At 37.7% G+C, this 115343-nt stretch carries 96 protein-coding genes, 1 pseudogene and 1 riboswitch (2 of these 98 only partly in view); of the genes and pseudogenes, 51 read left to right on the top strand and 46 right to left on the bottom strand.

Features of this window, described 5'->3' with window-relative positions; all coding sequences use genetic code 11:
• Both modC and ACSLUO_RS01805 read left to right on the top strand, forming a co-directional pair.
• On the top strand, positions 1-822 hold the 3' portion of the coding sequence (gene modC, locus ACSLUO_RS01810; protein WP_448245649.1) for a molybdenum ABC transporter ATP-binding protein. The gene continues 312 nt to the left of window position 1, outside the view; 822 of the gene's 1134 nt are visible here — the last part of the coding sequence; its start codon lies off the left edge, out of view; the stop codon is at positions 820-822.
• Between the two features lie 17 nt (positions 823-839).
• The gene (locus tag ACSLUO_RS01805) at positions 840-1607 is read left to right on the top strand and encodes a HesA/MoeB/ThiF family protein (protein WP_448245648.1); all 768 of its coding nucleotides are present in this window, start codon (positions 840-842) and stop codon (positions 1605-1607) included.
• Positions 1608-1690: 83 nt separating this feature from the next.
• On the opposite strand, the gene rmf is transcribed toward ACSLUO_RS01805, so the two are convergent.
• Positions 1691-1864, bottom strand: a complete 174-nt coding sequence (gene rmf, locus ACSLUO_RS01800; RefSeq protein WP_448245646.1) for a ribosome modulation factor — start codon at positions 1862-1864, stop codon at positions 1691-1693.
• A gap of 293 nt (positions 1865-2157) precedes the next feature.
• Here rmf and maoP point away from each other — a divergent pair, with 293 nt between their 5' ends.
• Together maoP and traF are read left to right on the top strand one after the other, a co-directional pair.
• Complete coding sequence (gene maoP / locus ACSLUO_RS01795) at positions 2158-2550, top strand: MaoP family protein (protein ID WP_448245644.1); 393 nt, start codon at positions 2158-2160, stop codon at positions 2548-2550.
• Positions 2551-2764: 214 nt separating this feature from the next.
• Positions 2765-4027 (top strand): conjugal transfer protein TraF, encoded by a 1263-nt coding sequence (gene traF, locus ACSLUO_RS01790; protein ID WP_448245643.1) that lies wholly within the window; start codon positions 2765-2767, stop codon positions 4025-4027.
• Between the two features lie 47 nt (positions 4028-4074).
• Here traF and ACSLUO_RS01785 read toward each other — a convergent pair whose 3' ends face one another.
• Entirely contained in the window at positions 4075-5340 is a 1266-nt protein-coding gene (locus ACSLUO_RS01785; RefSeq protein ID WP_448245641.1) for a DsbA family protein, read from the bottom strand.
• Positions 5341-5525: 185 nt separating this feature from the next.
• Here ACSLUO_RS01785 and ACSLUO_RS01780 point away from each other — a divergent pair, with 185 nt between their 5' ends.
• From ACSLUO_RS01780 to arcA, 3 genes are all read left to right on the top strand, one after another.
• Positions 5526-6563: a methyltransferase gene (locus ACSLUO_RS01780; RefSeq protein WP_448245639.1), complete on the top strand. Its 1038-nt coding sequence runs from the start codon at positions 5526-5528 to the stop codon at positions 6561-6563.
• A gap of 123 nt (positions 6564-6686) precedes the next feature.
• Complete coding sequence (locus ACSLUO_RS01775) at positions 6687-8300, top strand: sensor histidine kinase (RefSeq protein ID WP_448245637.1); 1614 nt, start codon at positions 6687-6689, stop codon at positions 8298-8300.
• 470 nt (positions 8301-8770) lie between these two features.
• Positions 8771-9478 carry a two-component system response regulator ArcA gene (gene arcA / locus ACSLUO_RS01770; protein WP_448245635.1) on the top strand — a complete coding sequence of 236 codons (708 nt, stop codon included), beginning with the start codon at positions 8771-8773 and terminating at the stop codon, positions 9476-9478.
• Positions 9479-9516: 38 nt separating this feature from the next.
• On the opposite strand, the gene ACSLUO_RS01765 is transcribed toward arcA, so the two are convergent.
• Positions 9517-9861 carry an Hpt domain-containing protein gene (locus ACSLUO_RS01765; protein WP_448245633.1) on the bottom strand — a complete coding sequence of 115 codons (345 nt, stop codon included), beginning with the start codon at positions 9859-9861 and terminating at the stop codon, positions 9517-9519.
• Between the two features lie 437 nt (positions 9862-10298).
• Between ACSLUO_RS01765 and folE2 the strand changes: the two genes are divergently transcribed.
• From folE2 to ACSLUO_RS01750, 3 genes are all read left to right on the top strand, one after another.
• The gene (gene folE2 / locus ACSLUO_RS01760) at positions 10299-11225 is read left to right on the top strand and encodes a GTP cyclohydrolase FolE2 (RefSeq protein ID WP_448245632.1); all 927 of its coding nucleotides are present in this window, start codon (positions 10299-10301) and stop codon (positions 11223-11225) included.
• A 428-nt stretch (positions 11226-11653) separates the two neighbouring features.
• The gene (gene gltB / locus ACSLUO_RS01755; RefSeq protein WP_448245630.1) at positions 11654-16123 is read left to right on the top strand and encodes a glutamate synthase large subunit; all 4470 of its coding nucleotides are present in this window, start codon (positions 11654-11656) and stop codon (positions 16121-16123) included.
• A gap of 24 nt (positions 16124-16147) precedes the next feature.
• Entirely contained in the window at positions 16148-17563 is a 1416-nt protein-coding gene (locus ACSLUO_RS01750; protein WP_448245629.1) for a glutamate synthase small subunit GltD family protein, read from the top strand.
• Between the two features lie 209 nt (positions 17564-17772).
• Here ACSLUO_RS01750 and ACSLUO_RS01745 read toward each other — a convergent pair.
• The 7 genes and pseudogenes from ACSLUO_RS01745 to kduI form a co-directional block, all read right to left on the bottom strand.
• Positions 17773-17987 (bottom strand): annotated as a pseudogene (locus ACSLUO_RS01745) (type II toxin-antitoxin system ParD family antitoxin).
• Between the two features lie 97 nt (positions 17988-18084).
• Complete coding sequence (locus ACSLUO_RS01740; RefSeq protein WP_448245628.1) at positions 18085-19383, bottom strand: TRAP transporter large permease; 1299 nt, start codon at positions 19381-19383, stop codon at positions 18085-18087.
• A complete protein-coding gene (locus tag ACSLUO_RS01735; RefSeq protein ID WP_448245626.1) occupies positions 19383-19892 on the bottom strand; it encodes a TRAP transporter small permease in 510 nt (169 codons plus the stop codon). Before ACSLUO_RS01735 ends, ACSLUO_RS01740 begins: the two co-directional genes overlap by 1 nt.
• The gene (locus ACSLUO_RS01730; protein WP_448245624.1) at positions 19892-20878 is read right to left on the bottom strand and encodes a TRAP transporter substrate-binding protein; all 987 of its coding nucleotides are present in this window, start codon (positions 20876-20878) and stop codon (positions 19892-19894) included. Before ACSLUO_RS01730 ends, ACSLUO_RS01735 begins: the two co-directional genes overlap by 1 nt.
• Before the next feature lie 165 nt (positions 20879-21043).
• The gene (locus ACSLUO_RS01725) at positions 21044-21814 is read right to left on the bottom strand and encodes an SDR family oxidoreductase (protein ID WP_448245622.1); all 771 of its coding nucleotides are present in this window, start codon (positions 21812-21814) and stop codon (positions 21044-21046) included.
• Between the two features lie 64 nt (positions 21815-21878).
• Positions 21879-22799, bottom strand: a complete 921-nt coding sequence (locus tag ACSLUO_RS01720; RefSeq protein ID WP_448245620.1) for a DUF4861 family protein — start codon at positions 22797-22799, stop codon at positions 21879-21881.
• A 98-nt stretch (positions 22800-22897) separates the two neighbouring features.
• Positions 22898-23728 (bottom strand): 5-dehydro-4-deoxy-D-glucuronate isomerase, encoded by an 831-nt coding sequence (gene kduI, locus ACSLUO_RS01715; protein WP_448245618.1) that lies wholly within the window; start codon positions 23726-23728, stop codon positions 22898-22900.
• Positions 23729-24003: 275 nt separating this feature from the next.
• Between kduI and ACSLUO_RS01710 the strand changes: the two genes are divergently transcribed.
• Both ACSLUO_RS01710 and ACSLUO_RS01705 read left to right on the top strand, forming a co-directional pair.
• Positions 24004-25137 carry a XylR family transcriptional regulator gene (locus tag ACSLUO_RS01710; RefSeq protein WP_448245616.1) on the top strand — a complete coding sequence of 378 codons (1134 nt, stop codon included), beginning with the start codon at positions 24004-24006 and terminating at the stop codon, positions 25135-25137.
• Positions 25138-25227: 90 nt separating this feature from the next.
• On the top strand, positions 25228-25857 hold the full coding sequence (locus ACSLUO_RS01705; RefSeq protein ID WP_448245614.1) for a dUTP diphosphatase: 630 nt from the start codon (positions 25228-25230) through the stop codon (positions 25855-25857).
• A gap of 86 nt (positions 25858-25943) precedes the next feature.
• On the opposite strand, the gene ACSLUO_RS01700 is transcribed toward ACSLUO_RS01705, so the two are convergent.
• Together ACSLUO_RS01700 and ACSLUO_RS01695 are read right to left on the bottom strand one after the other, a co-directional pair.
• Positions 25944-26498 carry a CBS domain-containing protein gene (locus tag ACSLUO_RS01700; protein WP_448245612.1) on the bottom strand — a complete coding sequence of 185 codons (555 nt, stop codon included), beginning with the start codon at positions 26496-26498 and terminating at the stop codon, positions 25944-25946.
• Positions 26499-26642: 144 nt separating this feature from the next.
• A complete protein-coding gene (locus tag ACSLUO_RS01695) occupies positions 26643-26933 on the bottom strand; it encodes a hypothetical protein (protein WP_448245610.1) in 291 nt (96 codons plus the stop codon).
• A gap of 258 nt (positions 26934-27191) precedes the next feature.
• Here ACSLUO_RS01695 and ACSLUO_RS01690 point away from each other — a divergent pair, with 258 nt between their 5' ends.
• The 3 genes from ACSLUO_RS01690 to ACSLUO_RS01680 all read left to right on the top strand — a co-directional run bounded on the left by ACSLUO_RS01690 (position 27192) and on the right by ACSLUO_RS01680 (position 29693).
• Entirely contained in the window at positions 27192-27854 is a 663-nt protein-coding gene (locus ACSLUO_RS01690; RefSeq protein ID WP_448245609.1) for a DUF2726 domain-containing protein, read from the top strand.
• A 143-nt stretch (positions 27855-27997) separates the two neighbouring features.
• Complete coding sequence (mtnN, locus tag ACSLUO_RS01685; RefSeq protein WP_448245607.1) at positions 27998-28708, top strand: 5'-methylthioadenosine/S-adenosylhomocysteine nucleosidase; 711 nt, start codon at positions 27998-28000, stop codon at positions 28706-28708.
• Between the two features lie 4 nt (positions 28709-28712).
• The gene (locus ACSLUO_RS01680; protein WP_448245605.1) at positions 28713-29693 is read left to right on the top strand and encodes a cobalamin biosynthesis protein; all 981 of its coding nucleotides are present in this window, start codon (positions 28713-28715) and stop codon (positions 29691-29693) included.
• 15 nt (positions 29694-29708) lie between these two features.
• On the opposite strand, the gene ACSLUO_RS01675 is transcribed toward ACSLUO_RS01680, so the two are convergent.
• The 4 genes from ACSLUO_RS01675 to tyrS all read right to left on the bottom strand — a co-directional run bounded on the left by ACSLUO_RS01675 (position 29709) and on the right by tyrS (position 32482).
• On the bottom strand, positions 29709-30029 hold the full coding sequence (locus tag ACSLUO_RS01675) for a ribonuclease E inhibitor RraB (RefSeq protein WP_448245603.1): 321 nt from the start codon (positions 30027-30029) through the stop codon (positions 29709-29711).
• Positions 30030-30079: 50 nt separating this feature from the next.
• Entirely contained in the window at positions 30080-30496 is a 417-nt protein-coding gene (locus ACSLUO_RS01670; RefSeq protein WP_448245602.1) for a hypothetical protein, read from the bottom strand.
• Positions 30497-30499: 3 nt separating this feature from the next.
• Positions 30500-31123 (bottom strand): DUF4136 domain-containing protein, encoded by a 624-nt coding sequence (locus tag ACSLUO_RS01665; protein WP_448245600.1) that lies wholly within the window; start codon positions 31121-31123, stop codon positions 30500-30502.
• 159 nt (positions 31124-31282) lie between these two features.
• Entirely contained in the window at positions 31283-32482 is a 1200-nt protein-coding gene (gene tyrS, locus ACSLUO_RS01660) for a tyrosine--tRNA ligase (protein WP_448245598.1), read from the bottom strand.
• A 137-nt stretch (positions 32483-32619) separates the two neighbouring features.
• Here tyrS and ACSLUO_RS01655 point away from each other — a divergent pair, with 137 nt between their 5' ends.
• From ACSLUO_RS01655 to ACSLUO_RS01625, 7 genes are all read left to right on the top strand, one after another.
• Positions 32620-34038 (top strand): peptidoglycan DD-metalloendopeptidase family protein, encoded by a 1419-nt coding sequence (locus tag ACSLUO_RS01655; RefSeq protein ID WP_448245597.1) that lies wholly within the window; start codon positions 32620-32622, stop codon positions 34036-34038.
• Positions 34028-35140, top strand: coding sequence for an anhydro-N-acetylmuramic acid kinase (locus ACSLUO_RS01650; RefSeq protein ID WP_448245595.1), 1113 nt, complete (start codon positions 34028-34030; stop codon positions 35138-35140). Before ACSLUO_RS01655 ends, ACSLUO_RS01650 begins: the two co-directional genes overlap by 11 nt.
• Positions 35141-35289: 149 nt before the next feature.
• A complete protein-coding gene (locus ACSLUO_RS01645) occupies positions 35290-35481 on the top strand; it encodes a hypothetical protein (protein ID WP_448245594.1) in 192 nt (63 codons plus the stop codon).
• 145 nt (positions 35482-35626) lie between these two features.
• Positions 35627-38467, top strand: coding sequence for a trypsin-like peptidase domain-containing protein (locus tag ACSLUO_RS01640; protein WP_448245592.1), 2841 nt, complete (start codon positions 35627-35629; stop codon positions 38465-38467).
• Between the two features lie 12 nt (positions 38468-38479).
• On the top strand, positions 38480-39433 hold the full coding sequence (locus ACSLUO_RS01635) for a DUF808 domain-containing protein (protein WP_448245590.1): 954 nt from the start codon (positions 38480-38482) through the stop codon (positions 39431-39433).
• Positions 39434-39527: 94 nt separating this feature from the next.
• Positions 39528-39875, top strand: a complete 348-nt coding sequence (locus ACSLUO_RS01630) for a hypothetical protein (protein WP_448245588.1) — start codon at positions 39528-39530, stop codon at positions 39873-39875.
• Between the two features lie 22 nt (positions 39876-39897).
• Positions 39898-40872, top strand: coding sequence for a hypothetical protein (locus ACSLUO_RS01625; protein WP_448245587.1), 975 nt, complete (start codon positions 39898-39900; stop codon positions 40870-40872).
• Positions 40873-40939: 67 nt separating this feature from the next.
• Here ACSLUO_RS01625 and ssb read toward each other — a convergent pair whose 3' ends face one another.
• The 5 genes from ssb to ACSLUO_RS01600 form a co-directional block, all read right to left on the bottom strand.
• Complete coding sequence (gene ssb / locus ACSLUO_RS01620) at positions 40940-41605, bottom strand: single-stranded DNA-binding protein (protein ID WP_448245585.1); 666 nt, start codon at positions 41603-41605, stop codon at positions 40940-40942.
• 407 nt (positions 41606-42012) lie between these two features.
• A complete protein-coding gene (locus ACSLUO_RS01615; RefSeq protein WP_448245583.1) occupies positions 42013-42357 on the bottom strand; it encodes a cupin domain-containing protein in 345 nt (114 codons plus the stop codon).
• Between the two features lie 556 nt (positions 42358-42913).
• Entirely contained in the window at positions 42914-43798 is an 885-nt protein-coding gene (locus ACSLUO_RS01610) for an NAD(P)-dependent oxidoreductase (RefSeq protein WP_448245581.1), read from the bottom strand.
• Between the two features lie 664 nt (positions 43799-44462).
• Positions 44463-46391, bottom strand: a complete 1929-nt coding sequence (locus tag ACSLUO_RS01605) for a methyl-accepting chemotaxis protein (RefSeq protein WP_448245579.1) — start codon at positions 46389-46391, stop codon at positions 44463-44465.
• A gap of 287 nt (positions 46392-46678) precedes the next feature.
• Positions 46679-48739 carry an oxidoreductase gene (locus ACSLUO_RS01600; RefSeq protein WP_448245578.1) on the bottom strand — a complete coding sequence of 687 codons (2061 nt, stop codon included), beginning with the start codon at positions 48737-48739 and terminating at the stop codon, positions 46679-46681.
• 182 nt (positions 48740-48921) lie between these two features.
• On the opposite strand from ACSLUO_RS01600, the gene ACSLUO_RS01595 reads away from it, so the two are divergent.
• Positions 48922-49416, top strand: coding sequence for a hypothetical protein (locus ACSLUO_RS01595; RefSeq protein WP_448245577.1), 495 nt, complete (start codon positions 48922-48924; stop codon positions 49414-49416).
• 26 nt (positions 49417-49442) lie between these two features.
• Here ACSLUO_RS01595 and ACSLUO_RS01590 read toward each other — a convergent pair whose 3' ends face one another.
• Positions 49443-50807: an MFS transporter gene (locus ACSLUO_RS01590; protein WP_448245575.1), complete on the bottom strand. Its 1365-nt coding sequence runs from the start codon at positions 50805-50807 to the stop codon at positions 49443-49445.
• 175 nt (positions 50808-50982) lie between these two features.
• On the opposite strand from ACSLUO_RS01590, the gene uvrA reads away from it, so the two are divergent.
• The gene (gene uvrA / locus ACSLUO_RS01585; protein ID WP_448245573.1) at positions 50983-53805 is read left to right on the top strand and encodes an excinuclease ABC subunit UvrA; all 2823 of its coding nucleotides are present in this window, start codon (positions 50983-50985) and stop codon (positions 53803-53805) included.
• Between the two features lie 154 nt (positions 53806-53959).
• Here the strand turns inward: uvrA and ACSLUO_RS01580 are convergent, their stop codons facing one another.
• Positions 53960-55615 carry a BNR-4 repeat-containing protein gene (locus ACSLUO_RS01580; protein ID WP_448245571.1) on the bottom strand — a complete coding sequence of 552 codons (1656 nt, stop codon included), beginning with the start codon at positions 55613-55615 and terminating at the stop codon, positions 53960-53962.
• A 224-nt stretch (positions 55616-55839) separates the two neighbouring features.
• Between ACSLUO_RS01580 and ACSLUO_RS01575 the strand changes: the two genes are divergently transcribed.
• The 3 genes from ACSLUO_RS01575 (at position 55840) to ACSLUO_RS01565 (ending at position 58508) form a co-directional block, all read left to right on the top strand.
• On the top strand, positions 55840-56463 hold the full coding sequence (locus ACSLUO_RS01575; protein ID WP_448245569.1) for a fused MFS/spermidine synthase: 624 nt from the start codon (positions 55840-55842) through the stop codon (positions 56461-56463).
• Positions 56456-57340 (top strand): spermidine synthase, encoded by an 885-nt coding sequence (locus ACSLUO_RS01570; RefSeq protein WP_448245568.1) that lies wholly within the window; start codon positions 56456-56458, stop codon positions 57338-57340. Before ACSLUO_RS01575 ends, ACSLUO_RS01570 begins: the two co-directional genes overlap by 8 nt.
• Before the next feature lie 103 nt (positions 57341-57443).
• The gene (locus ACSLUO_RS01565; protein WP_448245567.1) at positions 57444-58508 is read left to right on the top strand and encodes an OmpA family protein; all 1065 of its coding nucleotides are present in this window, start codon (positions 57444-57446) and stop codon (positions 58506-58508) included.
• Between the two features lie 102 nt (positions 58509-58610).
• On the opposite strand, the gene ACSLUO_RS01560 is transcribed toward ACSLUO_RS01565, so the two are convergent.
• Positions 58611-59066 carry an ion channel gene (locus tag ACSLUO_RS01560; RefSeq protein ID WP_448245565.1) on the bottom strand — a complete coding sequence of 152 codons (456 nt, stop codon included), beginning with the start codon at positions 59064-59066 and terminating at the stop codon, positions 58611-58613.
• Positions 59067-59449: 383 nt separating this feature from the next.
• Between ACSLUO_RS01560 and ACSLUO_RS01555 the strand changes: the two genes are divergently transcribed.
• Positions 59450-60019: a DUF2780 domain-containing protein gene (locus ACSLUO_RS01555; RefSeq protein WP_448245564.1), complete on the top strand. Its 570-nt coding sequence runs from the start codon at positions 59450-59452 to the stop codon at positions 60017-60019.
• Positions 60020-60031: 12 nt separating this feature from the next.
• Here ACSLUO_RS01555 and ACSLUO_RS01550 read toward each other — a convergent pair whose 3' ends face one another.
• Entirely contained in the window at positions 60032-60649 is a 618-nt protein-coding gene (locus ACSLUO_RS01550; RefSeq protein ID WP_448245563.1) for a flavin prenyltransferase UbiX, read from the bottom strand.
• A gap of 41 nt (positions 60650-60690) precedes the next feature.
• Complete coding sequence (gene mpl, locus ACSLUO_RS01545; RefSeq protein WP_448245561.1) at positions 60691-62064, bottom strand: UDP-N-acetylmuramate:L-alanyl-gamma-D-glutamyl-meso-diaminopimelate ligase; 1374 nt, start codon at positions 62062-62064, stop codon at positions 60691-60693.
• Between the two features lie 228 nt (positions 62065-62292).
• Here mpl and ACSLUO_RS01540 point away from each other — a divergent pair, with 228 nt between their 5' ends.
• The 12 genes from ACSLUO_RS01540 (at position 62293) to speD (ending at position 74240) form a co-directional block, all read left to right on the top strand.
• The gene (locus ACSLUO_RS01540) at positions 62293-63537 is read left to right on the top strand and encodes a YcbX family protein (RefSeq protein WP_448245560.1); all 1245 of its coding nucleotides are present in this window, start codon (positions 62293-62295) and stop codon (positions 63535-63537) included.
• 25 nt (positions 63538-63562) lie between these two features.
• Positions 63563-64321, top strand: coding sequence for a 5-oxoprolinase subunit PxpA (locus ACSLUO_RS01535; RefSeq protein ID WP_448245558.1), 759 nt, complete (start codon positions 63563-63565; stop codon positions 64319-64321).
• A gap of 34 nt (positions 64322-64355) precedes the next feature.
• Positions 64356-65102: a 5-oxoprolinase subunit PxpB gene (gene pxpB / locus ACSLUO_RS01530; RefSeq protein ID WP_448245556.1), complete on the top strand. Its 747-nt coding sequence runs from the start codon at positions 64356-64358 to the stop codon at positions 65100-65102.
• Entirely contained in the window at positions 65095-66024 is a 930-nt protein-coding gene (locus tag ACSLUO_RS01525) for a 5-oxoprolinase subunit C family protein (protein ID WP_448245554.1), read from the top strand. The genes pxpB and ACSLUO_RS01525 overlap by 8 nt, the downstream gene beginning before the upstream one ends.
• Before the next feature lie 79 nt (positions 66025-66103).
• On the top strand, positions 66104-66700 hold the full coding sequence (locus ACSLUO_RS01520) for an anthranilate synthase component II (protein ID WP_448245552.1): 597 nt from the start codon (positions 66104-66106) through the stop codon (positions 66698-66700).
• A 58-nt stretch (positions 66701-66758) separates the two neighbouring features.
• On the top strand, positions 66759-67904 hold the full coding sequence (locus tag ACSLUO_RS01515; RefSeq protein WP_448245551.1) for an HDOD domain-containing protein: 1146 nt from the start codon (positions 66759-66761) through the stop codon (positions 67902-67904).
• A 144-nt stretch (positions 67905-68048) separates the two neighbouring features.
• A complete protein-coding gene (locus ACSLUO_RS01510; RefSeq protein ID WP_448245550.1) occupies positions 68049-69266 on the top strand; it encodes an aspartate aminotransferase family protein in 1218 nt (405 codons plus the stop codon).
• Positions 69267-69363: 97 nt separating this feature from the next.
• A complete protein-coding gene (gene astA / locus ACSLUO_RS01505; protein WP_448245549.1) occupies positions 69364-70380 on the top strand; it encodes an arginine N-succinyltransferase in 1017 nt (338 codons plus the stop codon).
• Between the two features lie 12 nt (positions 70381-70392).
• Complete coding sequence (gene astD, locus ACSLUO_RS01500; RefSeq protein WP_448246156.1) at positions 70393-71859, top strand: succinylglutamate-semialdehyde dehydrogenase; 1467 nt, start codon at positions 70393-70395, stop codon at positions 71857-71859.
• An 18-nt stretch (positions 71860-71877) separates the two neighbouring features.
• Positions 71878-72696 carry a DUF1338 domain-containing protein gene (locus ACSLUO_RS01495; protein WP_448245548.1) on the top strand — a complete coding sequence of 273 codons (819 nt, stop codon included), beginning with the start codon at positions 71878-71880 and terminating at the stop codon, positions 72694-72696.
• Between the two features lie 92 nt (positions 72697-72788).
• Positions 72789-73139 carry a DUF3802 family protein gene (locus ACSLUO_RS01490; protein ID WP_448245547.1) on the top strand — a complete coding sequence of 117 codons (351 nt, stop codon included), beginning with the start codon at positions 72789-72791 and terminating at the stop codon, positions 73137-73139.
• 291 nt (positions 73140-73430) lie between these two features.
• Positions 73431-74240 (top strand): adenosylmethionine decarboxylase, encoded by an 810-nt coding sequence (gene speD, locus ACSLUO_RS01485; RefSeq protein WP_448245546.1) that lies wholly within the window; start codon positions 73431-73433, stop codon positions 74238-74240.
• 121 nt (positions 74241-74361) lie between these two features.
• On the opposite strand, the gene ACSLUO_RS01480 is transcribed toward speD, so the two are convergent.
• From ACSLUO_RS01480 to ACSLUO_RS01460, 5 genes are all read right to left on the bottom strand, one after another.
• Entirely contained in the window at positions 74362-75261 is a 900-nt protein-coding gene (locus ACSLUO_RS01480) for a phosphoribulokinase (protein WP_448245545.1), read from the bottom strand.
• A 184-nt stretch (positions 75262-75445) separates the two neighbouring features.
• Positions 75446-78610, bottom strand: a complete 3165-nt coding sequence (locus ACSLUO_RS01475; RefSeq protein WP_448245544.1) for an efflux RND transporter permease subunit — start codon at positions 78608-78610, stop codon at positions 75446-75448.
• 3 nt (positions 78611-78613) lie between these two features.
• Entirely contained in the window at positions 78614-79807 is a 1194-nt protein-coding gene (locus ACSLUO_RS01470) for an efflux RND transporter periplasmic adaptor subunit (RefSeq protein ID WP_448245543.1), read from the bottom strand.
• 191 nt (positions 79808-79998) lie between these two features.
• Entirely contained in the window at positions 79999-81147 is a 1149-nt protein-coding gene (gene nagX / locus ACSLUO_RS01465; RefSeq protein WP_448245542.1) for a transmembrane glucosamine N-acetyltransferase NagX, read from the bottom strand.
• Between the two features lie 128 nt (positions 81148-81275).
• Positions 81276-82058 carry a TSUP family transporter gene (locus tag ACSLUO_RS01460; protein ID WP_448245541.1) on the bottom strand — a complete coding sequence of 261 codons (783 nt, stop codon included), beginning with the start codon at positions 82056-82058 and terminating at the stop codon, positions 81276-81278.
• Positions 82059-82179: 121 nt separating this feature from the next.
• On the opposite strand from ACSLUO_RS01460, the gene grxB reads away from it, so the two are divergent.
• The 8 genes from grxB to yegD all read left to right on the top strand — a co-directional run bounded on the left by grxB (position 82180) and on the right by yegD (position 92762).
• Positions 82180-82830 carry a glutaredoxin 2 gene (grxB, locus tag ACSLUO_RS01455; RefSeq protein ID WP_448245540.1) on the top strand — a complete coding sequence of 217 codons (651 nt, stop codon included), beginning with the start codon at positions 82180-82182 and terminating at the stop codon, positions 82828-82830.
• Positions 82831-82980: 150 nt separating this feature from the next.
• A riboswitch (TPP riboswitch) is annotated at positions 82981-83080 on the top strand.
• 150 nt (positions 83081-83230) lie between these two features.
• The gene (gene thiC / locus ACSLUO_RS01450) at positions 83231-85219 is read left to right on the top strand and encodes a phosphomethylpyrimidine synthase ThiC (RefSeq protein WP_448245539.1); all 1989 of its coding nucleotides are present in this window, start codon (positions 83231-83233) and stop codon (positions 85217-85219) included.
• 315 nt (positions 85220-85534) lie between these two features.
• Positions 85535-86731 carry an FAD-dependent oxidoreductase gene (locus ACSLUO_RS01445; protein ID WP_448245538.1) on the top strand — a complete coding sequence of 399 codons (1197 nt, stop codon included), beginning with the start codon at positions 85535-85537 and terminating at the stop codon, positions 86729-86731.
• A gap of 44 nt (positions 86732-86775) precedes the next feature.
• Complete coding sequence (gene thiS / locus ACSLUO_RS01440; RefSeq protein WP_448245537.1) at positions 86776-86991, top strand: sulfur carrier protein ThiS; 216 nt, start codon at positions 86776-86778, stop codon at positions 86989-86991.
• A 3-nt stretch (positions 86992-86994) separates the two neighbouring features.
• A complete protein-coding gene (locus ACSLUO_RS01435; protein ID WP_448245536.1) occupies positions 86995-87801 on the top strand; it encodes a thiazole synthase in 807 nt (268 codons plus the stop codon).
• Positions 87802-88215: 414 nt separating this feature from the next.
• Entirely contained in the window at positions 88216-89649 is a 1434-nt protein-coding gene (locus ACSLUO_RS01430) for a sensor domain-containing diguanylate cyclase (protein ID WP_448245535.1), read from the top strand.
• A gap of 49 nt (positions 89650-89698) precedes the next feature.
• A complete protein-coding gene (thiE, locus tag ACSLUO_RS01425) occupies positions 89699-91303 on the top strand; it encodes a thiamine phosphate synthase (RefSeq protein WP_448245534.1) in 1605 nt (534 codons plus the stop codon).
• A gap of 88 nt (positions 91304-91391) precedes the next feature.
• Positions 91392-92762, top strand: coding sequence for a molecular chaperone (gene yegD / locus ACSLUO_RS01420; protein WP_448245533.1), 1371 nt, complete (start codon positions 91392-91394; stop codon positions 92760-92762).
• A gap of 17 nt (positions 92763-92779) precedes the next feature.
• Here the strand turns inward: yegD and ACSLUO_RS01415 are convergent, their stop codons facing one another.
• From ACSLUO_RS01415 to ACSLUO_RS01375, 9 genes are all read right to left on the bottom strand, one after another.
• Positions 92780-94390, bottom strand: coding sequence for a bacteriohemerythrin (locus ACSLUO_RS01415; protein WP_448245532.1), 1611 nt, complete (start codon positions 94388-94390; stop codon positions 92780-92782).
• 5 nt (positions 94391-94395) lie between these two features.
• Complete coding sequence (locus tag ACSLUO_RS01410) at positions 94396-96405, bottom strand: sensor domain-containing protein (RefSeq protein ID WP_448245531.1); 2010 nt, start codon at positions 96403-96405, stop codon at positions 94396-94398.
• 481 nt (positions 96406-96886) lie between these two features.
• The gene (gene tpiA / locus ACSLUO_RS01405; protein ID WP_448245530.1) at positions 96887-97651 is read right to left on the bottom strand and encodes a triose-phosphate isomerase; all 765 of its coding nucleotides are present in this window, start codon (positions 97649-97651) and stop codon (positions 96887-96889) included.
• Between the two features lie 264 nt (positions 97652-97915).
• Positions 97916-99352 (bottom strand): tetratricopeptide repeat protein, encoded by a 1437-nt coding sequence (locus ACSLUO_RS01400; protein ID WP_448245529.1) that lies wholly within the window; start codon positions 99350-99352, stop codon positions 97916-97918.
• A 27-nt stretch (positions 99353-99379) separates the two neighbouring features.
• Positions 99380-100060 carry an energy transducer TonB gene (locus ACSLUO_RS01395; RefSeq protein ID WP_448245528.1) on the bottom strand — a complete coding sequence of 227 codons (681 nt, stop codon included), beginning with the start codon at positions 100058-100060 and terminating at the stop codon, positions 99380-99382.
• Position 100061: 1 nt separating this feature from the next.
• Positions 100062-100466 carry an ExbD/TolR family protein gene (locus tag ACSLUO_RS01390; protein WP_448245527.1) on the bottom strand — a complete coding sequence of 135 codons (405 nt, stop codon included), beginning with the start codon at positions 100464-100466 and terminating at the stop codon, positions 100062-100064.
• Between the two features lie 6 nt (positions 100467-100472).
• Positions 100473-100856 carry a MotA/TolQ/ExbB proton channel family protein gene (locus ACSLUO_RS01385; protein ID WP_448245526.1) on the bottom strand — a complete coding sequence of 128 codons (384 nt, stop codon included), beginning with the start codon at positions 100854-100856 and terminating at the stop codon, positions 100473-100475.
• Positions 100849-102177 carry a MotA/TolQ/ExbB proton channel family protein gene (locus tag ACSLUO_RS01380; protein WP_448245525.1) on the bottom strand — a complete coding sequence of 443 codons (1329 nt, stop codon included), beginning with the start codon at positions 102175-102177 and terminating at the stop codon, positions 100849-100851. The genes ACSLUO_RS01385 and ACSLUO_RS01380 overlap by 8 nt, the downstream gene beginning before the upstream one ends.
• Positions 102177-102947, bottom strand: coding sequence for a DUF3450 family protein (locus tag ACSLUO_RS01375; protein ID WP_448245524.1), 771 nt, complete (start codon positions 102945-102947; stop codon positions 102177-102179). The genes ACSLUO_RS01380 and ACSLUO_RS01375 overlap by 1 nt, the downstream gene beginning before the upstream one ends.
• A 284-nt stretch (positions 102948-103231) precedes the next feature.
• Here ACSLUO_RS01375 and ACSLUO_RS01370 point away from each other — a divergent pair, with 284 nt between their 5' ends.
• Together ACSLUO_RS01370 and ACSLUO_RS01365 are read left to right on the top strand one after the other, a co-directional pair.
• Positions 103232-105412, top strand: a complete 2181-nt coding sequence (locus tag ACSLUO_RS01370) for a TonB-dependent receptor (RefSeq protein WP_448245523.1) — start codon at positions 103232-103234, stop codon at positions 105410-105412.
• 85 nt (positions 105413-105497) lie between these two features.
• Positions 105498-106178: a Fe2+-dependent dioxygenase gene (locus ACSLUO_RS01365; protein WP_448245522.1), complete on the top strand. Its 681-nt coding sequence runs from the start codon at positions 105498-105500 to the stop codon at positions 106176-106178.
• A gap of 175 nt (positions 106179-106353) precedes the next feature.
• On the opposite strand, the gene ACSLUO_RS01360 is transcribed toward ACSLUO_RS01365, so the two are convergent.
• The 4 genes from ACSLUO_RS01360 to ACSLUO_RS01345 all read right to left on the bottom strand — a co-directional run bounded on the left by ACSLUO_RS01360 (position 106354) and on the right by ACSLUO_RS01345 (position 111007).
• A complete protein-coding gene (locus ACSLUO_RS01360) occupies positions 106354-107946 on the bottom strand; it encodes a YjiK family protein (protein ID WP_448245521.1) in 1593 nt (530 codons plus the stop codon).
• Between the two features lie 445 nt (positions 107947-108391).
• Positions 108392-110041: a chaperonin GroEL gene (gene groL / locus ACSLUO_RS01355; RefSeq protein WP_448245520.1), complete on the bottom strand. Its 1650-nt coding sequence runs from the start codon at positions 110039-110041 to the stop codon at positions 108392-108394.
• A gap of 90 nt (positions 110042-110131) precedes the next feature.
• Positions 110132-110422 carry a co-chaperone GroES gene (locus tag ACSLUO_RS01350; protein WP_448245519.1) on the bottom strand — a complete coding sequence of 97 codons (291 nt, stop codon included), beginning with the start codon at positions 110420-110422 and terminating at the stop codon, positions 110132-110134.
• A 93-nt stretch (positions 110423-110515) separates the two neighbouring features.
• The gene (locus tag ACSLUO_RS01345) at positions 110516-111007 is read right to left on the bottom strand and encodes an FxsA family protein (protein ID WP_448245518.1); all 492 of its coding nucleotides are present in this window, start codon (positions 111005-111007) and stop codon (positions 110516-110518) included.
• A gap of 257 nt (positions 111008-111264) precedes the next feature.
• Between ACSLUO_RS01345 and ACSLUO_RS01340 the strand changes: the two genes are divergently transcribed.
• Positions 111265-113073 carry a protein-disulfide reductase DsbD gene (locus ACSLUO_RS01340; RefSeq protein ID WP_448245517.1) on the top strand — a complete coding sequence of 603 codons (1809 nt, stop codon included), beginning with the start codon at positions 111265-111267 and terminating at the stop codon, positions 113071-113073.
• 45 nt (positions 113074-113118) lie between these two features.
• Here the strand turns inward: ACSLUO_RS01340 and ung are convergent, their stop codons facing one another.
• Both ung and ACSLUO_RS01330 read right to left on the bottom strand, forming a co-directional pair.
• Positions 113119-113778 (bottom strand): uracil-DNA glycosylase, encoded by a 660-nt coding sequence (gene ung / locus ACSLUO_RS01335; protein WP_448246154.1) that lies wholly within the window; start codon positions 113776-113778, stop codon positions 113119-113121.
• A gap of 264 nt (positions 113779-114042) precedes the next feature.
• On the bottom strand, positions 114043-115343 hold the 3' portion of the coding sequence (locus ACSLUO_RS01330; protein ID WP_448245516.1) for a putative bifunctional diguanylate cyclase/phosphodiesterase. The gene runs 1144 nt beyond the window's last position; only the last 1301 of its 2445 coding nucleotides appear in the window; its start codon lies off the right edge, out of view — the gene reads right to left on this strand; its stop codon occupies positions 114043-114045.

Here is a 115343-nt window from a genome sequence, read left to right as displayed (position 1 = left end):
CGACGCAAGCAGCAACAGTTTAATTATCAAGATGTTATTCGCTTAACCAATATTACCGCCTTGTTATCACAATATCCGGCAACGTTATCTGGTGGTGAACAACAACGTGTTGCTATTGCTCGTGCGTTATTAAATGAGCCCGAATTATTGCTATTAGACGAACCCTTTAGTGCCCTTGATATGCGTAATAAAGCCAACCTTATTAGCTTATTACATCAGGTGAACAAACAATTTCAGTTACCTATTTTATATGTTAGTCATAGCTTAGATGATATTCAGCAACTCGCCGATCATTTATTAGTATTATCACAAGGCAAAATAAGCCATTTAGGCCATACGGCACAAGTTATTCATCAGTTAAATTATGGCGAGAATATTCAGCAACAAACATCTTTAAAGCTAGCTATTGATCAAACACTCAGCGAGCAACTTGCTCCTTATGGCTTAATGGCATTATCTTTTGCTGATAATGCATCACCTGCCGCTAAACTGTATTTATCAACCCCTCGTTTTGGACTGAATAAACAAGCAACATTGTCATGTTATATTTCGGCTGACGACATCAGCATTTGTTTAACAGAAAATCAGCACAGTTCCATTGTTAATCAGTTGGCTGGGGTCATTGACGAAATTACAATTTTAGGGAAAAAAGCCTTAATTAAAGTGATCTGCCATCAACAAGAATTTTATGTCATGATCTCGCTTTATTCCTTAGAAAAATTACAGTTGAATAATTACCTCGATCACTCGCAAGCACGCCATGTCTATATTCAATTTAAAGCCAGCAGTGTAAAAACCCTAAACGACAGTATTGAAAGTTAAAAGAGTAAGGAAAAATTGTGTTAACTAACCAAGAGAAACTAAAATACAGCCGCCAAATAATGCTTAATAAATTTGGTGAACAAGGCCAAATTGCCTTACAAAACGCAAAAGTATTAATTGTTGGTATTGGTGGTTTAGGTAATCCGGCAGCACAATACTTAGCCGCATCCGGTGTTGGTACCTTATATTTAGCTGACGGTGACAATATTGAATTAAGTAACCTGCCACGCCAAACCTTATTCTGTGAAGATGATATTGGCAGTAATAAAGCCGATATTGCCGAGCAACAATTACTAAAGCAATATCCGGAAGTAACTATTGAAGTGATTGATGAGATGCTCGATGAAGAGCTCGCCAGCTTTTATATTTCACAAGTTGATGTGGTACTTGATTGTACTGATAACATTAAAACCCGTTATTTATTAAATACCGCCTGCGTTACATTAAAAGTACCGTTAATGATAGGTGCAGCCACTGGCTTTGATGGTCAATGTTTAGTGGTTGATAGTAATAAACCTGACAGTGCCTGTTATCAATGTTTATTTCCTGCCAGTGAGAAAGCACCTGAGCAAAACTGTCAAACCTTAGGTATTCTTGGGCCAGTATTGGCAATTATTGCCGGTATGCAATCTTTACAGGCGATCAAACAATTGGTTGGCATTGAGGTTGCTACTAATAAATTATTAATGTTAGACGGCTTATCGGCAAGTTGGCAGCAATTCAGCCTAGCCAAAAACCCTGAATGTACTGTTTGCCAAGTTAATACCAATACGTATAAAACTTAGCCAGCGACAACAGCAATAAAAAAAGCCCGTTTATATAACGGGCTTTCATTTTTAAATTAAGGTCAAATTTGATGTCTTATTGGCTATTTAAATAGCCCCATATTTTTATCTGTTACTGCTTCTCGCCAACCACCTAACCATTCTGATCTAGCATCGATATTTTGATATGGACAATTATCCTTTCCTTTTCCACTAACTCCTGCTTGGTAACCATTGGAAAACGCTCTGTTTAAACGATCTCTTTTTTGTCTCTTCATTGAAGAACCTCTCTTAACATATTGATAAGTAAATGAAATGTTTTAATAGCGGCCAGTAACATCAAAAATAACTGACATTTCATTTAAGAATATTTTAATTACCTTTGCAAGCGTATTTGTTCAAAAAAACTTCACATTTTGGTAACCATATGATCACCTTAGTTTTATAGTTGATTGAGGTTTTTTCATCTATTAAATAAACCTGAAAAAATGATGAAAAAAAGATTGTCAAAATTAAATTTTTAAGCTAAAAACCTCTCTGTTCACTTTTGTAATTTTTTGAGTTTATGACTATGACCACAAAAGACTTAATTAAAGAGAGTTTCCAAACTTCTCGAAAATTTTATGATGATAAAAACTACCCTAGAGGCATGAGCCGTTCAGGGGATTATTCCATCGCCGAAGTTACCATTTTAGAAAAATACGGTGTTGCTTTATCAGCTATTGCTTCTGGCACTGTAGAAGCTGAAACCGATGAAGAACGACAATTCAAAGCCGTCTGCCAAGGAGAACTTGCTCCTAGCACAGCGATTGAAAAAGCTTGGCTAAAATATCAAAATAAAATTCTTTCACCTAAACAATTTCACACTTTATTTGGCCGCAATAAAGTAGATACCTCGGATGTTGATAGCGATTCAGACTCGGACTCTGATTCAGATGATAATATCATCGGTCTTGATGATTAGCGCTTGTTAATCTTTCGCAAGTAATTTTTGCTCAAGCAACACAACTCATCCTATGCTATTGTAAAATAAACTTAATATTTACATAGTACTATTGTACAATCCAATAATTCACTTTATATATCATTTTAAGTGAATTATTGGATTGTCGTTATTTGCCCCCTACACTTTTTCAATAGCGATCAAATATTTATTACATAATATAATAGGGAAAAACATGAAAAAACTTATCCAAGGTATTAGTTTACTTGCATTTTCAGTAAGCATGGCAGCAACAGGACAAACCTATAATGCTAAACATGTTGGTAAAGGTTTTACATCATTAAACGATGACTTTACCGCGTCAATTAGCAATCCAGCATTAGCTAATAATTATGATCAAGATGATGATTTTTATCTATCATTAGGCTTTGGTGCAAAAGCCGCTGATGAACATGATGTTTTTGATACAGGTGAAGATATTGCCGACGCCATTGACGCTTTAGAAGCTAGTATTAGACAAGCGGCAAATGCAAACTACAACAGTTTAGGAGAAATTGAAGCCGCACAAGCTACGTTAACAGCTGATAAAGATGCCATCATTAATGATTTCAATAGCATTGATGAAAAGCCGGTAAAAGTGGATATTGGTGTAAACTTCTTAGCTTTGATCCCAAATCAATATTTAAGTGTCGGTGTATTTGCTCAACAATATGGCCAAATTGGCCTTGCTGTTAATTACAATGACAACGACAATACCTTATTGCAAGATGCTATCGATAACTTAAATGCTGATTTATTAGAAGATAATAACGGCGACTCAAAATTAGACTCTGGCGCACGTGCCTTTGGTTATTCTGTTGTTGAAGCTGGTGTATTATTTGGACGTAATGTTATTTCTACCGACAGCTATGATTTAGACTTAGGAGCAAAAATTAAACACCAAAGCTTAGATATTGTCTTCATAGATAAAAACATTCGTGAATTTGATGAAGATGATTTTGATTTAAGTGAAGAAGCTGAAAGTGATAGTGCTATTAACTATGACCTAGGTGTATATACCAGCTGGGGCGAAGAGCGTCAATGGAGCTTTGCTTTAGTGGCTAATAACTTAGCAAGTCAAGAAATCCAGTACACCACTACAGGTGCTAATTCGCAAGAAATTACTTTTGAAGTAAAACCACAAGTAACAGCTGGTTTTGCCTATAAAAATGATTGGGTTACATTGGCCGGTGAAGTTGACTTAACCGACAGACAAGGTTTAGCTTTTTCTGATCAAGAAAACAAACCTAAATTTGCCGCGCTAGGTGTTGCTTTTGATTGGTCAGAACATTTACAACTTAGATTAGGTACACGTACTGATATGAACGACGTTGAAAATGATGTTGTTACTGTTGGTTTAGGTATTTCACCTGGTGATGTCTTGTCATTTGATATTGCTGCTGTAGCCGGCGATGAAGATGCCGCAGGTTTTGCCTTACAATTTGGTTTAAAAATTTAGCATTAAAGTAAAACTAAAGAATTATTTAAAAAAGCGCATAATTTCCATTATGCGCTTTTTATTTTAGTGCTATTTAATATCGCTTGTTCAATTAAAAAAAGCCTATCTTGCCCCCAACAGGCAACACTTTCAAAAGTAAAACAAGGCACACCCCAAAACCCCAATTGTTCAATTTGTTGTTGATTGGCATCAATCATTAATTGCCAGTCATGGGTTTCGCTGTATTGAAGCGCTTGCTCATAATCAACATCAATAGCTAAACAAATTTCCTTTAAATTATCGGCCTTAGCCAGATCAAGCCCTTTAACATAAACCGCAGAAAATATCGCATTTACATAATCAAAACTTTTATCAACTGTTTCCATATAAGGAAACAGTTGATAAATCGCTGTCACACTCTCAGTTAACGGCTGAGTCAATTTACCTATAGGTAAGTTTTTCACTCGCGCTTCACGTAAAGCATCAAACAGGATATAGCGCTGTTTTTCAATGGGTACTTGAATGCCACGCATTAACAACGGTATCACCAATTTGGCTTTTATAGGAATTTGGTAACTTTGCGATAATTTAACCACTTGCAGCCACCCCAAATAAGAATAAGGACTACAAATAGATAAATAAACCGTCAACTCAGTTTGTGGTAATTTAGCGGCACTTGGCTGGTAAGTTAAATGATGTTTATTAAAAAGTGATTCAGGTTTATCTATTGATACCCCTATTTTATTAAGCCGCTGTTCTAAATGACCAAGTCGCTCGACACCAACATACCATTCACCAGCAAAATAAATACTGGCCGATTGATAGTGCCCTTTACGAATTTGTTTTTGCTGGTTTTTAATTTGAAAATTAATCACAGGTGTTGAAGGCCCGTAAAACTCAGTGAATTGATTAAGCCAAGTTTGTTTAAAAAGGCTGATCGCATTCGCAACATTTTTACTCTGTAATTGCCAAACTTGCTGTCCTGTCACTAGTGAGCGAATTTCCGGCTCTTGCGTGATAGCTTGTAGGCCGTATAAATGAGCAAAATGATTAGCATCCGTTATCGTCCATTCACGCCATAGTTTACCCGTTTGAGAAACTTGATTTTTTTCATACATTAAGAATAAGTTAATTTTAACGTGAAAACGTTTTTCTAGTGCGGGCAAGGTTTGCACCAAGACAAAACTATAGGGATCACTTAACGCCAGAAAAACATCAAGCGATTGTTTTTTATGTAGCAGCTTAGGAATAAAATTATAATAGGCATGAAGCCACCAACGACGAACGTCGCTTTTAAACCAGCCAACAACAAAGCCTTTGAGTAATTTATCCATCAAAAATTGCCTCATCTTTAATTCCCTGAAACAAGTTTCACTCCAAATCCTTAATTTTATATAGCTATCGTCATACAAAACCTTAAAATACCCATTAATTATTACATAAAATAGTGATGTAACATTAAATAGCACTCTCAGGGCTATACAAAGCAACTCACTATTTAGCTAGCTAGAGTCACTTAATGTCTGAAAATAATATCTGCCAAATATTAGTTCGCAACTTATCATCGTTAAAAAGTAAACGCCCACTATTCATCAACCTTACGGCAGATAGCTTTATTCAGGACTATTTATTGACTTACCCTGACAGTCAAATAACAACCTTTAACAGTAACTTTCAAGCTTATCAGCAACACCAAAAAAATAGTGCTTATCAGAGTTATTTTGACGCAACCTACCAAGATGAGCTAAATCATGATTTGGTGATTATTCAATATCCCAAAGCAAAAGCAGAATTAAGCTTTATTTTAGCTATGCTGGAATCTAGTCTTGATAGCTCAGCAATTGTTGTGATCGTTGGTGAAAAAAATAGCGGTATTAACTCATCTAAAAAAATAGTTGAGAGTTACTTAAACCATTACCAAAAAAATGATTCCGCGCGACACTGCATGTTATTTTCTGGCCGCTACCAACAGTCAGGTAAAAACTTTGTCTTAAATGACTGGTTTAATGAATACCCACTTGATATTGCTGGTACTTGTATTAAGGTTGCTGCGTTACCTGGCGTTTTTAGCCAAAAAAAATTAGATATTGGTACTCGGGTTTTGTTAGAAAATTTACCTAACATTAAGCCGACAAAGTTATTAGATTTTGGTTGTGGAGCTGGTGTTATCGCTAGCTTTATTGCTAAGCAGTATGCTGATATAAGCTTAACCTTAGCCGATGTCAGTGCTTTAGCGATAAGTTCGGCGAAACGCACTTTAGCAATGAACCAATTAACCGGTGATGTAATAGCCACAGACAGCCTATCACATATTAAAGGTCATTTTGATGTTGTTATCACCAACCCGCCTTTTCACCAAGGCTTAAAAACCAATTATCACGCCACAGAAAGTTTTTTAACCGGCATCAATAAAAACATTGAGAACAATGGTGAATTAATTGTCGTCGCGAATAATTTTTTAACTTATAAACCTATCATGCAAAAAAACTTTGCTAAAGTTAACGAGCTTGTTAATCAGCAAGGCTTTATTGTTTATCACTGTTTAAAGAAAAATTAATTTTAACTTAGGTAACAACTTAGCCTCAGTCATGCACAATAACAGGATTAGGTATATAATAAGAACTGTCAAAGATTCTGTCGTAACAACAGAACGTTAATCATTATGTGAGCTTACATTTTTATGTTAAAAAACGACAATATTCAATCTTTAAAACGACCGTTATTTTACCTAAATACGATTTTTGTTTTAATTGTTGTTTTATGCTCTATCGGTATTTTAGCCACTATTTTTGTTCAGCAAGCTAAAAATCAACTATCTGATAACGTGCGAAATTGGGCTGATTTAGTGTCAGTACAAGCGGAAACATTGATTAATAAATACAGTGCCGACAATATCAGCTCACAAAAAGAGTTGTCTACCTTTAGCCAAATCCCAATGATCAATTTTGTTTACATCTACAAAACTGATAATAAAACCTTATTATTGGCGGCCAATTACAATAAGAACTCGTTATCTCCTTCGTTATATCCAAACGAAGCCAAAATAGCCACGCTGTCAACACCTCAGCTGTTTAATGATCGAATTGAATATATCAAAGCGGTCACTAATGCTAACCAAGAGCTCATTGGTTATGTTCATATTCAATCTAGTATCGCGCCAGTTAACAATATTATTCGCGCTAGTGTTATTACTGGTGTCGTTATTTTGTCCTTATCAATCTTATTTTCATTGATGATGGTTTCGAAATTCCATACTTCTATCGTCAGTGCTATTGGTAATTTAATTCAAACAATACAACTGATCTCACAACGTAAAAATTACACGCTAAGATGCCAAGCTAGTGATTACACCGAAATCGATATGTTAAGTAGAACCTTAAACATTATGCTTGCCAGAACCGAAAAACACTTAGCCAAACGTGATGACGCTGAACAAGAAATTTTACGTTTAAATCAAGAATTAGAAAACAAAGTCAACCGTAGAACCGATGCCTTAAAAGAATCAAACCAAGAACTACTGTCAACTTTAGAAAAACTACACCAATTTCAAGGCCAATTAGTTGAAAACGAAAAAATGGCTTCATTAGGTGATATGGTGGCGGGTATTGCGCATGAGGTAAATACCCCTGTTGGTTTAGGGGTAACGGCATCGTCATTACTGGCAGATCGCTTAACTGAAATCCAGCAAGCTTATGATAATAAAACACTAAAAGGCAGCCAGCTAAAACGTTTTTTACATGAAACTGACGAAAATATTAGTATTGTTATTCGCAACTTAAACCGCGCCGCGGATCTTATCTCAAGCTTTAAACAAGTTGCTGTTGATCAATCTAATGAAGAAGCTCGCTATTTTAATGTTAAACAACTGCTTGATGAAGTTTGCTTAACATTAGGACCACAGTTAAAAGACACCAACTATCAAATAAATATTCAGTGTAATGAGTCGCTATACGTTAATGCTAAAGCAGGGCCGCTGAACCAAATATTTATTAACTTAATTATGAATAGTAAAATTCATGGCTTTAATAACGGCCCTGAAGGAACGATCACAATTACCATTATGGAACTGAGTAACCAATTAAACATTATCTACCAAGATAACGGCGTTGGTATTGATGATTCTGTCAAAGCAAAAGTATTTGAACCTTTTGTAACAACCAAGCGTGGTGAAGGTGGCAGTGGTTTAGGATTACACTTAGTTTATAATTTAGTAACTCAAGCATTAGGCGGCTCTATTCAATTAGAAAGCATTCCTAGTCAAGGGGTTACCTTCGAGATAAATATACCTATTTAAGCCAATTTGATTGCAACCTTGTAGTGATTTAGGCTATCTTTGTATTATTATTAACAAAAAGTATTAACAAAATGATAATCTTTTATTAACACTTTTTTTTGAGCGTTTTTAACGTTCTTTTAGTTTTTTAAAAATACCTTGGCCGTACCTAGGGTCTGTTGTTCTTTGTTTATACTTTCAGCAATAGGCTATTTTAAGTGATAGCAAAGCAGAATGAAGGTTGTTTGCTTATTCCAAATGCGTGAATTCCAAATGAGTGAAATTCTAATGCAGCTAGCGAAAAAATAGCCATTGCACTATGCACTGAGGGCTGAGGCTAAAATCGCTTTACTGGGCGTTAAAAATTATTGGTTTAGATAACTAAACGACATAGTTTCAGCCTTGATTAAAACGATTTTATCTCTCAGCTGAATTATTAAACAAAGATAAACAGCCCCTATTTGGCCACACTAATTAATGGATGAATTAAAATGCAAAAGCAACGCATTCTAATTGTTGAAGATGAAGATGTAACACGCTTTAATCTCAAGAATTTATTTGAAGCGGAAGGCTACCAAGTTTTTGAGGCTACTGATGGTAGCCAAATGGAAGTTCAGCTTAGAAATAACCACATCAATCTTGTCATCATGGATATTAACCTACCTGGGAAAAATGGCTTATTACTCGCTAGAGAGCTAACAAAACAACCGGATTTAGGCTTAATCTTTTTAACCGGTCGTGACAGTGATATTGATAAAGTGCTTGGGCTAGAAATTGGCGCTGATGATTATCTAACTAAACCTTTTAACCCACGTGAACTCACCATAAGAGCACGTAATATTCTGAATAGAATAAGCCAAGGCAAACAAGAGCCTAGCAATGCTATTATCAAATTTAATGGTTGGTCACTCGATGGTAATTCAAGAAAAATGCTTAGCCCAACCGGTGAAGAAATTGCCATCCCTCGAGGTGAGTATCGAGCCTTAAAGCTATTGATCGAAAATGCCGGTCAAATAATTACCCGCCAGCAGCTAATTAAAGAAATGACCGGACGTGAGCTACGCTCTAATGATAGAACCGTTGATGTAACTATTCGTCGTTTAAGAAAACACTTTGAAGCTGTTGATGATAGCCGTGAACTTATTAATACCATTCATGGTGAAGGCTACCGCTTTATTGGCGAACTAGAAGAAAATTAATACCTTCTCATCTATGATGATAGAGAAGGTAGCTATGGTTATGCTTGTAGCCAAGCTTTAAAGTGAATAATGGCCTCATCATTCAACCTAGTTAGTTCTTGATAATAATCCGCTTTAACTGACGCCTCAGCCTTAGAATGTTCTATTTCAACAAGGTAGGCACGTACATTAACTAAGCCGGCACTGCTTGCTGCCCCTTTCATTTTATGGCACTTATCATGCCATTCTTGATTATCACCAGAGCTTGCCGCCAGTTTGATATCAGCTAAATAAAGTGCTGATTGATTAACATACAAATCTAACATATCACTGACTATATCAAGCCCTAAACTGGCTTTATAATCGTCTAATAAAACACTATCTAACGAGGTATTTTCTGGCATCGGCCTTCCTTTCAATTAAGATCTATTAGTTTTGCTAACGGCATATACAAGCTCAAGCTTAGGTGAGCGTATTATTCTACACCTATAAGCACTTAACCAGCATTTAAACTGCCTTTAATATGCACAAAATTTAAACATAAAAGTTCAGCAATTGCGTATTACTGCTATAGTAACAACTCCCAAGAGAATGTCACCACAGTTACTATATTCAACAAGTGAATGAATATCAGCCCTTCGATGTTTTTTTTATCTACGGCTAAGCTTGGAAAAGATTGCTTTTAAGGTGGTTTTCGTTCAGAATAGCCGGCCTTTTTACTGGGTCATTTTTACCGAGTATAAAAGAATTAAAGATTTAACGAAAATTTCAGGAATTCTATTTAGAGTCCTCTAAAATTTAAGCACATATAGTTAACACTATAATTAAGAGTAATGTAGTAATGTCAACAACAATGCCTGATATTGCAAACCATACCACGGCCCAAACGGAAGGAACATTGGATTGGGTTGGTATGAGTAATATCGAAATGCCAATAATGGTTGCTTCACAAGATCAAGCTGATCGCATGGTGTCTGCCAGTATCGATGCTTTTGTTAATTTAAAAGAACCAAAAGCAAAAGGCATTCACATGTCACGCCTATATCTTTTGTTAGACGAACTTTCTAGTGAAGGGGTTTTAACTTATCAAGCATTAGTAACCTTGTTAGATGGTTTTATTTCAAGTCATCAAGAGTTAAGTGACAACGCAAAAGTTGAATTTCGCTTTGATTACCATTTACGTCGTAAATCTTTAATTAGCGGAAAGCAAGGCTGGAAAGCATATCCTGTGGTATTAACAGGCCATGTCAATCAAGGAAAACTCAATGTCGAGTTAACAGTTGATGTACCATATTCATCAACTTGCCCTTGTTCAGCAGCACTTGCTAGACAACTGATCCAAAAATCATTCAGAGATACATTTAGCGCCAATAGCGATGTAGATCTTGATAGTATTCACGAATGGTTAGGCACTACGGAAGGTATTGTTGCAACACCTCATAGTCAACGCTCTGTTGCTGAAGTAAAAGTGAAATTGAATCAACAAGCTGACAATTTCCCAATTACTGAGTTAGTAGATACGATTGAACAGGCTTTACAAACCCCTGTTCAAGCAGCAGTAAAAAGAGAAGACGAACAGGAATTTGCGCGTTTAAATGGCCAAAACTTAATGTTTTGTGAAGATGCAGCAAGACGTTTGCAACATGCGATGAATTTAAAATCTGAATTTGATGATTTTTGGCTTCGCATCAATCACTTAGAATCGTTGCATGCGCACGATGCCGTAAGTGTAACAACTAAAGGAATTATTGGCGGATATCAGCCGTAATTCAAAAGCACTATATATGTGCCGCTATATGTGAATTTATTTCATTTTCATTCGAAAGGTATGAAACGTAAGCTCTAGATTAAAAGCTTATAAACGAAATGAAAATCATCTAATACCAGAATCGTAATATAACAACGGAAAGCATCAGATTTAGTAAGTAAATTACAAAATCTGATGAATATTACGACCTCACATGGTGATATAGCGTTAATTTAAACAAATAACGGATTTTTCATTTAGTTAATCCGACGAAAATGTGTAATTTATATACGAGCAAAAACTCTAATTCACATTGACGTTTGGCTAATAAGTGTTTAATCTTAAGGGTTCCTCTCGGGGAGAGTTAAGGGTGCTTATGTGTTTTTAAAAACACATATTTTATCGTTTTCCCTTCTCCCTAAAGGTTTATTTAGTTAGGAGATAATACAATGCAGCTTTATGACCCGAATTTTCAAAAAGATAATTGTGGATTTGGACTAATTGCGCACCAACAAGGTGAAACTAGTCATAAACTGATCAAAACCGCAATATCTGCGCTTGATCGTATGCAGCATCGTGGCGGCATCAACTCAGATGGCAAAACGGGCGATGGTTGTGGTTTATTAATTCAAAAACCTGACAGTTTTTTTAGAGCAATCGCCGAAGAAAACAGTTGGAAATTAGGCCGTAAATACGCTGTCGGTATGATCTTCTTAAACCCCGATGAAGAACTTGCCGCTGCTTCAAAGAAAATATTTGAAGAAGAATTAAAAAAAGAAACCTTAACTATTGTGGGCTGGCGTGTCGTTCCTACTGACCCAACAATTTTAGGTGAAATTGCTGCGGGTAATGTACCGGCAATTGAGCAAATATTTGTTGATGCTCCTCCAGGATGGCGTAATCGCGATCTTGAGCGTCGTTTATATATGGCACGTCGTCGTGCAGAAAAACGTATTACTGATGAGCGTTTTTACGTTGCGAGTTTATCTTGTACGGTAAATATCTACAAAGGCTTAGTAATGCCGGTAGATTTACCTAACTTTTATTTAGACCTTGCTGATATTCGTTTACAAAGTGCGATTTGTGTATTCCACCAACGCTTTTCAACGAATACTTCACCACAGTGGCATTTAGCTCAGCCATTCCGTTACCTTGCTCACAATGGTGAAATTAACACTATTAAAGGTAACCGTCAGTGGAGTCGTGCCCGTACTTATCGTTTTAATTCGCCATTATTACCTGATTTACATGATGCAGCACCGTTTGTTAACGAAACGGGTTCTGACTCATCGTCATTAGATAACATGCTAGATTTATTCTTAGCTGGCGGTATGGATTTATACCGCGCTATGCGTTTGTTAATGCCACCAGCATGGCAAAACAACCCATGTTTAGATGATGACTTAAAAGCATTTTATGAGTTCAACTCAATGCACATGGAACCATGGGATGGCCCTGCAGGTATCGTAATGACTAACGGTCGTCACGTTGCTTGTAACCTTGACCGTAACGGTTTACGTCCTGCGCGTTATGTTATCACTCGTGATGGTTTTATTACCCTTGCCTCAGAAGTAGGTATTTGGGATTACGGCGAAGATGAAGTTGTTGAAAAAGGCCGTGTTGGTCCTGGTGAAATGATGTCAGTAGATACCTTCACCGGTAAAATTTCATTATCGAAAGATATTGATAACGAATTAAAAGTTCGCCACCCTTATAAAGAGTGGTTAGACAACAACATCAGCCGTTTAATTCCTTTTTCAGAATTCCCTGATGATCAAATTGGTAACAGTGATTACTCTGAGCAAGAAATTGCCCAGTACCATAAATTATTTGCTTATAGCTATGAAGAAATTCAGCAAGTGGTTAAAACGCTTGCCGAAAATGGTCAAGAAGCAACTGGCTCTATGGGTGATGATACACCTATGGCGGTACTATCAAGTAAGCCACGTATCTTCTACGATTATTTCCGTCAACAATTTGCGCAAGTAACTAACCCGCCAATTGATCCATTACGTGAACGCTATGTTATGTCGTTAGCGACTTGTGTAGGTCGTGAACATAACGTATTCAACGAAACAACAGGCCATGCCAACCGTATCGTTTTTAACTCGCCAATCTTAATGTATAGCGGTTTCAAACAATTACTAGAAGCTGATCCTGAACATTACCGTAGCGAAACGTTAGAGCTTAACTTTGATCCAGCAAAAGAAAACTTAGAAGCTGCGATCAGACGCTTATGTGATGAAGCTGTTAAAACTGTTCGTGAAGAAAACACCGTAATCTTAGTTTTATCAGACCGTAACATTGCCAAAGGTTTAGTACCTATTCCAGCTGCTATGGCTGTTGGTGCTGTCCAAAAACGCTTAGTTGATGAACAACTACGTTGTGACTCAAACGTTATTGTTGAAACAGCATCGGTACGTGACTCTCATCAATTTGCCGTATTATTAGGTTTAGGTGCTACTGCTATCTATCCTTACATGGCGTTTGAAACCATTGAACAAATGGTTAAAGAAGGCCAAATCGAACTTACTGTTCGCCAAGCATTAAACAATTACCGTAACGGTATTGATAAAGGTTTATTAAAAATCTTATCTAAAATGGGTATTTCAACCATTGCTAGTTACCGTTGTGCTGGTTTATTTGAACTTATTGGTGTTCATTCAAACATCACTAAACTTTGTTTCCCTGATTTACCAAGCCGTATTGAAGGTGCTGATTTTAGCGATATTGAACAAGATGGTATTAACCTTTCTCGTAAAGCTTTCTTACCACACCAAAAAGTTGACCACGGTGGTTTATTAAAATACGTTCATGGTGGTGAATATCACGCCTTTAACCCTGACGTAGTTAATAGCTTACAAAACGCGGTTAAAACAGGTAACTATAGCGATTACCGAGTATTCGCTGATCATGTAAATAAGCGCCCTGCGGCAACGTTACGTGATTTATTAGGCTTAAAAGAAGACACCAATGCTATTGATATTTCAAAAGTAGAAGCTGACACCGAAATGTTTAAACGTTTCGACAGTGCTGCAATGTCAATTGGTGCATTAAGCCCAGAAGCACATGAAGCCTTAGCTATTGCCATGAACCGTTTAGGCGGTTACTCAAACTCTGGTGAAGGTGGTGAAGATGAGCGCCGTTTTGGTACTGTGAAAAACTCACGTATCAAACAAATTGCCTCTGGTCGTTTTGGTGTAACACCACATTACTTAGTAAATGCTGATGTTTTACAAATTAAAGTTGCCCAAGGTGCTAAGCCAGGTGAAGGTGGTCAATTACCAGGTGATAAAGTATCACCGTTAATTGCGAAACTTCGTTTCTCAGTGCCAGGTGTTACCTTAATTTCACCTCCACCTCATCACGATATTTATTCAATTGAAGATTTAGCTCAGCTAATTTTCGATTTAAAACAAGTGAATCCAAAAGCGGTTGTGTCTGTTAAATTAGTATCAGGCCCAGGTGTTGGTACTATCGCTTCTGGTGTTGCTAAAGCATATGCTGACTTCATTACCATTTCAGGTTATGACGGTGGTACGGCAGCAAGCCCATTAACCTCGGTTAAATATGCGGGTTGTCCTTGGGAGCTTGGTTTAGCTGAAGCACATCAATCATTAGTAGCGAATGGTTTACGCCATAAAGTACGTTTACAAGTAGATGGCGGTTTAAAAACTGGCTTAGACTTAGTAAAAGCAGCTATTTTAGGTGCTGAAAGTTTCGGTTTTGGTACCGTTCCTATGATCACTTTAGGTTGTAAGTTCTTACGTATTTGTCACTTAAACAACTGTGCTACAGGTGTTGCAACACAAGATGACGAGTTACGTGAAAAGTACTTTAAAGGTTTACCTGATCAAGTAATGAACTACTTCAAGTTTGTTGCTCAAGACGTTCGTGAAATTTTAGCGCAATTAGGCGTTGAAAAATTAACTGACTTAATTGGCCGTACTGACTTATTAGTACCATTACAGGGCATTAGCGCTAAACAAGAAAAACTTGATTTAACGCCAATTATTGCACCAGTAATTGCTGACGAACGTACTGCTCAATTCCAAACTGAAGGCAATGAACCTTTTGATCCAGGTACATTGAACAAGCAGTTAGTTGAAGCAGCTAGTGAAGCTGTTGCACATAGCTCAGGTGGTGAATTTAGATTCAACATTCAAAACACAGATCGCTCTGTGGGTGCTTCATTATCTGGTGAAATCGCTCGTCATCATGGCGACCAAGGTATGTCTAGCGCACCAATCAAAGTTAACTTAACCGGTACTGCTGGTCAAAGTTTTGGTGTTTGGAATGCTGGTGGTTTAGAAATGACCTTAACTGGTGATGCAAACGATTACGTTGGTAAAGGTATGACTGGTGGTAAATTAACCATCAAGCCACCTAAAGGCGTAGCGTTTGAAAGCCACAAATCAATGATCATGGGTAATACCTGTTTATACGGCGCAACTGGCGGTAAATTGTATGGCTGTGGCCGTGCAGGTGAACGTTTTGCGGTTCGTAACTCAGGCTGTCATGCGGTAGTTGAAGGTACGGGTGATCACGGTTGTGAATACATGACTGGTGGTATCGTTACGATTTTAGGCCAAGTTGGTCTAAACTTTGGTGCCGGTATGACAGGTGGTTTTGCTTACGTATTAGATGAAGCTAACGACTTAGATATTCGCTTGAACAAAGAGTCTATCGAAATGTTAAACATTGAAGATGAAAGCCTTAGCATTCACAAAGAACATTTACGTGGCATTATCAACCAACACTTTGAAGAAACGGGCAGCTTACGTGCTCAGCAAATTTTACAAAGCTTTGACCAATTCGCGCCAATGTTTAAATTAATTAAACCGACAGCAACTGACGTGAAAACGTTATTAGGCCATCGCAGCCGTTCAACTGCTGAACTTCGTGTTCAAACTAGCTAAGCGCGATTTGAGGAAGAAACAGATATGAGTAAGAATGTTTATCAATTTATGGACGTAGAACGTATCGACCCACCAAAAAAGTCGATCGAACAACGTAAAATTGATTTTGTTGAAATTTATCAACCATTAAGTAACGAGCAAAGCGCCGGTCAAGCTGACCGCTGCTTAGATTGTGGTAACCCATATTGTGAATGGAAATGTCCAGTTCATAACTACATTCCACAATGGTTAGAATTAGTTTCTGAAGGTAAAATTTTAGAAGCGGCAGATTTATGTCATGAAACTAACAGCTTACCTGAAATGTGTGGCCGTGTTTGTCCACAAGATAGATTATGTGAATCAGCCTGTACATTAAACGATGAGTTTGGCGCTGTTACTATTGGTAACATCGAAAAATTCATCACTGACACTGCCTTTGAGCAAGGTTGGAAGCCTGACCTTTCACACGTTGTTAAAACGGGTAAACGTGTAGCAATTGTTGGTGCTGGCCCTGCTGGCTTAGCCGCAGCTGATGTATTAACCCGTAACGGTGTTGACTGTGTTGTATTTGACAAAAATGCACAAATTGGCGGCTTGTTAACTTTTGGTATTCCAGCATTTAAGTTAGAAAAAGAAGTTATTCAAAAGCGTCGTGAAATTTTCGAAGGTATGGGCATTGAGTTCCGTTTAAATACCAACGTAGGTACTGATGTTAAATTCAGTGACTTAAGTGACGAGTACGATGCCGTATTTTTAGGTTTAGGTACTTACACTGACATGGAAGGTGGCTTTGACAATGAAAAAGCCCCTGGTGTTTATAACGCACTAGATTTCCTTATTGGTAACACCCAGCACATTATGGGCTTAACCGAAAATGTTAAACCTTACGTTAACTTTGAAGGTAAAAAAGTTGTTGTACTTGGTGGTGGTGATACCGCGATGGACTGTGTACGTTCATCTATTCGCCAAGGTGCTACCGAAGTAACTTGTGCTTACCGTCGTGACGAAGCAAACATGCCGGGTTCACCACGTGAAGTACAAAACGCCAAAGAAGAAGGTGTAAACTTCCAATTTAACATTCAGCCACTTGATATTGCAGTTAACGATGAAGGCCAAGCTGTTGGCGTTAAATTTGTTAAAACTCAATTAGGTGCAGCTGATGCTAACGGCCGTCGTAGCCCAGAGCCAATTGAAGGTTCTGAGTTCATCATGGAAGCTGATGCCGTGGTTATTGCGTTTGGTTTCTTACCAAGCCCACCACAGTGGATGAAAGACGCTGGTGTTGAAGTTGACAGCCGTGGTCGTGTTATTGCAAGCGAAAAAACTGAGTTTGCTTTACAAACCTCAAATACTAACGTGTTTGCCGGTGGTGACATGGTATTAGGCTCTGACTTAGTAGTTACCGCTGTTGACCAAGGTCGTAAAGCGGCATTAGGTATTTTAGATTACGTGTTAAGCTAATCTTTAGTACTGGGTTAATTAACCCATTAACTATCTAAAAGGTAAGCCATTGGCTTACCTTTTTTGTTTGTGCTGTTTAGCAAGAGGCAATAAGCTTTATAATACTTTTCTAAATACCCTATATTGCTACCGTTTCTCCCCCTTCTCACAGACAAAAGCTTTTAGCTTTACTTGATAATTCGAAGTACGATATTAGTAATTATCTTTGCCTAATTCATAGCATCATAAGAATAATCAGCAATGCCACTGTTTTCACCTTCAACAGGCATATTTCGTAAATTTAACATGCTTATTTCTTGATCTTCTAATGCTCTTAAACCACACGAACAAACTCACTTGCCAAGCCATATCGACCTAAATTAAGTTGCCGATTTATAAATTTATCAAAATGTTCGCCTAATGTTACGCTCGTATTTTTAACCATTAAAAAACCTTGTTAATACCAACATAGTTTTAATGATGATATAAAAAAAGGGTCTATCGCATCACGATAGACCCTTTTTAAATTCAATCAGCGTAAATTACATTAAGCCAAACGCTTTTGGTAAAAATTCACTGATAGCTGGAATATAAGTTACCAATAATAATGCTAAGAACATTACAGCATAGAGTGGCAACATCGGTTTAATAATTTTGTCGATGGTGGTGTTACCAACCGAGCAGCCTACAAAGAGCACAGAGCCCACTGGTGGCGAACAAAGGCCTATTGATAGGTTAAGTACCATCATAACACCAAAGTGAATTGGCGACATGCCTAAGCTCTCGGCAATTGGTAAGAAAATTGGCGTGAAAATTAGTACCGCAGGAGTCATATCCATAAAAGCACCCACCACAATTAATATTAAATTAATAATTAATAAAATAATTAATGGGTTTTCACTAATGGTTAATAACGCGCTACTGATGGTTTCAGGTATGTTTTCATAAGATAACATCCAAGACATCGCCGAAGAAGCAGCAATTAACAACATAACAATAGCTGTGATCTCACCTGCTTTAATAAAAATACCTGCTAATTGAGATACTTTTACTTCACGGTAAATACCAACCGATAATAGTAAAGAATATAAAACCGCTATCGCGCCTGCTTCTGTCGCGGTAAAAATACCACCAACAATACCACCAATAATAATGAAAATAAGGGTTAATGCTGGAATAGCATCAGCTACTTTTCTAACCACAATTCCCATAGGTAAACGTGGGCCTTTCGGGTAGCCTTTTCTAACTGAATAAATAGCACAAACAGCCATTAAAAATAATGACACTAAAATACCTGGTAAGTAACCCGCAACAAATAACGCTGAAACCGAAACACCACCACTAGCAATAGCATAAACAATTAAAATATTACTCGGTGGAATGATCATACCGGTAGTTGCTGCTGTTGCCGTTACCGCAGTAGAAAAGTTTTTATCGTAGCCTTTTTTCTCCATTTCAGGGATCATAAAGCTACCAATAGCACTGGTTGCCGCGACAGCTGAACCAGAAATACTACCAAATAAAGTACAAGATAAAACGTTAACTAACGCTAAGCCACCTGGTAACATGCCAATTAATGCCATGGCACATTCGATAAGCCGCCGTGCAACACCACCTTGTCCCATCAACAAACCCGATAATATAAAAAACGGTATTGCTAATAACGAGAAACTATCTAAACCACCTGACATACGTTGAGCTAAGGTAGTTACCGCCGGTAAAAAGTCAATACTGTAAAGCATGGCAGAAAATGTTGCCAAACCAATACAAAACGACACAGGTACGTTAAGGAAAAGTAATCCAAAAAATACGCAAATTAATATTAAGCCACTTAATTCCATTAGACATTTACCTCATCATGCTTTTGCTCAACAACTTTACCCGCTTTGATCAGCTGGGCTATTTCGTTAATTGCATAAATACTCATAAAAATACCTGATAAAGGCACCACGCTGTAGATGTAGCCCATTTTAACTTCTAAAACCGGTGATAATTGCACTGGGTCAAAGGTCATTAACATTAAGTTAATACCACCAACAGCCATTACCACTGAGGCAAAAATTAACACCATACAATGAATAAAAATTTCCGTTATCCATTTAGGTTTAGCATTCATTTTTTCCGTTAAAATATTCAAACTTAAATGTGACTTCATTCGGTAACAATAAGCCGCACCTAACATACCAATCCAGATAAGCAAAAAGCGTGAAATTTCACCTGAGCCTGAACTTGGATCTGCCAGAACATGACGAGAGAATACTTGCCATGAAACCACAGCAATAACTAGCAACATAAACAGTGCTAATAATGATTTGATCAGATTATCAATAGTCGAAATAATAAATTGCATTATTTATCTCCTGCCATAGCACCAATACGTTCAATATATTGACCAATTTTTGAGCCTTTATATTGTGCATGAATAGGTTTAACCGCTTCAATAAACGGCGCTTTATCGGGGTACGTTACAACAACACCAGCTTTGGTAACTTCACTTAACGCAAACTCTTCTGCTGCATGCCATAATTGCTTTTGTTTTACTACGGCATCGGCCATTGCTTGATTTAACCAAACTTTTTGTTGCTCGGTTAACGAGTCGTAAATATGTTTACTGGCAACAACAACGTCAGGAATTGAGGTGTGTTCATTGATGGAATAAAACTTACAAACTTCATAATGACGTGATAAATGAAATGAAGGTGGGTTGTTTTCAGCGCCATCAACTACCCCTTGTTGTAAAGCGGCATATAATTCACCCCATGATAATGGTGTCGCGGCACCACCGTATGCGCCAACCATTTTCACAGCGTTTTGGCTGTTCATTACTCGAATTTTTTTACCAACAACATCAGACGGTGTATTCACTGACTTATCACAAACATAAAAGCTACGGCTACCGGCATCCATATACCCTAAGCCCACTAAATGTGATGCCGTAATTGATGATAAAATTTCTTTACCAACATCGCCACCTAACACTTGCCATAAATGATCTTTACTTTGAAAAACATAAGGCACACCAAATACTCGCATATCATCAGCAAAGCCTTCTAAGGTAGCTGCCGAAACTTTGGTCATAGCTAAACTACCAATTTGCAATAACTCAACCATTTGACGTTCAGAGCCAAGCTGACCACTAGGGTATAGTTTGATTTCCATGGTGCCGTTAGAGTAAACATTTAGGCGTTCAGCCATATGTTCAAGAGCTTTGTGGACAGAGTGTTTCGTATCTAAGGTATGTCCAACCCTAAGAACAACTTGGCTGTTTTTTTCACCACATGCAGATAAGAAAACTGCAGACAGTGAATACAACATTAGGAATATATATCGCTTCACATGAACCCCCGACCTTTATTTTTATTGTTTAATTTTACTGTACTTTAAAAACTAACTTACCACGCTCTATAGCGCTAAAAGAAAGCCATCAAGATGCATGTATTGATGGCCTCTTAAAAGCCGACATCGTAACGAAGCCGGCATTTAATCTTTACTCAATAAAAATTATCGAGCTAACCAGCCACCATCAACCGCTAGTACATGACCATTAACATAATCACTTGCTTGGCTTGCTAAATAAACCGCAGTACCCGCTAATTGCTCAGGTAAGCCCCACTCGCCAGCTGGAATACGTTTTTGAATATCTGCACAACGCTCTGGGTTATCTTGTAATGCTTGTGTGTTATCTGTTCTGAAATAACCAGGTGCTATCGCATTTACTTGAATATTAGAATTTGCCCACTCGTTTGCTAAAGCTTTAGTAATACCAGCAACGGCATGTTTACTTGCTGTATAAGCTGGTACTGTCATACCACCTGAGTATGAAAGCATTGAAGCAATATTAATAATTTTACCTGCTTTACGCGTTAACATATCTTTACCCGCTAATTGGCTTAATTGGAATAAAGCATTTAAGTTAACATCAATAACTTTGCGGAATTCTTCCATTGGATATTCATGAGCTGGGAAGCGAGAAATTGTGCCGCCGTTGTTAACTAACACATCAATTTGGCCATTAATCGCAACCGCATCTTGGTACAACTTAGTTACCGCTGCTTCATCTGATAAATCAGCCGCTAAACCATGGGCAACACCACCCGCTTCTTTAATCAAAGCTTCAGTAGCATCTGTACCACCCGCTCTTGAAGCACAACAAATTACCGTTGCGCCTGCTTTTGCTAAACCTAAAGCAATTGCTTGCCCTAAACCACGGCTTGCGCCAGTAACTAATGCAGTTTTACCTGCTAATGAAAACGTTTCTAAATAATTACTCATTTTCTTTCCTATTAATTGAACGGCTGCTGACTTAAAACATCAGCAGCAAATAAAATATTACTGTTTATTTAAAATCAGCTAAGTATTGTTGCCATTGCGCTAAGCTAGTAATTGCGCCCGCTTTTTTCCAGCCATAACCAGAGTGGTAGGTAATTTGACCATTAGCATCCGTTTTAGCAACAAATAGTGCATGACCTTTATCTTTCACACCATTACTAAGAATAGTTTCTTGCGAGATAATACGGCTAGGATCTAACTTAACCCCTGTACCTAATTCACTATCACCCAATTTTTCCCATGCAGCTAACCAACCTTGTTTCAGATCATAAGAAACTTTAGCTAATTCATCATGCGTAGTTACACCAAGGGTAATGGGCAAATTAGCCGCTAACTCGCCGTTTTTCCAAAATGTTGATTTTGCTTCAAACAAACGCTTGCCTAATTCAATGGTAATTTGCTTTTCTTCTTTATAGCGATCGCCTGCTACGTTATTTTCATAAGTTAAAACAAATACGGTTTTTTCTGGCGTTGATGAAATAATTTTATATGCGGTAAACGTTTCTAAACCAACACGCTCACCATTAAGCCATAACGACGTACCACCACAGCCCGCTGAAGAACCTACGTGATAGTTATCTAAACCTTCACCATGATCATCATGATAAGAAAGCTTTACTTCTGCTTCTAACGCTTGGTAATACCATTTATTAATAATTGGGTAATCAACACGCTTTAACCAACAATCAATACCGGCATTCTCAGCACCCGCTCGGTTAGCAGGGCCATAAGCACGAAAGGCGATAACGTCATTTTCCCAAGCAAAATCATCTTTACGCTCTGGAACAAAACGTGCGTAAGTAGCAGGAGTGGCTTGTGTACTAGCCGATTTCACTGCAACGTCACTCGACTCAGAAGTATTCACTGAACAAGCTTGAATCCCTAAACCTAGGCAAAGCACGGCTATTGTATGATTGAGTTTCAACATTTCAATTTCTCTCTTTTGGTCTATTAACTTTAGCGGTTATTTACTATTTAACCGCTAAACATATTAATTATTTACTATAAGAAAAACGCAGCAATTGCTTAGCGTAAATCAGTTTTTGCAATATGATCCATATCATCAAAACGCTGGTTTTCACCACCCATTGCCCAGCAGAAATTATAGGCTTTTGTGCCACAACCTGAGTGAATTGACCACATCGGTGAAACAATCGCTTGTTGGTTATGAACCGCAATATGACGCGTTTCTTCTTGTGGCCCCATAAAATGGAAAACAGCATTTTCTTCTGGTACATCAAAATACATATACACTTCAGTTCTACGCTCATGAGTATGTGCCGGCATCGTATTCCAAACACTACCTGGTTTTAAGCTAGTAAAACCCATCACTAATTGGCACGACTGAACACCTTTAGGGTGAATATATTGATAAATAGTACGTTCATTTGAATCTTCTAATGAACCTAAGTGCAGAGGATTAGCATCTTGTTGTGCAATATGAGTCGTTGGGTACTCAGCATGTGCAGGGTAGCTAACAATATAAAATTTAGCCGGTTGTGCAGCATCAGCACTGCTAAATTTAACTTCTTCTGAACCACGGCTAATGTACAAACAATCAAGGTTAGCCATTGAATATTCAGTACCATCAACAGTTACAGTACCAGCAGCACCAATATTTAATACACCTACTTCACGGCGTTGACAAAAATAATCTGCCGCTAATTCAGCACCCGCAGTTAATACTAATTCTTTTGAAGTAGGAACCGCTGAACCAAGAATGCTACGCTCTACTTCACAGTAAACTAATTCAATTTGATCTTCAGGGAATAAGCTATCAAATAAAAACGCATCTCTTAACTCTTGCGTATTCATGCGGCTATATTCATTTTTACCTACGGTATATCTAACTTTCATAATATTTAACTTCTCAATTTGTTAACGCCAAACTCAATTATTACAACAACATCGTCATAACAACGGAGTTATTTAAATTTTTTCTGATACGAAAAAACGCTTCGTATGTTCTTCAGCTGCTCGTTTGTTAGCTTGTTCTATAAACAAACTTGCAACTTCGCTTTATCTATAAAGAAACAATCCCAAGTCATACTACAAGTCAGCACAAATGTCGTCAATTGCAATAATCTACAGATAAATTACAATATAACGAAACAGATAACTTTAGGTGCTTTATGTCAACATTAACAAACTCACCACATATCTTGCTGGCATTATCACGATATGACTACAGAATACACCGCAGTATTGCTAAGTTTGCTGCGAAGAATAATTGGCATTTAAACTGTGAAATGGCTATTACCGGTAGGCTGCCAAAAGACTGGCAAGGTGATGGCATTATCACCATGTTGTCTGATAATGAAGAGTTAATTGATTTTGTTTTAAACTCAAACGTGCCCATTGTTGACTTGTCGATCATGCGAGATGATATTCCAGCTCATCGAGTTACAGCCGATAATTCTAGTATTGGCAAACTAGCTGGTGAGTATTTTCTTGCTCGTGGTTACCGACATTTTGCTTTTTATGCCACTACCCACAATAAGGTACCTGGGATCCGACGCGATCATTATTTTCAAACAGTACAAAAACATGCTCAAACCATTTTAGACTGGAGTATTAGTGGCACTAGGGATGACTGGGAGCAAAAAATTTCCACCTTAAAACAACATTTATTAGCCTCGCCATTACCTATTGCTGTGTTTGCTGCGAATGATCCCGATGCAAGTATTGTTTTAGATGCTTGCTTAAAAGCGGATTTAAAAGTGCCTGAACAAGTGGCTATTTTAGGGGTTGATAATAATACCCTGATCACCGAATCACTTCAGGTGCCACTATCAAGTATTAATCACGATGTTGAACGTTTAGGCTATGAAGGTGCGCAATTATTGCAGCAACTAATATTGAAAAAAAATGTCGATAATACGGTGAAACAGATCTTACCAACGGGGATCACAACACGCCGTAGTACTGACTATTTAGCGGTAAATGATGAACTGGTAAAAAATGCCTTAAATTATATGGAATTGCATTACAGCAACGCTAAATTTTCTGTTGATAAAATTGCTGAATATTGCCAAGTTTCTCGTAGAACATTAGATAAAAGGTTTAAAAGCCAACTTGACCATAGTACGCATGTTGAACTCAATAATATGCGCTTACGTGCGGCAAATAAGTTGTTAATTGAAAGCCAGCAATCCGTTTTACAAATATCGAATGACTGTGGTTTTAATACTCCGCAATATTTTAATCTTATCTTCCGGCAACATATGGGGATAACTCCACTCGCTTATCGGAAAAAGTTTCAATAAACAAGGAATATGCAGTGCCTAACGCTTGTCACCACGCAGCAGATTAGGCAAACTATAGCCCACTATTTTTCAAGCTAATGATAAAAATTTATGACAACCTCAACAACAGCGATTAAGCAAATTACTCAAATGCTATCCATGCAAGATGCTATGAACTCACGCGTAAGTGAAACATGGCGTGACAATAATTATGAATGGTATCGTGCAATTTGGGTGGAATGTGCCGAAATGCTTGATCATCATGGTTGGAAATGGTGGAAGCATCAAGAAATTGACGTTGCCCAAGTTCAACTTGAATTAGTCGATATTTTCCATTTTGGTTTAAGCTTACGATTAATGACGGGTGCGTCTGTTGAATCAATTGCCCAGCAATTAGCCAGTGAAGTTGTTACTCGTTCAACACAAACAGATTTTAAATTAGCACTTGAACAATTAGCCTCAGCAGCCGTGACCGAACGCTCATTTTCAGGCACGGCTTTTGCCGATTGTTTAGCTTTAATCGACATGGATTTAAATGAGTTATTTCGTCAATATGTTGGTAAAAACACCTTAAATTTCTTCCGCCAAGATCATGGTTATAAAGACGGCAGCTATATCAAAGTATGGCATGGTGAAGAAGACAACGAAGTATTAGCCAAGATCGTTAATGAACTTGACCCAAGTGCTGATGACTTTCAACAACAGTTATACCAAGCATTAGAAGCTAAATACCCAAGCTAATTTTATTTAGTTTAATAACATAAAAACCGCTTGCTTTAGTAATTAAACAAGCGGCTTTTTTATTTTATAAACTTAACCATTAAGAATTAATGGTACAAGGCATTAAAAATATTCACAAAACTTGAATTCATATTGATATTGATCGGCACACTGAGCTTTCTCGCAATATCACTTGCGGAAATAATGCCACGGATCATATGACGATCTCGTTCAACCACAATACAATGTTGTTGCCCTCTTTTTTGTAATGTTTCAACCACATCATTTATCGTAGATTTTTGCAAATCATCAAAAGAAAACGCCTTTAACTGATTGCGTGTTTGCATAAAGTCAGCCACGGTTAAGTTAGCCCGCGCCATACCATTAACTTCTCGCTTGATCATTTCTTGCAAGTTTAAATCATCTAAACTAACAACTCCTAAAAAATGGTTATCATCAACCACCACCAATAGCCTGGCATGGGCATTCATCATTAACGCTTCGGCATCAACAGCTGAAGTTGTTACATCAACAACAATAGGATTGATTTGTTCAAAATCAGTAAAAATAGTGAGTGCAGGTGAAGATAAATCAATGCCACTTTCTTGTGGCCATGCTAATTCATCAATTGGTTCAAGATCACATAGTGCTAAATTTTTCATAATTAACTACCTAAATTTTTTGCTAGTTAACAATGCTATTAACGATGAATAGGCTCAATCGAATAGTCATGCATTGTTAATAAAAGCATCTAATACAAAACAGAGTATTTAACAGAGTAAATACCCGATTACTTACGAGATAAATTAAGCGTTAATTGATGGCGGGGCTCTAATTGCCCAAATACTATGTGGGTTATTACTATAAGGTGTTTGATAAGCGGCACATTTAAACGTGTTACCATAAATAAATGAGCTGTCAGATTTTGTGCTTGAACAGAAAAAGTCGACATCTATTTCAGTAGCTGCATTGTCTTGTTCACTGTCAATTAGATACAAGCTATTATAGCTTAATGTTGTATTCTCAAATGCCGCAGCATTTAAAGAACCCCCCAATAAACTAAAGGTAAGAATAAGCGTGATAAAAAATTGAGACATTGGCTTACTTAATAAGACGAAGCACATACCTAGGTTATAGTACGAATAACACGGTAGTGCAATATATTACTCAGGGCTATTTGTAAAAAAATATATCTAAATAACTGAATTTCTTAGCCCAAGTTTAGGTTAAATTAATTAACATTTATTATTCCTCATGACCTGACGCCATGGCATAAAAAGTGCTTTATTCAAGTACAAAACTAAACCGTCAATTTTTTGTACCTCACAATCTGTGTATCGTACTTGGAGATGTCTATGGAACTTATACTTTTTGCCATGATCAGCTTAATTGTTATTGTTGCGCTTTTAGCAAGCCGATTAAATGACAACAGCTTTCCTTTTCCTTTCGATCAAAAAAATACCGTATTTACTGCCGCAGAAAAAAACTTTCATACGCTGCTTGAACAAGCCGTTGGACCAAATTTTCGGGTATTAAATCGCGTCAAACTTGCTGATATCGTATCGATTAGAAATGGTGTCTCGCAACGCACTAGCCAAGCGGCACTGAATAATGCCAATAATAAATATTTAGATTTTGTTATTTGTGACCGTAATACCATGAAGTTATACGGCACTATCGACTTAGTTGACAGTAACGGCAAAGGTTACAAAATTAAGAAAGATTGGTTTGTTAGTGGCGCATTAGAAGCTGCTTCAATTCCTCACTTAAGGATCAAAGTTAAAAGCACTTATACCCTAGATGAAATACGCGCTTGTATACATAGTAAGTTCTTGAAAAATTCAGCGCCAATGCCAAAAATAAAAGGCAGCATTATTCCTGCGCCATTAGTCAAAGCTCGACCAAAAGCCGTACGTGAAACCGGTGTGGTAGCGCCATCAGCAATTACAGCAGCCAAAACACAACCGAGTTTAATGAACCGTATCAAAAACGCGCAACAAGCAGCACTACCGCATTAAACGGTTAGTACATCATTATGGTTACATATTAAGGGCTAATTTAAGCCCTTTTTTACGCAAAAGCCCCTAATAACGCTAAAGATTATTCTTAATATTCAGGTTATAATCGCTCGCAATTCACTTTTAATTTTTTAGGTATTTACATGAAAGCTGGCATTATTGGTGCGATGGAACCAGAAGTCGCAATTCTTAAAGCAAAACTTCAAAACCCAAGTTCACAAACCATTGCAGGTTATGAATTTCATCAAGGGCAATTAAATAATCAAGATGTGGTTATTGTACAATCTGGCATTGGTAAAGTAGCCGCAGCATTAGCAACAGCACTATTGATAGATAAGTTTCAGCCTGATTATGTGGTAAATACTGGCTCTGCTGGTGGTTTTGAGCAAAGCTTGAAAGTGGGCGATATAGTGATCAGCTCAGAAGTACGTTATCACGACGTTAATGTTACTGCTTTTGGTTATGAAATAGGTCAATTACCGGGTAATCCTGCGGCATATATGCCACATCCAACCTTAGTTGCAGCTGCCAAATCAGGAATTGAACAATTAACCAACATTCAAACCTTAGTGGGTTTAATCACCACTGGCGATACCTTTATGACCGCCGATGATGATATTGCTAAAGCACGAGCAAATTTTCCAACCATGGCCGCCGTTGAAATGGAAGGTGCTGCTATAGCACAAACCTGTCATCAATTTAACGTGCCATTTGTAGTTATTCGTTCAATGTCTGATATTGCCGGTAAAGAATCACCCACTTCATTTGAAGCCTATTTAGAAACAGCCTCAGTAAATTCATCACAATTGGTGTTGAATATGCTTGATGCACTGGCTAATAAAACTTTAGATTAATAAAATGGATTTAGCTTTTTCAAACCTCTCAGCTTTTAGCAACCAAGTATGGTTATTAGCTTTTGTGATCGTTTTGAAATGGCTAATTACCCGTTTTACTTCATTAAACAGTTTTCAGTTTTTTCGTTTTTATTGTCAGCAATTAGCATTAAAAGTAAATAAAACTGAAAACAGTAATAACCAGCGCATTATTGCTGGTGGTTTATCCTTAACCATCACCTTAACGACCTTAGTTGTTATGCTCTGGTTATTTGAAGATTTCATTGAAGTACTTTGGTTATGGCAAGGCTTATTATTATTTTTTGCCCTTGATGGTTTTCATTTAGGGCGAACGGGTAAAAGCTTTGCCAAAGCACTTGTTGCGAATAATAAATACCAAGCCAAACAACTCATTCAACCTTTAGTGCTGCGAGATTGCGAACAACTTTCTATTATGGGGTTGAGTAAAGCTTTTCTTGAAATGCACATCTTAAAAGTACATCAACAACTGTTAGTTAGCAGTTTTTTATTTTTAATATCGGGGCCGTTAACCGCGTTTAGTTATCGCTTGTTATTAGAAATGCATTACAGCTGGAACCCGAAACGATCGCACTTTGTCGAGTTTGGTAAAGTGGTCACTTTTATTGTTAATATTTTACAGTGGTTACCTGGCAGAATATTAACCTTATGCTTACTATTACTCGCTTTAAATAGCCAAACGATATTATTTTGGCGTTTAATTAAAGCGGATTTTTTCAAACTGAATAACGATATTTTGTTGAATTGTTTTGCTTTGGTTAACGGCGTTAAATTAGCCGGTGTTGCGATTTATAACAATGAAAATCAGCTTGGTGAAAAGCTTCGACGCCGTGCTTTTAATGAACAAGCACGACAACCACAAGCCAGTGATATTATTCATGCAAATCAGAAAATTGTAACGCTGTTAATCTTTATTTCAACAGCGTTAATCGGTTTTGGAGTGATCAGTTATTTACTGGGCAATTAAAGGTTGGCTACAGGATTAAACTTCAATGCCCCAACCATCGTTATAACCGTTAAATTTGGCCGACATCCGTTCAAACTCTAATTCTTGCGCAGTGATCACATCGTAATCAGGCACCATAGTAACAGTGCAATCTAAGTCCCATACATTCGGACTTTCATCGGGTTTAATGGTTAACTTAATATCAGGAAATTTTTCACGCATGTAAGCTGCCATTGCTTCAGCTTGTGCTTTTTCTTCAAATAGTTGAAAAAACACCACATCATGTTTTATTGAAAGATCAACGCCAGCGTCCGCCATATCGGCTAAAACATTGCCTGTTTCATCATTTGGGTACATAGATACACCGCTGCCTATTTAAAAAACGCTATTATATAGTGTTTAGCAAACTAAAAACCACATTGATTTAACTGGCACAGTGCTTTTGTTTGCCGTAATCGCGTTAAACAGTCTAAAGGCACTTCGGCAACTTGGTCACTTGTTAACTTCGCTAATTTAGCCGCGCCAATGTTATTAACAGCAATTAAACAATGTTTAGACAATTCTGGTGCCGCAATAACGGTACATTGTGAATCTGTAACACAGGTTAAATTTTCAATTATTGCTTGCTGCTGCGCTTGTTTATTATTCGCCTCAAACAACAACTCTTGATAAGCTGCCTGTTGCTCAGCTTGCTCTGCTCGCTTTAATTGATCAACCAGCTCTGTTGTTTGTTCTTCATTATTTTGTAATAACCAGCCAAGTAATAACAAAACACTTAATAATAAAACCGCCGCAATGACAACAGCTGATAGCCAACGTAACATCGATTATTTGGCCGGCTGATTAGTTGGGTACATTTTCATTATTTCAGTAATCGCCTGTTTAATTTTTTCCTGCACTTCTCTACTGTTATCACTAGATTTAACATTAAGTGGGTACTCACTTTCCCATAAGGTTCTAAAAGTTTTAGCATCTAATAAATCAATCACTAAAGTACCAATATTACGCTCTGCATCCGCTTTTGCTAATTGACGATCTTTATTGCCCTGCTGATTGCCATTAGCATTGGCTCTAGAGCGTTTTTGTCGCCCCTCTTTATCTCTACCATTTGACGGGCATGCTGGGCAAGCTGTAAATTTTCCGGTGGTATTAAATGGTTTAATCACTTCAATACCGGTTAATACATAAGCTACCATCACATCGGCTTGTTCTGGTTCACGATAAACAAAGCCTTGTTTATCAAATTCTTTTTCAATTGCTAACTCAATACTATTACGTAAGGTATCGTTAATATTTTGCTGCTCGGTAAACTTAGACGCTCTTTTAAAAATGGAATAGCTTTTAATTTCGCTAAAATCGACATTCGCTTGATGACGAATAATGGCTTGGTCTGAAGCACAAGCTGACAATAAAACAACACTTAAAATTAAATACAATCGAATAAACAACATACGCTTCCTTAAATCAAGCTATCAATGTAATGGCTTCAATTAAACATAGACTACTGACTTATCAATAAAATTCAACTTTCAAAAAAGATAATTTGTTTTCTTCAGAAATAAAAAAGCCAGCAAATGCTGGCTCTCTTGATTAACGGTGGATACAACCCACTATTGCACAGTAACACGGGCAAATTTACGCTTACCTACTTGATAAACAGCAGTTGTGCCGGCTGAAATAGTCACTTTATTATCTGCCACTTTTTCACCTTCAATTTTAGCAGCGCCTTGTTTTATCATTCGCATCGCTTCTGACGTACTGCTAACTAAGCCTGCTTCTTTTAACAAGTTGGCAATGGCAATTTCACCACCTTCAGGTGTTAACGTGAATTCAGGCATTTCATCAGGCATCGCGCCTTTTTGGAAACGATTAATAAATTCTTGATGAGCTGCTTCCGCCGCGGCTTCATCATGAAAACGCTCAATTAACTCTTTTGCTAAGGTGATTTTGATATCACGAGGGTTAGTGCCTGCGTCAATATCAGCTTTGTATTGCTCAATCACTTCAAGCGGTTTAAAGCTTAATAATTGATAATAACGCCACATTAAGTCATCCGAAATTGACATGATTTTACCAAACATATCTGACGGACTATCTGTAATGCCAATATAGTTGTTTAACGATTTAGACATTTTTTGTACGCCGTCTAAACCTTCAAGTAGTGGCATCATCAATACCGTTTGTGGTCGTTGTCCTTCAGACTTTTGTAGTTCACGCCCCATCAATAAATTGAATTTTTGATCGGTACCGCCTAACTCAACGTCTGACTCTAACGCAACAGAATCCCAACCTTGTACTAAAGGATACATGAATTCATGAATCGCAATTGACTGGCCACTAGCATAACGCTTTTTAAAGTCATCACGTTCCATCATTCGTGCTACAGTTTGGCGCGAGGCTAATTTTAACATGCCCGCGGCTCCTAACTTTTCCATCCAAGTTGAGTTAAATTCAACACGGGTTTTAGCCGGATCTAAAATTTTAAATACTTGCTCTTTATAGGTTTCAGCATTCGCTAACACATCTTCTTTTGTTAGTGGCTTACGGGTAACATTTTTTCCGGTAGGATCACCGATCATACCGGTGAAATCACCAATCAAAAAGATAACTTCATGGCCTTGTTGTTGAAACTGACGTAACTTATTGATCAGTACTGTATGGCCAAGATGTAAATCCGGAGCTGTAGGATCAAAGCCTGCTTTAATTTTTAGCGGTTTACCTTGCTTAAGTTTTTCTAATAATTCATCTTCTAGCAAGATTTCTTCGGCACCGCGTTTCAATTCAGCAAATGCTTGGCTGACATCGGTCATTTAGTAGCTCCAATAATAAGTTCGTTCTATAATTAATGGCGAATTCTACTGCAATTTTAATGTCTGTGAAAACCCTATAGCTGTTTCATTTGATAATTTTTGTTATAGTGATGGCTGGCACTTTATCGAAAAAGCATATGTTTACTACTAAGAATTTGAAAAATATAAAAAATATTTATTTAACTCTTCCTAAACAACACCAGTTGTTTGTTTCATCGTTAAGTATTATTTTTTTACTGTTAATTTTATTACCTAGCGAAAACGCATCAGCGAGCAAACAAGTTAGTGACTCTAACTTTGAAGTAGGCAAGCGTTATGATTTATCGATCCCTGAAAATACGCCTCCCTTAGCCGCGCCTACGGCACGTGATTTATCATCAATTGAACAACAAGATACAAACACGTCAGCAATCCCAAAATCATTTACTGAACTTCACACTGATGATGAGGCAGAAGATTATTTGTCGTGGCAAACAGTTAAAGTAAAAGCTGGTGACTCGTTAGCTAAAATTTTTAACCGCCAAGGTTTTAGTGCCCGTACTACATACGAAGTCAGCAAAGCTAAAGGCGAACATAATAAAAAATTATTAAACCTTAACATTGGCGATATCTTACGTTTAGGTACCGATGATGCAGGAAAATTAGTTGCTATTGAGTACCCATTATCAAAAACCAGTACCTTATTTGTTGATCACACCGATGAAGGTTATGTGGTCCATAAAGAAGTTAAAGAAGTTGAATCACGCCAAGCTTTTGCCCACGGAAAAATTAAAAACAGTTTTTGGAATGCCGCTATTGAAGCTGGCTTAAATGATGCTCAAGCAATTAACTTAGCAAATGTATTTGGCTGGGATATTGATTTTTCGTTAGATATCCGTGAAGGCGATACTTTCCATGTGGTTTATGAAAACCAATATGTTGATGGTGAATACATCGGCAAAGGCGATATCATTTCTGCCGAATTTATTAACCAAAATGATGTTTTTCAAGCTATCCGTTTTACCGATGGTGAATACTACACACCTGAGGGTGATAGTATGCGTAAAGCCTTTTTACGTGCGCCGGTCAACTTTAAATACATTAGTTCTAACTTTACACGCAAGCGTTTCCACCCGATCAGCAAAAAATGGAAAGCCCATAACGGTACCGATTACCGTGCTAAAACAGGTACCCCTGTGGTTGCCGCTGGCGATGGTCGTGTAACACATTCTACTTATAACCGATTTAACGGAAATTATGTTTTTATTCAACACGGCGACGGTATTGTTACTAAATATCTGCATTTTTCAAAACGTGCAGTTAAAAAAGGCCAACGAGTAAAACAAGGCCAAGTTATTGGTTATGTCGGTTCAACCGGTTTGTCGCAAGCACCACATTTACACTATGAATTTTTACTTAATGGTGTGCATCGCAACCCTAGAACCGTCAAATTACCTGACGCCAAGCCAATTGATAAAAAATACAAACAAGAGTTTACTGCACTTGCTCAGCAGCGTTTAACCGAACTTAATGGTTCGAAAAAAACCTACTTAGCGATGCAAAATTATGACGAGTAAATCTGCTTCGTATTATATTGGGTTAATGTCTGGCACCAGCGCTGATGGCATTGATCTCGCTTTAGTTGATTTTGCTGATGGTAAAATCAACTTAATTGCTTCCTTTTTTCAAGCTTATAGCCCTGCACAACATCAAGCTATCACGGCACTGTATCAACCAGGTAATAATGAAATAGAACAAGCACATGCGTTAGATATTTCTCTGGCTAAGCTATTTGCTAATTGCATTCAGCAATTTTTACAGCAACAAGCACTCACTCCTAAAGATATTATCGCTATTGGTAATCATGGCCAAACCATTCGCCATAGACCACAACAAGCGCACAGCTTTACGGTACAAATTGGTTGTAACCAAACCTTAGCAAGTTTAACCGGTATTCGAGTTATTGGTGACTTTAGAAAAAAAGATATGGTCTACGGCGGCCAAGGTGCTCCGTTAGTGCCGGCCTTTCATCAAGCGTTATTCCCAGTACAGCAAGACGATGTTTGCATTGTTAATATTGGTGGTATAGCGAATATCAGTTTTTTACCGGGCAGCAACCAAAAAAATATACTCGGTTTTGACACGGGCCCAGGCAATGCATTAATGGATGCTTGGTATCAACAAGATAACACTGGTCATTATGATGACAATGGCCATTGGGCAGCCCAAGGTAAATGTCAGCAAACTTTATTAACGAGTTTACTAACTGATCCTTATTTCCAACTAGCCCCCCCAAAAAGTACAGGCCGTGAATATTTCCATTTAGCTTGGCTACAAAAATACCTCACAGCAAATATGTCCCCTATTGATGTACAAGCAACCTTATTACAACTAACGGCACAAACCATTACTGACAATATCCAACAATTAACCAGTGGTGGTAATGTCTATCTTTGTGGTGGTGGCGCACTTAATAACACACTAGTTAACGCAATAACCACTTTATTACCTGCTTTTAATGTTGAAAAAACCGAAGGCCTAAATATTAATGGTGATGCCTTAGAAGCAATGGCTTTTGCTTGGTTTGCTTATGCCTTTGATAACAATATAATTGGCAATATCCCAAGTGCCACAGGCGCTAGCAAAGGCTTAGTTTTGGGTGTTCAATTTTCCCCTTAATTTTCTGGCCTTAATTTTCTGGCATTGTCAGAATACTTTCCTATACTGATTTAGTCTTGTGTAAAAACATTCACAAGGCTAATTATTGAACTAATTAGCCTTGTGATAATCTAAGTATACGCACCTTGTCATTTTAATAAGGAACAGCAATGGAATTTAAAGAAATACATATCGGTATGAAGTGTGGTAGTAAAAAAGGCAGCGGCACTGTCACATGGATAGACGGCGCAACTAAAACCGTTTATTTATCTGACACCAAAAATAACAACAGCTTTGAAGTATTATTCGACGATATCATTGAAGATCCACAAGCCCATAATAAAGCTGACACCTATTATTAATTTCCTACTTATATACTGAAAAATTGCCCAAAATAAATAAAAGCCCTGAAATTCAGGGCTTTTTTCATCTCGCTAAAAAATGCTAATTGCTTAAAACATCACTTAGTTTTACTCTATATTATCAAACAATAATAAAAGGACTTTTATGACCAAGCACACTTCCCTTTACCGTGTTCATTTATCCCTATTTTTATTCAGCCTTGTCACTTTAATGTTATCGGGCTGTGCAAGCACAAAAAAAAGCTTAGATTGGAATGCCACCGTCAAGCAAGTAAGTAGTGGCGTAGTCAGTATTTATACCGATGTGCCGGTAAGTTTTGATGGCAAGTGGAACAGTAGTGGCCATGCAACCGGTTTTATTGTTGATGCCAAACAAGGCATTATTCTAACTAACCGTCATGTCGTTACGCCAGGGCCAGTAACAGCAAAAGCGATATTAATTAATAATGAAGAAATTGAATTAACACCACTTTATATTGATCCTGTGCATGACTTTGGTTTTTACCGCTATCAACCTAAAGACATTAAACACATTCAACCGCATGAGTTTAAACTTAACCCCCAAGATGCTCATGTTGGCCAAGACATTCGAATTATTGGCAATGATGCCGGTCAAAAAATATCAATTTTAGATGGTACTATTTCCCGTTTAGACCGAGATGCGCCTAACTATGGTAAAGGTAAATATAACGACTTTAATACTTATTATATTCAAGCCGCTACCGCTTCAACCGGTGGTTCATCTGGCTCTCCGGTTATTAATATTAATGGTGAAGTTGTCGCGTTAAACGCTGGTAGCCAAAAACGCTCAGCAAATGCCTTTTATTTCCCTTTAACTATGGTTGATGCTGCCTTAAAAGCAATTCAACAAGCACAACCTATTGCTCGAGGTAGTTTACAAACCACGTTTATTGCAAAACCCTATGCGGAATTAACTCGTTTAGGTTTAACCGATGAAATAGAAAGCCAATTTAGAACCTTAGCACCCGACATAAAAGGGTTATTAGTGGTTGATCAAATGATTCCTGACAGTGATGCCGCCACCAAACTTGCGGTTGGCGATATATTATTATCAATCAACCAACAAACGATCACAGACTTTATTGCTTTAGAAAAGCAACTTAATCAACATGTACAACAAACAATTGAACTAGAAGTATTAAGAGCTGCAAAGCCAATAACCGTAACTATTACTGTTGACGACCTTAATGCCATAACACCAACAGCCTATGTAAAATTTGATAATAGTGTCTTTCACAATTTATCGTATCAACAAGCTCGACATTATAATAAGCCAGTGAATGGCGTTTTTGTTGCTTATGCCGGTGCCTCATTTAAACGTGCAGGTATTCAAAATTATAGTGTTATTACTGAATTTAACGGCGTAGTTATTGATAATATTGAAACCTTAAATAACCAGCTCAGCCAATTACCACAAGGTAAAAAAGTACATACTCGCTACTTTAATTTTTATAACCCTAACACCTCAAATTATGCTTTAGTGGAAATTAACCGGAAATGGTTCGAACACAGTTATTGTCAATTAGATCAAAGACAAGGTTTTTGGCCTTGCCAAAATATCGCTCCGCCAACAACAGAGCTTAGCCATGAAATTAATCCTATAAATACTGATTTCATTAACTCAACCACCAGTAATCACCCTATTGAACAATCGTTAGTCAATATTCATTTTACCGCACCTTATTCTATATTAGGCCGCGGAGATGATAATGAACGCTACGGCACGGGGTTAATTGTTGACGCCCAAAAAGGCTTAGTGGTGGTTGATCGCAGTGTCGTTTTTTCCATTCTTGGTGATGTCAAACTCACCTTTGCTAATACCTTAGAAGTGACCGGAAAAATTGAATATATTCATCCTTTACACAATTTATCATTAATTTCTTACGACCCAAGTCAATTAGGTAACTTAAAAGTAGCTAGCGCGAAAATTAGTAAAACACCGTTAAAAATTAATGATCATATTTTACAAGCGGGTCTTAATCATGAAGGCGTTGTTGAATATAGACAGACCCAAGTAGATGTCATTCAAGAGCTCTGGTTACGAGCATTTTCAGTGCCCCAAGCGGTTGAAAATAATATTGAGGTAGCTTATTTATTAAACCCAAGCAATAGTATTGATGGCGTCTTATTAAATGAAAAAAATGAAGTGGCTGCAATGTGGTCAACCATTGAACATAGTAATGAAGCTTACAATAACAAAGAAACGTTTTCAGCCGGTATTCAAGCTGAATATATTGATGAACTGATCACCTTAGCCACCAGTGAAAAGTCGCTATTTTCACTCGATATTAGCTTTACCTATATCTCACCGGTTTATGCTTTACAGCGAGGGCTACCACAAGCTTGGCTTAATAAGGTGTTAGCCACAACACCAGATAAGAAAAAATTATTAGCGATCAGCTATTTTTCTAAAGCCGCTCCTAGCTCAGATGTTTTCGCGCAAGGTGATTTATTACTTGCCATTAATGATCAACCGGTATCTTCGTTTAGACAAGTAGAATTATTAAGTCAGCAACCAGAAATTAAAGTGACCTTATTCCGTGAGGGAAAAATTCTGCACGCGCAAGTTAAAACAGTGCCAGTAACTGGGCAAGATATTAAACAAGTATTTTTCTGGTCAGGTATTTATATTCATGCCCTGCACCGCCCAGCTATTTTACAACGCGGTATCAGTGACGATGGCGTGTACATTGCCAGTTACAAATATGGTTCACCAGCATCGCGCTATAAAGTTTATGCTATGAGTAAAATTGTCGAAATTAACGGCCAAAAAATTACGACCACAGATGATTTCATCAATGCGGTTAAAAACAAAAAACATCAAGAATCTGTTGTCATCAAAACCTTAGATTTTAACAACAACCTTAATGTTACCAGCTTAAAATTAGACAACCATTATTGGCCTTTTTATGAGGTCCGTTATGAAAATGGTCAATGGCAAAAAATTAATCATCAAAAACAATAATAGGAATACAGTATGGCTGGCTTAAGTTTATTAACCTTATTAGACGACATTGTTGCCGTATTAGACGATGTTGCTTTAATGAGTAAGGTCGCGGTAAAAAAAACAGCCGGCGTATTAGGTGACGACATAGCACTAAACGCCCAGCAAGTAGCAGGCGTAAATGCGGATCGTGAACTACCTGTCGTTTGGGCTGTTGCCAAGGGCTCATTTATTAATAAGGCGATAATTGTTCCTATCGCCTTGATACTCAGTGCTTTGTTGCCTACCGCCATTTTAGTGTTATTAATGCTAGGTGGTTTGTATTTATGTTTTGAAGGATTTGAAAAAGTCTTTCATTCATTATTTCATAAAAAATCAGCACCAACTGAAACAAACCAAGCGCGGTTATCAGCACAAACTCCAGACGAAATCACAAGCTTTGAAAAAGAAAAAATCAAAGGAGCAATCCGCACCGACTTTATTCTTTCGGCTGAAATCATTGTAATTGCCTTAGGTACTGTTAGCGACGCCGACTTTTTAACGCAAGTGTTAGTGGTCGTCAGTTTAGCCATTGCGTTAACCATAGGTGTTTATGGCTTAGTTGCCGCAATTGTAAAACTAGATGACTTAGGTTTGTACTTACTAAAGGTTAGTCAAACTACAAGCGGTAAATTTAACCAATTATGTAGCCAGTTTTTAGGGCGCGGCCTACTGGCTTTTGCCCCACAATTAATGCGTGGTTTAGTTATTGTTGGTACTGCTGCTATGTTTCTTGTCGGGGGCGGTATACTTATTCATGGCATATCGCCATTAGCTGAATTTATTCATCAAATTGAACATTTTTTAGCTTCGCTCCCAACTATTGGCGCAACGTTAGCTTACCTAGCACCAACCTTATTAACCGCTGTGGTTGGTATTATTGCCGGTGGTTTAACATTAATCATGGTTAAGTTAGTTAGCCTCTTCACACCAGCGCCTAAAGCTTAAACTGCGAATAAATGACCAGAACCAATAATAACGCTGATCTAATCATTATTTTTAGTGTTATTATTTGGTTAACTTGTGCTATAAATTAAACCTCATGAAAGCCTTTCGTCATTTTCATAAAGCCCCAATTCGTGTTATACGAATAAATCGTCTATCCAACAAATTAAAAATTAGGCGGGCGATGCTCAAGCTCAAAGCAGCTTTAGCACAAGAAAAACAAGAAACAAAAGAAATGTTAAGCATCTATCGAAAATACACCAAAGGGGAAGCCAGTAAAGAAGAGCTAAGTATTGCTAACGAACAATTTGTTGATGTATTAAAAGGTATTGGTTTAGGCATTTTTGCTATTTTACCGTTTGCGCCTATTACTATTCCATTGATTGTGAAGCTTGCCCGAATGGTAGGAGTTGAAATTATGCCAAGTTCATTTACTAAAAAATAATATCGTAAGCTTAAGGAACTTCATGAAACTTTTTATTATTAGCCTGCTTTTTTTGGCATCATTTCTCAGCCATAGCCAAATACTTGGCAATAACCGTGGCGAAGTTGATAACTCAACACATAGTAAACCAATTAGAAATGAAGAAAAAATAGCCTATTTAACGAGCTACGAACCAAATCTTATCGGACTAACTTATGACAACGATGATAAAACCCCATTTTTAGATTTTAAGGTTTCGCTCAAATACCCTATTGCTCATGAGTATTCAAAAGATTGGTGTAATAACAGTCTCTTTTCCAGTTGTATACCCTATTTCACCTTTACTGGCCGATTTGGCCAATACATAGAAACAAGAGAATCATCTCCCGTGATCGGTAAACGCTTTAACCCATCACTCATGTTCAAGTTTAATTTTCAAGACGGCTATGTCGATAACACTCTGGCTTATTTAACCAAAAAACAATACATAACCCTTGAATATGGCCACGAATCAAATGGTCAACGTGTTACCTCACTGGCTAGCTGGCAAGCAATGGCTGACGATTTTGAATTAAGTGGTGAAAAAGCTACATTCGCCAATGACTATATAAGCCGAGGCTGGGACTATTGGGGAATTACTTACAAAACATCTATCATTGATAAACGAATTAACGCCTACCTACATTATCAGAATTTTATCGGTGGTTTATTGCAAGGTGATATTGAAGAACTTTACCCTTGGGAAGAGCAACGCAGTATAACAAGCCGTAAACAAATTAATGGCTTAAAAGTTTTATTGCGGTATCAAAATACGAATAAAAACAAATTTGCCTTAATTTACGAAACGGGTATTAACAATAGTTTTAAATACAACACCTATAAATTTGAAGCAGCCACCTACTTTTTTGATATGCCCGCCATGATTTGGATAAGACACGGCTATGCCGCAGATTTTGCCCAATATTTTAAAAAGAATACCAGCTATGGTTTCGCTTTTGAGCTTTCATCATTTAAATAAAAGTAAAAAGCCCTGCAAGAAAACAGGGCTTTTTGAAATATTGAGTACAGAGACTTAAATATTTGATCTAGAACGGTATATCATCATCAAAATCAATTGTTGGCTCTTGCGGATTTACCTTAGGTGCTGCCGCTGGTTGTTGATAACCACCCTGCTGAGCTGGAGCAGATTGCTGATAACCACCTTGTTGAGCTGGTTTTTGATAACCTGACTGCTGTGAAGCAGGTGCTTGGTAAGCCGGTTGAGGCTGCTGAACAGGTGATTGATATTGTGGTTGTTGTGCGGGCTGTTGAGCTGGTGCTTGATTAAAACCACCTTGCTGAGCTGGAGCAGATTGCTGATAACCGCCTGATTGTGATTGTTGGAAACCACCCGCTTGAGCGCCACCTTGACCACGAGAATCAAGCATTTGCATATCATTAACGATAATTTCAGTGGTGTACTGATCAGCACCTTGTTGATTCTGCCATTTACGCGTTTGTAAACGACCTTCTAAATAAACTTTAGAACCTTTTTTCAGGTATTCACCCGCAATTTCAGCTAAACGTTGATAAATAACAATGCGATGCCATTCTGTTTTTTCTTTTTGCTCACCAGTTTGCTTGTCTTTCCAAGTTTCTGATGTTGCCACAGTAAAGTTTGCTACTGCGCCACCATTTGGCATAAAACGTACTTCAGGATCTTGCCCTAAGTTACCTACGATGATTACTTTATTAATACCCCTAGATGCCATACTCTCTCTCCTTCCCTTAGTATACAAGGGGTTAACGACTTTGACCGAATGAACTCTACTTAAACACGCTATTTAATGCGTTGCAAAAACGCCAAAACTTACGTAGTAATAGTAAAAATTGAATGTCGCTAATATACTCGCTTATTTGTCATTTTGCACGTTGAATTAGGTTTTACCAGACACTTTTTAATGCCTATTTTTGAGCAAACGGCCTACTCGTTTATTAATTAAACTGGCTTGAAGTTTTTAGATAGTCGCGAGAGAAACATAGTCGATAACCTGAACTCGGGTTCATTTACCTGCTGCCAATAAAAAAATCGGCTACAAGAGCCGATTTTTATTAAGATAAGCCTGTAGCCTAAGCGATTAAGATAAAACCCGTCAAAGTAAAATCGCAAGTATTAAGGCTATTTACCCTCTAAGAAGTCTTCACGTGGAGGGCTAAAAGTATCAATCAAGATCCCCCCAGTTGGGCAAGTTGCGCCATGATCTGCAAATGGTGGTATTAAGCAGCTATCACCTGCTTTCATTATTTTAGTAACACCGTCAATATTAAAATGAAATTCACCTTCAACAACATAAGTTACTTGAGAGTGTCTATGAGCATGGTTATAACCAATAGCGCCTTTGTCGAACCAAATTTTAACGGCCATTAGCTCATCGTTATAACCTAACATTTGACGCTTTAAACCGCCGCCAATATCTTCAATTTCAGTTTCACTGCCAGATAAAAAATTTTCACTTTGACTCATGTTTACCTCTACTCTTTAATTTCGAAAAATGGTCAACGGCCATCAAATTAAACTTCTGATTTTGAGCCATTGTATAAAATTGTCTTTTGTTCGATTTACTATATACCTTTAATATAAGGCTAACCAACAACCGAACAATGTCAACCAATATAGTTTACCAACAAATTATTTTCTTATTAACTTGTCAGGATTAACCTTTGCCTTATTTCCCTTATCAGCTTTATTTAGCACATTTTATCAATGGTAGCTTTAATACTCACTGACATCACCAAGGAAAATTGGTTATAGCATTTAAGTATCGTTATTTACTTTTGAAGATTTTTGGCAGGCTGTTGAAATACGGAAGCTTAAATTGATTCCGGTATATATTCAGGAGCTATCTAGTGCATAACGCATCGATTATATGAATAAATCAACTAGATTGCCGATCATCTTCGGTGCTATCAAGTACTCGCTTACAAGTACCTTAATCGCAATAATCCATATACTTAAATATTCCTAACTAAAGTGTCGTAGCTAAAAAGGCCAATAACACTCTAGTTAGGCTATTTTTTAATTACTTCGCGAATTTAGTGTTAAAGTAATCAAAAATTACTGGCACGTCATTTTGACCTAAGCCAGCATCAACAGCAGCTTGTAAGTTAGCTGATGTACCTTGAGCAATCAAAGATTCGCCACCTAAGTCGGCAACCATTTGGTTGAAGTAACCTAAATCTTTGTTAGCGTTAGCGACAGAAAAACCTAATTTTTCTTCGCCATCTACAGCATAAAACTTAGTGAACTGCATGAATGGTGAGTTAGATGGACCCGCAGACATAATGTCGAATAATTGTTGGCCATCAACACCGGCAGCTTTTGCAACAGCAAATGCTTGTGACATAGCGGTAACAGTTGTCATACCAATGAAGTTATTGATTAACTTAGTTGTGTGACCTGCACCTAAAGCACCTAAATGGAAAACATTTTCGCCTTGCTCGTCTAATACTGGCTTAACTTTATTGAAAGTTTCAATATCACCAGCAGCCATGATGTTTAATAAACCGTCTTTAGCATGTGCCGGTGTACGACCTAAAGGAGCATCGATCATGCCACAGCCTTTTTCAGCAAGAGCAGCACCAATTTTACGTGTTGAATCAGGAATAGAAGTACCAAAATCAATTAATGTTTTGCCTTCACTCATACCTGCTAAGATACCGTCTTCAGCATATACTACTGATTCAACAACATTTGATGTAGTAAGTGCTAACATTACGATGTCACTTTTCTCAGCTAATTCTTTACCCGAGCTTACTTCTGTCGCATTACCACGAGCCAGAACTTTAGCAACAGCATCTTTATTAAGATCCATTACATTTACTTGAAAACCTCGTTTTTGTAAGTTTTCTACCATGTTGCCGCCCATAAGGCCAAGACCGATGAAACCGATTACTGGTTTAGTCATTTCTAACTCCTAAAAATATTGTTTTATGCTTATCGAGTAGGAGGGTTGCTCACTGTAAAGGTGGGCGTACTATTTTTATATAAAATAGAAAACTCTCTTAGCTCTCATATTAGTCTGTGATATATGCAAACAGCTGCACTAAAAGTTTGAACCTGAATTACCATATGAAAAACTATTTCTATTTTGAGTAGCGAAGACAGTTTTATGATAATTATTTATACACAAAAAATATTATTCAGGAACATGGTAATAGTAGCCACACAAACACCAAGTGTCAACCATTTTGTAACTATTGGTAATAATACATAAATACATTGGTAACAATTTAATCGTTTTTTAATTTTATCACTAATAAAAGAAAGTTAACCACAACTCCAAATTGGATAGTAAAGTGCTTTATTTTCATTAATATAAATACATTGAGAGCTGAAATGCTTGGCTAACTGACGAAGAAAATGGCGCATTCATCTAAACTAAGGTTATTCATTTTATTTTGAAGTGCGATATTTATTGGTATAACAAATTTACTAACTTTTAATTAAAAGCAACGGTGAGCGCAGATTTTCACAAGAAAAGCTCACCTTAATTTCAAAGAGATAGTCGCTCATAGTAGGGCTTCAATACTTCAAAATGTTAATCGACGTAATTTTTATTGGCCAATAGCTTAACGGTTAAACCTAAATTGACTTAATTGGTCAGATAGATGATCAGCTAACGCCGATAAATTTTCAGTTGCTTGGGCAGTATTTTTTGAAGCTTGCATGATTGCATCAGCACCACCAGAAATATTTTGTGTATTGCGATTAATATCATGAACTAACGTATGTTGTTGCTCGACCGCATTAAATATTTGATTAGTCCCCTCAACAACTTGACTAACATCCTCGGTCACCTCGGTAAAAGCCGCCGCCACCATTCCCGCTTGTATCACCCCATGCTGAGCTTTTTCGACACCATGATTCATTGCTATCACCGATTTATTAGCGCCTTGTTGAAGCTTTTCAATAATTCGTTGTATTTCTCCTGTGGCATCTTGTGTTCTTGCAGCCAAGGTTCTAACTTCATCAGCAACAACAGCAAAGCCACGGCCTTGCTCCCCCGCTCTAGCGGCTTCAATAGCGGCATTTAATGCTAACAGGTTAGTTTGATCAGCAATTTCGCGGATCACATTGACAAATTGAGCTATATCATTGCTGTCTTTAGCTAACAAATTAATAACATCAGCCGCGTCATTAACTTCTTTCGAAATATTCTCAATCACTTGTGATGTGTCTGCAATAATACCTTGACCTTGAGTTACATGTTCGCTTGCTTGCGCAGTTACTTTTCTCGCATTTTCTGTGTTGTTGTTAATAACATCAACAAATTGTGAAATTTCACCTATCGCTTGCGCTGCACTATGAGTATTTTGTTGCTGTGTCGTGGCATTATTTGCCATATCTTCGGTTAACCGCTGAATATGCCAAGTGTCTTCTCTCAACTTAATAACGTCGCCGGTTAACGCTTGTAATAATTGATCAATTTTAGTCTGCATTTGACTAAAGCTTAATGCAATATCGCCTAATTCGTCTTTTGTATTTATTAACAAAGCTTGGCTGAAATCACCATTACCTAAACGCGTTGCAGCCCCCTTAATGGTTTCAACATTTATTTTAATCGAACGATAAATAGCGATAAGACAAAGCGATATTAGCACTAATGCAAAAGCAACAATCGTTCCTAATAGCCACAAACTCTGCTGGCTAGCTTGCTTTGATAACAGTAATTGTTCGCTTAGATTTTTCCCAATGTTATTAGTTAATTGCTCTAATAAATCAATTGGTTGACTTACCTGCTGAATCGCTTGAGTTTGATGCCATAAAATATCATCTGGCTCGATCACCTGATTTCTTAGATTTTGTTGATATGTGGTCAGTGAAGAAAAGAATGCCTCAACCTCTGGTGTTAATTGTTCAGCTAATGTTTTGTTTACCTTAAAAAGCTGTTCTGTACTTTTGCTAACTTGTATTTTTAATTCATCTAACCTTTTATCTAACGCAACTAACAAGGTATACGACTGCGCATTAAAACCACCATTTGCGATAATTTTGTTAGTTAGATCTCTTGTTCTTCCTAAAAACTCAACCAAAGCTGGCAACCGATTAACAGATAAATCGGCCAAATAAAATATACTTGGTTCTGTTGCTCGCGATAACCCGCTGATTGCAGCAATATTCTCCCTAAGTGATAAAGACAGCTCATACGCCTCTAATAACGAATTATCACCATTTTTTAGTAATACCTGGTAGTGCTCTAATGGCGAGATTAACTCCGTTAACCAGCTTGTTGCCTCTATTTTATGATTCAATTGCATTAGCGTAGCGTCAACGTCTTGGTTTAAACGAGCTGAACGCTCAATGTTAGTGAGTAATACAACAGCTTCATAGCCTTGTATTTCTTGCTCTGACAGGCGAATTTTACTTATTTGTTGATTAACAACCCACCATGTTGTGGTCAGCAAAGGAATAAAAAACAAGAGAGATAAAATAGAAAACTTAAGTTTAAAACCAACTTGATTAAACAATGAAACAAACGGAGCTAAGAAATAGTTCATATTGGGCTCTTTAACGGTAGTTTAACATTAACGGCTTGATAGTTCGGGTTGTCAATGTCATGAATTATTAAGGCAGTGTGATTAACAGTTGACCTTAATCAATAACAATAAATTTCAACAAATATAAAACTAAAGCCTGCTTATTTTTACTATCACTTCTGTTTAATACCATTGCGTATAAATCCAAAGGGGCGACTTGCTATCGTTTTATTTCACTAAAAACATACAACAAAGATCAGTATGCTCTAATCAACGACACAGCTCATTAAACAAACTTAGGTAACTTATTAAATTTTCATCGCTAAATCAGCTGCTTCTCTGATCGCACGCTTGGCATCAAGTTCGCTCGCTACATGAGCCCCGCCAATTAAATGTACTCGTTGCTCAGCATCAAGTAACCCCTGATATAAACTCCGCTCAGGCTCTTGGCCGGCACAAATAATGACATGATCAACCTCTAACAATTGCGTTTTACCATCAACTTCTATTTCAAAACCTTGCTCCGAAATTCGCTGATAGCTAACATTATTGAGCATGTTAACGCCTTTATTTTTTAACGAATTACGATGGATCCAGCCTGTTGTTTTACCTAAACCAGCGCCAACTTTTGTACTTTTTCGCTGTAAAAGGTAAATTTCCCGATGTGCTCTTTTATGACTTGGTAACGGAATAATTGCGCCTCCTTGTTGGTAATTTTTATCAACCCCCCATTCTGTTAACCAAGCCTCACTATCTAAAGTAAGCGAATGTTCTTCTGCTAAAAAGCTCGCAACATCAAAGCCAATACCACCGGCCCCAACAATAGCAACTTTATTGCCGACCGGTTCTTTATCCCGTAATACTTGTAAATAGCTTTTTACTTTTGGATGATTGATCCCCTCAATATTTAATTCCCTTGGCACGATCCCCGTCGCTAATACGATATCGTCAAAACCTTGATGAATTAATTGCTCAACGGTTTGCTCACTATTTAGCTGCACTTGGATCTTAGATTTAGCAAGTTGAGTATTAAAGTAACGTAAGGTTTCATAAAACTCTTCTTTGCCAGGTACTTGTTTCGCGTAGTTAAATTGACCGCCTATTTCTGCCGCTTTATCAAATAAAGTTACTTGATGGCCACAGCGATCCGCATAAACACTAAAGGCTAAACCAGCGGGGCCTGCACCAACTACGGCAATACGTTTGGGCTTGTTAGTTGGTTGAAAGACTAATTCAGTTTCATAACAGGCTTGTGGGTTTACCAAACACGAAGCACGTTTTTGGGCAAAAACATGATCTAAACAGGCTTGATTACAGCCTATACAAGTATTTATTTCATCACTCTTGTTATTTGCCGCTTTATTGACAAAATCTGGATCAGCCAAAAAAGGCCGCGCCATCGACACCATATCGGCATCACCACGCGCTAAAATAGCTTCAGCCACATCTGGAGTGTTAATGCGATTAGTGGTGATCAAAGGAACCGTTAACTCGGCTTTCATGCGTGCGGTGATCCAAGTAAATGCCGCTCTAGGCACTGACGTTGAAATGGTTGGAATGCGTGCTTCATGCCAACCAATACCCGTGTTAATTAAAGTTACCCCGGCGTTTTCTAAGGCTTTCCCCATAGTAACCACATCTTGCCAACTGTTACCTCCTTCAACCAGATCTAACATCGACAAGCGGAAGATAATGATAAACTCTGCACCTACTTTTTCACGGATCGCTGTCACAATGTCAGTGGCAAGCCGCATTCTATTTTCAATACAACCTCCCCATTCATCATCGCGATGATTGGTACGAATACAGCTAAATTGATTAATTAAATAACCTTCAGAGCCCATAATTTCCACGCCATCGTAACCGGCTTTTGCAGCTAATTTTGCCGATTTAGCATAATCATTTATGGTACTTTTAATTTGTTTTACCGACATGGCACTCGGGGTAAATTTATTAATCGGCGCTTTAATTTTACTGGGAGCAACACTTAACGGGTGATAAGCATATCGCCCTGCATGTAATAACTGCATACATATTTTAGTGTTGTATTGATGAACAGCTTGGGTAATTTTTTGATGCTTTTTAACATGCCAGCATTTACTCATTTCACTGCCAAAGGGCGCAATTCTACCGCGAAAATTTGGACTGATCCCCCCCGTTACTATTAAACCCACACCACCTTTTGCTCGCGCTTGATAATAAGCTGCCAGCTTTTCAAAGCCCCCCTTTTCTTCCTCTAAACCGGTATGCATTGACCCCATTAATACACGGTTGGCCAGTTGAGTAAAACCGAGATCAAGCGGTGCTAATAAATGAGGATAAACCGATGGTCGGTTTGATTCATTGATTGAAGGCGTAATTGTGGTCATAAGGCTACTCAAACTGAAAATATGAATGATGAAAAGACAATAGTTTTAAATATCATCTCTCACACAATGGTCGTACCAGTTAATTAACGTTAACTTAAATCAAGTATAGTTGGCAAGTGCTTTATTGTGAGCGTTAGTCAAATTTAGTTTCGTTTATTAGCGTTTTCTTTTAAGCTGTCGCGATGAAACTATTAGCTACCGATAAACCTCAAATACTTACGTTAGTATTGCAGCAATTAACACATGAGCTTAATAATTGTATTGAAGCGGCTAACAATGCACATTTAGCCGCAGTTGACGAGCAATCTGTTGCAGAAACACAATATGATACTTTAGCAATAGAGTCGGCTTATTTAGCTGAAGGACAAAGCCGCCGTTTAGTTGAGTTAAAAAAAACCATCGGACAACTGAAAAGCTTTACATTTCAGCCTGTAGATATTGAACAGCCGATAAAACTTGGTGGATTAATTCAATTTGAAGATTCACCACAAAATAAGTGGTTATTAATGAGCCCAACCGCGGGTGGTTACAAAGTTATGATTGGCGATAACTTAGTCACTTTAGTAACGCCTCAATCCCCTTTAGGTAAAGCCATATTAAATAAATATTTAGATGATGATATTAGCTATCATGTTGGTAATAAAATGATCTGCCATACTATTATTACACTTATTTAAACGAAATATTTTCCGCTTAAACAACGTTAACCTTTCAATAACGCTTTAATCGCGACAATATCAGCCACTTTATCGTCAAGTTTTAAATAAGCAACCGCTTCAGAATGCACTAAGGTTGCTTCAACAACACCCGGCATAGCCACAATCTTGTCTGCTAATAACTCGGTATTTTCTTCGCTATCACTTTGAATTGAAAAACTATAACTTTTCGATTTTTTCATCGCCTTCATGCCCATAGCTGCATAAAGCCAAAAACAGGCAAAGCCAGACATGACATAAAAAATAGCGTGTTCACTCCATTGCTCTGCAACCAAGCCGCCAATCAAACCACCACAAAAGGCACCAAAAAACTGGCTACTTGTAAACACGCCCATTGCACTACCTTTAACACCTGCTGGAGCAAGGCGAGATAACATTGACGGCATAGTGGCTTCTAAATAATTAAATGCAGTGAAAAACATCACCATAGCAACAATCAATAAAGTTAAGGTATTGGGTAAAAAGGCCAACAGCAACATAGTTAATAAAAACAAACCAACAGCGGCAACAAACATTTGTTTTTCTTTTTGTTTTTTTAGCGCCCAAATCATAAAAGGCACCATTAAAAAGAACGAACCAAACAAGGTGGGTAAATACATCATCCAATGGTGATCTAACGATAAACCGGCATTAACAAATAATTTAGGTAAGGTAACAAAGCTGGCTGTTAACACCATATGTAAAACAAAAACCCCAACATTTAAACGCCATAATTGGCTTTGGGTAATAAGTTTTTTTACTTGTGCGGGTATGGCAAGATGGTCACCTTTAGGTGCTTTACTAACAGAGCTAGGCACAACAAACTGCACCATAAACATAGCTAAAATGGTTAAAAACCCAGTTAGCCAAAATAACCCCGCTAAACCATACGACTCAGCAACCACTGGGCCTATCACCATAGATACAGTAAACGACAAACCAATAAACATACCTATGGTTGCCATTACTTTCGGGCGTTGATCTTCTCGCGATAAATCCGCCGCTAACGCCAAAACAGCACTGGCAATAGCGCCCATGCCTTGTAGCGCTCGGCCAAACACTACGCCATATATTGTTGTTGATGTAGCAGCGACAATACTACCGGCTAAAAATACCAATAAGCCAAATAAAATAATCGGTTTACGACCAAATTTGTCGGATAAAATCCCCATAGGAATTTGTAATAAGGCTTGGGTTAAACCATAAGCACCTATTGCTAAACCTAACCACAGCGGCGTATAACCTTCTAACTGCGTACCGTAGATAGCAAATACAGGTAAGATCATAAACAGACCCAACATGCGCAAACCAAAAACGGTGGCTAATGAAAAAGCAGCTTTTTTCTCGATACGGTTTAAACCAGAAATAGACATAGCATTATTATTTTAAAGGTGAATGATAAAAAACGCGCTATTTTAACACTATTTTCATGAATTATTCATCAAAGAAAAAATAACCAAATTAACCGTATAAACAGATGATTTTGATGGTGATAATTCATGCAATTATATGCCATAATGCTGGGTTCGAATTGGCAGTGGAAATATCATGGATACAATATCAGTCAGGGGTGCTCGTACCCACAATTTAAAAAATATTAATTTAGATCTCCCGCGCGAAAAATTAATTGTTATCACGGGGCTTTCTGGTTCAGGTAAATCATCGTTAGCCTTTGATACCTTATATGCTGAAGGCCAACGTCGTTACGTTGAATCACTTTCTGCTTATGCCCGTCAATTCTTGTCGCTAATGGAAAAACCCGATGTTGATCACATTGAAGGTTTGTCGCCAGCTATTTCAATTGAGCAAAAGTCAACCTCACATAATCCTCGCTCAACTGTTGGCACTATTACCGAAATTTATGACTACTTGCGTTTATTATATGCCCGTGTTGGTGAGCCACGTTGTCCTACTCATCATCAACCACTTGCGGCACAAACCATTTCTCAAATGGTGGATAAAGTACTTACGCTAGAAGAAGGCACCAAAATCATGGTATTGGCGCCAGTACTACAAAACCGTAAAGGCGAGCATTTAAAGTTATTAGATAACTTAGCGGCGCAAGGTTTTATTCGTGCCAGAATTGACGGTGAAGTGTGTGATTTATCGGATCCACCCACCTTAGATTTACATAAAAAACATACCATTGAAGTAGTCGTTGACCGTTTAAAAGTACGTGACGATATTCAATTACGTTTGTCTGAATCTTTTGAAACTGCCTTAGAGCTTACCGCTGGCACCGCCAAAGTAGCTTTTATGGATGAGCCGAATCGCGATGAGTTATTATTTTCGGCTAACTTTGCTTGTACCCAATGTGGTTATAGCATGCAGGAATTAGAGCCGCGCTTATTCTCATTCAATAATCCGGCGGGTGCCTGTCAAACCTGTGATGGTTTAGGCAATGAGCAATTTTTTGACCCTACTCGCGTGATCAGCAATCCAGAATTGAGTTTATCAGGCGGTGCTATTCGTGGCTGGGATAAACGTAACTTTTATTATTTTCAAATGTTACAAGCATTAGCTGATCATTACGATTTTAAATTAGACACGCCATTTGAAAAAATGCCTGATGATATTCAAAAAATCGTGCTTTATGGTAGCGGTAAACAAGAAATTGAATTTAAGTACATGAATGACCGAGGTGACTTGGTGGTTCGTAAACACCCGTTTGAAGGCATATTAAATAATATGCAACGTCGTTATAAAGAAACTGAGTCAAATGCGGTTCGCGACGAATTAGCAAAATACTTAAACAGCCAATCTTGTCACGAATGTGGCGGTAGCCGTTTACGCCTTGAAGCCCGTAATGTGTTTATTGGTGACACCACCTTACCGCACATTGCCGAATTAGCCATTTCTGATGCCCTCGATTTTTTCGAAAACTTAAAGCTTGATGGTCAACGCGAACAAATTGCCGAAAAAATCTTAAAAGAAATTAATGAGCGTTTAGGCTTTTTAGTTAATGTTGGTTTGAATTACCTGAATTTATCACGTGCAGCTGGCACCTTATCAGGCGGTGAAGCCCAACGTATTCGCTTAGCAAGCCAAATTGGTGCTGGTCTTGTTGGTGTAATGTATGTGCTTGATGAACCTTCCATTGGTTTACATCAGCGCGACAACGAACGTTTACTTAAAACCCTGATCCACTTACGCGATTTAGGCAATACCGTGATTGTGGTTGAGCATGATGAAGATGCCATTCGCGCTGCCGATTATGTAGTTGATATTGGCCCTGGCGCTGGTGTTCATGGTGGGGAAATTATTGCTGAGGGTAGCGTTGACGATATTAAAAACACCCCTGAGTCTTTAACCGGTAAATATTTATCAGGTGTTGAAGCAATCGAAATTCCTGAAAAACGTACACCTTTTAATAAAGACAATGTCATCGAACTAAAAGGCGCCAATGGTAATAATTTAAAATCGGTTAATTTAACCATTCCAAACGGTTTATTAACTTGTATTACTGGCGTTTCAGGTTCAGGTAAATCAACCCTGATCAATGATACTTTATACAAAATAGCGCACCTTGAACTTAATGGCGCCACCGTTGATGTCCCATCTCCTTATGAGAGCATTAGCGGCTTAGAACATCTCGATAAAGTTATTGATATTGACCAAAGCCCAATTGGCCGAACACCACGTTCAAATCCGGCAACGTATACTGGTATTTTTACCGCTGTCCGTGAAATATTTGCCGCAACCCAAGAGGCTCGGTCACGCGGTTATAAAGCAGGCCGTTTTAGTTTTAACGTTAAAGGTGGTCGTTGTGAAGCGTGCCAAGGTGATGGCCTGATCAAAGTAGAAATGCACTTTTTACCGGATGTTTATGTCCCTTGTGATGTTTGTCATAGCAAGCGTTATAACCGTGAAACTTTAGAAGTAAAATACAAAGGGAAAAATATTCACGAAGTACTGGATATGACCATTGAAGAAAGCTTGGAATTTTTTGCCCCGATCCCCGCGGTAAAACGTAAAATTCAAACGTTAATGGATGTTGGTTTAAGTTATATAAAACTGGGTCAGTCAGCAACCACGCTTTCTGGTGGTGAAGCTCAGCGGGTTAAACTCGCAAAAGAGCTATCAAAACGTGATACTGGTCAAACCCTTTATATTCTTGATGAACCCACCACAGGTTTGCATTTTCATGACATTAAAAAGTTGATGGAAGTTATCCATCGCTTACGTGACCATGGCAATACCATTGTGGTGATTGAACATAATTTAGATGTGGTAAAAACCGCCGATTGGATCATCGATTTAGGACCTGAAGGTGGCTCAGGTGGTGGTGAAATTTTAGTGGCTGGCACACCAGAAGAAGTAGCTAAACACCCAAGCTCACATACGGCTAGGTTTTTAAAAGAGCTACTTTAAAAACGATGATTTATCCCGAGTTCGGGTTAGTTTAAACTTAGCTCTGTTCAGCAAAGATAAATAAGAAAAGAAAAGCCAAAGCATTTGCTTTGGCTTTTTATTTTATTGTGCTCTATTTTTGTTTGTGTATATCAAACCACATTAACAATGCAATTTATGGGTTTGCTCTAAATTTACCGTCATGCCATAAATAAAGTCGCTGAGAATCACCTTTTTTCACATTAACAATTACCGCTAAAGTGTCTCCTGCTGCATCTTTAACTGGCTCCATCTGTAATTTCCCTTTAGCAACGCTAAAGTAAGTTTTTTCTACTTGCCAGTTTTGTTTATTATTATCCAGATTATCGATTTTTTTCGCTACTGCAAACACCGTTTCATTCTTTGAGTTCTGATAAATAACCGCAGCGCTTACGCCAGCATCATTTTCTTTTAAAACTTCTAACGTTTTAATTTTCTGAATATTTTTACCATTAATATCACGTAAAGTTCTATTCACCGTACCCGGCATAGGATGACCATGACTCCACTGACCATCCTCAAATAAAGCCATACGCCATTCTCGATAATCTTTTCCTCGAGCTTCATAAGCAACAGCATAACGACCATCTTCAAGCACTAACGGTTTCGTACCAAAACTTGTTTCATTCGTTTTTTCAGAGTTATATGCCAGTGTATATTTATTGGTTGCCGCCAACGTTAAAGGCAAGGTTAATGGCTCATTTTTAATATTATAAAAAGTGTCATTAGTTGTATCTAACTTCATATAATAAGCATTAAGCCGATTGTAATGCGTTTTATCATGTTCTTCTTTAAAGTTACAAGCATGCCATAGCGAGGTTATGGCAATCTCAGTATCAGAAACTTTCAGTGGTGTAATATAGTGAGTGTCGACCTTAATCGGATCATTTTTATCCGGTGTTGGCCAAGTTACTACCACTGGTGGCTCAAAGGTTTGAGAGCCGTTGTGCATTTTATAATAAACCCAAGGTGACTTATGCGTACCTGCACGGGTAAAAAAGTAAATATCGCCATTCGCCATTTTGTAACTTCTGGTATAAGAAGCAAATGGACTGATGTCATTTTTTTCAACAAATTGGCTAAGATCATAAGGTTTTGTGGAAACCACATGTTTCATACGTCCACCAGCATGTGGCGTGTCAATAGAAAGAGGGTTAAGGCCGTCTTCTCGTTCACCACCGTGCCCACCAAAAACAATATGAATATACCCTTGGCTATCCACTTCGATAATAGGCCGGCCATGGCTATCTATTTTGCGATCGCCTTTTGAAAGTGTACTATGACCCGCTTTATAAGGGCCATTCCATTGATTGCTTGTTAAGTCATAACTTGCCACATAAGGGTCGGTTAAATGACCTTGATATGTGATGTAAACTTTGTTGCCAACCAATTTATGCCAACCCGTATAAGTATTTCCAGGAAGATTATCGGTAAAATATCCTTCTGGTATTGAAGGAAGGTTATTAGGCTTTTGCCATTTAGGACCTAAGTTTTCTGTAGGTAAGTTATATATTTCGTGAAACGATTTGCCTTGAGTATACGCATCATAAATGGGCTGATATTCTGTGTATTGACCATACAAGTACTGATCAACACGCCAGCGCCAATATTCTTTACTAAAGCTTTTTTCATTTTGCAATGCCGCAAACGTGCTATCTTGATGTGAATGTTTAATGATCAATGCGTCTCTTTTTTCAAAAAACTCCTGTTCACTGATCGCAGCACTGACTGACGAAAATAAAACTGAAGCTGACAGCATAGCCATAATAGAATATTTTATTTTTTTAATCATAGACGTTTACTCACCTTGGCTGTTACAAAAAACCTAAAAGGTCAAAATAGACCATATAAAATCACATGCTACCACAACAAATCATAAATTTAATCTTTTAAGCTGGTATCAAACATGTACAAGGTTATTTCTTCTCTTCAGCTTACTCTAATTTTCAACTAGTAAACTCAAGCACTTACCGATAAGATAAGGCGATTAATTATTATAATAATGAGCTTTAGTTTATGTCTGCATCCCGTCAATTTTGGCACAACCCTTTCATTTATTTGTTAGCCTTCACCAGTGGCTTTTGTATTATGACCGTAGAGCTACTAGGTGGCAGAATACTGGCGCCATACTTTGGAAGTTCCGTGCATATTTGGGGCAGTATTATTACCGTTTTTATGCTCAGTTTGTCGGTGGGTTATTTATTAGGGGGGAAATTATCAACAAAGGCAGTGTCGTTAAAACGCTATGGATATATTTTTGCCATTGCCGGCATTACCGTATTACCGGTTGCGCTATTTGCTGAACCTATTATGGAAACTATTTTCATGTCAGTTGAAGATACCCGTTACGGTTCATTATTAGCTTCTATTGCTTTGTTTTTTATTCCAACAATCATTCTTGGCATGATCTCGCCTTACTCTGTTCGTTTATTAGTATCTGATAAAAATAATAGTGGCCAAGTAGCAGGGAAATTATACTTTGTTTCAACCCTTGGTAGTGCTTTAGGTACGCTAATTACGTCCTTTTATTTAGTGTTATGGTTTGAAGTAAATACCATCATTATTTCCGTATGTTCAGTATTATTCATTTTGGGTTTACTGGCGGTAGTTTCAAACAAAGGTGCTGTAAACTATGATTAATTTAAAAAAGCTCTCAACCTTATTTATTACGCTGTGTTTTACATCAAACATTAATGCTGAGGTTATTCATAGCGAACGATCACTTTATAAGAATGTTATTATTGAAGATAACGACAATATCCGTTGTTTAAAATTTTCAGTCAAACGTAAAACCAGTAGCCAAAGTTGTATTAATAAAGCGGCCCCAAAAGCCTTAGTGTTTAATTATACCAAGCTATTGTTTTCAAGTTTTCTAGTAATGGATAAGCCTGAGCATGTCCTCATCATTGGTTTAGGTGGTGGCACTATGTCAAATAGTATCCATCAATTGTACCCACAAGCAAAAATCACCAATGTTGAAATAGACCCTGCCGTTGTAAAAGTTGCCAGAAATTATTTTGGTTTTATTGAAAACAACAAAGTTAGCGCTGAAACTAAAGATGGCCGTATTTTTGTCAAACGTGCCAAATTAAAAAAACAGCAATATGACTGGGTAATTCTAGATGCTTTTAATGGTGACTATATTCCTGAGCATTTAATGACTAAAGAATTTTTAACGGAAATTCGCGATATTTTAACGCCTGATGGCATTCTGGCTGCCAATACTTTTTCGGGTAGTAAATTATATCAATATGAATCGGCCACATACCAAGCAGTATTTGGCGACTTTTTTAATGTTCGCTTTGATGATGGTGGTAATCGAGTTATTTTAGCAAAAAAATCAGGCTTACCTGAGCAAGACACTATTAAGACAAAAGCGCAACAAATAAACAAGCAACTAGCTCCTTATGCTGTTGATACCAATAAACTTGCGCCACTATTAATTATCGAAAAAGACTGGCCTGGCAATACACGTTTATTAACCGATCAATATTCCCCTGCTAATTTACTTAATTAAAGCGAAAAATCATATAACTTTCATAATTTAGCGTTATTCTTCTAATGAATTAGCAAGCGATATATATTAAAATGCGCGCAATTAACATTCAGGAAGAAACAACATGAAAAACTTTAAATTATCGGTATTGGCCTCTGCCTTATTTTTTACAGCATTCGGCAACGCCGCTGAGCAACCACAAGCACAAGACTTAGTTGGTAAATTCTACGGCGGTGCTCATTATTCACTTATTAAGCCGGATGAAGATCGTTTAAAAGGTATTAACGATGACTTCGAGCTTGGTGATGGCCTTGGTATAGAATTTGGTTACCGTTACAGCGAATCAACAGAGTTTAGATTAGCTTTTACTGATTTAGATATTAAGTTTGAACAAGCAGCTGACAAAACTGGTGATACATTATCATTTGACGTTTTATACTTCCCAACTCAACAAAACATGTATGTTTTAGGTGGTGTAAATAATTTAGATATTGGTGAGTCTGAAGTAACTGCTAACTTAGGTTTAGGTTACCGCCATTATTTTTCAGAGCGTTTAGCTGCGTATGCTGAAGCAAAAGCACATTTTCATTTTGGTGACTCTTGGATCGACCAAAGTGCACAGTTTGGCTTAATTTACTTTTTTGGTGATTCTGCAAAACCTGCTAAAAAAGCAGCACCTGTCGCTCCAGCTAAAGTAGCTCCGGTTACCGCTGCTCCAAAAGATAGCGATAAGGACGGTGTAATCGATGCAAAAGATAAATGTGCTTCAACACCTATGAATGACAAGGTTGATGCTTCAGGCTGTACAATTTTTACTGAAGAAACTCTTTCACAGCGTTTATTAATTAATTTTGATAATAACCAAGCGGTTGTTAAAAAAGAGTACTACGATGAAATCACTAAAATAGCTAACTTTTTGAAAAAGTACCCACACACTAGCATGACAATTGCCGGCCATTCATCAAGCCAAGGTAGTGCAGCTTACAACTTAACGTTATCACAAAAACGTGCTGATGCTGTTGTGGCGGTATTAGTAAACGACTTTGGTATTAAACAATCTCGTTTAACAGCTAAAGGTTACGGTGAAACATTATTAATTAATCCTGAAAATACTGCGGCCGCACATAAAGAAAACCGCCGTATTGAAGCCAATGTTTCAGTAACACAAAAAATTAAAGTTACACGCTAAATTAACGTTAATTTTTAATTTTAAAAGCCTTAACAATTTTCATTGTTAAGGCTTTTTTATTTTTAGCTATGCTAAATTATTGATATGCCAACATTAATAAAATTATTTATCAAGCTGTTCTAAGCGCTTTTCTATTTCTAGTAATTTTTGATAAATATCATTATTTTGCTTTCTTAATTCTCTATTTTTAACATTCGTATCGGCAAAACCAAAAATTTTATTGGCAAAGATAGCCCCTACACCACCTAAAATACCAACCCCTAAAATAAACATAATAAATACCATGCTACGACCAAGTAAGGTGATCGGATAAACATCACCAAAACCAATCGTGCTAGAAGACATGATCATTAACCACATCGCATCACTAAAGTTTTTTACTGGCGAACCAACAACATTGATTTCAGCTAAATAAGTAATGTAACCTAAAAGAATATTTAATAGAAAAAAGATAACAAATGACGTAACCCCTATCGCAGCATAACGATAATTTTTAACGCCAAATTCATCAATTGTATATAAATGGCTTTTTTCCATAGCCTTTTGAAGAATGATCACGACTACACCCTATCTTAAAATTTAAAAAAGTATTCTGTATCAAAGTTATATCGTGAAGCGAACTTATTTTCAAATAAAGAAAATGCTTTAAGGTTCAATTTTTTCCTTTGTGGGTTAGCTAATTTTTTATTCCTTGAAATTATACGAAATGGTATTAGCTTGGTTTCAATCACAATTACTATTTATCGATAAAATCGATTTAGTAACAAGGATCATCAAAATAATTTAAAAAATCTCAATGTTATATTATGAAAATAATCAATTTAATATGAATTAGATATAGTGATCTTAGTCTTTCCTTAAAGTATTATCATTTCCTCGTTTTTATTTCATAGTGACATGCTATGATCCATCTAAATTTATTTACCTATGGAAAGACTTTTATGAAAAAATCTGCTTTAGCATTACTCGTTACATTAAACTTTTCAGCCCATGCGAATGCTGAAGGCTGGTTAGATTCCTTAAAAAACCTCGTTGGCCTAGGTGATACTACAGAGCAAACCAGTACCGCTCCAACCGCTACGAAACAAGCTGCCGAAACGCCAGATATTATGGGTATGATTTCTCAAGTATCTGAATCGCTTAATGTTAATTCTGCACAAGCGGAAGGTGGTGTTGCTTCATTAGTTAACTTTGCTAAAAACAACTTATCAGGCGGTGATTTTAGTCAGTTAGCAAAAAGCTTACCTGGTGTTGATGGTATTTTAAGTAAAGTACCTGATATTAGTAACTTAAGCAGCGAAGGTTTAGGCGGTTTATTAGATAAAGCTTCTGAATACAGTGATTCTGTAAAAAGCATCAATGAAATAAAAAAACAATTTGAAGCATTAGGCTTAAAGCCTGAAATGATCACTGCATTTATTTCACAAGCTAAAAGCTATTTAGATACTGAGCAAGGTCAACAAGCAAAAGACTTATTAATGCAAGGTTTAGACGCCATAATTAGTAAATAAAAACACTTAGCGCTATTTATGATAGCCCCAGCGTGGCATTATGGTTTGCTCGATAGCTAAATGATCGAGCATTCTACCAACCATAAAATCAATTAAATCTTCAATCGATTCAGGGTTATGATAAAAGCCCGGTGCAGCCGGCATAATGGTGACACCGTTTTGTGAAAGGCTCAGCATATTCTGTAAATGTATGGTTGAAAATGGTGTTTCTCTAGGCACCAAAATTAATTGTCCACGTTCTTTTATCACCACGTCAGCAGCCCGTTCAATTAAATTATCACTCATCCCCTGTGCTATCGCAGCTAAGGTTCCGGTTGAACACGGGCAAACAATCATTTGTTTGGGAGCCGCAGAACCCGAGGCGACCGGTGAAAACCATTGTTCTTTACCAAAAACAATAATTTGCTCGGGTTGAGCCTGAAATTTTTCGATAAAAAACTGACTAGCGGCATCAGGTGAAGACGGTATTTTTAAACCCACTTCAGTATCAAATACCACTTTAGCAGCACTTGAGCATAATAAGTACACTTGGTAATTTGCTGCCACTAAACATTCCAATAAACGTAACGCGTAGGCCGAGCCTGAAGCCCCCGTGATGGCGAGAGTAATTTTTTTAGAAAATGTTGTCACTGCGTTACCTTACTTACTGATGTTATTAAAATAACAATGAATTAAAATTGACCGGCTAAAAAGGTTAATAATTTTTGATGAAAACCACCAAAACCACCATTACTCATCACTAACACATGGTCGCCTGGCTTTGCAATTTTGGCAACGGTTGCCACTAATTCATCAATGTCATCACTGACCATACAAGGCTGCTGACATTGTGCCGTTAGGCTATCAACTGACCATTGCACTTGCTCACCTTGAAATATAAACACTTGATCAGCGTCTGTTAACGAAGCGGCTAAGGTATCTTTATGCACGCCGGCTTTCATGGTGTTTGAACGTGGTTCAAGTACCGCTAAAATTTTATTATTACCCACATGAGCGCGCAAACCCGCTAAGGTTTTACTAATAGCTGTTGGATGATGAGCAAAATCATCATACACACTAATGTTTTTTACCACGCCACGTAATTCTAAACGTCGTTTGGTATTAATAAATTCTGCTAAAGCTTCAATAGCTATTTTACTGGGTACGCCAACATGGCGTGATGCTGCAATCGCCATTAAGGCATTTTCAATATTAAAGTCACCAATTAATTGCCAATCAACAACACCTTGCTCAACACCTTTGAAATACACTTTAAACTGGCTACCGTCATTTTTTAATTTTTCAGCGAACCAGCCATGTTTTTCATCAATTAAAGACGTGCTTTCAATGGGTGTCCAGCAACCTTGTTCTAATGTTGATAACACATGAGGTTCGTCTCGATTAGCTAAAACCAAGCCATTGCCCGGTACCATACGAATTAAATGATGAAATTGTTTTTGAATAGCGGCTAGATCGTCAAAAATATCGGCATGATCAAATTCCATATTGTTGATCACTAAGGTTCTTGGCCGATAATGGACAAACTTAGAACGCTTATCAAAAAAGGCCGTGTCGTATTCATCGGCTTCAATAACAAAAAATGGAATATTGCCTAATCTTGCCGAACAACCAAAGTTTTGTGGAATACCACCAATTAAAAAACCAGGAGTTAATTTACCGTATTCTAAAATCCAACTGATCATACTGCTGGTTGTGGTTTTACCGTGAGTACCTGAAACGGCAACCACCCAACGATCTTTTAAAACATTTTCTAATAGCCATTGTGGGCCAGAAGTATAAGGTATATTGCGGTCAAGCACATACTCCACCATGATATTGCCACGGCTCATCGAGTTACCGATGATCACCATGTCAGGCTCATCAGCCAAATGCTCGGTTAAATAACCTTGTTGTAATTCAATGCCTAAACTTTCTAACTGGGTACTCATTGGCGGATAAACATTGGCGTCGCACCCTGACACTCGAAATCCCATTTCTTTTGCGATAGCGGCAATACCGCCCATAAATGTGCCGCAAATACCTAATATATGAATATGTTTTGTCATTAACTTAATTACTTGGTTATTGATGGTTGAGCTATATCAAAGGGCATGATCCAGCTTATTTTTACACCCGTATCAAACATCGACACAAGCTATCTCAAATTCAGCCCTCCAATATACCCGTAAGCAATAAAAAAAGACAGGCTGAGTCATTATTTATATTGCAATAAGTGAATGATTTCCTCACTATTTGAACTAAACACTTACTCGATAAACTTAGAAACTATTTTAATGCCTACTTCAACTGATACCGCCACGCTAGCAGCCATTAATATCTATCCCATCAAGTCAACCGCGGGGCTTAGCCTATCAAATGCTTGGATTGATCATTTAGGGCTAGCCTGTGATCGACGATTTGTTTTAAGTGATCCTCAAGGCAAATTTATTACCGCTAGAACGCAGCCAAAACTTTGTTTAGTACAAGCACATATACTCGCTGACGGTTTAATATTAACCGCGCCTAATATGCCCGAATTGATAATTCGCTATCAAAGCATCACAGCCCATTATCAAACGGTTACTGTTTGGCATGACGATATTCAAGCGCAGTGCTGCCCAAATGATATCAATCAATGGTTTAGTGACTATTTACAGCAAAGCTGCCAGCTACTGTTTTTTGGTGAACATTCAACACGGCCAGTTAAAAATTCCAACAAACAAGTCGCTTTTGCCGATGGTTATCCGCTATTAGTGATCAGCCAAGCCTCACTAGATGCATTAAATGCTCGCAGTGCTCGAGTTAATATCATGGCTCAATTTCGGCCAAACCTAGTTGTTGATAACTGCCCTGCCTTTGCTGAAGACAGTTGGCAAAAAATCAAAATAGGCGATGTAGAATTCGAAGTCAGCAAACCTTGCTCCCGTTGTATTTTTACCACGGTAGACCCTAAAACTGGCGAATTTGATAAAAGCCGCGAGCCGTTAACCAGCTTAGCTAAGTTTCGTAAAGGCGATGATGGCGAGGTATACTTTGGCCAAAACTTGATCCCATTAAATATGGGAAAAATTAAAACCGGTGATGCCATAAAAGTGCTTTCTCATAAAGTCGCTGATAGTTACTCTGAGCAAGCAACAGAGCAAACGCATAGAAAAAATTTTTCTGATCAGCCCTTAACACCCGACAACTTTGATACACTTTCACCTGATCAACACCCGATTAGCCAAACGCTAACACAAACACCTCAACAAGAAGCAGAGCAAAGCATGAGTAAAAAAGTAAATATTGTATTTGAAAGCTGGAATATTTCTCATCAAGGCAACAAACAAGATACCTTATTAGAGCAAGGTGAAGAAGCAGGTTTGATCATGCACTATTCCTGTCGCGGCGGTAACTGTGGCCGCTGTAAAGTAAAACTGCAAAGTGGTGAGGTTGAGCAATTAGCCACTGACGGCCTAATGCCTGATGAACAAGCAGACGGTTATATTTTAGCTTGCAGTAGCATTCCAAAATCCGATCTTGTCATCACCAAAAACTGATCTTTTAAAATAACTTAGGTAACTTATGAAATTAAATTGCGACCTTGGCGAAAGTTTCGCGGCTTGGCAAAAAGGCAATGATAGCCAAATAATGCCATTAATTGATATGGCAAACGTAGCTTGTGGCTTTCATGCTGGTGATGCCTTGATCATGAGCCAAACGGTCGCCTTAGCGAAACAACATCAAGTCACCATTGGTGCGCACCCAAGTTATCAAGATTTAGCCGGTTTTGGTCGGCGCTCCATCAAGTATGCCCCTGATGAATTGATTGCTATTGTTCAATATCAAATTTCTGCGCTGGCCGGATTTTGTCTCAGTCAACAAGTCCCATTAACCTATGTTAAGCCCCATGGTGCCCTGTACAATGACATGATGGCTGATTTAACTATTTTTGACACTATTTGCCAAGCCGTTAGCCAATACAATATCGGCAACAAAACTCAACCGCCTTTAAAGTTATTAATTCAAGCTTTACCAAATGTTGAACCTTATGAAACTCTCGCAGAAAAGTATCAAATAGCTTTGTTATTTGAAGCCTTTGCCGACCGAAGTTATCAAGATAATGGCCTATTAACTCCACGTAGTGAAAAAGGTGCCATACTTGAAGATGTCGATGACATAGTTACACGCTGCCAGCAATTATTAACTGACAAAACCTTAACGTCATTAAATGGTAAAAAGCTAGCCATGAAAGTAGATACTTTGTGTGTTCATGGCGACAATCAAGAAGCTGTTGCTATAGTTATTGCTTTAAGGCAATTATTAAACAAGCAAAACAATTAATCAGGGTTCAAAGGATAAGCTTCAGGTTATGGCAATGTTTACAACAGGCAATCATCACATACCGCAAAATAACCAGCTAACTGAACAAGTCAGCCTTGAATTTGTCGCTGAAAATGCGGTGTTGTTAACCTGGCCTGAAGTTATCGACCCAAACCAACACCAGCAAATCATACAAGTTGAGCAAGCAATAAAACAACATTTCACTTGTGCCCTGCTTGAAACCATTGTTTCGTATAATAGTTTAATATTATATTATCAATTTCAAAAAGTTACCCAAGTACAACTAATAGAACAATTAACCGAAATATTAAATAGTACTCAACCTAGTACATTAACCTCAACTAGCAAAGTTGTTGAAATACCTGTCTATTATGGTGAAGACGCCGGTTGGGACTTAGCCGCCATCGCAGCAGAAAAAAAACTCTCCACTGACGAAGTGATCCACTTACATAGTGCTCGCAGATATCGTGCTTATGCTTTAGGTTTTACCCCTGGTTTTTGTTATTTAGCCAGTTTAGCCCCACCATTAGTTATGCCGAGAAAAGCACGACCAAGAATAAAGGTACCTGCTGGTGCCGTTGCTATTGCAGAACAACAAACTGCGGTTTATCCAAGTGCTAGTCCTGGCGGTTGGCACATTTTGGGACAAACGCCACAAGCTATGTTTAGTATCACTAATGGCAACTTTACTCCGATGATTTCGGTTGGGGATACCGTTGTGTTTAAGCCCATTGATAAAACCACATTTGAACAGTTAGGTGGCAATGTTGACCATGAATAAGTTAACCATTATCAAACAAAAGGGGCTGATCAGCGTTCAAGACTTAGGCCGTTTTCATGCCCAACATTTAGGATTTAGCGCTAGTGGTGTCGCTGACGAATTTGCTTTTTTATCGGGTAATAAATGGCTAGGAAATGCCTTAAATGCCGCCGCACTTGAAGTCACCTTTGGCCAAATCACCTTTACTGTGGATAGCCCTTGCCAAATAATAATAACCGGGGCTGACTGCCAGCCCAGAGTTAATAATGTGCGAGTACAACACTGGCAAATAATTAACTTATTAGCGAATGACCACATTGAGTTATTAGCTCCTAAGTCAGGCGTATATAGCTATATTTGTATCAGTGGTGGTATTCAAACCCCACTTTATTTCGACAGCGCCAGTGAGCTACCTAATGCGTTGAAAGTTAATAAGCCAAATAAAGAATCGACACAATACTTATTTACCTGTGAACAACATATCACTGCGAAACCAGTACCAAGCACAGCAATAGCTTCAGCAATAAATTATTATTTTCAACAAGATAAAAAGTCGGTACACGTATTACGCTTTATTCCTCATCACCTATGGCATGAATTAACAACAAAGGCGCAACAAAAAATCAGCCGACAAGTTTTCCAACTGCAAGCGAGCAGCAATAAAATGGGGTACCGACTAAAAAGTAGCAACCCGATTGATCTCGCAAGTTCACAGCAATTATCAAAACCCGTAACATTAGGTGCCATTCAACTTCCTAGTGACGGCCAACCGATTATTTTAATGAAAGATCGCCAAACCATTGGTGGTTATCCAACTTTAGGCTGTGTTATTCAAGTTGATATTCCGCGTTTAGCACAACTCAATGCCCACCAAAACGTAAAATTATTACCAATAACTATTGAAAAAGCACAAGCACAATTACAAGCTTTTTATCAAAAATAACGAATAACACGTGTAATTCAGCTAACATCAGCATAAAATATCGCGTCTTTTTTAGTTAACGTATACAACAAGGTCAGCTGTGCTTTTAATGATCGACAATTATGACTCGTTCACGTTTAATCTCGTTCATTATTTTAGAGCGATAGGACAAGTGGTTGAAGTTTATCGAAATGATCAAATTAGCCTAGCTGAAATCGCAGAAAAAAAGCCTCAATATTTAGTTATTTCGCCTGGCCCTTGCTCGCCAAATGAAGCGGGTATATCTCTTGCCGCTATTGCGGAGTTTGCTGGCCAAATACCCATTTTAGGGGTGTGTTTGGGTCATCAGTGTATTGCCCAGCATTTTGGCGCTAAAGTCATTAAAGCAGACAAAGTAATGCATGGTAAATTAAGTGCGGTAAGCCACAATAACCAAGGCTTATTTCAGCAGTTAAACCAACCTCTTACGGTAACTCGTTATCATTCATTAATTGTCGACAACAATACCTTACCAGCCAGTTTAGAAGTCACCGCATACACTGAAAACGACAACAATAATCATGAAATTATGGCGCTTCAGCATAAAACCTTGCCAATAGCGAGCGTGCAATTTCATCCTGAGTCGGTATTAACAGAGCAAGGTCATCAGCTTCTCAATAACTTCTTAACTATGTATAATAATTTTTCTTCCTGTTAAGTTAATGATTTTACGCTACTTGCCGATAACAAAATTGACCAAATAATAACAATTACTCATGCAATTTTTTGAAAATAACGAACACATCAGTGCTATTTACCATCGTGCCATTTGCTTAACCATCAGTAAGGATTTTGCTCATAGTCAAAAAGGTGAAGTTTTTGTCGCCAAATACCAAGACAGCGAACAAGCCGATCGCCGCAGAGAATTATTAGCCGTTGAACAGCGGGCAAATAAAGAAAAAGTGATTGAAGAACACGGCCAGAAACAGTTTGTTAATGAAGTATCAAAAAAGCTATTAACCAAAGTTCATCAAAAAATTGTTGATGAATTTGACAATAAAGAAAAATTATTTAGCCAAACCTTAAAAATTGAAGCCGCTGCTTGCGACATTCTTGAGCTTATCTCGGTAAAAGCCGCTTCAATAAAACGCATAACGCCACTGGTTAATAGCTTACCTTGGTTAGCTGATAACTTAATTAACCTAGTTAACAAGCCACAATACCGGAAACGTTCTGATGTTAAAGTTTCTGAACCCAATTTAGCGGTCAGCTATATTGGTTTAGATAATTTAAAAATGGTCATGCCAACTTTCATTTTAAAACATTGGTTGCCGGCCTCAACGGCTCCTTTTGGCGCTATGAAACGTAAACTATGGCAAGACAGCTTAGCCATTGCCATGGCAACAAAAATTTTAGCCAATAATGAAGGCATCGATGAATACCAAGCTTTTGCTGGTGGCATGATGAGTAATATTGGTATTTTGGCGGTAAGCAGAACTTTCACTCAAGTGTATAACGAAATCCATCAAAAAGAGCTAAAAAATGCTTATGATAAACGTGATAAACGTTTACATGATGCCTTATCTAATATTGAAGCCACACCTGACTTATTACTTGAATTAATGTCCAGCCATAGCAGTAAATTAGCTGGTGAATTAGTTGAACTGATGCGCTTTGATCGTTTAAATGTTACTGAAGCTGTGTTTGATTTATCATTCAACGATAATCGTAAGAAGATGTGTAAACTAGCGCAACTAATTTTAAAAGCTAAAGCCTATGTGTTTTATCGCTGTTTAAATAATGATGATTTAATTGATGAAGACGAAGCAAAAACTTGGTTAAAAGCGGTTGGCTTAACAGCGAAAGAAATCGCCCAATTAAACCGCGCTGATATTGATCACATCAAATTGCAGTTTAACTAACTGAAAAGTCATCAAGTAAGCTCTTAATATCACTTACCTAGCGGCAGTTTTTTCAAGACAACTTTTTATTCTTCTGTCATACTTAATCCTAGTTCGGGTTAAGTTATTTACCCATATTGTCATTTATTTTACGAGGATTAAACAATGACCACTTCGCTCCCTGAGAACAGAGCACTATTTGACGAAGTCATGGTGCCAAACTACGCCCCATCAGATGTTATTCCTGTGCGTGGTTTAGGTTCTCGCGTTTGGGATCAAAACGATAATGAATTTATCGACTTTGCCGGTGGTATTGCCGTTAATTGTTTAGGTCACTGTCATCCGGCATTAGTTAATGCCTTAAACGAACAAGGCAACAAACTTTGGCATGTGTCAAATGTAATGACCAATGAGACGGCGTTAAAACTAGCAAAAAATTTAGTTGATCATACTTTTGCTGAAAAAGTATTTTTTGCCAATTCTGGCGCAGAAGCCAATGAAGCCGCTTTTAAACTAGCACGTCGTTGGGCGCTTGAAGAGCATGGTCCTGAAAAAACGCAAATAATTGCCTTTAATCAAGGTTTTCATGGCAGAACCTTTTTCACCGTAACAGTGGGTGGTCAAGCCGCTTATTCTGATGGTTTTGGACCAAAACCTGCGGCTATTTCACATACTGACTATAACGACTTAGCCGGTTTAAAAGCATTAATGTCTGAAAATACCTGTGCTGTAGTTATTGAGCCTTTACAAGGGGAAGGTGGTGTTGTTTCACCCGATCTCACTTTTATGCAAGGCGTTAGAGATTTATGTGACGAACACAATGCATTATTAATTTTTGATGAAGTACAAACCGGCTTTGGTCGTACAGGTGAGCTCTACGCTTACATGGGACTTGGCATTACCCCTGACATTTTAACCTCAGCTAAATCATTAGGTGGCGGCTTTCCTATTGGGGCTATGTTAACCACTACAGCTATTGCCAAGCATTTAGCCGTTGGTACACATGGCAGTACTTATGGTGGTAATCCGTTAGCTTGTGCTGTTGCTAATGCGGTTTTTGACGTGATCAGTCAGCCCGCAGTATTAGCGCAAGTAAAAGCTAAATCACAACGTTATTTTGATGGCTTAACCGCGATTAATAACAAGTATGCGGTATTTAAAGATATTCGTGGTAAAGGTTTGTTAATTGGTGCTGAGTTAAATGAAACATACCAAGGTAAAGCCAAAGACTTTTTAATGGCTGCCATGGCAGAAGGCTTAATGATTTTAGTTGCTGGTGCTAGCGTTTTACGTTTCACGCCATCATTAGTTATCCCTGATGAAGATATTGACCAAGGCTTAGCTTTACTTGAAAAAGCCGTTGCTAAAGTGGTTGCCGCTTAAACCCAAGGTTAATAACACACAACAATCGAACTCAAAAAGCTAAAAGTGCTTTGTTAGGCTAAAATATAACAAGTTACTTTTCTTTTTGAGTTTTTTTATGCTTGTTGTTCGGCCCATCCAATATTCTGATTATGACGACCTCTATAACATTGCTGTTGAATCAGGTCATGGCTTTACTTCGTTGCCCCTCAATGAAACGATTCTTAAAAAACGGATTGAACGGGCACAGCATTCATTCGAAAAAGCCGTAAAAGTACCTAAAAGTGAAAGCTATTTATTTGTGATAGAAGATAGCAACTCAGGAAAAGTTGTTGGTACCAGTGGTATTGAAGCTTCCGTAGGTTTAGAAGATGCTTTTTATCATTATCGCTTAGGCAAGGTTGTTCATAGCTCACATGAATTAAATATCTACAATACTATCGACACTCTGTCATTGTGCAATGATTACACTGGCGCTGCCGAATTATGCACCTTGTTTTTAAGTGAACCCTACCGCGTTAACAACAATGGCCGTTTTTTATCAAGAAGCCGCTTCCTGTTCATGGCTGAGCATAAAACACGCTTTTCTAAAACCGTTATTGCCGAAATGCGCGGCGTTTCTGACAGCCAAGGCCGCTCCCCCTTTTGGAACTGGTTAGAAGAGCACTTTTTTTCCATGGATTTTCCAACTGCAGACTATTTAACCGGTATCGGTAAAAAAGCCTTCATTGCCGAATTAATGCCAAAATTTCCGATTTATGTTTCTTTATTGAATAAAGACGCACAACAAGTGATTGGCGAAGTGCATAAAAATACCGCGCCGGCGTTAAAGCTGCTGGAAAATGAAGGCTTTTCACGCCGTGGCTACGTTGATATTTTTGATGCTGGGCCAACCGTTGAAGCTAAATTAAAAGATATTAATAGCGTTAAAAACAGCCAAAAAATGCAGGTTAACATTGCTAATGTTAAACATGGAAAAAACTACATTATCGCCAATTTAAACATTGAAACATTTAGAGCAGTACAAGTAACAACCGAAATTGACGCTTTAAACCAACAAATTTATCTACCCGCTGAAGTTGCTGACAAACTTTTAGTTTCAGAGGGTGATTGGGTGCGGATCCTCGAAAATTAATGGAGGTAAATGATGAAAGAGACAACACATTTTATTCAAGGCTGCTGGCTTGAAGGTAAAGGCAACACGTTTAGCTCCTATAACCCGGCAACCAATCAACTATTATGGCAAGGGAAAGCAGCAAGCCATGAGCAAATTAATACCGCCGTGCAAAGTGCTCGTGCCGCCTTGTACGAATGGTCAGCAAAAACCTCGCAGCAGCGCATTAATATTATCGAGCGATTTTCAGAAGTATTGAATGAGAAAAAAGAGCACCTCGCCACCACTATCGCGCAAGAAACCGGCAAACCATTATGGGAAAGCCGGACGGAAGTAGCCGCCATGATCGCTAAAGTCGCTATTTCAATCACCGCTTTTCATCAGCGTACTGGTATCACTGAAAATTCACTTGCTGGTACCAAGGCCTTTATTCGCCATAAACCTCATGGCGTTGTCGCTATTTTTGGCCCTTATAATTTTCCTGGCCATTTACCAAATGGCCATATTATTCCAGCGCTAATTGCCGGCAATACCGTGGTCTTCAAACCCAGTGAACTAACCCCTTGGGTCGCACAAGAAACCATAAAACTATGGCAACTTGCCGGTTTACCAAGTCAGGTATTAAATTTAGTGCAAGGCGAAAAAGCCACAGGTCAGGCTCTAGCGCAACATTCCGGTATTGACGGCTTGTTTTTTACCGGCAGTTCAACCACAGGTCATAGCCTACATCAGCAATTTTCAGCACGGCCCGATAAAATACTGGCACTAGAAATGGGCGGTAACAACCCACTGATAGTCAGCCATGTTGACAATATTAAAGCCGCGGTTCACGACATTATTCAATCTGCCTTTATTACTACCGGACAACGTTGTACCTGTGCTCGTCGGCTGTTTATTCGAAATAATACACAAGGTGATGCTATTTTAACTGCCTTAATTAAAGCAACAAAAGCAATAAAGGTCGGTTTTTATAATGATCATGAACAGCCTTTTATCGGCTCGATGATCTCCAAGCATACAGCTGAAGTTATGATAAAAACCCAAACACAATTAATCGCTTTAGGTGCCAAGCCGCTAGTATCTATGGTACATACCAGTGATACCGGTTTTATCACCCCAGGTATCCTCGACGTTAGCGGAATAAAAAATTTACCTGATGACGAATATTTTGGCCCTTTATTACAAGTTTATCGATATGATGAATTAGCACAAGCTGTTGATGAAGCCAATAATACTCGCTTTGGTTTATCTGCTGGTTTATTAGCTGACGATGAAGCAGAGTATGATTACTTTTATCAGCATATTCGCGCCGGTATTATTAACTGGAATAAGCCCTTAACCGGCGCCAGCTCCGCTGCGCCTTTTGGCGGTATTGGTGCCAGTGGTAATCATAGAGCAAGTGCATATTATGCTGCCGATTATTGTAGCTACCCTGTTGCGTCACTTGAAGCTAAAAAAATGAGTTTACCCGAGCAATTAAGCCCAGGCTTACACATCTAACATGATAAAGGCACTGTTATGAACTCAATCACCATTAACGAACTGTTAGCCCGTATATGGCAACAATACTTACAAGTAACTCCGACAGCGGCCAAAATTCATCAGCTACTTGGAAAAGATCAGGTGATTATTAATGATCACATTGCCTTTCGTACTTTTAATTTAGCACGAGTCAATTTAGCCACATTGAGTCAACACTTTATTGCACTGGGTTATGTCGAAAAGGGGCAATATAAATTTAAAGAAAAAAAGCTCTTAGCCAAACATTTTGAACATAGTGACAGTCAGCTACCAAAAATATTTATCAGTGAATTATTAGTCGAGCAATTATCACAAGACAGCCAAATCATCATCAATCAATTAGTAAACCAAATCGATGAATTCATCGTACATCAGGCGGCTGTTTTATATTCTGGTCGCCATTGGCAGCTCAGCTATGCTGACTACCAAACCTTATTATTAGAAAGCGAATACGCCGCTTGGTTAGCCGCTTGGGGCTTTAGAGCTAATCATTTTACTGTCAGTATTAATCACCTTAACCATATTAAAGATGTGGCAGAAATAAACAGCCTACTCAAACAACAAGGTATTAAATTGAATTCATCAGGCGGTGAAATTAAAGGTAACCAGCAGGTTATGTTAGAGCAATCCGCCACTAAAGCAGACCAAGTTCCGCTTGCTTTTAGTGATAGAACAGCGACGATTGCCAGTTGTTTTTATGAATTTGCTAAACGCTATCCGATGAAAAATGGTGAATTATTTCAAGGCTTTGTTGAAGCCTCGGCAGATAAAATATTTGAAAGTACCAATCAAGCCACTGATCAGAAAAAAATATAACCCAATTAATATCTGTATTTTTTCCGTCACTTGTGAAGTGATAAATTTCAGAGTAAAGTAAATAGATAATGTCACTTTTATAATAGTTGTTTATGGTTACTGATTCAGAAGGTTATATTCACATTATTGAGTATTTAACCGAACATTTAAGTTTATTTGAAAGCTCCGCTATTCCAGAAGCTAACGCTCAAACAGTTATCAATGAGCTAGAAGAGCAGCTCGGTGAACAAATTATTGCGGTTTGTACTCAAAACGAAAGCTTAACCTTTAATCAACGTAACACCATTATTCGTGAAATTGACTCAATTATTTCGGATCTAAACGAAATTTTATCTAACGTCATTAACAACCCTGTATCAACAGAACAAAAACAGTTTATTCATGAATTTGCTATGTTAATTAAAAACTTATTTGATACAGAAATACATACCAACCTACCATAATCTTTAATGACGAATAAAAAATATTCCTTTTAAAGTAATTAAATGCGTTTGAGGTAAAAAACAACTAACCCGTTGTGATTTTATCAGCTAAAATGCCGCCGTTATTAACAAGTGAAAAATAGTCTGCACCATTAACGTAAAATAGGTTAAAGTTAATGCCAAATGTATTGCTCAAATTCACTTACATTTTAATATTGAAAAACTAGCGTTGTGGCCAAAAACCACAATTTAAAGATAATTAATTGCTGATATATGTTTTACTTCAGCAAGCTTTTTTTTGAGGAAAAAGCTTTGGTTGCACCATTACCTAAATTAAAACTACATGGTTTTAATAATTTAACTAAAAGTTTAAGCTTTTGTATTTACGATATTAATTATGCTAAAACAGCACAACACCAAAAAGAATATATTGAATATATTGATGAGCAATATAATGCTGATCGATTAACCGATATATTAAAAGAGGTTTGTAATATTATTGGCGCCAACGTACTTAATGTGGCAAGACAAGATTACGACCCTCAAGGTGCCAGTGTTACTATTTTAGTTTCTGAAGAAGAAACCGCGGTCACTGAAAACTTTGATCAAAGTGCGCAACCTGGGCCATTGCCTGATTCTGTTGTTGCTCATTTAGATAAGAGTCACATTTGTGTGCACACTTATCCAGAAAGTCACCCTGTCAATGGCATTTCAACTTTCCGAGCTGACATTGAAGTTTCGACTTGTGGTGTGATCTCACCACTTAAAGCGTTAAACTTTTTGATCCATAGTTTTGACTCAGACATAGTTACGCTTGATTACCGTGTGCGCGGTTTTACTCGTGATATTAATGGTGAGAAACATTATATTGATCACAAAATTAATTCAATTCAGAATTTTTTAACGCCAGATACTTGTGATAACTATCAATTAGTTGATGCCAATGTATATCAAGAAAACTTGTTTCACACCAAAATGATTTTGAAAGAGTTTGATCTAACAAAATATATTTTTGGCTCTGGTATCGATGAATTTACCGAGCAAGAACAAGAAAAAATTAGTACGCAATTAAAGCGTGAAATGCAGGAAATATTTTACGGTAGAAATCTACCTGAAATGTAAAAAATTAATTTCTACATAATAAAAAAGGCTAACCATTTTCACGGTTAGCCTTTTTTGTTTTAGCTAACCCGAGTTCGGGTTAACTAACCTGAACTCGGGATAGCTAGTATATTGTCAGGCGTTATAAATCCGACATCCAATCGAGTTGTTTATTGGCTTCTTGCTTTTTCATCATCAACTGACGAATAAGTGGTGTTAATATTAACTCCATTGCTAAGCCCATTTTACCACCCGGTACTACCAGCGTATTGACTCGCGACATAAATGCGCCATCAATCATGCTTAAATAATATGGAAAATCAACATGCTCAGAGTCACCAAAGCGAATAACTACAAAACTTTCATCTAACGAAGGAATAGCTTTCGCACTAAAAGGATTTGAAGTATCAACAGTCGGTACACGTTGAAAATTAACATGGGTACGTGAAAACTGCGGGGTGATGAACGAGATATAATCTTCCATCGAACGAACAATACTTGCGGTTACTGATTCACGGTTGTGTCCGCGCGTATTAGTGTCACGAACAATTTTTTGGATCCATTCAAGATTTACAATCGGCACCATCCCAATTAATAAATCAACATGGCTAGCAACATTATTTTTTTCGGTGACAACACCACCATGTAACCCTTCATAAAATAATAAATCGGTGCCTTCACCAATATCTTCCCAGGGCGTAAACGTGCCAGGCATTTGATTATAAGGCACAGCTTCGTCAAAAGTATGGAGGTAACGACGCATTTTACCGCGGCCGGTTTCAGAATAATCTTTGAAAAGTTTTTCTAAGGCGTCAAAGTCATTAGCTTGATCACCAAAATAGCTGATATTTCTACCGTCTTCGCGGGCTTTGCGTTTTTCTAAATCCATTTCTTGACGAGAATAACGATGAAAACTATCACCGCCCACTTTTGCACTAGTAATACCTAATGAACGGAAGATATGTTCAAAAGATTCGGTAGTCGTTGAGGTTCCAGCACCAGAGGAGCCAGTGACTGCAATGATCGGATTTCGAGATGACATAAAGTTTACCTATAACAAGCGAGTTTAGTTTATACGGTGAAAGTGTTTTCAGGTCAAGTTTATGCTTATTTAACAATAAACAAAACGTACTCCCAAAAATGTTTAAAGAGTACGTTTTATTGGCTTTTATTGACTTATAGCTAAGTTAACTGGCTATATTAACGATAAATTAGATTTTTTCATCTTAAGCTATTTGTCTTTTCTCCACTTTTTTAAATAACCGAAAGCGACTAAAAACGCCTTTAATATCTTCAATAATAATATACAAACTCGGAATTAATATTAGCGTTACCACCGTAGCAAATAAAACCCCAAATGCTAAAGACACCGCCATAGGGATCACCATTTGTGCTTGCAAGCTGGTTTCCAACATAATCGGCACTAAGCCAATAAAGGTAGTAATTGAGGTTAATAAAATCGCTCTAAATCGCTGACAACCAGCATGAATTACCGCTTCGGATAACTTCACACCATTGAGTCGAGTTTTATTAATATAATCCACCATTACTAACGAATCATTAACCACGACGCCAGAAGCGGCAATAATGCCAAAAATTGAGAAGTTGTTAAGATCCATACCTAATAAAACATGGCCTAAAGTTGCGCCAATCACGCCAAATGGAATAACCGTCATGATCATGATCGGCTGGCTATATGATTTTAACGGCACTGCTAATAACGTAAAAATAACCAATAACGACAATATAAAGTTTTTACTTTGTTCATTAGCGCTGTCTATTTCTTCTTGAATGCGGCCAGTCACTTCACTTTTAACTAACGGGTATTCTCTTAATAACTGTGGAATAAAGTTATCACGAATATCTTGTGCTAACTTAAAAGGTTCAACCTGACTCGCATCGACATTGCCCCAAATATTAATGGTGCGATTACCATTTTCACGGCGAATATTACTCACCCCTTGCTTAACATGAATATCAGCCACTTCCGATAGCGGGAGCTCAGTACCATTTTTAGCAATGATCACCACATCATCAACATGTGCCATAGCGTTGCGTTCTTCATTGGGGTAACGCACCATCACTTTAATTTCTTCGCCATCGCGCAAAATTCGCTGTGCTTCAAGCCCATAAAAGCTATAACCCACTTGCGAAGCAATATCCGCTAACGTTAAACCTAAACTGTAAGCCAAAGGCTTTAAAGTAAACTGAATTTCTTTTGAGCTGGTTTCTCGGCTGTCGTTAACATCGCCAACCCCTTGCATACTTTTTAGCTTAACTTTTAAGGCTTTGGCCGCCGCTAATAATTGTCTATCGTCTAAACTTTCTAAACGAAAACCAATATCACCCGAATCTCTGTCGTTACCAAAAATATTTTCCTGTATTTCAAAGCGTTCAACACCCGGTAATTGTGGTATTGCCGTACGCCAGCGCTCAGCTAATTCAAATGGGCTGATCGGGCGAATGTTTTCATCCACTAATTTCACCATAATTTGTGCCCGATTTTTACCGCGTAAATCCACTTGAATATCTGAAGTCATGCCCTTGCCATACTCGCTGACAATTTGTTTTTCAACGTTAGCTAAAATCGACTCTACCGTTTGCACCGTATTTAATGTGGCTTGCTCAGCCGAATCTAAATTCATTTGAATATTAATACGTGGAAAGTCATGAGGAATTTTAGGTTGGCCAACATAGCGTAAAATACCGCCATTAAATAAACCGGCACTGATCAATAAAATACTAATAAAAAACGCTAATACGCCATAGCGATAATGCACACATTTGGTGATCAGTGGTTGATAAAAATGATGAATTACATGTTTTACCCCGCGATCAATGTTACTGCGCAGACGATCTAAAACATTATTGCTATTTTCCGGTTTAACTTTCATTTTCACCAAATGCGCCGGCAAAATCAGCTTAGACTCGATCAGTGAAAAAATTAAACATAAGATCACCACACCACCTATTGCTTTACCCACGGCAGACTCCGGTCCATCCCCCATCAAAAAAGGAATAAAAGCAGCAATGGTGGTTAAAACACCAAAGGTGGCTGGCATGGCAACACGTTGCACACCACGAATAACACTTTCAGGCGAATGACCACTTTTTTCAATTTCTGCATGGGCACTTTCCCCCATCACAATGGCGTCATCAACCACAATGCCTAACACTAAAATAAAGGCGAACAAGCTAGTAATATTTATCGTGACTGAAACCATCTCGGTTGGCATTAAGAATAAAGTGCCTAAAAAACAAACCGGCAAGCCCATCATCACCCAAAACGCCAAACGAATACGTAAAAATAATGCCAGCATTAAAAACACTAATACAGCACCACTTTTCATATTGTCGATCATCATATTCAAACGACCTTCAAGGTAATAAGTGAGATCAACCCAAGTTTCTAAATTCACTCCTTCAGGTAATTCATGTTGTTTTTCCGCAATGAATTTTTTCACCACCTCAGCAACATTAGTAATGTCTTGATCACTAGCGGCACCAATAAAAAAACTGACCGAGTTTTGGCCATTAAATTTCGAATACTGAATTCCATCCCATAAACCATCATCAACCCTTGCTACATCACCTAATAACACTTGGCTACCATCAGCTAAAGTCAGTACTGGAATATTTTCAAACTGGTAGCCACGATATGCTTGGTTTTCTACACGTAAATTAATATAACCATTCTCTGCCCGAATTTGGCCAGCCGACATATTACGAGACGATTGGCGAATAGCGCCAGCCACCTGTTGGAAAGTTAAATTGTACTCACGTAACTTATCTTTACTCACCTCAATGGAAATTTCATAGCCTAAACCACTATAAAAATCACTGATATTTACCGATGGCAGTTGTTGAATTTCTTTGTGAATGTTAAGCCCGAGTGCTTTTAAGTCTTGATGCTCTAGTTCGCCATATAAACTAATGTACATCACTTCTTGACGATACTTTATCCGCGTAACTTGTACTTTTTCCATGCCGTCAGGAAAGCTTGAAATTGCATCTATTTGCGCTTTCACTTCTTCTAACACCACTTGCGGCTCGTAGGCTTGTGCAACCCGCACATAAGCGGCAGAATAACCACGATAAGATTCGGTAATAATACGATCTAAACCTTGCACACTTTCAAGTGCTTGCTCAATTTTTAAAGTAATACCTTCTTCTACTTCTTGTGGCGCGGCACTTGGGTATGCAACGCCAACTTTAAGCCAGTTAATTTCAACCTGTGGGAACATTTGTTTACTAATGGTGCCTGCCGTTAACAAACCACCAATAATAATAAATAACATTAATAAATTGGCTGCCACACTATTACGGGCAAACCAAGCGATAAGACCTTTATTGGTTGCATCATCTGATGTCATTTTAGGTAAGTTAGCCATTACTTACTCCTTAACTTGAGCAAGTTCAGTGGTTACAACATCTTGGTCGACGGGGTCATCATGTTGTTCGGTCGGTTTTGCTAACGCCAGTTGCATCCCATTTAACGGATAATTTAACGCAGAGGTGATCATTAAATCCCCCTCTTTTAAACCCTTGCTAACAATCACATTACGACCATCTTGGCGAATAATATCAACATCAACAAAACGTAGCTTGTTGTCCTCATCTAAGACAGCAACCCCGTTATCAGATAATAAATAGCGCGGTATAACAGCAACATCTTGCACTTTTTTCCCTGAAATTTGAGCATTAACATAAGCGCCAAAACGAATCGCTTTTTTATTGTCTTTAAGCCCATAAGGGTCAACTACTTGGGCGACTAGGTAATTCATTCTACTGGTGCTATCAATAACGCCCTCACTGCGAATAATACGCGCCTGCCATTGAGTTTTTTCACCTGCAAAGTTACCGGTTAAGGTGACTTTGGCAGTAACACCTTGGTTTAATAAATAACGCAGTTGGTTTTCAGCCACAGGTAAACGAATTTCAGCAACGTCAGTTGCCAAAACCTTACCTATTTTATTTCCGGTAGAAATATATGAACCTAAACCAACGTGTCTGGTTTCAATCATGGCATCATACGGGGCGATAATTTCGCTTCGCTCTAAATTACGCTGCGCAATCAATACGCCAGCTTCAGCCGCTTTTACATGAGATAATTCTTTCGCCAGTTGCGGTTTACGTAAACTTAATTCGGTAGGTGTACCATTTTTGATATGTTGCCACTCACTTTCAGCGACCTTGCCATGAGCAATTTCTTGTTTTAATGAAGCTTTAGCTGAGGCTAACTTTGCCTGTGCATCAATTAACTGAGCTTGATAATCCGTTGGATCTATTTTGGCTAAAACATCGCCTTTTTTAACAAAGCCACCTCGCACAAAGTGCTCAGATAACTCAACAATTTCACCACTCACCTGAGCCACTAACTCGGTTTCATATTTAGGGCTAACCACACCATGTGATTCAACATCCAATGACACCGGCGTTAAAGTAATAGCCTGTACTGAAACAATGGGGGTATTATCAACTTTCGGTTTTTCTTCTGGCGGCTTTTTCATACCTGAAAATACAAAAAATGCGCTAACGCCCATCACCAAAATAACGAGCGGTAATAATATTTGCTTTTTCCTTGTCACAACTTTGTCCTCAAGATATTTTTTAGTAACTTAGCAATTACAAATAATACGCCTAAAAGTCAAAGTAAGTAAAAAAAACCTTATCGCAATAAATTTACCTTATTAAACAGTAAATTAAAAAAATCATCAGTAAATAAATAAAACTTTAAAAATGACTAGAAAAAACCTACGTTGGTTAAATTAACTAATTTTTAAACTTTTATAAAAATATTTCGTTTATATAACCAATATAACACCAACCACTGGATAAATATCATCAGCACTAACAAACAAAATTGCTGCATAGCGACTGAAAAATTCGATAACAAACCCGCAAATAAACTGTTAGTGGTATAACGCCAATCAATTAAGCTGGTCGCTAAATAAACCACAATTGAGTTAACCCCAATAACAGCAAAAAAACGCGCAAATTTTTGCCATTTTAAAACATCAATTAAACCGTAAAAAAGCGTTAAAGCCAGTACGCTATAACCTAAAGTGACTAAAACAAAACTGCTACTCCATAAGGTTTTATTAATGGGAAAAAAGCTATGCCATGTGTAGCCTGCAGCTAATAAAATAATCGCGAATAAGGTTAAGCGTGTTAATAAAAACAACGGCTTAGCACTATACTTTTTAAGGTAACGACCAACAAATACGCCAACCAGTGCATTCACAATTGATGGTATATTCGATAACAGCCCTTCAGGGTCTATCGCCAAATTTTGATAACGCACACCGGGTAATAAATGTAAATCAAACCAAGCATTCAAAGCCCCCGTTGAGGAATAATCACCACCACCGTAGTCACCAATAGTGACAAAACGTAATAGCAGCCAATAACCTAATAAAATCGCAACTGCGACTAACCATTGAGATTTTTCACTTAAATACCAAACACATAAACTAGCAACAAAACCAGCAATCGCGATGCGGCCTAACACGCTAACATAGCGAATTTCATCCATTGCTGCCGGTATGCCTGTTCCCCAACCATGGTTGTAAACAATGCCTAACAGGCACAATAACACCAAGCGTTTACTCGCTTTTAGCTGCAGCTGAAATTGTTGCGGTTGAGGGTAATGTGCTAATGGTTTAGCCGACAAACCTAAGCTAATACCCGATAAAAATATAAATAACGGAAAAATAATGTCGTATGCCGTTATACCGTGCCACTGGCTATGTAGCATTTGCTCAGCTAAAACACTAAAAACTGACCAACCGGTTAATAAAAATAATGCTGCAAACAGCCCTTCTGCACCTAAAATCCAAATCATGTCGAAACCACGAAGGGCATCAATAGATAAAAGCCGCGCTTTGTTTGAAGGCGGATTAACCGTTTGCTGATTACTGTTCGTCATAATCATTCCCACTTAAAAAAATAACCCTATCGAGTTTTCGCTAGATAAATGACATCGCTGTCATTTATCTAGCGAAGTATCTATTGATGAGAACAAAAATGCAAATAATCTCTTGTGGCTAAACAGCGTTAAAAAAGCTGATATAAACCAATACCGCTTATTAGCAATAAGACACAGCCCAACAAGCGATAAAATTTCGCTTGTTCACCCGCTAATAAACGCTGATGAAAGTGCAAACCAATAAAATGGCCAACGGTTGCTGCTGGTAATAACCACAAATGATGAATAAGTTGCAGATCAATGCCTAAATAAACAAACATCGACATTTTTATGGTCACTAATACAAACCATAAAACAAACAAGGTATCACGTAGCTGATATTTATTTACGTGATTAGCAATTACCGCAATAATTAATGGCGCGCCAATCAAGCTGGTACCGCTAATATAACCACCTAACATGAGAAACAGCACATCTAACCAAGGCTTATTACTGGTAAATGGTTTATTCAAAATATAGGTAATGGCATAACAGCTAACAATCGCAAAAATAATGGTACTCATTACCGTTGTAGGTAGGGTTAATAAGCCAAACACACCGATCAGTTTTGGAATAATAATAATACTGAAGGCATATTTTAAATAAGGCCAATTAATTGATGTTTGCGCTTGTTGTGCTTCGCCGGCGGACATTTTTTGTTGTTTGATGTAACGAGTAACAACCGTTGCCGAAGAAAAAATTAATAAATGCACGGCAATTAATGGTAAGTACACAAGCGGCTGATTATCAATTAATAATAAAAACGGTAAAGACAATACGGCGCCACCAAAACCTAAGCCTGAACGGACAAAACCACTCCAAACAAATACCAGCGCAATCAGCAAATATTGAATAACACTTAAATCAGCCATCAAACAAAGATCCTTCAAATAAAAACCTGCGCATTATAAAGACATTATGGCTATAAGCTAATGACATTTATTCGCTAGCCGAGTATTCTTGGCAACAAATTTCTTTGATAGCTAGCGAAATATGAAACTATTTGTATATGACCATTGTCCCTACTGTGTTCGCGCACGTATGCCTTTTGCGATGAAAAATATCCCGTTAGAGCTTGTGGTGTTACCTAATGATGACGAAGCCACACCGATTGCCATGATCGGCGCAAAAGTTTGTCCAATATTAGAAAAAGCAGATGGCTCGTTTCTGGGCGAAAGTATGGATATTGTCACTTACTTAGATGAACTTGACGGTAACCCCATCTTTGCACCTTCAGCTAATCGTCAAGATTTAGCAAACTGGATAAAAGACAACAGTGTTTTGTTTAGACAGTTACTTTACCCACGTTGGGTTAAAGCTCCGTTAGGCGAGTTTCAAAGCCAAAGTGCACGTGATTATTTTCAAAACAAAAAAGAAAAAGACATTGGCTCATTTGCCGAAGCCTTGGCTAACACGCCAAGCTATCAAGCAGAATTAGAAGCACAATTATTAAACCTTGAGCCGCTACTGCATAGCGAGCAAAGTGTTAACCCAAGTTTATCGCTTGACGACATTGATGTTTTTGGCCGTTTACGGTCTATAACCTTAATTAAGGGTTTAGCCATTCCGGCAAAAATTCGTGCTTATATTGATTATTTTTCAGCAAAAACTAAGATCCCCACTTACGATCATATTGCGCAATAATCGTTTTTTAAGTTATTAACTTAATCTCTTTTTAAAGGCGATAAGCATAAGTTTATCGCCTTTTCTCTTGAAAGAAGCTTGCTTGCAGTGACTCGATTAAGGTATATTGCTGACGATCACTGAATTATGCAATTAGCATAATCAATGATCCTAGACTTGTCGGAGTGCCAAAAGGCTGAGATCGCGAAAGCGGGATCCGTAGAACCTGATTCAGATTAGCATCTGCGAAGGGAACAAGAGAGTAACTTCTTACTTCATGTTACTCCTCGTTTATACACCCTACTGAGTAAATAATATTTTATTATTCATTCAGTAAAAGCCAAAAATAAAGCTAACAGCTTAAGCATCACTCCGCCTAATTTATTTACTTTAAAAAGTTTAAACATCAGGTGAGAGACACATGAGTATTGATTCAACCAAGGCCGATAACAACGCGCCTGCGACCCGACGTGAAAAACGTGAAGCTGCCGCAGCTTTTCTTAAAAACGTTTCAGATCAGTCATTTCCAAATTCTAAAAAAGTTTACGTGCCTGGCAAAATTCACGATATTAAAGTAGGTATGCGTGAAATCACCTTAACCGACACTTTATTACCAGGCAGTGATAAAAATAATCCACAGTATGAAAAAAACGAACCTTTATGTGTTTATGACACTTCTGGTTTTTATACTGATGAAAACGTAGAAATAGACGTTCACAAAGGTATTCCGCGTTTACGCCAAAGCTGGATTGAAGGTCGTGATGATGTTGAATACTTAGACTCAAAAACCTCTGTCTATACCCAACAACGTTTAGCTGACGAAGGGTTAGATCATTTACGCTTTGAACACCTACCAAAAGTACTTCGCGCTAAAAAAGGCAAAAACGTTACCCAAATGCATTACGCGCGCCAAGGTATTATTACTCCTGAAATGGAATATATTGCCATTCGTGAAAACCTTAAACGTGAAGAAGTTAAAGACGCCATCTTAACCCAGCAGCACAAAGGTCAGTCTTTTGGTGCTAGCATTCCAGAGCAAATTACCCCTGAATTTGTTCGTGATGAAGTTGCTCGTGGTCGCGCTATTATTCCAGTAAACATTAACCATCCTGAATGTGAGCCGATGATCATCGGTCGTAACTTTTTAATTAAAGTGAACGCCAACATTGGTAATTCAGCGGTGACTTCAAGCATTGAAGAAGAAGTTGAAAAACTAGTATGGTCTGCCAAATGGGGCGCAGATACAGTTATGGATTTATCAACTGGTCGTAACATTCATGAAACCCGTGAATGGATTTTACGTAACTCGCCAGTGCCAATTGGTACTGTGCCAATTTACCAAGCATTAGAAAAAGTAAACGGTGTTGCAGAAGACCTAACATGGGAAATTTTCCGCGATACGTTAATTGAACAAGCCGAACAAGGTGTTGATTATTTCACTATTCACGCCGGTGTATTATTACGTTATGTACCAATGACGGCGAAGCGTGTTACCGGTATAGTTTCTCGTGGTGGTTCAATTATGGCGAAATGGTGTTTAGCACACCATAAAGAAAACTTTTTATACACTCACTTTGAAGACATTTGTGAAATTTTAAAACAATACGATGTCTCGTTCTCTTTAGGTGATGGTTTACGTCCTGGCTCTGTCGCTGATGCGAACGATGAAGCACAATTTTCTGAATTACGTACTTTAGGCGAATTAACAAAGATCGCTTGGAAACATGACGTGCAAACGATTATTGAAGGCCCAGGTCACGTTCCACTTCACATGATCAAAGAAAACATGGAAGAGCAGCTTGAGCATTGTGGCGAAGCGCCTTTCTACACATTAGGGCCACTAACTACAGATATTGCGCCAGGTTATGATCATATTACCTCAGGTATTGGTGCCGCTAATATTGGTTGGTACGGTTGTGCCATGCTTTGTTATGTAACGCCAAAAGAGCATTTAGGCCTACCAAACAAAGAAGATGTTAAAGAAGGTTTAATGACCTATAAAATTGCCGCCCATGCTGGTGATTTAGCTAAAGGTCACCCAGGTGCTCAAATTCGTGATAACGCGATGAGTAAAGCACGTTTTGAATTCCGTTGGTACGATCAATTTAATATCGGTTTAGACCCAGAAAGAGCCAAAGCCTACCACGATGAAACGTTACCGCAAGAATCAGGTAAAGTAGCGCATTTCTGTTCAATGTGTGGTCCTAAGTTCTGTTCAATGAAAATATCACAAGAAGTACGTGATTATGCGGCAGAGCAAGACTCTCACAATAAAATAGAAATACAGTTATTGGATGAAACCATTGTTTTAGATGCCAGTGAAGCGCAAGCGGAAATGGAAAAAGGCATGGCTGAAAAGTCAGCTGAATTTAAAGCAACCGGTAGTGAAATTTATCATCCAGCCAAATAACGGCTAGGGTCTATTGAACTTTGTTTATATTTTCAGCAATCGGCTATTTTAAGTGATAGCACAGCAGAATGAAGGTTGTTTGCTTATTCCAAATGCGTGAATTCCAAATGAGTGAAATTCTAATGCAGCTAGCGCACAAAATAGCCATTGCACTATGCACTGAGGGCTGAGGCTAAAATCGCTTTACTGGGCGTTAAAAATTATTGGTTTAGTTGACTAAACAACATAATTTCAGCCTTGATTAAAACGATTTTCTCTCTCAGCTGAATTATTAAAAGAAGATAAACAGACCCTAGATAACGAGTATTAATAAACATGATCAAAACAATCGCCGTTGTCGGTGCAGGTTTAATGGGCAGATTAGTAGCGTTATCGCTTGTCAGGCAAGGCTACCAAATCACCTTGTTTGATAAAGATAATAAACAAGCTAAAAACAGCGCAGCCTATGCTGCTGCGGGCCTGTTAACTCCGCTTGGTGAAGCACCACAATGTGAGAAAAACATTGTGGCAATGGGCTTTGCCAGCTTAAAACTGTGGCCTGATATTTTAGCGAGCCTAGAAAAGCCGGTATTTTTTCAGCAGCAAGGTTCATTATTAGTAAGTCATGAACAAGACCACGGCGACTATCAGCGTTTTGATCGGTTTATTAAGCGTTATTACCCTGAGCACAAAATTGACAACTTAAATCGCAGTCAGCTACTCGCTTTAGAGCCCGAGCTAAGTCGTTCGTTTCATCACGGTATTTCATTACCTGAAGAAGGACAAATAGATAACTTAGCCTTATTAGATGCACTTGCCCATGATATTAATAAAACCACAATCACTTGGTGTGATAACACCTATGTTGAAAAAATGCAGCAAGAGCAACAGCAAGGACATAGTGTTTATTACCGCCAGCAACAAGCGAATAGCCAAGGTGATTTACAAAAGCTTGATGTTGATTTAGTGATTGATTGTCGTGGCATTGGCGCGAAAAAAACAGCAAGTGGTGAACAAGATAATCATTCATTAAATGGCTTACGCGCCGTTCGGGGTGAAGTATTTAAGCTTTATGCCCCTGATGTGAAAATCACTCGTCCGATCCGTTTAATGCATCCGCGTTATCAACTTTATATCGCCCCGAAAGGCGATGGCCGCGTTTCCGTGGGGGCAACACAAATAGAAAGTGAAGACTGCTCACCAATCACCGTACGCTCAGCCATGGAATTATTAAGCGCCACTTACAGTGTTTGCTCTGGATTTGCCGAAGCCAATATTGTTGAACAAATTAGCCAATTACGACCCGCATTTGCTGATAACCAGCCAAAAATATTGGCAAACAATCACCTTATTCAAGTAAATGGTTTGTATCGCCATGGGTATTTAATTTCACCCGTGGTATTACAACAAGTATTAGCGTTAGTAGCTTTAATTCAAAACAACAAGCCACTGAATAGCCCTTGTTGTTACTCTGACTTATTGCCTATTAGCTTACTTGATGAACAAGTTATTGATAACAAACTAGCTTCTTAACTTAGGTTAACTCGCTAAATTTAAAGTAAAAAGTTGTATTTAAAATGAACGTTTTTATTAATGGTAACACTTACCTACTTGCCGCAGAAACATCCCATACGGTTGCTGCTGCACTTGAACTTTTTTTAACTGAGCAACAAACGCAAACCAGTTTTGCTGTCGCGTTAAATGGCCAGTTTGTTAGCAAAGCCACTTATCAAAGCACAGCGCTGAAAGAAAATGACGCGCTTGATATTTTATTTCCCATTGTTGGAGGCTAAAACATGCCATTAACATCGCCACTGAATATTTATGGTCAAACGTTAAATAGTCGATTATTAATTGGTACTGCTTTATATGCATCGCCAGATATTATGAAACAGGCTATTTTAGCCAGCCAGTCGCAAGTACTAACACTTTCTTTAAAAAGACAAAACCCAGCAGAAAATGCCGGTAATAATATTTGGCAATATATCCAAGATATCGTTAAGCAAAACAATGGCTTTTTATTGCCAAATACTGCCGGTTGTAAAACCGCTAACGAAGCAATAAACCTAGCACAAATGAGTCGTGAAATTTTTCAAACCAACTGGATAAAACTTGAAACGGTTGGTGATGATTACAACTTACAACCCGATCCTATTGAGTTATTAACCGCAACGGAAGCTTTGATTAAAGACGGCTTTAAGGTACTGCCTTACGTTACTGATGACTTGGTCATGTGTCAGCGTTTATACGATTTAGGCTGTGAAGTGATCATGCCATGGGCCTCACCTATTGGCACAGGTAAAGGGTTGATGAACCCTTATAATTTAGAAACTATTCGTGCTCGCCTACCTGATGCCACACTGATTTTAGACGCTGGTATTGGTAAGCCATCGGATGCCTGTTTAGCCATGGAGATGGGTTATGATGCGGTATTATTAAATAGTGCTGTTGCCCTAGCTGACAACCCTGTTTTAATGGCACAAGCTTTTGCTAATGCTTTAAAGGCAGGTGAACAAGCATACTTAGCTGGCATTATGGCTGAGCGCCAAACGGCGCACCCAAGTACCCCCACTTTAGACAGCCCTTTTTGGCACCAAAATTAATGAATAACGACAAATTGCCAAGTAGTTATCACTAATACCAATCCGAATAAGAAAGTACCCGCTTAGCGAGAATTTCTTTATACGGATCGGTATTATACTTGGCTAGCCACTTTAATATACTTTGCCTTTTAAAGTAAAAGCGACTGATTAACCACAGCTTTTTAGTTACAATGCGGATCTTGAATATTCATTAAACAACCTGCACTCGGGATAAGAAATTAGCTAACAATATGAAATACATATACTTTTGATATTTCAGCAGCTCTAGCTTGATATTTTTTCTTAAGACAAGGGAGATTTGAGCGTCAATAGCGGGTCTATTGCATCAAATTTAACCCAGCAATAAGGAAAAACAGCGGCTAGAAAGCAAGTTGTTATCCCAAGTACAGGTTAAATACTACGGAATTAAGTTGAATGCTAAAAGAGCAAAAACAGTTTAGCGCATTGCTAGCTTTATTATTGTTATCAGGCTTTATGGTAACCAGTTGGTTAAGTTATCAAGTGGCTATTAATTCATTAGAAACACATATTTCAAATGATGCTTTACCACTAACTGGCGATAATATTTACTCCGAAATTCAACAAGATTTATTCAAACCTATTTTTATTTCATCATTAATGGCGCAAGATACCTTTGTTCGTGATTGGAAATTAAATGGTGAAAGATCACCAGAAAAAGTATCAAAATACTTAAAAGAAATTCAACAAAAATATCATACCCTGACCAGCTATTTTGTCAGCGATGGCACCTATAATTATTACCATTCGAAAGGCACACTTAAGCAAGTATCACCAAATGACCCTCAAGATGACTGGTATTTTTCATTTAAAAATACGCCTGCCGAACAACACTATGAAATAAACATTGATCAAGACACCGCCAATCCTTCAGTTATGGCCGTTTTTGTTAATTATAAAGTTTATGATTACGACAATAATTTTATTGGTATTACAGGCGTAGGCTTAGCATTAAATACGGTAAAAGAGCTAATAGAAAGTTACCAGCAGCGCTATCAACGTACCGTTTATTTTACTGATAAAACAGGAAAAATCACTTTACATGGCGACATGTTTACCAACGTTCAGCAACTCGCCCAGCGCGTCAATGATAATGACCTTGCTAACGACGTGCTAACTAACAACACAAACACCCTATATTATTTGAATAATGGTAATAAGATTTACCTTAACAGCCGGTTTATCGAAGAATTTAATTGGTATTTAATTGTAGAGCAAGATGTTAATAGCAGTGAAAAACAACTAACTGATGCTTTTATTGTTAATATTTTATTGAGTATTTTAGTTACGGCAGGCGTGTTATTAATAGCCCATATTGCCTTTAGCCGTTATCAACAAAATTTAGTGACTATGGCAAGTACTGATAAATTATCAGGATTACTTAACAGGCAAGCATTTGAGCCGATTATTTTAAATAATATTGAACATGCTAAAAGAAAAAACAAACCACTAACGTTAATGTTATTAGACATCGATGACTTTAAAAAAGTTAACGATACTTATGGTCATTTAACGGGGGATAAAGTCATTCAAACCGTTGCCAATGCTTGCCAAATCAATACCCGCGATTGTGATGCCATATGCCGATGGGGTGGTGAAGAGTTTATCGTTTTACTGGCTGACACTAGTATTGAAGGCGCAAAAGATGTGGCTCAACGTATACAAGCTAGTTTACTCACTAATAATGTCTCTCCCAAAGTCACCATGAGCTTTGGTATAACCCATTACATTACCGAAGAACATCTCGACAGCTTTTTAAAGCGAGCTGATGATGCACTTTATCAAGCGAAAAAAAATGGTCGTAACCGAATTGAAATAGCGACTGTTTAAATAACAGCGCATTAAACAGATAATAATTTTTTATAAGAGTATTCACTAAATGACAACAAAATTTCTTCCTAACAAACCGGTAATTTGGACGATATCAGGCAGCGACTGCTCAGGTGGTGCTGGCATAGCTGCTGATATTAAAACCGGCCACGTCTTAGGTTGTGAAGTTTGTCATTTAACTACCGCAAATACAGTGCAAAATGCTAAACAGTTAGTTGCAGTAAATCCGGTTGCTGTAGATATTCTTCAGCAACAAGCTAGCTGCTTATTAGAAGATAAAACACCACAAGTAATAAAATTTGGTTTAATTGCCAACCGTGAACAAATACATTGGTTAATCGATTTACTTGCTAGCATTAAAGTCAACATACCCACATTAAAAGTTATTTATGATCCCGTTGGCCAAGCTTCTGTTGGTGGTAAATTTTCAGCATTAAATAGCACAGATTTATTACCACTATTACCTTATATTGATATTATCACGCCAAATACACTCGAAGCTAAACAGCTGGCGAGCTTGCCTTTAAATAATGATCCGTTAACAGCACAAACGCTCGCTGAAAATATTCAACAATTAGGTGTTAATACGGTGATCATTAAAGGAGGCCATCCTCTAACTGATGACCCAAGTGACCCTAGTTTAGCGAACCAACCGGCTCCCCCTTGTGTAGATTATTGCTTACACCGCTTAACTGACGCTGACTCAAGTAAAATGAGCCAAGATGAAACCATAAGCTATGGCCTCAATTCACCACGTATCAATACCGACTATAGTCATGGTGGCGGTTGTAGTTTTGCCAGTGCCCTCGCCGCTTTTAGCGCCCACGGTTATTTAGTGCGTGACGCTTTTACGTTAAGTAAAGCTTTTATCAATCAAGGCTTAACCGCCAATATCGGCAAACTAGAATATTATGGCGCTTTTGAGCAAACTTCGTGGCCAACACAAACGCAACACTTCCCGGTGATCACGAGCGAAATAACCGATAAATACCAAGCTTTACCGGCTTTTAATTCGCTAGGTTTAAACCGAAAAGAGGCTAATACAGCCAACAATAAATTAGGCTTATACCCAGTAATTGACTCACTTTATTGGCTTGAACGATTATTGCCGCTTAAGCTGAATATTATTCAGCTGCGAGTTAAAAACAAAACGGCACAAGAGCTAGATGTTATTATTAAACAAGCCGTTGAGCTTAATAAGCAGTATCCACAAACGCGCTTATTTATTAACGATTATTGGCAATTAGCGATTAAGCACGGCGCTTATGGTGTACATATTGGCCAAGAAGATTTAATGACCGCAGATCTAGCACAAATTCAACAAGCAGGCTTACGTTTAGGCATTAGTACCCACGGCTGTTATGAGTTTTTATTAGCGCAGCAGCTACAACCTTCTTACCTTGCCATTGGTGCAATATTTCCGACCAAAACCAAAGACATGACCGGACAAATTCAAGGCATTAAAAACTTAACCGAAACTTTGCAACTTGCCACGCACATTCCTGTGGTCGCCATTGGTGGTATTAACCATCAACGTGCGGTAGAGGTATTAGCAACCGGTGTTGATAGCATAGCGGTTGTCACCGCCATCACCGAAGCTGAAAACCCCGAAGATTCTGTTGCTTTATTTAACCAACTTATTGCCGAAAGTTAATCCAGTTACCGTAACGCCTCTTGCACTAAGCCATACAGATAGGTATTCTACGCGGCCTTTTTTAAACGATTAAACGGCAAGAATTAACATGGCTTCAGACTATATTGGCTTTGATTACGGCACTTCAAACTGTGCAGTTGGCATAATGAACAATGGCCAGCCCGAAATACTATCATTAGGTGAGCATGGTCGATTTATTCCTTCAACCTTGTATGCACCTAGTCGCGATATTATTAGTCATTGGCTTTATCAACAATTACCTGCAGCAGAACAAGCCCAGTTTAAAACTGAACGCAGCCTTGCCTTACAAAAAGGCCAAAATGCCTTACGAGAACTAAAACTTGACGGTATTCCAACCGATTTATCTTTTGGCAAGCCAGCACTTGCTAGTTACTTAGATGAACCTGAAGAAGGTTATTACATCAAATCGCCAAAATCATTTTTAGGTGCTAGCGGTTTAGTGGATGCACAAATACATCTGTTCGAAGATATTGTTGCTGCCATGATGAGTAATATCAAAACCTTAGCTGAGCAAGCTAAACAAGGTGATATCAACAAAACCGTGATCGGCCGTCCAATTAACTTCCAAGGTTTAAAAGGGGAAGAAAGTAATCAACAAGCTATCAAGGTATTAACCAATGCCGCCAAAAGAGTAGGTTTTAAAGAAATAGAATTTCAATATGAACCAGTCGCCGCAGGTTTTGAATATGAAGCCTCATTAACTCAAGAAACACGCGTATTAGTCGTTGATATTGGTGGTGGTACTACCGATTGCTCCATGTTGTTAATGGGCCCTGAGCACATCACTAAAACCACACGCCATGAGCAATTGTTAGCGCATAGTGGTATTCGTATTGGTGGTAACGATTTTGATATTCGTATAGCACTCAAAGGCATCATGCCAAGCTTAGGGATGAACAGTTTATTAAAAACCGGTAAGCCGATGCCAGTGAATAACTTTAGCCGAGCGGTGGCTATTAATAACATTAATGAGCAAACCGAGTTTTATAGCCAAAAAAATCGTCGTGAGTTATTACTTTTACAGCGTGATGCTGTCGAAGCAGATGTATTTTCTCGGTTAATTAAAGTACATGATCATAAACTCAGTTATCGCTTAGTGAACGGCGCTGAACAGGCTAAAATTGCTTTAACTGACCATGACAAACAAACCATCAAGCTAGATGATTTATCGGAAAACTTAACGGTGGAGGTTTCTCGTCAATTAATGCGTGAGGCAAGCACCAACCAATTAACACAAATTGGCCAAATGATGCATGAAGCAGTACAACAAGCAAATTGCCAACCCGATGTAATTTTTGTTACTGGCGGTACCGCAAAGTCACCCGTACTAAGCCAGTTTTTAACTGAACAAATGCCGAATACCCCCATTATTATTGGTGATCATTTTGGTAGTGTTACCGTTGGTTTAGCACGTTGGGCTGAGCGGGTTTTTGCTTAACGACAAAGCAAATCACATCATTTAAAGTTATTGTCTTTATGTAATAGCGCATGCTTTTTATACGCCATATCAGATTTTAATATGTGCTTAGCTAACCAATTGTACAAAAACATACCTATTTTATGGTGAACATCAAGATTATAGTGATCGAGTTTTTGCTGTATGTAGCTAAACTTTTCTCTTAATGCTTGATGCTTTCCAATGTGCGCTTCAATTTCTGGGTAATTGATTTGTTTTAAAATGCGTTCTTCCGTTTCAAAATGCAAACTAATATAAGATGATAAATTTTGAAAAACAGTCACTGCCGCTTGTTTACCTTCCTGATGAAAAAATTCATTGATCATGGTAAACAATAATTTATGTTGCTCATCCAACTCTAGGTGTCCAACTGAATATGCTTTAATCCATTTAATTTCATCATTGTTATCATCATGACTACGCTGAATTATTTCTATAGGGTTTTTAAGTGCTTCGTTTACTGTTTTTAAAATGCTGCTTTTTTTCGAAGGTTTAATTAAATAACCACTTAACCCTAATGGGATCCACCGTTTTATCAATGCTTTATCTCGTGCATGAGTATAAGCAATAATAGGCACATTATTTCCTAGGTTACGAATAGCCTTACTAATTTCAATACCGTTAAGACCGGGTAAATCATAAGCAAGCAACAACACATCAGGATTAAAGTTTGCTATTTGTTTTAATACCTCTTTGCCATCATTAACTAAGCAATATTCAAATGCTGTTTCAACAAATATTTCTTCAAGTACACGAACATAAAGTTCAGAAGGCTCTGCAATTAATATTTTATAACCGCTATTTTTCTTCGATAAAAAGTCTGTATTAATTGTATTTAGCTGGTTAAGTTTTTTAGTGTTTATAGCTACTGAAGAGTTTAATTTTTCATTAGTATTCTGCTCTATTTCCGTTTTAGCATTTTTATGATGTTCTTTTATTTGAGCAAGCTGGTCTAAAACCCCTTCTATATCAGCAGCCACATTACCGTTCATATTTTTTAAATACTTATCAATAATGAGTTTAATTTCTTCACAAGCATGGTTATTTTGAATAACTTCCTCTATCGCTAACAAAATATCATCGCCACACTTTTTCACTTCAACTAAAAAGTTATTTTTCAAAGCTATGCCATGCTCAATACAAGAGGCTAATTCATCTTCCCCTGCGCTAGCGAGTTTGTTTAAACTTGATTTTTGTTGGTTAGAAATTAATTTCAGCTCTTTTTGTATGATTAAAGGCAAGCGAAACGCTTCGTGCATTGGGTTAATAATCACGTAATTATCGAATAAACCATTTTCACAAGCTAAATAGGCATGCGCAGCTTCTCGATTATTTACCAAAATAATCGCACTATGGGGCGCTATGTTATTTTCATATTCTTCTAAATAATCAATATAAAATTGAATAGTATGTTTAATATTATTTGATGAAAGCAATACCACTTTAGCCTTCATATTCGTAATATTGTGTAATTTTTCAGGATCAAATAGATAACTTTTAAATTGTAGCTTTAAAGGTAAGATTTGTTGAATCACAGGTTCAACAATTTCATGATCTTGATAAAGTAAAACAACATCGGGTTGATGAAAAGTGGTGATGGCTTTCTTCATAAATATTAACTACATTGCAAACGTTGTGAAAAAACGTTTAGCCAAGACTCGAATTCAATTGAGGTCATTGCTTTCCCATACAGATAGCCCTGATGGTTATAACAGCCAAGTTCGTTAAGCTTTTGTGCTTGTCCTTCGGTTTCAACACCTTCAGCAATTAAGCTAACACCAAAAGTTTTCGACAATAAAATTAATGAAGAAATAATCGCAACATCCTCTTTAGAATGTTCAATATTATCAACAAAACATTTATCAATTTTAACATTATCAATAGGTAAAGTTTTTAAGCGCTGTAATGAAGAATAACCTGTACCAAAATCGTCAATTGCAACTTTTACCCCTAGCTCCCGTAAAGCCGACAAGGTTTCAATATGTAGATTGTTATCCGCTGAAAATAGTGATTCAGTTACTTCAATTTCGATCGACTCTGCTGGTATCATCTCATTAATTAAAGTATCGCGAACTTGGCTAAAAAGGTCATTACGGTCAAACTGACGTAACGATACATTAATAGCCATAACGCCAGTGAAAATACCATCAATTCGCCATTGCCTTAATTGTTTACAAGCTGTTTTTAATACGAAGTAGCCTAACTCTTTGATCGAACCATTCGCTTCGGCTAGTGGGATAAATAAATCAGGTCTAATCATACCTTGAGTTGGGTGATTCCAACGTAATAAGCATTCTAAGCCATAAACTTCATTAGTTTGCGCATTAATTTGTGGTTGATACCATACCTCAAAATGTTGATTTTTAATGGCGTCGCTAATTTCTCTTTCAAGCTCTATACGCTGTTGAATAAAACGCTTTTCTTTAATATCAAAAAAAGCATAATCATTACCACCGGCTAGTTTTACTTTATGCATTGCTGAATCAGCAAAAGAGATCAGTTCACGAACATTGGTTGAATCATCAGGAAACTTACTAGCGCCAATACTCATCGATATTTTAAAATCACCAAATTTAGTTTTAAAAGGTTGTTCAAAAATGGCTAATATTTGTTGGCAAACTTTATCTAAATATTGAACTGACTTTTCACTTTCAATAACAATAATAAATTCATCGCCACCGCTTCTGGCAACAATATCGTTTTCTCTAAATTTTTTTTCAAACCGATGTGCAATAGCAATCAATAACTCGTCACCCACTTCATGGCCTAATGCATCATTAATAAATTTAAAACGATCTAAATCACAAAATAAAACCGCAAAATACACCGACGTTAATTCATAGCTTTCACTTAAAAGTCTAAGCTTTTCAAATAATAAGTTTCTGTTAGGTAAATTAGTTAAAGCATCATGATAGGCTTGAAAATGTTTTTCCTCTTCTGATTTTTTCCGTTGCGTAATATCACTAAACTGACAGATATAATGAGTAATTTGCTCTTGGCTATCTTTAACAGAAGATATCATTAACCATTCTGGGTAAATTTCACCATTTTTACGTTTATTCCATATTTCACCTTCCCAGCAACCTTTTTTAATTAACGCTTGCCAAAATTTTTGGTAGAAATATTGATCTTGTTTTCCTGAATTTAAAATGGCTGGAGTTTTGCCAATAACCTCTGCTTCTGTATAGCCGGTAATAGCTGAAAAGCTGTTATTGATTGTATGAATATAGCCATGACGGTCTGTTATCATGACCGCTTCATTAGAAGAGTGAAATATTTTTTCAATAATCGACAATTTCGACAGCACATTATCAAAATATGTAACATCTTTGACAAACAACAACGTTTGTTTACTATCCATTACGGTTTGTTCAAACACACACACTTCAATTGGCAATACACTGCCATCTTGTCGCAATAAAGTTGAATGAAAAATGTCAGAATTAACCTGACGGTTACCAGCAGAGATAAATGTTGAAATTGGTTTATCAATCAATTCTTCTTTTTTAAAACCTGTCATGACAATGTATGAATCATTAACATCAACAACTAAGCCATCATTATCTAAAGTTAAAACACCTAGACATGCTTCGCTTTGTTCTAAAGCTTTATTAAACAATTTCATATTATTTAAAGACCTATTTGCGTTACCTGCATAGCTACAGATACATGGGTTTTATCAAGAATAAAAACGAAATTACCCGCCCAATAGTTGCCTATTGGTTTATAAAAAAAACTTGAGATGAAAGACACACCGCTTTTATTAGAGAGACTTATTTTAAAATCAAATCATTAACTAGGGTCTGTTTATTTTTGTTTAATAATTCAGCTGAGAGATAAACAAAGATCAACAAACTCTAAAGTAAAGTTTAGCTATGCGTAATTAACATTCGTAGTAAGTATTACAAAAATATATAAAAATGCCACTTTTCAATAACATATTTATTGGCAGCAAAAGAAAGGGGAGAAGCTTAAAAAAGGAAAGGTTAATTTTTAGTTTTTCAGTTAGTTACTTTGAAATAACTAACTGAATTCTTTAAAGCTATTATTAGCTAACAAATGTCTGATTAACTGGGCTTTTCAGCACTGAGATAAAACAACAACTTTTAATGTTGTGCTTCTTCGTTGGCTTGTAAACAAATCGCGGCAAAATGTTCAGGATCTAAACTGGCACCGCCCACTAACAAACCATCAATATCAGGCATAGCTAATAACTCAGCTGCATTACTTTTATTAACACTACCGCCGTATAAAATACGCACTTTATTAGCAATAACATCACCAAAAATTGACGTTAATTCTTCTCGAATATAAGCATGAACTTCTTGTGCAGTTTCAGGTGTTGCGGCTAAGCCCGTACCAATTGCCCATACCGGTTCATAAGCAACACATAAGTTATCGCCAGTGGTAACTTGTTCTGCTAACGCTTCATGTAATTGACGATTTAACACATCTTTGGTGATACCGGCTTCACGCTGGGTTTTATTTTCACCAATACAAAAAACCGCCATCAGGCCATTTTTTAAGGTGCTTTCAATTTTAATATGACAAGATGCATCATTTTCATGAAACATTTGGCGACGCTCAGAATGCCCAATTATACAAAAATCACTGCCCGCTTCTTTTAGCATTTTAGCTGAAGTTTCACCGGTATAAGCACCTGAGTCATATTTGCTGACATTTTGGCTACCAATAAAAATTTCTGAATTTTGTAAAAAATGGTGTAAATCACGAATATAAATATAAGGAGGCGCTATCGCTATTTGCGCTTCAAAATGTTGTCTCATAAATGAAACAACTGAGCTACAAATTAAGTCAACACCACCATTTAGTTTCCAGTTAGCTATTACTATTGGTCGACGTTCTGTCATGTTTTTTTCCTTCATTGATGTTATTAGCATACTTGATATTTTCACTGCTAACAGAAGTTTTTAAGCAACCAAATCAGTTTATATGATTCTTTTAGAATAAAAAGCTAATAGTTGATAACTTTTCATCACTTACTATAACCAATCAAACTAACCGATTTATGATTGAATATTGAATAAAAGTTTTCTGAACGATAAAACGAAACCAGCAAGTGCGCCACTGTCACATCAATATGCTTCAGTTATCACCCATTTAATTAAGGCTAATTAACTTTCACGACGAACAAGCTTCTCTAAAGCACGAATATTAGTAATTAAATCATGTCGTTGAGGGTTAGCTTTTAAGGATTTTTTTAAATAACCTAGTGCTTCTTTATAGTTTTGGCTATCTATGGCGATTTGCGCAAGCCCTAACCAAGCTGACAATTGAAAATCAGGCAAACTTTGTGCTCGAACATACATTAATTTTGCCTGTGTTAATTGATTTTTTTGTTGATATAAATTCGCTAAGCTCAATAACGCATCACCTAAATTAGGATCTATCGTAACCGCCTCATTTAAACGCTTTAATGCCGTATCTAATTGGCCATTTTCAATCGCTAATTGAGCGGAATATACTGAAAACTGAGCTTTTTGTTGTGGCTTAAATTTGGTTTTGAGCACCTTAGCTCGATTAACTAATTTTTCAACCAATGACCATTGTTGCTGCACCACTAACCAATTTAGCGCTTGCAAGGTAACATTAAATGCTGATACTTCTTGCTGCTGTGGTACATCCGCCAAACTTGCTATAATTAACTCAACAGCCCGCTCACTACTTCCTTGATTTAAATGTAATTGTGCGGCTAATAATTGATTACTGAGATCTTTAGGATTTAACTTTAGAGAAATTTCAATATTGGTTAACGCTTGCTGTTGCTGACCTTGCTCTAAAGCTATTTGCCCCCTTTGCAACCATAATTGCGCATCATTTGGAGTTTGATTAATAAGCTCTTTTAATAACACACTAGCTTGAGTAACATCGCCCGTTTCAATCAACGCAAACAATAATCCTTTTTGGTACTGAGCTTGTGCTGGTTGTAACATTAACGCTTGGCGATAAGCAGCAATTGCACTCCAGGGTTGATTATTTTGCACATGAATAAAACCTAATTGAGCATACACTTGCGCATCAGCACGGCCTAATTCAACGGCACGAATTAAATGCTGCTGCGCCTTTTGATATTGCTGTTTTTGCATATATAACAAACTTAACCCTTGATGCGCTTTTGCTAAATCAGGCATGGTTTGCAAGCTGGCCTTAAATGCTAATTCCGCCTGTTCTAAATCTTTTAACATCAAAAATATTTGACCACGTAATAGTTGTAATGCTGTACCGTCGTTTTTTAAGTCACGGTTTTTAAATAACGCCGCAATCGCTTGATAATCATTAGCAGACATCAAGGGCTGAATTTGTCTCGCAAAGCCTTGCTCATGCGGTTCCAGCTGTACTTCTAATGGGCTAGTTATTTTATTATCTAAAGCTAACTGCCAGCTTGGCGAAGCTAACTTTAGCTCAATTTTCATGGCTTGTTCGGTACTGCTTGCAGTGAAGCTCAATAAACTTAATGGCATTATAACAACCGCTATAAAGCGTAAATTAGGTAATACTTTTTTTAACAACATTGTCGCTACTGGGCGTATTAAAGACTTGGTATTTTTCATGTTATTCACTTATATAAAACTCACTACTTAGAGTTTAAATTCGATAGGCCAAATAAAGCGCGCACGGACAGTTTCCCCGTCTTTTTTCGGCGAGCTAAAGCGGCTTTGTTTAACAATTTTATCTATTTCAGGTTTTAATTCACGATACGGGTTTTCAACCACATCAATTAAACTGACACGACCATTTTCATCAATAAAAACATCTAATTTTACAATAAAAGCCGTGATCCCTTGTCGAGTTAAGCTTTTGGGTAATCGTGCTTTTACCGGTGTTAATAACCGAGGTAAATCATCTAATTGGTTCAAACTAAAAGCATCCCAATTTACTGTCATTGGCTGCCACTTAGGTGCATTGGTTTGAATCTTTGGGGTCTCGGGCTTAACAATAGCAAGTTTGCTTTGAACTTTAATATCAACTGCCTGAATGGCCGCGCCAGCCCCCTGCACCACTAAACTTTGCATTGGCTCAGCCGATTCTGTTGGCAAAGTACTTGGCGGCGGTGGTGGTGGTAGTGCAACCATAGCAATTTCTCGCACGACAACTTTATCGTCGATAACACGCTCAGCTAATTGCCCTAACCACAACAAAGCAAGCACACTGGCTAGCACTAACATACTCAGTGCAAAAGCAAAAAGTGGCTGACGTAATTGCCGTTTTGAAAAACCCAACATGGTTGCTGGGGCGTTGGAAGTAAATTGCTCAGTCATGTTATTGCTTTGTCGCCAAGTTTACTTGGGCGGCTCCTGCCAGCTTTGCTTCGTCAATCACTTGCACTAATAATTCGGTAGGCACGGTTTTATCTGCTTGGATCACCACAGGTCGCTGCTGTTGCTTAAGCATTTGTTCAACACTACTACGCACGCCAGCAACCCCAATTTGGCTACCATCAAAATACACTTGTTGGCTGTCAGTTATCGCTAAAAATATAACTTGTTGCTCTAACCGGCTGGCCGAAACCGACTGCGGTTTATCGACATCAACACCACTTTCACGCACAAATACGGTAGTAACAATAAAGAAGATTAATAAGATAAACACCACATCAAGTAATGGTGACATATCAATGTGATGACTTGCTTGTTGCTCTAGTCGTTGTTTTAATCTAGCTTGCATAATAAATTAACCAACTCGTGATTCGGTATTCATTAACAAGCTTGGGCAACGCTGCATTTTAGCTAAGTAAGCTTGCATCAACCAAGCAGGAATAGCACAAACTAAGCCTAACTGTGTGGTTAATAGCGCTTCGCCAATGGCTTGGCTCATTAACTCATTTTGCCCTAACGACATCACTTTGAAAGTGTCTAATAATCCAATAATGGTGCCCAACAAGCCTAATAAAGGTAAGGCGGCAGTTAAAATAGAGCTGACTTCATGCCAATAACCTTTACGCTGCATTTGGTACTGTTTTAAGTGCAAAATGTCATGCCAAATTAGTTGATAAACAAACAGTGCCAATAAAATAATTAACCAACACACAACACTAGCTGAAATTTGTTCAAACATTGTCTTTCTCCAATTGACTTAACTGCACAGCAAAAGCTTCAAGCTGGGTGTAATACGATTTCACCTTACGAGATAACAAGGCGTTTAAAACCAGTGCCGGAATAGCAACAACCAAACCTAATTCCGTGGTGATTAACGCTTGGGCTATACCACCAGAGACCACTTCAGGATCACCCGAACCAAATAAAGTCATCATTTTAAAGGTTTCGATCATGCCGCTGACGGTACCTAACAGCCCCAGCAAAGGTGAAACTGAGGCTGTAATGGCAATAGCTCCAACCCAGTTTTCTAATTGATGTTTATTACTGGTTAACTGGTTAAATAACTGGTCATCACGGGCGGTGCCTTTGTCATTATCAAGTGACAACTGGAACAAGCTTGCTTGCATGCCCTGAAAATTATCCACTTTTTGCTGAGCAAATAACTGCAGTAATTGTGATTGCGAATAAAGTTTGATTTTAGCTAAACGGAACAGCTGTATTGCTTTTAACAAGGCAATTACTAAAGCGAAACAGGCAAAGGCCATAATAGGTAATACCCATAAACCACCTTTTTTCATATGCTCAAATGCATTTTCTTGCTGCGCTTGGCTTGCGATCATCCGCGTTAAGCTTGGGTCAAAGGTTAATTGTACTGGTAATGCTTTCGCCGATTCAGCGGTTAAAGACTGCATAGCTTGCGTTAATGAATTTTCTGCCTCATTCGATTGAATTAACGCAACTTTCGCTATTTTACTGTTTTCCGTTAAATCTAATAAACCGGCGATATTAAGTGACTCAACACTGAACCAAGCTACCGGGCCAACTTGCAAGGTATCAGCTTGAGTTATATCACCATTATCTAACACTATGTTTTGTTGAATAAATTGCGGATAAAGTGCATTTTCCTGCGCTTGTATCACCTTACCCACTTCAGCTAATAAAGCATCTTGTGTGCTCGCAGCTTGCTCCTGATGACTGTGTTCACGTACAAAGCGATTCAATAAATTATTTTGATATTGCTGCTGTTGCTGCCAAGTATCTAAGCGTGACTGCAATTTGGTTAAGCTAAGGGTATCTTCATCTGCTAAACGTCGTTGTAATGCCGCATCTTTACGTAACTTAGTTAATGCTTGTTCTTTCTGAAAGATTTGTTTTGATAAAGCCGCTTGCTCTTTACTAATACGAGCTTGAGTGCTGGCTAATTTTTTCTCTGCTGATTGGATATCATTGAGAATACTTTTTATTGTGGCAGCTGTTTTGTCAGTTGAACTTTGTTCAGCCTGAACCGCAAACATGGTTAAAGATAACGCCACTAGAATAAATTTATGAATTGCTGACATTATTGACCCACCTCAGCTAATTTGTTTTTATGCGCCATAATTGGGAGTTGTATCCAATCAGCAGGCTTTTGTTTTTTAAAGATGGCAATTGCTTTCGCCACTTCTTCCGCATTAAGGTTATTGTCAAACTGCCACTGCCAACCTAAATAATCTGGATACCCTATCCCGACATAGCTCATATCTTTACTGACAAACCAAGCTTGTGCCGCGCCTAAATAGAGTTGTGTTACCCAAACTTCATGCCCTTCAGGGTGAGTGATCGCCATTTCATGAAGTGAAATACGTTGCTGAAATTCACGTAATAAGGTGATCATTTTTAAGGTGATTTGTAATTTATCTGTGGTTTCTAATTGCTCATTGCTAATGTCGCCAGCAGCTTGCCAACTTGCCAATAATGGCGGCGGTAATTGCACCTTTAATGACAAAAGTTGCTGGCTTATTTTATTTAATGCCACAATCAATGCTTGTTGCTCTTGCTCTAATACCGCTTGCTTGCTCACCATGTCAGCGCGTTTTTTAGCTAATTCATCATCATTTTGCTGACGATTTTTTCGCACTTTATTCAACTGCTGAAATTCAGCTTCGAGTAAGGTTAGTGATTGTTGCATACTCGTTTTTTGCTCAATGGCATTTTTTTCAAGTTCACTAATTTGACGTTCCGTTAATAACCAACGATTAACGAGTTGCTCTAATTCGCTGACGGTATCAGCCTGTACGTGAAATACGCACAAGCCAAACGCTATTCCAAAAAATTTAATTATTGATGACATTAATTCCACTGCACTTCAAAAGTTAAACGGCACTACCGACAATGTTAATACTCGATGAATTAGCTAATTCAAACGAATAACAATGCCCTAGGTAAATATTTTACGGTGTTATTATCTATCAAACAAAAAAATAACACAAGTGATAATGATTCCTATTTACATTAGTATTGGCAGCTGTTAGTATTTTCCCGATTTTTATTACGGCATAAAAATAAACTAATAAACAACAAGTTAAATATTAGTGAAAAAAATTTATGCTCAGTCAATACATTTATGGAACTAAAATGACTAAACCTTTCATCAAAACAAAACCTTATTTAACGCCATTAACAGTTGCTGTTACTGCTGCTATTTCAACCCTTGCTAGTGCGCAAGACGTTCAAGAACTTTCTGTTACTCAAGCACAAACTCAATCAGAAGAAAGTTATAAAGTTGAAGAATCTAGCTCTCACAAAATCACTAAACCATTATTAGATACTGCGAAAACGATTACCGTGATCAACCAAGCAGTTATGAGCGATCGTAATGCTGATAACTTACGTGATGCCTTACGTAACGTTTCAGGTATTTCAATGGCTGCCGGTGAAGGTGGTGCGCCAACAGGCGATAGCATGTCAATTCGTGGTTTTAGTGCACGTACCGATATTTTTGTTGATGGTATTCGTGATATCGCTGGTTACAATCGTGATATGTATAACATTGAACAAGTGGAAGTAGCTAAAGGCCCTGGTTCTGCCGTTTCTGGTCGTGGTGCTACAGGTGGTAGTGTTAACTTAGCCACTAAAACAGCAAAACTTGATAACTTTAACGATGTTGCCGTACGTTTAGGTTCAGAAAGTGATTACCGCGCACGTTTAGACAGCAATACCCAACTAAATGAAACAACAGCATTACGTGTAAATGTTTTAGCTGACGATGGTGATGTTGCTGGTCGTGATCATGTTGAAAATTCAAATCAAGCCATCGCAGCATCTTTAGCAACAGGTTTAGGAACAAATAGCCGCTTTAATGTTAATGTTGATTATTTAAAGCAAGATAATATTCCTGATTATGGTATTCCTTGGGTATCAAACAGTGCAACATCAGATCCAGTTGCTGAACTTGCCGATTACGAAGGCTCTGCGCCACCGGTAGATTTTGATAACTTTTATGGTAACTTATATCGTGACTTTGAAGACATTAAAGCTTCTTCAGCAACTGCACGTTATGAATACGACTTATCACCACAAACCACTTTACGCGCCCAAGCACGTATCGGTTCGGTTGAGCGTGTATCAGTTGTTACTGCACCGCGTTTTATGGATGTAAAAACCAGTACAGATGTTCGCTTAAGTGATGAAAAAACACGAGATACAAAAGATTCTTTAACGGCTATTCAATTAGATTTAATTGGCGAATATGAGATTTCAGGGATCACCCATAATGTGGTTACTGGGGTAGAATTTGCCAATGAAACCTTTAAACGTTGGGGCTATGTTGACTTAATTGATGACAATTTAGATAGCACACCTGAACTAAATGACTTGTACAACCCAAATGCCTATGTTGATTTTACCGGTCAATACGGTCGTAATGGTACAAGCATTGAAGCAAAAGCGAAGAACAAATCAATCTATGTATTTGATACCATTACCCTTAATGAACAATGGGAAGTAACTGGTGGCTTGCGTTATGATGATTTTTCTGTTGATTATCAAAATAGCTACACGGATGCGAGTGCGTTAATCAAAACGAGCGACTCATTTTTTAGCTGGAGCTTTGCAACAGTTTATAAACCAACTCAAAACTCTACCTACTACTTTGGTGCCGGTAATTCATTTAACCCATCAGCTGAAGGCTTAACAGTATCAACTCGTGGCAACACAGCTGATTTAGACCCTGAAGAAACCAAAAGTTATGAGTTAGGTGCTAAATGGTCATTACTTGATAACGCCTTATTAACTAACGTTGCCTTATTTAAAACGATTAAAGATAACGCCCGTCAACGTCTTGATAGCACAACTTACGCCTTAGGCGGAGAACAAGAAGTTTACGGTTTAGAATTAAGTGCCACTGGCCAAATCAGCCGTGATCTTGTTGTTATTGCCTCATACACTTATCAAGACAGTGAAGTAGTAACTGATGGTGATTACAATGCCGCTTCAATAGGCCAAGAGCTAGCTAACACACCAAATCATTCAGCGAGTGTTTGGAGTAAATATCAAATTAATGACAAATTATCAGCCGGTATTGGCGCACAATACTTAGGTGAACGCTTTAATAATTCTAATAGCGAAAGCCGTGAAGTAGCCGATAGTTATGTATTATTTGACATGATGGTAGCTTATCAAATTAATGATAAACTGAATGTACAATTTAATGGTGAAAACTTAGCTGACGAAGATTACATCGATCAATTAGGCGGTGGCCATTTTATTCCAGGTAATGGTCGTTCATTCAGCTTAACAGCAAGTTATTCATTTTAATTGATACGACTATTTTAATTTAGTAAAAACAAGGCAAGCCGATATTAGGTTTGCCTTTTATTCATCTTATTAATTGGAAAAATAAATGTTATTAGAAATACCTGAATTGTTAACGCCAGAAGAAGTGATTCATTGCCGAAACACCTTAATTAATGCGCAATGGGCCGACGGTAATATCACGGCCGGCTATCAATCAGCAAAAGCTAAAAACAACATGCAATTACCTGACAACTGCCCTGAAGCCGTTGAATTAGGTGATCTTATTATGGCAGCATTAGCCCGTAATAATTTATTTATGTCGGCTGCATTACCGCTGAAAATTTTTCCGCCACTGTTTAATTGTTATCAAGGTGGTCAGTCATTTGGTGTTCATATCGACAACGCCATCAGACAAGTACCGGGTACACACGTTAAAGTAAGAACCGATATTTCAATGACCATTTTTATCAGCGAACCTGATGAATATGAAGGCGGCGAACTCGTTATTGAAGATACCTACGGCACCAAAAAAGTAAAACTCCCCGCAGGTAGTGTGGTGTTATACCCTTCAACCAGCTTACACCGCGTAACCCCAGTAACTAAAGGCTGCCGTTTAGCCTCGTTCTTTTGGTTGCAAAGTATGGTGAGCAGTGATGAAAAACGCGCCTTATTATTTAATTTAGATATGTCAATTCAAAGCTTACGCAAAAAAGTAGACGACAGTGACGAAATTATTCAACTAACTGGGGTTTATCACAACTTGATCAGACAATGGTCGCAAACTTAAGCACTTGGCTTAATTTTTATCGTATTCCTCAAAATTTAAGTTATAAAAATTGTTTCAACTTTTTACTTTTGCCGTTTAAAAAACAAAAACCTGCCGTAGCAGGTTTTTATTAAAAGCGTTACTGGAAGTTTAAGCAAGCAAACGCCACCCAATACCTGTGTATTACATTGCTACTTTAATATTCGTGTAAGGTAAAAATAGCAACAGGTGGCACGGGATCGTCGTTTTCATGATCGCCAATAATATAAATATGCTCATCTCGAAAAACAAAATCACTTGGCTCGGTTACAATTTCATTATCAATATCATAAGAAGCAATAATTTCACCTGTTAAATCCATCTTAAGTAATTTAGTAAATTGTTGTGACAATACATAAAGGTAACCATCATGGTATTGGACTCCCTGAGCATCGTATTCGTAAATACTGCCTTCAACTTCACTGCCGTATGTGATGGTGTATTTATCTTTCAGCGTAAAATCAGTATTTAAAATGATTAACACATCTTCTTCGTCACTATTTTGATCTGAAACTAGGTAATATTCATCGGTTTCAGCGCTGTAGCCTAACCCCGCATATTGATAGGCTATGTTATCGTCGTTGGCTAGGCTAATTAAAAACTCTTGAGTAATGCCATACTGTTGTTCTTTTTGGCTAAATGAAGCAATGACCCCACTGTCTGTCATGACAAAAAATTCATTACCGTCACTAGTAACAGCCTCAACACAGCCCTGATTACAATCAATAGAATCAAAAGTTAAGTTAACACGATCTAATAATTGGAAATCCTCTGTTAGCACAAATAACTCACCTTGATCTGTTACCACTAACCAACGATCATCATTCATCGACCAAAGACCTGAAGGTTGCTTTATTTCACTAGGCAACAGCTCTTGCTTAACTAGGGTTAGTTCTCCACTGTCTTCGATGGGGCCATCACCGATAAAGGCCGACTTATCTGTAACTAAAAAAATATTATTTTCAATGTCAGATGTTACCACGACAATATCACCGTTAGGTATCATGCTAACATCGACAAATTCTGATGAATCAAATCCTTCTATTTGCCATGTGATCACTGGGGTTAATTCTGCGCCTTGAGCTTCATATTGAACAACAATATAAATATCATTCGACTGCTGGCCCAGCATGAGTAAGTTACTGCCAGATATAGATAAGCCAACTATGTCAGTTGAACTAGGTAAAGAATATTGTTTTGTGCTTTCTATCTTTGAATTGAAATGCACAAGTTGGTGGGCTTCATTATCATACAGCCAAATGTTTGTTGTATCTTCTTGGTCAATGGCAATAGAGGTAAAACGCATGTTTTCCGAAAATTGCCATTCTGTCGGTAACGATAAGTTTTGATCAAACTGCTTGAGGGTATTGTCACCATCAATAAACCAATAACTATCATCTTGGCGTTCTACATCATAAGCTTGGTCAATTTCTTCAGGAACATTATCGAGTAAATTGTAAGTTAATTGCTCATCACTGCCATCAATATACCCATATTCAAATGAATATGGGAAAACATCGATACTTGGCCAATTAACATCAAGGCGCTTAATACTGCCAACACCAGAACCAATGCCGCTATAATCAACATAAATTGCGACTGGAAAGTCTTCAACTAAGGTTGAACTTATATCAGGAATACTTAGCTCTATTGCAGATTGTAACGCTGTATTTTCTTGGTTGTTGCTATCATTACACGCTACTAAAAATAACGAAAATGACAAGAATAGAAGTTTGTGTTTGTTACGCATAATAAATCACCTTGGTATTGAAATTATTAGTACGTTAACAAAGGAGTGATCAACGAAATGCGATAAAAATGTCAAGAACGTGTGAAGAAATACAGTTTTTTAACTCTATTACTATCGATGAGTTTTTGTAGTTAATATTGTTATTTGATCTTGTAAGTTATCTGGCTTGCTAAAGTATATAAGCCATCAGAAACTTCACTGTGTCATTATTTTTTCTAATTCTGGGTATAAAGCAATGTTCATCATTAACACTCCAACTACTTTATAATGAGATTATGTAAACAAAAAACCTGCCGAAGCAGGTTTTTATTGATAAGCGTAAGTAGCTAATGCTATTTATGCGCAGAATAAATCATGTTAGAACAAGGCACTTCACAACGACGTTTAGTGTTTCTTAAACGAGTTGTGAAGTAACGAAGTTATCACTGATTTAGGCAAGCATAAATTACATCATTCCACCCATGCCGCCCATTCCACCCATGCCGCCCATATCAGGCATTGCAGGTGCACCAGAATCTTTAGCAGGAAGGTCAGTGATCATACATTCAGTTGTTAGCATTAACCCCGCAACAGATGCAGCAAATTGTAATGCGCTACGAGTTACTTTAGTTGGGTCAAGAATACCCATTTCTAACATGTCGCCGTAAGTACTGTTACCAGCATTGTAACCGTAGTTACCTTTACCATTACGTACTTCGTTTAATACTACTGAGGCTTCATCACCACAGTTAGTCACGATTTGACGAAGTGGAGATTCCATCGCACGAAGCGCAACTTTAATACCGTGAGTTTGGTCTTCGTTAGCACCTTCTAAGTTTTTAATTGCGTCAGCAACGCGAACTAAAGCAACACCACCACCAGCAACTACGCCTTCTTCAACCGCAGCACGTGTTGCATGTAATGCATCTTCAACACGGTCTTTTTTCTCTTTCATTGCCATTTCAGTAGCAGCACCAATTTTAATTACAGCAACACCGCCAGCTAATTTAGCTAAACGTTCTTGTAATTTTTCAGTGTCGTATTCTGAAGTTGAGTCTTGAATTTGGCCACGAATTTGAGCAACACGGGCTTGAATATCAGCGTCTTCACCAATACCGTCAATGATAGTGGTGTTGTCTTTAGTGATAACAACACGTTTAGCTTGACCTAAATCTTCTAATGTTGCTTTTTCAAGCTCCATACCAATTTCTTCTGAAATTACGGTACCGGCTGTTAAGGTAGCGATGTCTTGTAACATTGCTTTACGACGGTCACCAAAACCAGGCGCTTTAACCGCTGCCACTTTAACAATACCGCGCATGTTGTTTACAACTAAAGTAGCTAAGGCTTCACCTTCAACATCTTCAGCAATAATTAATAGTGGCTTACCCGCTTTAGCAACACCTTCTAATGTTGATAATAATTCACGAATGTTCGAGATTTTTTTATCAACTAATAAAATGAATGGATTTTCTAATTCAACACTGCCATTTTCTTGGTTGGTCATAAAGTAAGGTGACAAGTAACCACGGTCGAATTGCATACCTTCAACTACGTCTAATTCATCAGTTAACGCTTGACCTTCTTCAACAGTAATAACACCTTCTGTGCCTACTTTATCCATTGCTGTAGCAATGATTTGACCAACACTTGCGTCAGAGTTTGCAGAGATAGTACCTACTTGCTCAATTGCTTTGTTGTCAGTACATTCTTGAGAAATTTTCTTTAATTCTTCAACAGCAGCAATTACAGCTTGGTCAATACCACGTTTTAAATCCATTGGATTCATACCCGCAGCAATTGATTTTAAACCTTCAGTTACAATTGATTGTGCTAAAACAGTAGCAGTAGTTGTACCGTCACCCGCTTCATCATTAGCTTTAGACGCAACGTCTTTAACCATTTGTGCGCCCATGTTTTCGAATTTATCTTCTAATTCGATTTCTTTCGCAACAGAAACACCATCTTTAGTAATTGATGGACCACCAAATGATTTGTCTAATAAAACGTTACGACCTTTTGGCCCTAAGGTTACTTTAACTGCGTTAGCTAAAATGTTAACACCGTTAAGCATTTTAACGCGTGCGTCTGTACCAAATAATATATCTTTTGCCATGTTCTTAAATTCCTATAATGGGTTTTCTAAACACTGCTTATTGATTTGAAAAATTTTAATTCAAATAATAAGCAATGAATTAAAATTTGATTATTCTACAATCGCTAAAATATCGCCTTCGCTAAGGATCAATACTTCTTCACCATCAATTTTTTCAGTTTTAACACCATAACCTTCACTGAAAATAACTTGGTCGCCAACTTTTACGTCTAAAGCGCGAACGTCGCCATTTTCTAATAAGCGGCCATTTCCAACTGCGATGACTTCACCGCGAGTTGATTTTTCAGCAGCGCTACCCGTTAATACAATACCGCCAGCAGACTTTGACTCTACTTCTTTACGTTTGATGATTACGCGATCGTGTAATGGACGAATGCTCATTTATCTTCTCCGATAATATGTTTGGATTAAAAATTTTAGTTGTTCAATAGATAAGGACTTATTTTGGCAAAACAAGTCCTGAGTTGAAGTTTTTTACTCTTTTCGCTCAAATTCACCTTCAATGGTGTTACCTTGATTAAGGTTGTTAGATTTAGGTTCAACATAATCAGCATTTGGCTGATTCACACTATGACTGGTATGAAAACTAAAATGACTATTGGCGCGAGGGTTATTTGCCATATGTTGCTGAACATTTTTAATTAACACTTGCCTAAATTGCGGCACTAACAACAACAAGCCAAAAGCGTCGGTAACAAAACCAGGGGTAATTAATAAAACACCTGCAATCATTAATAAAAAGCCAGCAACAATTTCATCTGACGGCATTTCACCTGCGGCCATTTTATTTTGCACTGATTGCATGGTTGATAAACCTTGTTGGCGAACATTTTTCGCGCCAAGCCATGCCGTAATGATAACAATACCAACCGTAGGCCATGCACCTAATAATGCGCCTACTTGCATTAAAACGGCAATTTCGATGATCGGAATGACAATAAATAGAAAAAATAACACACGAAACATAATAGCTCCTAAGCTGTTCATTGAAACAAATATGAGGGTGAACGGGTCTTTTTCAACTCAGTTAAACAAATTGACTTTAGCTTTGTTACTTTTAATGTGTAAGATAATGTGCGCAAATGCTTATTTAGATCGTTTACGTATTGATTTTACCTTAAAATAAATACGCCAATTTAAGCTTAATTTAAGTTACGCCAAGTAAATTAAAGCTGTTTCATTTTGTTTAGAAATATTTACCCGTTAACTAAAAGAAGTACACCATGAAAAAAACCTTATTATTACTTTCGCTTATCTTTACCACGCTGTTGCCGTTATCAATCATGGCAACAGAGTCGTTATTTGATAATTCTGATATTTTTTTAAGTAATGAAGATGAGTTTTTAAAAGTTGATGAAGCCTTTATTTTTGATTTTCATCAACAAGATAAAAAATTAACCGTTAGTTTTAATATTAAAGACGGTTATTACCTATATCAGCACCAATTCAAATTTACGCCAGAAAATGCAGACATATCGCCAGTTCAATTACCTAAAGGAATTGAACACAATGATGAATATTTTGGCATTCAAGAAATTTTTCCAAGCTCAATTGAAATTCCGATTGAAGTGAACGCGACAGGCGATAACCCAAGTTTGGTTATTCGTTATCAAGGTTGTGCCAAAAAAGGGCTCTGTTACCCGCCAACAACAAAAACGATCCCACTTGATCCTGTTAATAATGCAAATAATGCGACTAACAATGATGTGTTAGCGGACTTAACCACAACCTCAGTTGCCAATGATCAGCCAGAGAACAAACAAAGTGAGCAATTTGAATTAGCTGATATGTTAGCGGGCGATAGCTTATTTTTAACATTAATTGCTTTTTTTCTTGGTGGCTTATTATTGTCTTTCACACCTTGTGTTTTTCCTATGTATCCTATTTTAACGGGGATTATTGTTGGCCAAGGAGATAAATTATCAACCAAGCGTGCGTTCAGCTTATCGTTCTTTTATGTGCAAGGCATGGCAATTACTTATACGATTTTAGGGATTGTTGTTGCGCTAGCGGGCGCGCAGTTTCAGGCAATGTTTCAACACCCTGCGGTATTAATTGTGTTGAGTGTTTTGTTTATCTTTTTAGCTTTATCGATGTTTGGCCTATTTAATTTAGCCTTACCGTCAAGCTGGCAAAATAAACTCAATAATATTAGTAATAATCAAAAAGGTGGCTCTTATGGCGGCGTTATCGCTATGGGTGCTATTTCAGGTTTAGTAGCCTCCCCTTGTACAACAGCACCACTTACTGGCGCATTAATTTTTATTGCTGATAGTGGTGATATTTTAACAGGTGCCTCGGCTTTATATGCCTTAAGTTTAGGCATGGGCTTACCATTATTAGTATTAGGTAGTTCAGGTGGAAAAATATTACCTAAAGCCGGTAACTGGATGAACATTATTAAAAATATTTTTGGCTTATTGTTATTAGCCGTACCGGTATTTTTATTAGAACGCTTTATTCCTGCCGCAGCTACCCAAGCATTATGGGCGTTATTAGCATTAGCCGCAGGGAGTTATTTTTATGTGGCAAATCAACAAAGCAGTAATAAAAACTTTGCTTATGGTCTCCGTTTTGCGTTGATTTTTATCATGTTATTTTTTGGTGCGAATAAATTATACCAAACGGTTTTCCCAAGCCCAGTAATTCAGCAACATAGCACGCAGCATCAAAGTTTTATTAAAGTAAATAACTTAACCGAGCTAAATCAAGCCATTGCAACCGCCAATGCTGAAGGTAAAACCGTGATGTTAGATTTATATGCTGACTGGTGTATTGCTTGTAAAGAATTTGAGGAGCTCACTTTTCCAAAAGAAAATGTGCAAAACGCCTTAAGTAATACCGTTTTATTGCAAATTGATTTAACCGACACTGGCAGTCAAACGAGTATTGAAATTATGGAGCATTTTGATGTTTTTGGTTTACCGTCAATTCTATTTTTTGATTTATCAGGTAATGAATTAACCCAAATGCGCGTTACTGGCTTTAAAGATGCAGAGCAATTTACTGCGCACATTACTCAGTTTTTATAAAGTACGTTATACGGATTGATAGTACTCACATAACGCTGAGTACTATCAAACCTGCCAATTAATCGGTGCTTTTCCGAGATCAGTTAATATCTTATTAATTTTTGAAAAGTGCCGACAACCAAAAAAACCACGATACGCTGATAACGGTGAAGGGTGTGGCCCTTTTATAACAAAGTGTTTGTCGGTATTAATGTTTTTGCCTTTTTTATGTGCGTGCGAACCCCATAGAATAAAGATAATATTTTCACCTTGCTCATTTAACTTAGCAATCACTTTATCGGTAAACTGCTCCCAACCTAAATGCTTATGAGAATGCGCTTTCCCTTCTTCTACCGTTAATACAGTATTTAATAACAATACCCCTTGTTCGGCCCATGATTGCAAATAACCATGTACGGGTATTTCAAAGCCCTCAATATCTTGTGCAAGTTCTTTATAAATATTAACTAATGACGGGGGAATTTTAACCTCAGGCAATACTGAAAAACATAAACCATGGGCTTGATTAGCGCCGTGATAAGGATCTTGTCCTAGAATAACCACGTTTACTTGTTCGAAAGGGGTAGAGGTAAATGCGTTAAATACATCATTTTCAGGTGGATAAACCGTAACTCCGCTTGCACGTTGCTCGTTAATATAAGCTAACGTGTTTTTTAAATAATCTTGCTGCTGTTCTTGAGTAATAAAGGCTAACCAATCATTCATAGTATTTAAGGTCATGAGTTTTTTAAGGTCATTAGTGTTTAAAGTAATAGGCGAACGCTACTTTAATTCAGCTCCCCTTAAATTACTACTCCACTGAACTAATACCATTACGTTTGTGATCTTGTTGTGCGTAGGAAAAATAAATCATGGCAAGGCGTTTAATTAAGCAATAGCTGGCAATTGGAATTGAAAGCAACGCAGCCATGGAATATTTTAACCCGCACAAGTGGGCAATAATTTAATGAAATTGCTATAAGCCAACAACTACACTTGGTTGATTGCTGATGATTCTTTGGTTTTCCAATAGCCATTGGCAATATACTTAGCAACAAAATCAAATAACTCAGCTTCAGGGATCGGCTTAGAAAAATAATATCCCTGAATAATATCGCAGTTATGTTCAGTTAAAGAACGTAGTTGAGCGCTACTTTCTACCCCTTCAGCAACCACAATTAATTCTAAGTTTTTCACCATAGCAATCGTGGATAAAATAATTTGATGATCTGCTTTGTTTTCCAACATGCCAAAAACAAAGCTTTTATCAATTTTTATCACATCAACCGGCATTTTTTTAAGGTAACTCAATGATGAATAACCTGTGCCAAAATCATCAATAGCAAAACTAAAACCAAGCATTTTTAGTTCATTCATCACAGCAATAGTATGGTTAATATCTTTTACTAACGTTTGCTCAGTCAGCTCTAATTCAAAATGCCGTGGTGATAATTTAAACTCAGTTAATAAACGCTCAAAATAACTTTTTAAATTAGGATCAACAAACTGTCCTGCTGATAAGTTTATCGCGATCCGCAAGTCTTTGTGACCTAAACCAATAAACACCGTCATTAATTCAAAACAACGTCTGATCACCCAATAACCAAGCTCGATCATATGTTCAGAGTTTTCTAAAATAGGAATAAAATCATCAGGTGATATCATGCCTCGTTCAGGATGTTTCCAACGAAGTAAAGCCTCAAAACCATAGAGTTTTTGATCTTTGGCAGAAATTTGCGGCTGCAAACTTAAACTAAATTGCTCTTTTATTAACGCTTGCCGTACTTCATTCTCCATAAAAACACGATGCGCTACTCGTTGATACATATCTGCATGATAAACATGATATTGAGCACCACCATGATCTTTAGCTTCGTACATAGCAATATCTGCAAAACTAATTAATGAATCGGCTTTTAACTCGGCATGATCAGACACCACAATGCCTATGCTGGTAGAAACATAAAATAAGCTGGAATCGATTTTAATGGGTTCTCGAAATTTATCTAAGATGGTATTTGCGATAGTTTCAACGTCGCTTAAATGTGATATTTTATTCAAAATAACCACAAACTCATCACCACCAAAACGACACGCAAGATCAATCGGGCGAATACTTAATCGTATTCGGTTAGCCGCTTCAATCAACAAACGATCACCTTCACTATGACCATGACTGTCGTTAACCTTTTTAAAATCATCAAGATCTAAAAAAAGTACCGCTATTTTATGATCACTATAAACCAGCTTAGCAACCTCTTTTTTAAGTTCAAAATTAAGCATATTGCGAT

The sequence above is a fragment of the Thalassotalea agariperforans genome (genome assembly GCF_053470345.1).
Note: the sequence above shows the minus strand (reverse complement) of the source record. Positions and strands in the feature narration are given on the sequence as shown.

Bases quoted from the DNA above. Each gene is read 5' to 3' on its own strand.
- rmf (WP_448245646.1), bottom strand. From the start codon at position 1,864: ATGAAGAGACAAAAAAGAGATCGTTTAAACAGAGCGTTTTCCAATGGT.
- maoP (WP_448245644.1), top strand. From the start codon at position 2,158: ATGACCACAAAAGACTTAATTAAAGAGAGTTTCCAAACTTCTCGAAAA.
- traF (WP_448245643.1), top strand. From the start codon at position 2,765: ATGAAAAAACTTATCCAAGGTATTAGTTTACTTGCATTTTCAGTAAGC.
- ACSLUO_RS01785 (WP_448245641.1), bottom strand. From the start codon at position 5,340: ATGGATAAATTACTCAAAGGCTTTGTTGTTGGCTGGTTTAAAAGCGAC.
- ACSLUO_RS01780 (WP_448245639.1), top strand. From the start codon at position 5,526: ATGTCTGAAAATAATATCTGCCAAATATTAGTTCGCAACTTATCATCG.
- ACSLUO_RS01775 (WP_448245637.1), top strand. From the start codon at position 6,687: ATGTTAAAAAACGACAATATTCAATCTTTAAAACGACCGTTATTTTAC.
- arcA (WP_448245635.1), top strand. From the start codon at position 8,771: ATGCAAAAGCAACGCATTCTAATTGTTGAAGATGAAGATGTAACACGC.
- ACSLUO_RS01765 (WP_448245633.1), bottom strand. From the start codon at position 9,861: ATGCCAGAAAATACCTCGTTAGATAGTGTTTTATTAGACGATTATAAA.
- folE2 (WP_448245632.1), top strand. From the start codon at position 10,299: ATGTCAACAACAATGCCTGATATTGCAAACCATACCACGGCCCAAACG.
- gltB (WP_448245630.1), top strand. From the start codon at position 11,654: ATGCAGCTTTATGACCCGAATTTTCAAAAAGATAATTGTGGATTTGGA.
- ACSLUO_RS01750 (WP_448245629.1), top strand. From the start codon at position 16,148: ATGAGTAAGAATGTTTATCAATTTATGGACGTAGAACGTATCGACCCA.
- ACSLUO_RS01740 (WP_448245628.1), bottom strand. From the start codon at position 19,383: ATGGAATTAAGTGGCTTAATATTAATTTGCGTATTTTTTGGATTACTT.
- ACSLUO_RS01735 (WP_448245626.1), bottom strand. From the start codon at position 19,892: ATGCAATTTATTATTTCGACTATTGATAATCTGATCAAATCATTATTA.
- ACSLUO_RS01725 (WP_448245622.1), bottom strand. From the start codon at position 21,814: ATGAGTAATTATTTAGAAACGTTTTCATTAGCAGGTAAAACTGCATTA.
- ACSLUO_RS01720 (WP_448245620.1), bottom strand. From the start codon at position 22,799: ATGTTGAAACTCAATCATACAATAGCCGTGCTTTGCCTAGGTTTAGGG.
- kduI (WP_448245618.1), bottom strand. From the start codon at position 23,728: ATGAAAGTTAGATATACCGTAGGTAAAAATGAATATAGCCGCATGAAT.
- ACSLUO_RS01710 (WP_448245616.1), top strand. From the start codon at position 24,004: ATGTCAACATTAACAAACTCACCACATATCTTGCTGGCATTATCACGA.
- ACSLUO_RS01705 (WP_448245614.1), top strand. From the start codon at position 25,228: ATGACAACCTCAACAACAGCGATTAAGCAAATTACTCAAATGCTATCC.
- ACSLUO_RS01700 (WP_448245612.1), bottom strand. From the start codon at position 26,498: ATGAAAAATTTAGCACTATGTGATCTTGAACCAATTGATGAATTAGCA.
- ACSLUO_RS01695 (WP_448245610.1), bottom strand. From the start codon at position 26,933: ATGTCTCAATTTTTTATCACGCTTATTCTTACCTTTAGTTTATTGGGG.
- ACSLUO_RS01690 (WP_448245609.1), top strand. From the start codon at position 27,192: ATGGAACTTATACTTTTTGCCATGATCAGCTTAATTGTTATTGTTGCG.
- mtnN (WP_448245607.1), top strand. From the start codon at position 27,998: ATGAAAGCTGGCATTATTGGTGCGATGGAACCAGAAGTCGCAATTCTT.
- ACSLUO_RS01680 (WP_448245605.1), top strand. From the start codon at position 28,713: ATGGATTTAGCTTTTTCAAACCTCTCAGCTTTTAGCAACCAAGTATGG.
- ACSLUO_RS01675 (WP_448245603.1), bottom strand. From the start codon at position 30,029: ATGTACCCAAATGATGAAACAGGCAATGTTTTAGCCGATATGGCGGAC.
- ACSLUO_RS01670 (WP_448245602.1), bottom strand. From the start codon at position 30,496: ATGTTACGTTGGCTATCAGCTGTTGTCATTGCGGCGGTTTTATTATTA.
- ACSLUO_RS01665 (WP_448245600.1), bottom strand. From the start codon at position 31,123: ATGTTGTTTATTCGATTGTATTTAATTTTAAGTGTTGTTTTATTGTCA.
- tyrS (WP_448245598.1), bottom strand. From the start codon at position 32,482: ATGACCGATGTCAGCCAAGCATTTGCTGAATTGAAACGCGGTGCCGAA.
- ACSLUO_RS01655 (WP_448245597.1), top strand. From the start codon at position 32,620: ATGTTTACTACTAAGAATTTGAAAAATATAAAAAATATTTATTTAACT.
- ACSLUO_RS01650 (WP_448245595.1), top strand. From the start codon at position 34,028: ATGACGAGTAAATCTGCTTCGTATTATATTGGGTTAATGTCTGGCACC.
- ACSLUO_RS01645 (WP_448245594.1), top strand. From the start codon at position 35,290: ATGGAATTTAAAGAAATACATATCGGTATGAAGTGTGGTAGTAAAAAA.
- ACSLUO_RS01640 (WP_448245592.1), top strand. From the start codon at position 35,627: ATGACCAAGCACACTTCCCTTTACCGTGTTCATTTATCCCTATTTTTA.
- ACSLUO_RS01635 (WP_448245590.1), top strand. From the start codon at position 38,480: ATGGCTGGCTTAAGTTTATTAACCTTATTAGACGACATTGTTGCCGTA.
- ACSLUO_RS01630 (WP_448245588.1), top strand. From the start codon at position 39,528: ATGAAAGCCTTTCGTCATTTTCATAAAGCCCCAATTCGTGTTATACGA.
- ACSLUO_RS01625 (WP_448245587.1), top strand. From the start codon at position 39,898: ATGAAACTTTTTATTATTAGCCTGCTTTTTTTGGCATCATTTCTCAGC.
- ssb (WP_448245585.1), bottom strand. From the start codon at position 41,605: ATGGCATCTAGGGGTATTAATAAAGTAATCATCGTAGGTAACTTAGGG.
- ACSLUO_RS01615 (WP_448245583.1), bottom strand. From the start codon at position 42,357: ATGAGTCAAAGTGAAAATTTTTTATCTGGCAGTGAAACTGAAATTGAA.
- ACSLUO_RS01610 (WP_448245581.1), bottom strand. From the start codon at position 43,798: ATGACTAAACCAGTAATCGGTTTCATCGGTCTTGGCCTTATGGGCGGC.
- ACSLUO_RS01605 (WP_448245579.1), bottom strand. From the start codon at position 46,391: ATGAACTATTTCTTAGCTCCGTTTGTTTCATTGTTTAATCAAGTTGGT.
- ACSLUO_RS01600 (WP_448245578.1), bottom strand. From the start codon at position 48,739: ATGACCACAATTACGCCTTCAATCAATGAATCAAACCGACCATCGGTT.
- ACSLUO_RS01595 (WP_448245577.1), top strand. From the start codon at position 48,922: ATGAAACTATTAGCTACCGATAAACCTCAAATACTTACGTTAGTATTG.
- ACSLUO_RS01590 (WP_448245575.1), bottom strand. From the start codon at position 50,807: ATGTCTATTTCTGGTTTAAACCGTATCGAGAAAAAAGCTGCTTTTTCA.
- uvrA (WP_448245573.1), top strand. From the start codon at position 50,983: ATGGATACAATATCAGTCAGGGGTGCTCGTACCCACAATTTAAAAAAT.
- ACSLUO_RS01580 (WP_448245571.1), bottom strand. From the start codon at position 55,615: ATGATTAAAAAAATAAAATATTCTATTATGGCTATGCTGTCAGCTTCA.
- ACSLUO_RS01575 (WP_448245569.1), top strand. From the start codon at position 55,840: ATGTCTGCATCCCGTCAATTTTGGCACAACCCTTTCATTTATTTGTTA.
- ACSLUO_RS01570 (WP_448245568.1), top strand. From the start codon at position 56,456: ATGATTAATTTAAAAAAGCTCTCAACCTTATTTATTACGCTGTGTTTT.
- ACSLUO_RS01565 (WP_448245567.1), top strand. From the start codon at position 57,444: ATGAAAAACTTTAAATTATCGGTATTGGCCTCTGCCTTATTTTTTACA.
- ACSLUO_RS01555 (WP_448245564.1), top strand. From the start codon at position 59,450: ATGAAAAAATCTGCTTTAGCATTACTCGTTACATTAAACTTTTCAGCC.
- mpl (WP_448245561.1), bottom strand. From the start codon at position 62,064: ATGACAAAACATATTCATATATTAGGTATTTGCGGCACATTTATGGGC.
- ACSLUO_RS01540 (WP_448245560.1), top strand. From the start codon at position 62,293: ATGCCTACTTCAACTGATACCGCCACGCTAGCAGCCATTAATATCTAT.
- ACSLUO_RS01535 (WP_448245558.1), top strand. From the start codon at position 63,563: ATGAAATTAAATTGCGACCTTGGCGAAAGTTTCGCGGCTTGGCAAAAA.
- pxpB (WP_448245556.1), top strand. From the start codon at position 64,356: ATGTTTACAACAGGCAATCATCACATACCGCAAAATAACCAGCTAACT.
- ACSLUO_RS01525 (WP_448245554.1), top strand. From the start codon at position 65,095: ATGAATAAGTTAACCATTATCAAACAAAAGGGGCTGATCAGCGTTCAA.
- ACSLUO_RS01515 (WP_448245551.1), top strand. From the start codon at position 66,759: ATGCAATTTTTTGAAAATAACGAACACATCAGTGCTATTTACCATCGT.
- ACSLUO_RS01510 (WP_448245550.1), top strand. From the start codon at position 68,049: ATGACCACTTCGCTCCCTGAGAACAGAGCACTATTTGACGAAGTCATG.
- astA (WP_448245549.1), top strand. From the start codon at position 69,364: ATGCTTGTTGTTCGGCCCATCCAATATTCTGATTATGACGACCTCTAT.
- astD (WP_448246156.1), top strand. From the start codon at position 70,393: ATGAAAGAGACAACACATTTTATTCAAGGCTGCTGGCTTGAAGGTAAA.
- ACSLUO_RS01495 (WP_448245548.1), top strand. From the start codon at position 71,878: ATGAACTCAATCACCATTAACGAACTGTTAGCCCGTATATGGCAACAA.
- ACSLUO_RS01490 (WP_448245547.1), top strand. From the start codon at position 72,789: ATGGTTACTGATTCAGAAGGTTATATTCACATTATTGAGTATTTAACC.
- ACSLUO_RS01480 (WP_448245545.1), bottom strand. From the start codon at position 75,261: ATGTCATCTCGAAATCCGATCATTGCAGTCACTGGCTCCTCTGGTGCT.
- ACSLUO_RS01475 (WP_448245544.1), bottom strand. From the start codon at position 78,610: ATGGCTAACTTACCTAAAATGACATCAGATGATGCAACCAATAAAGGT.
- nagX (WP_448245542.1), bottom strand. From the start codon at position 81,147: ATGACGAACAGTAATCAGCAAACGGTTAATCCGCCTTCAAACAAAGCG.
- ACSLUO_RS01460 (WP_448245541.1), bottom strand. From the start codon at position 82,058: ATGGCTGATTTAAGTGTTATTCAATATTTGCTGATTGCGCTGGTATTT.
- grxB (WP_448245540.1), top strand. From the start codon at position 82,180: ATGAAACTATTTGTATATGACCATTGTCCCTACTGTGTTCGCGCACGT.
- thiC (WP_448245539.1), top strand. From the start codon at position 83,231: ATGAGTATTGATTCAACCAAGGCCGATAACAACGCGCCTGCGACCCGA.
- ACSLUO_RS01445 (WP_448245538.1), top strand. From the start codon at position 85,535: ATGATCAAAACAATCGCCGTTGTCGGTGCAGGTTTAATGGGCAGATTA.
- thiS (WP_448245537.1), top strand. From the start codon at position 86,776: ATGAACGTTTTTATTAATGGTAACACTTACCTACTTGCCGCAGAAACA.
- ACSLUO_RS01435 (WP_448245536.1), top strand. From the start codon at position 86,995: ATGCCATTAACATCGCCACTGAATATTTATGGTCAAACGTTAAATAGT.
- ACSLUO_RS01430 (WP_448245535.1), top strand. From the start codon at position 88,216: ATGCTAAAAGAGCAAAAACAGTTTAGCGCATTGCTAGCTTTATTATTG.
- thiE (WP_448245534.1), top strand. From the start codon at position 89,699: ATGACAACAAAATTTCTTCCTAACAAACCGGTAATTTGGACGATATCA.
- yegD (WP_448245533.1), top strand. From the start codon at position 91,392: ATGGCTTCAGACTATATTGGCTTTGATTACGGCACTTCAAACTGTGCA.
- ACSLUO_RS01415 (WP_448245532.1), bottom strand. From the start codon at position 94,390: ATGAAGAAAGCCATCACCACTTTTCATCAACCCGATGTTGTTTTACTT.
- ACSLUO_RS01410 (WP_448245531.1), bottom strand. From the start codon at position 96,405: ATGAAATTGTTTAATAAAGCTTTAGAACAAAGCGAAGCATGTCTAGGT.
- tpiA (WP_448245530.1), bottom strand. From the start codon at position 97,651: ATGACAGAACGTCGACCAATAGTAATAGCTAACTGGAAACTAAATGGT.
- ACSLUO_RS01400 (WP_448245529.1), bottom strand. From the start codon at position 99,352: ATGAAAAATACCAAGTCTTTAATACGCCCAGTAGCGACAATGTTGTTA.
- ACSLUO_RS01395 (WP_448245528.1), bottom strand. From the start codon at position 100,060: ATGACTGAGCAATTTACTTCCAACGCCCCAGCAACCATGTTGGGTTTT.
- ACSLUO_RS01390 (WP_448245527.1), bottom strand. From the start codon at position 100,466: ATGCAAGCTAGATTAAAACAACGACTAGAGCAACAAGCAAGTCATCAC.
- ACSLUO_RS01385 (WP_448245526.1), bottom strand. From the start codon at position 100,856: ATGTTTGAACAAATTTCAGCTAGTGTTGTGTGTTGGTTAATTATTTTA.
- ACSLUO_RS01380 (WP_448245525.1), bottom strand. From the start codon at position 102,177: ATGTCAGCAATTCATAAATTTATTCTAGTGGCGTTATCTTTAACCATG.
- ACSLUO_RS01375 (WP_448245524.1), bottom strand. From the start codon at position 102,947: ATGTCATCAATAATTAAATTTTTTGGAATAGCGTTTGGCTTGTGCGTA.
- ACSLUO_RS01370 (WP_448245523.1), top strand. From the start codon at position 103,232: ATGACTAAACCTTTCATCAAAACAAAACCTTATTTAACGCCATTAACA.
- ACSLUO_RS01365 (WP_448245522.1), top strand. From the start codon at position 105,498: ATGTTATTAGAAATACCTGAATTGTTAACGCCAGAAGAAGTGATTCAT.
- ACSLUO_RS01360 (WP_448245521.1), bottom strand. From the start codon at position 107,946: ATGCGTAACAAACACAAACTTCTATTCTTGTCATTTTCGTTATTTTTA.
- groL (WP_448245520.1), bottom strand. From the start codon at position 110,041: ATGGCAAAAGATATATTATTTGGTACAGACGCACGCGTTAAAATGCTT.
- ACSLUO_RS01350 (WP_448245519.1), bottom strand. From the start codon at position 110,422: ATGAGCATTCGTCCATTACACGATCGCGTAATCATCAAACGTAAAGAA.
- ACSLUO_RS01345 (WP_448245518.1), bottom strand. From the start codon at position 111,007: ATGTTTCGTGTGTTATTTTTTCTATTTATTGTCATTCCGATCATCGAA.
- ACSLUO_RS01340 (WP_448245517.1), top strand. From the start codon at position 111,265: ATGAAAAAAACCTTATTATTACTTTCGCTTATCTTTACCACGCTGTTG.
- ung (WP_448246154.1), bottom strand. From the start codon at position 113,778: ATGAATGATTGGTTAGCCTTTATTACTCAAGAACAGCAGCAAGATTAT.